Source organism: Paraburkholderia sp. SIMBA_030 (genome assembly GCF_046535245.1).
Classification (GTDB): domain Bacteria; phylum Pseudomonadota; class Gammaproteobacteria; order Burkholderiales; family Burkholderiaceae; genus Paraburkholderia.
The window spans coordinates 1-114480 of the sequence record NZ_JAWRXB010000002.1 but is presented as its reverse complement, the minus strand read 5'-3'; the positions used below and the strand labels follow the sequence as shown (position 1 = coordinate 114480).

109 protein-coding genes, 5 pseudogenes and 1 riboswitch (1 of these 115 only partly in view) are annotated in these 114480 nt (G+C 62.6%); of the genes and pseudogenes, 71 read left to right on the top strand and 43 right to left on the bottom strand.

Annotated features, from left to right (window positions below; all coding sequences use genetic code 11):
- The 4 genes from SB772_RS03650 to SB772_RS03635 all read left to right on the top strand — a co-directional run.
- A protein-coding gene (locus SB772_RS03650; RefSeq protein ID WP_410831921.1) for a CGNR zinc finger domain-containing protein crosses the window boundary here: on the top strand, nucleotides 1-43 show its final stretch. Its footprint begins 590 nt before the window's first position; the window shows 43 of its 633 coding nt (coding positions 591-633); its start codon lies beyond the left edge, outside the window; its stop codon occupies nucleotides 41-43.
- Between the two features lie 53 nt (nucleotides 44-96).
- The gene (locus SB772_RS03645) at nucleotides 97-795 is read left to right on the top strand and encodes a haloacid dehalogenase type II (protein ID WP_410831920.1); all 699 of its coding nucleotides are present in this window, start codon (nucleotides 97-99) and stop codon (nucleotides 793-795) included.
- Between the two features lie 544 nt (nucleotides 796-1339).
- Nucleotides 1340-2710, top strand: a complete 1371-nt coding sequence (locus SB772_RS03640; RefSeq protein ID WP_410831919.1) for an FAD-binding oxidoreductase — start codon at nucleotides 1340-1342, stop codon at nucleotides 2708-2710.
- Between the two features lie 264 nt (nucleotides 2711-2974).
- Nucleotides 2975-3124, top strand: a complete 150-nt coding sequence (locus SB772_RS03635; RefSeq protein ID WP_410831918.1) for a hypothetical protein — start codon at nucleotides 2975-2977, stop codon at nucleotides 3122-3124.
- Between the two features lie 127 nt (nucleotides 3125-3251).
- On the opposite strand, the gene SB772_RS03630 is transcribed toward SB772_RS03635, so the two are convergent.
- From SB772_RS03630 to SB772_RS03620, 3 genes are all read right to left on the bottom strand, one after another.
- On the bottom strand, nucleotides 3252-6605 hold the full coding sequence (locus SB772_RS03630) for an SNF2-related protein (protein WP_410831917.1): 3354 nt from the start codon (nucleotides 6603-6605) through the stop codon (nucleotides 3252-3254).
- Between the two features lie 302 nt (nucleotides 6606-6907).
- Nucleotides 6908-7165: a hypothetical protein gene (locus tag SB772_RS03625; RefSeq protein WP_410831916.1), complete on the bottom strand. Its 258-nt coding sequence runs from the start codon at nucleotides 7163-7165 to the stop codon at nucleotides 6908-6910.
- Nucleotides 7166-7409: 244 nt separating this feature from the next.
- Complete coding sequence (locus SB772_RS03620; RefSeq protein WP_410831915.1) at nucleotides 7410-8183, bottom strand: SH3 domain-containing protein; 774 nt, start codon at nucleotides 8181-8183, stop codon at nucleotides 7410-7412.
- Nucleotides 8184-8560: 377 nt separating this feature from the next.
- Between SB772_RS03620 and phbB (SB772_RS03615) the strand changes: the two genes are divergently transcribed.
- A complete protein-coding gene (gene phbB, locus SB772_RS03615) occupies nucleotides 8561-9304 on the top strand; it encodes an acetoacetyl-CoA reductase (RefSeq protein ID WP_410831914.1) in 744 nt (247 codons plus the stop codon).
- Between the two features lie 39 nt (nucleotides 9305-9343).
- On the opposite strand, the gene SB772_RS03610 is transcribed toward phbB (SB772_RS03615), so the two are convergent.
- The 4 genes and pseudogenes from SB772_RS03610 to SB772_RS03595 all read right to left on the bottom strand — a co-directional run.
- Nucleotides 9344-10507, bottom strand: coding sequence for a histidine kinase (locus tag SB772_RS03610; RefSeq protein WP_410831913.1), 1164 nt, complete (start codon nucleotides 10505-10507; stop codon nucleotides 9344-9346).
- The gene (nosP, locus tag SB772_RS03605; RefSeq protein ID WP_410831912.1) at nucleotides 10500-11660 is read right to left on the bottom strand and encodes a nitric oxide-sensing protein NosP; all 1161 of its coding nucleotides are present in this window, start codon (nucleotides 11658-11660) and stop codon (nucleotides 10500-10502) included. The genes SB772_RS03610 and nosP overlap by 8 nt, the downstream gene beginning before the upstream one ends.
- Before the next feature lie 225 nt (nucleotides 11661-11885).
- Nucleotides 11886-13325 carry an HD domain-containing phosphohydrolase gene (locus SB772_RS03600; protein ID WP_410831911.1) on the bottom strand — a complete coding sequence of 480 codons (1440 nt, stop codon included), beginning with the start codon at nucleotides 13323-13325 and terminating at the stop codon, nucleotides 11886-11888.
- A gap of 1128 nt (nucleotides 13326-14453) precedes the next feature.
- A pseudogene (locus SB772_RS03595) lies at nucleotides 14454-14587 on the bottom strand (motility protein MotB); the annotation flags it as partial.
- A 137-nt stretch (nucleotides 14588-14724) separates the two neighbouring features.
- Between SB772_RS03595 and SB772_RS03590 the strand changes: the two are divergent.
- A pseudogene (locus tag SB772_RS03590) lies at nucleotides 14725-14881 on the top strand (IS6 family transposase); the annotation flags it as partial.
- A gap of 84 nt (nucleotides 14882-14965) precedes the next feature.
- Here the strand turns inward: SB772_RS03590 and SB772_RS03585 are convergent.
- The gene (locus SB772_RS03585) at nucleotides 14966-15955 is read right to left on the bottom strand and encodes a TadG family pilus assembly protein (protein ID WP_410832245.1); all 990 of its coding nucleotides are present in this window, start codon (nucleotides 15953-15955) and stop codon (nucleotides 14966-14968) included.
- 123 nt (nucleotides 15956-16078) lie between these two features.
- Nucleotides 16079-16549: a TadE family protein gene (locus SB772_RS03580; protein WP_410832244.1), complete on the bottom strand. Its 471-nt coding sequence runs from the start codon at nucleotides 16547-16549 to the stop codon at nucleotides 16079-16081.
- 718 nt (nucleotides 16550-17267) lie between these two features.
- Here SB772_RS03580 and SB772_RS03575 point away from each other — a divergent pair.
- The 10 genes from SB772_RS03575 to SB772_RS03530 all read left to right on the top strand — a co-directional run bounded on the left by SB772_RS03575 (nucleotide 17268) and on the right by SB772_RS03530 (nucleotide 26439).
- Entirely contained in the window at nucleotides 17268-17459 is a 192-nt protein-coding gene (locus SB772_RS03575) for a Flp family type IVb pilin (RefSeq protein ID WP_410831910.1), read from the top strand.
- A 74-nt stretch (nucleotides 17460-17533) separates the two neighbouring features.
- Nucleotides 17534-18043, top strand: a complete 510-nt coding sequence (locus SB772_RS03570; RefSeq protein WP_410831909.1) for a prepilin peptidase — start codon at nucleotides 17534-17536, stop codon at nucleotides 18041-18043.
- A gap of 12 nt (nucleotides 18044-18055) precedes the next feature.
- Nucleotides 18056-19030: a Flp pilus assembly protein CpaB gene (gene cpaB / locus SB772_RS03565; RefSeq protein ID WP_410831908.1), complete on the top strand. Its 975-nt coding sequence runs from the start codon at nucleotides 18056-18058 to the stop codon at nucleotides 19028-19030.
- A gap of 106 nt (nucleotides 19031-19136) precedes the next feature.
- Nucleotides 19137-20540, top strand: a complete 1404-nt coding sequence (locus SB772_RS03560) for a type II and III secretion system protein family protein (protein ID WP_410832243.1) — start codon at nucleotides 19137-19139, stop codon at nucleotides 20538-20540.
- Nucleotides 20541-20550: 10 nt separating this feature from the next.
- Complete coding sequence (locus SB772_RS03555) at nucleotides 20551-20931, top strand: CpaD family pilus assembly lipoprotein (protein ID WP_410831907.1); 381 nt, start codon at nucleotides 20551-20553, stop codon at nucleotides 20929-20931.
- A gap of 28 nt (nucleotides 20932-20959) precedes the next feature.
- The gene (locus SB772_RS03550) at nucleotides 20960-22180 is read left to right on the top strand and encodes a CpaE family protein (protein ID WP_410831906.1); all 1221 of its coding nucleotides are present in this window, start codon (nucleotides 20960-20962) and stop codon (nucleotides 22178-22180) included.
- Nucleotides 22180-23598: a CpaF family protein gene (locus tag SB772_RS03545; RefSeq protein WP_410831905.1), complete on the top strand. Its 1419-nt coding sequence runs from the start codon at nucleotides 22180-22182 to the stop codon at nucleotides 23596-23598. Before SB772_RS03550 ends, SB772_RS03545 begins: the two co-directional genes overlap by 1 nt.
- Nucleotides 23595-24569, top strand: a complete 975-nt coding sequence (locus SB772_RS03540; RefSeq protein ID WP_410831904.1) for a type II secretion system F family protein — start codon at nucleotides 23595-23597, stop codon at nucleotides 24567-24569. Before SB772_RS03545 ends, SB772_RS03540 begins: the two co-directional genes overlap by 4 nt.
- Complete coding sequence (locus tag SB772_RS03535; protein ID WP_410831903.1) at nucleotides 24566-25525, top strand: type II secretion system F family protein; 960 nt, start codon at nucleotides 24566-24568, stop codon at nucleotides 25523-25525. The genes SB772_RS03540 and SB772_RS03535 overlap by 4 nt, the downstream gene beginning before the upstream one ends.
- A 71-nt stretch (nucleotides 25526-25596) precedes the next feature.
- Nucleotides 25597-26439 (top strand): tetratricopeptide repeat protein, encoded by an 843-nt coding sequence (locus SB772_RS03530; protein ID WP_410831902.1) that lies wholly within the window; start codon nucleotides 25597-25599, stop codon nucleotides 26437-26439.
- Between the two features lie 27 nt (nucleotides 26440-26466).
- Here the strand turns inward: SB772_RS03530 and SB772_RS03525 are convergent, their stop codons facing one another.
- From SB772_RS03525 to SB772_RS03490, 8 genes are all read right to left on the bottom strand, one after another.
- Nucleotides 26467-27156, bottom strand: a complete 690-nt coding sequence (locus SB772_RS03525; RefSeq protein ID WP_410831901.1) for a CBS domain-containing protein — start codon at nucleotides 27154-27156, stop codon at nucleotides 26467-26469.
- Nucleotides 27157-27379: 223 nt separating this feature from the next.
- Entirely contained in the window at nucleotides 27380-27808 is a 429-nt protein-coding gene (locus SB772_RS03520) for an Hsp20/alpha crystallin family protein (RefSeq protein ID WP_410831900.1), read from the bottom strand.
- 134 nt (nucleotides 27809-27942) lie between these two features.
- Nucleotides 27943-28983 carry a zinc-dependent alcohol dehydrogenase family protein gene (locus tag SB772_RS03515; RefSeq protein WP_410831899.1) on the bottom strand — a complete coding sequence of 347 codons (1041 nt, stop codon included), beginning with the start codon at nucleotides 28981-28983 and terminating at the stop codon, nucleotides 27943-27945.
- A gap of 21 nt (nucleotides 28984-29004) precedes the next feature.
- The gene (locus tag SB772_RS03510; protein ID WP_410831898.1) at nucleotides 29005-29751 is read right to left on the bottom strand and encodes a beta-ketoacyl-ACP reductase; all 747 of its coding nucleotides are present in this window, start codon (nucleotides 29749-29751) and stop codon (nucleotides 29005-29007) included.
- Complete coding sequence (locus tag SB772_RS03505; protein WP_410831897.1) at nucleotides 29741-30247, bottom strand: hypothetical protein; 507 nt, start codon at nucleotides 30245-30247, stop codon at nucleotides 29741-29743. Before SB772_RS03505 ends, SB772_RS03510 begins: the two co-directional genes overlap by 11 nt.
- A gap of 230 nt (nucleotides 30248-30477) precedes the next feature.
- Nucleotides 30478-30936: a universal stress protein gene (locus SB772_RS03500; protein ID WP_410831896.1), complete on the bottom strand. Its 459-nt coding sequence runs from the start codon at nucleotides 30934-30936 to the stop codon at nucleotides 30478-30480.
- 73 nt (nucleotides 30937-31009) lie between these two features.
- Nucleotides 31010-31345, bottom strand: a complete 336-nt coding sequence (locus tag SB772_RS03495) for a hypothetical protein (protein ID WP_410831895.1) — start codon at nucleotides 31343-31345, stop codon at nucleotides 31010-31012.
- Nucleotides 31346-31608: 263 nt separating this feature from the next.
- Nucleotides 31609-32433: a potassium channel family protein gene (locus tag SB772_RS03490; protein WP_410831894.1), complete on the bottom strand. Its 825-nt coding sequence runs from the start codon at nucleotides 32431-32433 to the stop codon at nucleotides 31609-31611.
- A gap of 356 nt (nucleotides 32434-32789) precedes the next feature.
- Here SB772_RS03490 and SB772_RS03485 point away from each other — a divergent pair, with 356 nt between their 5' ends.
- Nucleotides 32790-34439: an oleate hydratase gene (locus SB772_RS03485; protein WP_410831893.1), complete on the top strand. Its 1650-nt coding sequence runs from the start codon at nucleotides 32790-32792 to the stop codon at nucleotides 34437-34439.
- A gap of 56 nt (nucleotides 34440-34495) precedes the next feature.
- Here SB772_RS03485 and SB772_RS03480 read toward each other — a convergent pair whose 3' ends face one another.
- Genes SB772_RS03480 through atpD form a run of 9 tightly spaced genes read right to left on the bottom strand, consistent with a single transcriptional unit; the run spans nucleotide 34496 to nucleotide 41107 of the window.
- Complete coding sequence (locus SB772_RS03480; protein ID WP_410831892.1) at nucleotides 34496-35341, bottom strand: F0F1 ATP synthase subunit gamma; 846 nt, start codon at nucleotides 35339-35341, stop codon at nucleotides 34496-34498.
- Nucleotides 35338-36906, bottom strand: coding sequence for a F0F1 ATP synthase subunit alpha (locus tag SB772_RS03475; RefSeq protein ID WP_410831891.1), 1569 nt, complete (start codon nucleotides 36904-36906; stop codon nucleotides 35338-35340). Before SB772_RS03475 ends, SB772_RS03480 begins: the two co-directional genes overlap by 4 nt.
- Nucleotides 36893-37642: a F0F1 ATP synthase subunit B gene (locus tag SB772_RS03470; protein WP_410831890.1), complete on the bottom strand. Its 750-nt coding sequence runs from the start codon at nucleotides 37640-37642 to the stop codon at nucleotides 36893-36895. The genes SB772_RS03475 and SB772_RS03470 overlap by 14 nt, the downstream gene beginning before the upstream one ends.
- 9 nt (nucleotides 37643-37651) lie before the next feature.
- Nucleotides 37652-37900, bottom strand: coding sequence for a F0F1 ATP synthase subunit C (locus SB772_RS03465; RefSeq protein ID WP_410831889.1), 249 nt, complete (start codon nucleotides 37898-37900; stop codon nucleotides 37652-37654).
- Nucleotides 37897-38595, bottom strand: coding sequence for a F0F1 ATP synthase subunit A (locus SB772_RS03460; RefSeq protein ID WP_410831888.1), 699 nt, complete (start codon nucleotides 38593-38595; stop codon nucleotides 37897-37899). The genes SB772_RS03465 and SB772_RS03460 overlap by 4 nt, the downstream gene beginning before the upstream one ends.
- Nucleotides 38592-38873 carry an ATP synthase subunit I gene (locus tag SB772_RS03455; RefSeq protein ID WP_410831887.1) on the bottom strand — a complete coding sequence of 94 codons (282 nt, stop codon included), beginning with the start codon at nucleotides 38871-38873 and terminating at the stop codon, nucleotides 38592-38594. Before SB772_RS03455 ends, SB772_RS03460 begins: the two co-directional genes overlap by 4 nt.
- Nucleotides 38866-39183: an AtpZ/AtpI family protein gene (locus tag SB772_RS03450; RefSeq protein ID WP_410831886.1), complete on the bottom strand. Its 318-nt coding sequence runs from the start codon at nucleotides 39181-39183 to the stop codon at nucleotides 38866-38868. Before SB772_RS03450 ends, SB772_RS03455 begins: the two co-directional genes overlap by 8 nt.
- Complete coding sequence (locus SB772_RS03445; RefSeq protein WP_410831885.1) at nucleotides 39180-39638, bottom strand: F0F1 ATP synthase subunit epsilon; 459 nt, start codon at nucleotides 39636-39638, stop codon at nucleotides 39180-39182. The genes SB772_RS03450 and SB772_RS03445 overlap by 4 nt, the downstream gene beginning before the upstream one ends.
- The gene (gene atpD / locus SB772_RS03440) at nucleotides 39635-41107 is read right to left on the bottom strand and encodes a F0F1 ATP synthase subunit beta (protein ID WP_410831884.1); all 1473 of its coding nucleotides are present in this window, start codon (nucleotides 41105-41107) and stop codon (nucleotides 39635-39637) included. Before atpD ends, SB772_RS03445 begins: the two co-directional genes overlap by 4 nt.
- Nucleotides 41108-41484: 377 nt before the next feature.
- On the opposite strand from atpD, the gene arcD reads away from it, so the two are divergent.
- The 9 genes and pseudogenes from arcD (at nucleotide 41485) to SB772_RS03395 (ending at nucleotide 51281) form a co-directional block, all read left to right on the top strand.
- Nucleotides 41485-42966 (top strand): arginine-ornithine antiporter, encoded by a 1482-nt coding sequence (arcD, locus tag SB772_RS03435; RefSeq protein ID WP_410831883.1) that lies wholly within the window; start codon nucleotides 41485-41487, stop codon nucleotides 42964-42966.
- A gap of 25 nt (nucleotides 42967-42991) precedes the next feature.
- On the top strand, nucleotides 42992-44209 hold the full coding sequence (locus SB772_RS03430) for an arginine deiminase (RefSeq protein ID WP_410831882.1): 1218 nt from the start codon (nucleotides 42992-42994) through the stop codon (nucleotides 44207-44209).
- Between the two features lie 39 nt (nucleotides 44210-44248).
- Nucleotides 44249-45247 carry an ornithine carbamoyltransferase gene (gene argF / locus SB772_RS03425; protein ID WP_410831881.1) on the top strand — a complete coding sequence of 333 codons (999 nt, stop codon included), beginning with the start codon at nucleotides 44249-44251 and terminating at the stop codon, nucleotides 45245-45247.
- Between the two features lie 9 nt (nucleotides 45248-45256).
- Nucleotides 45257-46168, top strand: coding sequence for a carbamate kinase (arcC, locus tag SB772_RS03420; protein WP_410831880.1), 912 nt, complete (start codon nucleotides 45257-45259; stop codon nucleotides 46166-46168).
- A 288-nt stretch (nucleotides 46169-46456) separates the two neighbouring features.
- On the top strand, nucleotides 46457-48247 hold the full coding sequence (locus SB772_RS03415) for a PHA/PHB synthase family protein (protein WP_410831879.1): 1791 nt from the start codon (nucleotides 46457-46459) through the stop codon (nucleotides 48245-48247).
- 9 nt (nucleotides 48248-48256) lie between these two features.
- Nucleotides 48257-49660, top strand: a complete 1404-nt coding sequence (locus tag SB772_RS03410) for a bifunctional enoyl-CoA hydratase/phosphate acetyltransferase (protein WP_410831878.1) — start codon at nucleotides 48257-48259, stop codon at nucleotides 49658-49660.
- Nucleotides 49657-50124, top strand: a pseudogene (locus SB772_RS03405) (acetate/propionate family kinase); the annotation flags it as partial. The gene SB772_RS03410 and the pseudogene SB772_RS03405, both read left to right, overlap by 4 nt.
- The gene (locus SB772_RS03400; RefSeq protein WP_410832242.1) at nucleotides 50094-50279 is read left to right on the top strand and encodes an SDR family oxidoreductase; all 186 of its coding nucleotides are present in this window, start codon (nucleotides 50094-50096) and stop codon (nucleotides 50277-50279) included. The pseudogene SB772_RS03405 and the gene SB772_RS03400, both read left to right, overlap by 31 nt.
- Nucleotides 50280-50447: 168 nt before the next feature.
- Complete coding sequence (locus SB772_RS03395; RefSeq protein WP_410831877.1) at nucleotides 50448-51281, top strand: universal stress protein; 834 nt, start codon at nucleotides 50448-50450, stop codon at nucleotides 51279-51281.
- A gap of 111 nt (nucleotides 51282-51392) precedes the next feature.
- Here the strand turns inward: SB772_RS03395 and SB772_RS03390 are convergent, their stop codons facing one another.
- Entirely contained in the window at nucleotides 51393-51869 is a 477-nt protein-coding gene (locus tag SB772_RS03390; RefSeq protein WP_410831876.1) for a universal stress protein, read from the bottom strand.
- Nucleotides 51870-52195: 326 nt separating this feature from the next.
- Between SB772_RS03390 and SB772_RS03385 the strand changes: the two genes are divergently transcribed.
- From SB772_RS03385 to SB772_RS03370, 4 genes are all read left to right on the top strand, one after another.
- Complete coding sequence (locus SB772_RS03385; protein ID WP_410831875.1) at nucleotides 52196-54325, top strand: PAS domain S-box protein; 2130 nt, start codon at nucleotides 52196-52198, stop codon at nucleotides 54323-54325.
- Nucleotides 54322-54969: a response regulator gene (locus tag SB772_RS03380; RefSeq protein ID WP_410831874.1), complete on the top strand. Its 648-nt coding sequence runs from the start codon at nucleotides 54322-54324 to the stop codon at nucleotides 54967-54969. The genes SB772_RS03385 and SB772_RS03380 overlap by 4 nt, the downstream gene beginning before the upstream one ends.
- 187 nt (nucleotides 54970-55156) lie before the next feature.
- A complete protein-coding gene (locus SB772_RS03375; protein WP_410831873.1) occupies nucleotides 55157-55579 on the top strand; it encodes a response regulator transcription factor in 423 nt (140 codons plus the stop codon).
- A gap of 9 nt (nucleotides 55580-55588) precedes the next feature.
- The gene (locus SB772_RS03370) at nucleotides 55589-56371 is read left to right on the top strand and encodes a helix-turn-helix domain-containing protein (RefSeq protein WP_410831872.1); all 783 of its coding nucleotides are present in this window, start codon (nucleotides 55589-55591) and stop codon (nucleotides 56369-56371) included.
- A gap of 36 nt (nucleotides 56372-56407) precedes the next feature.
- On the opposite strand, the gene SB772_RS03365 is transcribed toward SB772_RS03370, so the two are convergent.
- Nucleotides 56408-56683: a DUF1488 domain-containing protein gene (locus tag SB772_RS03365; protein WP_410831871.1), complete on the bottom strand. Its 276-nt coding sequence runs from the start codon at nucleotides 56681-56683 to the stop codon at nucleotides 56408-56410.
- 212 nt (nucleotides 56684-56895) lie between these two features.
- Between SB772_RS03365 and SB772_RS03360 the strand changes: the two genes are divergently transcribed.
- From SB772_RS03360 to pqqE, 9 genes are all read left to right on the top strand, one after another.
- The gene (locus tag SB772_RS03360) at nucleotides 56896-57189 is read left to right on the top strand and encodes a c-type cytochrome (protein WP_410832241.1); all 294 of its coding nucleotides are present in this window, start codon (nucleotides 56896-56898) and stop codon (nucleotides 57187-57189) included.
- A 45-nt stretch (nucleotides 57190-57234) separates the two neighbouring features.
- Nucleotides 57235-57609 (top strand): DUF3564 domain-containing protein, encoded by a 375-nt coding sequence (locus tag SB772_RS03355; protein WP_410831870.1) that lies wholly within the window; start codon nucleotides 57235-57237, stop codon nucleotides 57607-57609.
- Between the two features lie 306 nt (nucleotides 57610-57915).
- The gene (gene acs, locus SB772_RS03350) at nucleotides 57916-59892 is read left to right on the top strand and encodes an acetate--CoA ligase (RefSeq protein WP_410831869.1); all 1977 of its coding nucleotides are present in this window, start codon (nucleotides 57916-57918) and stop codon (nucleotides 59890-59892) included.
- A 94-nt stretch (nucleotides 59893-59986) separates the two neighbouring features.
- A complete protein-coding gene (locus tag SB772_RS03345) occupies nucleotides 59987-61963 on the top strand; it encodes a sigma-54-dependent Fis family transcriptional regulator (protein ID WP_410831868.1) in 1977 nt (658 codons plus the stop codon).
- A 273-nt stretch (nucleotides 61964-62236) separates the two neighbouring features.
- Nucleotides 62237-62311: a pyrroloquinoline quinone precursor peptide PqqA gene (pqqA, locus tag SB772_RS03340; RefSeq protein WP_006410019.1), complete on the top strand. Its 75-nt coding sequence runs from the start codon at nucleotides 62237-62239 to the stop codon at nucleotides 62309-62311.
- A 69-nt stretch (nucleotides 62312-62380) separates the two neighbouring features.
- On the top strand, nucleotides 62381-63304 hold the full coding sequence (gene pqqB / locus SB772_RS03335) for a pyrroloquinoline quinone biosynthesis protein PqqB (protein WP_410831867.1): 924 nt from the start codon (nucleotides 62381-62383) through the stop codon (nucleotides 63302-63304).
- Between the two features lie 2 nt (nucleotides 63305-63306).
- Nucleotides 63307-64026: a pyrroloquinoline-quinone synthase PqqC gene (gene pqqC, locus SB772_RS03330; RefSeq protein WP_410831866.1), complete on the top strand. Its 720-nt coding sequence runs from the start codon at nucleotides 63307-63309 to the stop codon at nucleotides 64024-64026.
- Entirely contained in the window at nucleotides 64023-64304 is a 282-nt protein-coding gene (gene pqqD / locus SB772_RS03325; protein WP_410831865.1) for a pyrroloquinoline quinone biosynthesis peptide chaperone PqqD, read from the top strand. The genes pqqC and pqqD overlap by 4 nt, the downstream gene beginning before the upstream one ends.
- A 1-nt stretch (nucleotide 64305) precedes the next feature.
- The gene (pqqE, locus tag SB772_RS03320; RefSeq protein ID WP_410831864.1) at nucleotides 64306-65454 is read left to right on the top strand and encodes a pyrroloquinoline quinone biosynthesis protein PqqE; all 1149 of its coding nucleotides are present in this window, start codon (nucleotides 64306-64308) and stop codon (nucleotides 65452-65454) included.
- 160 nt (nucleotides 65455-65614) lie between these two features.
- Here the strand turns inward: pqqE and SB772_RS03315 are convergent, their stop codons facing one another.
- The 7 genes from SB772_RS03315 to SB772_RS03285 form a co-directional block, all read right to left on the bottom strand.
- Nucleotides 65615-65965 (bottom strand): hypothetical protein, encoded by a 351-nt coding sequence (locus tag SB772_RS03315; RefSeq protein WP_410831863.1) that lies wholly within the window; start codon nucleotides 65963-65965, stop codon nucleotides 65615-65617.
- A 111-nt stretch (nucleotides 65966-66076) separates the two neighbouring features.
- The gene (locus tag SB772_RS03310; RefSeq protein WP_410831862.1) at nucleotides 66077-67654 is read right to left on the bottom strand and encodes a T6SS phospholipase effector Tle1-like catalytic domain-containing protein; all 1578 of its coding nucleotides are present in this window, start codon (nucleotides 67652-67654) and stop codon (nucleotides 66077-66079) included.
- A gap of 2 nt (nucleotides 67655-67656) precedes the next feature.
- Nucleotides 67657-68163: a DUF3304 domain-containing protein gene (locus SB772_RS03305; protein ID WP_410831861.1), complete on the bottom strand. Its 507-nt coding sequence runs from the start codon at nucleotides 68161-68163 to the stop codon at nucleotides 67657-67659.
- 29 nt (nucleotides 68164-68192) lie between these two features.
- Nucleotides 68193-69416, bottom strand: a complete 1224-nt coding sequence (locus SB772_RS03300) for a DUF4123 domain-containing protein (RefSeq protein WP_410831860.1) — start codon at nucleotides 69414-69416, stop codon at nucleotides 68193-68195.
- Between the two features lie 140 nt (nucleotides 69417-69556).
- Nucleotides 69557-71926, bottom strand: a complete 2370-nt coding sequence (locus tag SB772_RS03295) for a type VI secretion system Vgr family protein (RefSeq protein WP_410831859.1) — start codon at nucleotides 71924-71926, stop codon at nucleotides 69557-69559.
- A 432-nt stretch (nucleotides 71927-72358) separates the two neighbouring features.
- Nucleotides 72359-73591: a c-type cytochrome gene (locus SB772_RS03290; RefSeq protein ID WP_410831858.1), complete on the bottom strand. Its 1233-nt coding sequence runs from the start codon at nucleotides 73589-73591 to the stop codon at nucleotides 72359-72361.
- A 91-nt stretch (nucleotides 73592-73682) separates the two neighbouring features.
- Entirely contained in the window at nucleotides 73683-75410 is a 1728-nt protein-coding gene (locus SB772_RS03285; RefSeq protein ID WP_410831857.1) for a methanol/ethanol family PQQ-dependent dehydrogenase, read from the bottom strand.
- Between the two features lie 586 nt (nucleotides 75411-75996).
- Here SB772_RS03285 and adh point away from each other — a divergent pair.
- Entirely contained in the window at nucleotides 75997-77517 is a 1521-nt protein-coding gene (gene adh, locus SB772_RS03280; RefSeq protein WP_410831856.1) for an aldehyde dehydrogenase, read from the top strand.
- Nucleotides 77518-77608: 91 nt separating this feature from the next.
- On the opposite strand, the gene SB772_RS03275 is transcribed toward adh, so the two are convergent.
- Complete coding sequence (locus SB772_RS03275; protein WP_410831855.1) at nucleotides 77609-79909, bottom strand: TonB-dependent receptor; 2301 nt, start codon at nucleotides 79907-79909, stop codon at nucleotides 77609-77611.
- Nucleotides 79910-80212: 303 nt separating this feature from the next.
- Between SB772_RS03275 and SB772_RS03270 the strand changes: the two genes are divergently transcribed.
- From SB772_RS03270 to SB772_RS03260, 3 genes are read left to right on the top strand one after another with little or no spacing between them, the layout of a single operon-like run.
- Nucleotides 80213-81094 carry a TonB family protein gene (locus SB772_RS03270; protein WP_410831854.1) on the top strand — a complete coding sequence of 294 codons (882 nt, stop codon included), beginning with the start codon at nucleotides 80213-80215 and terminating at the stop codon, nucleotides 81092-81094.
- A gap of 4 nt (nucleotides 81095-81098) precedes the next feature.
- The gene (locus SB772_RS03265) at nucleotides 81099-81839 is read left to right on the top strand and encodes a MotA/TolQ/ExbB proton channel family protein (RefSeq protein WP_410831853.1); all 741 of its coding nucleotides are present in this window, start codon (nucleotides 81099-81101) and stop codon (nucleotides 81837-81839) included.
- Nucleotides 81836-82258 carry an ExbD/TolR family protein gene (locus tag SB772_RS03260; protein ID WP_410831852.1) on the top strand — a complete coding sequence of 141 codons (423 nt, stop codon included), beginning with the start codon at nucleotides 81836-81838 and terminating at the stop codon, nucleotides 82256-82258. Before SB772_RS03265 ends, SB772_RS03260 begins: the two co-directional genes overlap by 4 nt.
- 95 nt (nucleotides 82259-82353) lie before the next feature.
- On the opposite strand, the gene SB772_RS03255 is transcribed toward SB772_RS03260, so the two are convergent.
- Nucleotides 82354-83130: an aspartate/glutamate racemase family protein gene (locus tag SB772_RS03255; RefSeq protein ID WP_410831851.1), complete on the bottom strand. Its 777-nt coding sequence runs from the start codon at nucleotides 83128-83130 to the stop codon at nucleotides 82354-82356.
- Nucleotides 83127-84371, bottom strand: coding sequence for a D-amino acid dehydrogenase (locus tag SB772_RS03250; protein WP_410831850.1), 1245 nt, complete (start codon nucleotides 84369-84371; stop codon nucleotides 83127-83129). The genes SB772_RS03255 and SB772_RS03250 overlap by 4 nt, the downstream gene beginning before the upstream one ends.
- Before the next feature lie 285 nt (nucleotides 84372-84656).
- Between SB772_RS03250 and SB772_RS03245 the strand changes: the two genes are divergently transcribed.
- From SB772_RS03245 to SB772_RS03230, 4 genes are read left to right on the top strand one after another with little or no spacing between them, the layout of a single operon-like run.
- Complete coding sequence (locus SB772_RS03245; RefSeq protein WP_410831849.1) at nucleotides 84657-85856, top strand: branched-chain amino acid ABC transporter substrate-binding protein; 1200 nt, start codon at nucleotides 84657-84659, stop codon at nucleotides 85854-85856.
- 25 nt (nucleotides 85857-85881) lie between these two features.
- A complete protein-coding gene (locus tag SB772_RS03240) occupies nucleotides 85882-86781 on the top strand; it encodes a branched-chain amino acid ABC transporter permease (RefSeq protein ID WP_410831848.1) in 900 nt (299 codons plus the stop codon).
- A gap of 3 nt (nucleotides 86782-86784) precedes the next feature.
- The gene (locus SB772_RS03235; RefSeq protein WP_410831847.1) at nucleotides 86785-88593 is read left to right on the top strand and encodes an ABC transporter permease subunit; all 1809 of its coding nucleotides are present in this window, start codon (nucleotides 86785-86787) and stop codon (nucleotides 88591-88593) included.
- A complete protein-coding gene (locus SB772_RS03230) occupies nucleotides 88581-89312 on the top strand; it encodes an ABC transporter ATP-binding protein (RefSeq protein WP_410831846.1) in 732 nt (243 codons plus the stop codon). The genes SB772_RS03235 and SB772_RS03230 overlap by 13 nt, the downstream gene beginning before the upstream one ends.
- Before the next feature lie 277 nt (nucleotides 89313-89589).
- Here the strand turns inward: SB772_RS03230 and phbB (SB772_RS03225) are convergent, their stop codons facing one another.
- Both phbB (SB772_RS03225) and SB772_RS03220 read right to left on the bottom strand, forming a co-directional pair.
- Entirely contained in the window at nucleotides 89590-90333 is a 744-nt protein-coding gene (gene phbB, locus SB772_RS03225) for an acetoacetyl-CoA reductase (RefSeq protein ID WP_410831845.1), read from the bottom strand.
- A gap of 155 nt (nucleotides 90334-90488) precedes the next feature.
- A complete protein-coding gene (locus SB772_RS03220; protein WP_410831844.1) occupies nucleotides 90489-91058 on the bottom strand; it encodes a phasin family protein in 570 nt (189 codons plus the stop codon).
- 2 nt (nucleotides 91059-91060) lie between these two features.
- Between SB772_RS03220 and SB772_RS03215 the strand changes: the two genes are divergently transcribed.
- Nucleotides 91061-91375: a hypothetical protein gene (locus SB772_RS03215; RefSeq protein WP_410831843.1), complete on the top strand. Its 315-nt coding sequence runs from the start codon at nucleotides 91061-91063 to the stop codon at nucleotides 91373-91375.
- Here the strand turns inward: SB772_RS03215 and SB772_RS03210 are convergent.
- Together SB772_RS03210 and SB772_RS03205 are read right to left on the bottom strand one after the other, a co-directional pair.
- A complete protein-coding gene (locus tag SB772_RS03210; RefSeq protein ID WP_410831842.1) occupies nucleotides 91372-91569 on the bottom strand; it encodes a hypothetical protein in 198 nt (65 codons plus the stop codon). The two genes, SB772_RS03215 and SB772_RS03210, sit on opposite strands and share 4 nt — an antisense overlap.
- Nucleotides 91570-92292: 723 nt before the next feature.
- Complete coding sequence (locus SB772_RS03205; RefSeq protein WP_410831841.1) at nucleotides 92293-92640, bottom strand: hypothetical protein; 348 nt, start codon at nucleotides 92638-92640, stop codon at nucleotides 92293-92295.
- A 1128-nt stretch (nucleotides 92641-93768) separates the two neighbouring features.
- Here SB772_RS03205 and SB772_RS03200 point away from each other — a divergent pair.
- From SB772_RS03200 to SB772_RS03105, 20 genes and pseudogenes are all read left to right on the top strand, one after another.
- Nucleotides 93769-93966, top strand: a complete 198-nt coding sequence (locus SB772_RS03200; RefSeq protein ID WP_410831840.1) for a Flp family type IVb pilin — start codon at nucleotides 93769-93771, stop codon at nucleotides 93964-93966.
- Nucleotides 93967-94064: 98 nt separating this feature from the next.
- Nucleotides 94065-94253 (top strand): Flp family type IVb pilin, encoded by a 189-nt coding sequence (locus SB772_RS03195; RefSeq protein ID WP_410831839.1) that lies wholly within the window; start codon nucleotides 94065-94067, stop codon nucleotides 94251-94253.
- 81 nt (nucleotides 94254-94334) lie between these two features.
- Nucleotides 94335-94883 carry a prepilin peptidase gene (locus SB772_RS03190; RefSeq protein WP_410831838.1) on the top strand — a complete coding sequence of 183 codons (549 nt, stop codon included), beginning with the start codon at nucleotides 94335-94337 and terminating at the stop codon, nucleotides 94881-94883.
- 110 nt (nucleotides 94884-94993) lie between these two features.
- Entirely contained in the window at nucleotides 94994-96421 is a 1428-nt protein-coding gene (locus SB772_RS03185; RefSeq protein ID WP_410831837.1) for an ATP-binding protein, read from the top strand.
- Nucleotides 96422-96484: 63 nt separating this feature from the next.
- The gene (gene cpaB, locus SB772_RS03180) at nucleotides 96485-97330 is read left to right on the top strand and encodes a Flp pilus assembly protein CpaB (RefSeq protein WP_410831836.1); all 846 of its coding nucleotides are present in this window, start codon (nucleotides 96485-96487) and stop codon (nucleotides 97328-97330) included.
- Nucleotides 97331-97434: 104 nt separating this feature from the next.
- Nucleotides 97435-99393, top strand: a complete 1959-nt coding sequence (locus SB772_RS03175) for a type II and III secretion system protein family protein (RefSeq protein WP_410831835.1) — start codon at nucleotides 97435-97437, stop codon at nucleotides 99391-99393.
- Between the two features lie 22 nt (nucleotides 99394-99415).
- Nucleotides 99416-99721, top strand: a complete 306-nt coding sequence (locus tag SB772_RS03170; RefSeq protein WP_410831834.1) for a hypothetical protein — start codon at nucleotides 99416-99418, stop codon at nucleotides 99719-99721.
- A gap of 84 nt (nucleotides 99722-99805) precedes the next feature.
- Entirely contained in the window at nucleotides 99806-101032 is a 1227-nt protein-coding gene (locus tag SB772_RS03165; RefSeq protein WP_410831833.1) for a pilus assembly protein TadG-related protein, read from the top strand.
- A 52-nt stretch (nucleotides 101033-101084) separates the two neighbouring features.
- Nucleotides 101085-101528, top strand: a complete 444-nt coding sequence (locus SB772_RS03160; RefSeq protein ID WP_410831832.1) for a TadE/TadG family type IV pilus assembly protein — start codon at nucleotides 101085-101087, stop codon at nucleotides 101526-101528.
- Nucleotides 101525-101989: a TadE/TadG family type IV pilus assembly protein gene (locus SB772_RS03155; RefSeq protein WP_410831831.1), complete on the top strand. Its 465-nt coding sequence runs from the start codon at nucleotides 101525-101527 to the stop codon at nucleotides 101987-101989. Before SB772_RS03160 ends, SB772_RS03155 begins: the two co-directional genes overlap by 4 nt.
- A 29-nt stretch (nucleotides 101990-102018) precedes the next feature.
- Nucleotides 102019-103203 carry a CpaE family protein gene (locus tag SB772_RS03150; protein ID WP_410831830.1) on the top strand — a complete coding sequence of 395 codons (1185 nt, stop codon included), beginning with the start codon at nucleotides 102019-102021 and terminating at the stop codon, nucleotides 103201-103203.
- Nucleotides 103204-103229: 26 nt separating this feature from the next.
- Nucleotides 103230-104585 carry a CpaF family protein gene (locus SB772_RS03145; RefSeq protein WP_410832240.1) on the top strand — a complete coding sequence of 452 codons (1356 nt, stop codon included), beginning with the start codon at nucleotides 103230-103232 and terminating at the stop codon, nucleotides 104583-104585.
- A gap of 76 nt (nucleotides 104586-104661) precedes the next feature.
- Nucleotides 104662-105639 (top strand): type II secretion system F family protein, encoded by a 978-nt coding sequence (locus tag SB772_RS03140; RefSeq protein ID WP_410831829.1) that lies wholly within the window; start codon nucleotides 104662-104664, stop codon nucleotides 105637-105639.
- Between the two features lie 42 nt (nucleotides 105640-105681).
- Entirely contained in the window at nucleotides 105682-106665 is a 984-nt protein-coding gene (locus SB772_RS03135) for a type II secretion system F family protein (protein WP_410831828.1), read from the top strand.
- A gap of 16 nt (nucleotides 106666-106681) precedes the next feature.
- Nucleotides 106682-107197: a MarR family winged helix-turn-helix transcriptional regulator gene (locus tag SB772_RS03130; protein WP_410831827.1), complete on the top strand. Its 516-nt coding sequence runs from the start codon at nucleotides 106682-106684 to the stop codon at nucleotides 107195-107197.
- Nucleotides 107198-107256: 59 nt separating this feature from the next.
- Nucleotides 107257-107892 carry a methyltransferase family protein gene (locus tag SB772_RS03125; protein ID WP_410831826.1) on the top strand — a complete coding sequence of 212 codons (636 nt, stop codon included), beginning with the start codon at nucleotides 107257-107259 and terminating at the stop codon, nucleotides 107890-107892.
- A gap of 24 nt (nucleotides 107893-107916) precedes the next feature.
- Nucleotides 107917-108000: pseudogene (locus SB772_RS03120) on the top strand (methyltransferase); the annotation flags it as partial.
- A gap of 37 nt (nucleotides 108001-108037) precedes the next feature.
- Nucleotides 108038-108886, top strand: a complete 849-nt coding sequence (locus SB772_RS03115; protein WP_410831825.1) for a sterol desaturase family protein — start codon at nucleotides 108038-108040, stop codon at nucleotides 108884-108886.
- A gap of 18 nt (nucleotides 108887-108904) precedes the next feature.
- The gene (locus SB772_RS03110; protein ID WP_410832239.1) at nucleotides 108905-109381 is read left to right on the top strand and encodes a type II secretion system F family protein; all 477 of its coding nucleotides are present in this window, start codon (nucleotides 108905-108907) and stop codon (nucleotides 109379-109381) included.
- A 278-nt stretch (nucleotides 109382-109659) separates the two neighbouring features.
- Complete coding sequence (locus SB772_RS03105; RefSeq protein WP_410831824.1) at nucleotides 109660-111087, top strand: sigma 54-interacting transcriptional regulator; 1428 nt, start codon at nucleotides 109660-109662, stop codon at nucleotides 111085-111087.
- Between the two features lie 133 nt (nucleotides 111088-111220).
- Here SB772_RS03105 and SB772_RS03100 read toward each other — a convergent pair whose 3' ends face one another.
- Nucleotides 111221-111550: a hypothetical protein gene (locus SB772_RS03100; RefSeq protein ID WP_410831823.1), complete on the bottom strand. Its 330-nt coding sequence runs from the start codon at nucleotides 111548-111550 to the stop codon at nucleotides 111221-111223.
- 380 nt (nucleotides 111551-111930) lie between these two features.
- A riboswitch (SAM-I-IV-variant riboswitch) is annotated at nucleotides 111931-112041 on the top strand.
- 42 nt (nucleotides 112042-112083) lie between these two features.
- Between SB772_RS03100 and SB772_RS03095 the strand changes: the two genes are divergently transcribed.
- The 3 genes and pseudogenes from SB772_RS03095 to SB772_RS03085 all read left to right on the top strand — a co-directional run.
- Complete coding sequence (locus SB772_RS03095; RefSeq protein ID WP_410831822.1) at nucleotides 112084-112449, top strand: hypothetical protein; 366 nt, start codon at nucleotides 112084-112086, stop codon at nucleotides 112447-112449.
- Between the two features lie 470 nt (nucleotides 112450-112919).
- Nucleotides 112920-114143 carry a bacteriohopanetetrol glucosamine biosynthesis glycosyltransferase HpnI gene (gene hpnI, locus SB772_RS03090; protein WP_410831821.1) on the top strand — a complete coding sequence of 408 codons (1224 nt, stop codon included), beginning with the start codon at nucleotides 112920-112922 and terminating at the stop codon, nucleotides 114141-114143.
- A 91-nt stretch (nucleotides 114144-114234) separates the two neighbouring features.
- A pseudogene (locus tag SB772_RS03085) lies at nucleotides 114235-114480 on the top strand (hopanoid biosynthesis associated radical SAM protein HpnJ); the annotation flags it as partial.

Genomic DNA, 114480 nt, shown 5'->3' with positions numbered 1-114480 from the left:
TGCCGCTCACCGGAAGCGGCTCAAGGAGCAGCAAGGCGAGTGACGTAACGTGGTTGGGAATTCAGCGTTGTGCTGATGTCTGTACGGAGGCGGGATATGGATCACATCAAGGCGATTGCATTCGATTTGTACGGCACCCTTTACGATGTCCACTCGGTGGTGGCGCGGTGCGATCAACAATTTCCGGGGCGCGGGCGTGAAATCAGTACGCTCTGGCGACAGAAGCAACTCGAATACACGTGGCTGCGGAGCCTGATGAACCGCTACGTCACCTTCGAGCAGGCGACGGAAGACGCATTGCGCTTCACCTGCCGGCACCTTCGGCTCGATCTGAATGACGAAGCCTGCAAGACGCTCTGCGATGCATACCTGCGCTTGCATCCGTTCCCCGAAGTGCCAGATACGCTGCGCGAATTGCGTCGGCGAGGACTGAAGCTCGCGGTGCTGTCGAACGGTTCGCCTCATTCGATCGGCGCGGTGGTGGGGAACTCCGGACTTCGCGCCGAATTCGACCATCTGCTTAGCGTCGATCCAGTCCGCGTGTACAAACCGGACGATCGTGCCTACATGCTTGCAGAGCAGGCCTTCGGGGTCGCACGAACGTCGATTCTGTTCGTGTCGTCGAATGCGTGGGATGCAACGGGGGCACGCTATTTCGGCTTTCCGACATGCTGGATCGATCGTAGCGGTAGCGTCTTCGAGGAAATGGGCCAGACACCGGACTGGCAACTGCGAGGACTTGACGAGTTGCTGTCGCTATTCGATGGGGGCGCTGCGGCGTCGAAGCAGCACTGATCTCAAGAATGGGGCGCCTTCCCAGGTTCCCCCGGGTACAAGCCTCGAGGTTTGTTATCGACCCATCGTCATCGCTGAGTGGCCCTGTTGCACTCTACAGCTGCCGTATCGGTGTCACGCTGCGAGAGGCTATACAGAGTCGACTTCGGTTCTACGCATTCAAATGACCATTTGAGGCTGCGCCGGACGCTTCAAAACTGTCTAGCCGGTCAAGTCTCCGGTTGGACGCGCCCCTTTTTTTCTCCTGGACCAAAGAGCGCCCGCCGATTGGTCGGGTTTCATTCGGCTGGTTGCTCGCTCGTCTTGCTGTCAGTGTCGTCAATCGGAAGTTTCTTCCGGCACTTGCGTCGAAGCACTATGCTTCTCATCAAGTGAGGTGCGAGGCTAAGCTTGCGAACGGCTACCGGATAGGTGCGTAGATTCCGATTGATTGATGCCGCGCGCCCATGTCGTTCTTGTCGACTGTCCGGCGCGAGGCTTCTGGGTACGGCAGCGCGTCGTCGCGCGTGCGCGCGATGGATTTACTCTTCAAGGAGGCAGCGTCATGGACGAGTTTGCGATTCAGGGATTTCGCGGAAGGCTGATCGTTCCGTCGGACAAGGACTACGACGAGGCGCGAGCGCTGTACAACGGCATGATTGATAAGCGGCCCAAGGTGATCGCTCGCTGCACCGACGCCGCCGATGTCATAGCAGCGGTCAACTACGCACGCGATAACAAGCTGCTTCTCGCAATCCGCGGAGGTGGACACAACGGCCCCGGTTTGGGCAGTTGCGACGGTGGACTGGTCATCGACCTGTCGCAGATGCGCAGCGTGCGCGTCGACCCAGCGAGCTGCACCGTGCGCGTCGATCCAGGCTGCACTGCAGCGGATCTCGATCACGCGACCTACGCCTTTGGCCTCGCCGTACCGCTCGGCATCGTCGGCAGCACGGGCGTCGCAGGTCTGACCTTGGGCGGAGGAACCGGCTATCTCACGCGCAAGCACGGCCTCACGGTCGACAATTTGATCGAGGTGGATGTAGTGCTGGCCGACGGCTCTTTCGTCACCGCTAACAAGGACAAGCACGTTGACCTCTTCTGGGCGGTGCGCGGTGGCGGCGGTAACTTCGGCGTGGTCACGAGCTTTCTATTTCAGGCCCACCGAGCCAGGATAGTGTTCGCCGGTCCGATCTTCTGGGACGCCCAGGACGCCAGGCAAATTATGGCGATGTACCGCGACTTCATCCCAAACGCCCCCGAAGAGCTTGGCCTATTTGTCGGCCTCAAAACCGTGCCTCCAATCGATCCCTTCCCTAAGGAGCACTGGAACAAACGCGCCTGTGCTCTGATCGGTGCTTTCAACGGGCCGATCACAGAGGGTCAGAAGCTCATGGCCTCGCTGCTCGAGAAACTGCCCGCCCCACTGTTCAACTGGATGGGCGAGATGCCGTGGACTGCCATCAACAGTCTGTTCGACCCGTTCTTCCCTAAAGGCTTGCAATGGTACTGGAAGGGCGACTTTGTCAAGACGCTGCCTGACGAGGCGATCGACGTACACATCGCCAACGCGCTGAAGGCGCCGACCCCCTTCTGCCTGATGCACCTTTACCCCATAGACGGCGCCGTTCGGCGGGTCCCCAAGGATGCCACGCCGTGGAGCGCGCGGGACGCGTCTTTTTCGATGGTAATTGCCGCGATCAGCCCCGATCCCAAGGACGCCGAGGCGCTTAAGACCTGGGGCCGTACCTACTGGGGTGCCATCCACCCGTTCAATCTGGAAGAAGCCTACGTCAACTTCATGGACGCCGACGAGGCCGAGAACCGCGTCGAACTAAGCTATGGCGACAACTACAAGCGCCTTGCCTCGATCAAGGCGATGTACGATCCCAACAACCTGTTTCGAGTCAACCAGAACATTAAACCGAAAGCGTGAGTCTACGCGCGCGGCCTCGCGCGCCTGCGCCGCGTCGTGGTGTTCAGCGCGATGCTCGCCAGAATACTGACGAACGGGTACTTGAATCAAATCGGGTCTAACCGAACTCCGCGGGGTTCACGTTCCCCGCACACAGGAACAGCGTGAAGCTGAAGTGATCGCAACCTGCCGGTCGCCTGCTAAGGGGACCGCGATCCATCCAGAATGTCTCGATAAACTCTCGGCCCGCTTTTTAGCTCGCGTAAGTCGACGGCGCCGCCGTCCGTGACCGCGCCGTGGGAGATCGCCACTGACGACGCTGCGCTCGCCGCCCGGGTGAAGCAGGCGCTCGTCGCGGACCCGGAAGCTGAAAGCCAGAATCAGGAGGCGCAGAAGTTTTGCATCGATTTGTTGGGCGATGCGTGCGCCCGATAGACTACCAATCAGTCATCCCACCATCATCAATCCCGCCGCGGTCCATGCGACCTGTCCGCCGACCGATCGCGCACGGGGATATTGACCGACCGCGATCGGCCGGCTCACACGCTGGAAAGGCGCCATGCTACGTTCCGGTCCTCGCGCGCTTCCGGGGCTTCGCTACCGGCGAGACGGGCGTCGTGGCCGGAATGGGTTCGAACAGCGCCGCGAGGTCATCGGCCGAGAACTTGACGGCGCCGGCGGCATCCTCAGACAGGATAGCGTCGGCGAGTGCGGCCTTCTGCTCCTGCATCGCGACGATCTTCTCCTCGACGCTGCCGGCCGTAATCAGCTTGTAGACGAACACGGGCTTGTCCTGCCCGAGACGATGTGCGCGATCGGTGGCCTGATTTTCGACGGCAGGGTTCCACCATGGATCGTAGTGAATCACGGTGTCGGCCGCCGTCAGGTTCAGGCCGACACCGCCGGCCTTCAGGCTGATCAGGAAGAGTGGCACCTCGCCTTGCTGGAAGCGCCTGACCGGTGTGCGGCGATCGGTTGTATCGCCGGTCAATACGACGTACGGAATCCCGGCTTCGTTGAGTGCGGCGGCGATCAGATCGAGCATGCCGGTGAACTGCGAGAACAGCAGGATGCGGCGGCCCTCCTCGATCAGTTCGCGCAACATGTCGAGCAGCAGTGCCAGTTTGGCCGACTCCTCGATGCGGGCGGCCTGGCTGAGCTTGACGAGTCGGGGGTCACAACAAACCTGGCGCAGCTTGAGCAGCGCCTCGAGCACGACGATGTGACTGCGCGCGAGTCCCTTCGCGGTGACGGCGGCACGAACCTTTTCGTGCATCGCGGCACGTACCGTTTCATACAGGTCGCGCTGCGCGCCTTCGAGTTCGACGGTGCGCACGATAATCGTCTTCGGCGGCAGTTCGGTGGCCACCTCGTCCTTGCGCCGGCGCAGCATGAAGGGGCGGATGCGCCGGGCGAGCAGTTCGCGCCGCACGGTGTCGCCGCCTTTTTCGATCGGCGTGCGCCAGCGCCGTGTGAAATCCTGGCGCGCGCCAAGGAAGCCGGGCAACAGGAAGTCGAACTGCGCCCACAGTTCGCCGAGATGATTTTCGAGCGGCGTGCCCGTCAGGCACAGGCGGTGCCGGGCCCGCAGTTCGCGGATGGTTGTCGCCGCTTTGGTGGCCGCATTCTTGACGTACTGAGCTTCGTCGAGGATCAGCAGGTGGTAGTCGTGTCGTGCGAGGATGTTCTGGTCGCGCCATAGCAGCGCGTAGGTCGTGAGGATGAGATCGTGCGCGCCGATTCCGTCAAAGCGTTCATGGCGTTGCGGGCCGTGCAGGTCGAGCACGCGCAGCGCCGGTGTGAAGCGCCGCGCTTCTTCCTGCCAGTTGTGCATCAGGGTCGTCGGTACGACGATCAGCGCGGGCCGGTCCAGCCGGCCGGCTTCCTTTTCGGCGAGGATATGGGCGAGCGTCTGAACCGTCTTTCCGAGCCCCATGTCGTCGGCCAGCACGCCCGACAGGTTATGTTCGCGCAGGAACTGCATCCAGCTGAGTCCCTGCCGCTGATAGGTGCGCAGTTCGGCCTGCAATCCCTGCGGCACCGGCGTTTCATCCACGCCGGGCCCTGCCATCAGGCGCTGCGCAAGCTCCCGGATCGACGCGTCGCCATGAAACTGCCAGCGGCCGGTGCGGTCGAGCGCATCGAGCCGGGCGGCATCCCGCTCCGAAATGCGCAGCCCGCCTTCACCGGGGCTATCGAACAGATCGATCAGCACACGCACGACAGGTTTGAGCCGGTCGGCCCGCAGGCGCAGCCGTTCATTGCGGTCGGTCTTCAGATCGACCGGTTCGTCATCGGCGATGGCGTCAAGCCCGCCCGACAGCCAGCGCGAATCGCGCCGGAACAGGTCGGCCAGCAGTGGTTCGAGGCGAACCTTCCGGTCGTTGACCGTGACCCCCATCTCGACATCGAACCAGCCGTCACCGGCCTGATGGAGCACACCGTCGATCGCCTCGATCTCGATGACATTGTGGCGAAACGCTTCAGTCATCACTACCTGCCAGCCGTTTTCGCGTAACCGGGGCAGAGCCTGCTTCACGAAGGCGGCCCAGTCTTCGGCGTTGCTGGGCCCTAGCATGCCTTCCGGAAACGGCCGTGGGCCATGGGCACGACTGGCTGGAATTTTCCGCAGCCCAGCCTTGTGCAGTTCTGCCAGACGGCGCTGCTCGATATCGAGATGCCGTTTGATCTGCATCATTTCGCCGCTGGCGGTTCGCGCAAGTATGGTGTTGCTTTGCGCGTCGATACTCACCCCCGCGTAGTCGAAACTGACGGTTGCAAAATCGAGCATGTTGGGTGCAGCAGACATCCAGCCTGATCCATAGGTCGGCAACGTGTTGAACGACAGTGCGGGTACCGGAGTGGTGTCGATCACGTGCACGGCCGACACGTCGTGCGCGGGCGGCAAGGGCAAATCGGGCGCGACTTCGCGCAGCACGTTGCTAACCAGCGCTGCTTCGTCGAGCGAAATGGATGGCATCGCCAGGTACTCCGCGAGTTCTTCTGCCAGCCACGGCATGTCGACCGTCCCGGCCTCTCCCGAATGAGGGTCCACGTACCAGCAGGGCTGCGTTGTCGTCAACAGCATCGTCGCGGGTGGCTCAGTCTGCAGTACCGGCCGCACACGTGTGTCCGGCTGCGTTTTCCACGTGATCTGTCCGCGACGCGAAGGTCCGGGATGCAGTACGCCGGGCGCGCCAGAGTGCATGGTGCTCGCATTCGGCGAGGCAAACGCGCGGCCCGTGGCGATGAGCTTTTCCAGGATTGCCGCACCGGCTGTGCCTTGCAGTCCAAAGCTGTCGGTATACCCGCGGTAGCGGTCCAGCCACAGCCCTCGCAGGATCGGCAGATCCTCCTCGGCAACAAACTTTGGCGGCTTGACGAGCGCGCTCTCCACGTTCTGCCACGCGTCGTCGAGTGAGCGGATCGTGCCGTCGGCGTTGGCCCGGGCCTTGTAGAGGAAAATTTCCGGAGATCCGCGATACGATCCGGCAAATACATAGGCAAGCGCATGCGTGGCCCTGGCGGTCGCGGGCTTCCTGCTTCCGGGAGGGGCAGCCGTGCGCTTCGCCCGAAAGCCTTCGAGCCAGGTCACCAGTTCAGGACGCACGCCGGTGGCGGATTGCCGTGGAAGGTGCTCAAGACCCGCGATCAGGAGCGCGGCCACGTGCTTGCAGTCGACACCGACCGGGCACGTGCATTCGCCCTCAACCCACATGTCGCGCTGATCGTCGATATCGCGAAAATACGCGCGCACGTCATACGGGCGGGTCCGCGTGCCTTGCACCTGGCCACTCAGGGTGTCGGCGCTTTGCCAGCGCAGTTCGGAGACGGCCTGTGCGTACTGGCGTGCCTTGGCTAACGTGTGGGAACCTAACCAATCCGTGATTTGCTTGCGATTGTAGAAGACGGGCATTGCTGATGGATTCGGGTTGACGACGCGAGAGGCATTCTACGCGAGGCGGTGACTGGCTGGCACGTTAGTTTCCTGCGCGGACGGTGCGTGGGTCGTCTGTGCATGGCGGCGATCATCCTTCGGCATGCAGATAGATCACATGTGCTGCAGCACATGTGTTGGAACGACGAGATATTTTTGAAGGTCTTAGCGTACGAAAAGATGCGAATCTTGAGCGCACCGCTCGCCGCACGGGAAAGCGAAGGGCCAATCGCGCGACAGTTCGTCGAGCGCGCTTCTAACGCTCCGATTCCGCCGTGAGTTTATTGTGCGAGGGGCGGAGCAGCTTGCGTGCTGGCGACGCAACTGTCGCGCTCGTTGATCCATGCAATGGCCGATTGGCCTGCGGACTCGATCGCCTCCTCCTCGTTGTCGAACCACGCATGATTGCGCTCGATATGCACTTCGGTGTCGACATCGTCATCAAGCGAGGCGCGCGTCAGTCGCGCGTGCGCGAAGAATTTTCCAAGCGAAAAGTCTGGAGTCGTGTCAACGATCCAGCCGTGGTAGGTGAACGCCATGATCCGCTCCAATACGTCAAACCGACCGGATCCGAAATGGGCACCGATTCGTACTGAAGCAACCGCCAGAACGAGCGGACCGGATCCAGGGACTTCGGCTCGCGCGAGCATCGTGTGAATGTCGTGCTGCACATATTGTTATAGACCCTGCGGCGTAGCGCGGCAGCATTTCCCATCATTTTCTATCCGGTGTTCGCATCGCATATCTTTGCGTTCGGCACGTTCGTGAAAATGCGAACACCGCCTAATGGTTGTCCGGACGGTTTTCACGTTCATTGCCGCCACGTTCTGCTCCACCGCGTGCTTCGCCACCGCGCTGCGTGGGCGGCGGGCTGCCACCATGCATTTGCGGTGCGTCCATCGCATGAGCAGGGCCTTGCCCTGGCTGAGGACCGGGCTGTGGCTGCGGTCGTGCCTGAGGCTGGACCTGCTGCGGAGGGCCGCCGCGCGGCGGCGGCTGCTCCGTCGAATGAGTCGAGCCGGGATGAGGCGTGCCGCCGCGCTCCGGGGGCGTTTCCGGCGCATGACCATATGCAGGCTCACGGCCGGGCGGCGGTCCCGGAGGTCGGCCAACGTCACCGCGGGCCGGCGGAGGGCCTCCACGTGCGGGCGGCGGGTGATTTGCCCAGCGCGGCGCGTCGTGATACCACGGGCGGCCACGGTAATAGTGGCCCCAGTATGAATCGATCGAAAACACGACGACAGGCAGCCCGATCTGCACGCCATAAGTCATGACCGGAACATTCGCGCCCTGGTACGGATAGCTGAGACTCCCGCCGTAAACCCATCCGCGCAAGTCGGGCGCTGCGACGTCGCACCAGCTGTAACCCTCGACGCAGCCCATCACCGTGAGGGGCACGCCTTCCGGCACCTCGGCGACCACGGGGTAATCCGGTGCTGGTCCGGCGTAGATGTCCACGGGCGCATTCGTATACGCCTGGACCTGCGCGAAAGCTGTGCCGGAGAACGCTATCAGGCAGATACCCGGGATCGATCGGATGACGAAGTGCTTTTGCATGATTCCTCCCAAACGGAACGCTGTTTCCCGGGCCGGCCGATCTTTGCAGAGGCGCGCGGTTGGGCGGCATGCCTGGCGATCTGACTCGCCACAAGGCATCGCGGCAAGAATGCGCGGCTACGCGATGCCGCGCTCGCCCCGTTGCCGCTCGATTACGCAACTTATGTGCCTGACGCCTGACTTCACACGCGGGCAATCGATCTCGCTACCCGCTTGCGTAGTTGGTAAACGGGAAAAACTGACCTAGAGTAATCAGCAGACTTATACGAATACAACAACAAGAAGTTGCTGGGCGACAGATAACGGCGAGCACCCCGGAAAGGCGCCTGGCGGTCCCTACACCGCGGCGCCATTTAGTTCCTTGATCGGGTAAAGACATGACGAAGCAGATCGCACTTGTCACGGGCGGCACGGGTGGAATCGGCGAAGCCGTTAGCGTCATGCTGCACGACGCCGGCTACACGGTCATCGTCACCTACTCGCCGCACAACACCGGCATCGACACGTGGCTTGCCCGCATGGAGACCGACGGACGCAGATTCCACGCCTGTGGCGTCGATGTGGCCGACTATGAATCGTGTGCAACGTGCGTCGCCAGAATCCAGGCCGAAGTCGGTCCCATCGACATTCTGGTCAACAATGCCGGCATTACCCGGGACGCAAGCTTCAAGAAGCTGGACAAGGTCAACTGGGATGCCGTGATCCGCACCAACCTCGATTCGGTGTTCAACATGACGAAGCCCGTCTGCGACGGGATGGTCGAGCGCGGCTGGGGCCGCATTATCAATATCTCGTCGATCATCGGCTCCAAGGGCGGCTTCGGGCAAACCAATTACGCCGCAGCCAAGGCGGGCATGCACGGCTTCACGAAATCGCTGGCGCTCGAGGTGGCCAGGAAAGGGGTGACGGTCAACACGATTTCGCCCGGCTTTATCGCCACCCGGATGGTGACGGCGGTCCCGCAGGATGTCCTCGACACAAAAATCATTCCCCAGATACCTGTCGGACGCCTGGGACAACCCGTGGAGGTCGCTGCGCTCGTCCTGTACCTGTGTTCGCGCGAGGCGGGCTTTCTGACCGGCGCGAATATCGCCATCAACGGCGGCCAGCATCTCCAGTGAGTCGAACCTCCCGCGCACGGAAACGCCGTGTCGCGCCTCTCACAGTTCCCCGCTCGCGTCCGCGCGTCGCTTTGCCGGAAGCCACACCGTGAAGCACGCCCCCTCTCCCGGTCTGCTTTCCACGACGATCCTGCCGCGGTGTTTTTCGACAATGCCGTACGAAACCGATAACCCCAATCCGGTGCCTTGCCCAACGGGTTTCGTCGTGTAGAACGGGTCGAATATCTTCGCCAGCACGTCGGCCGCCATGCCTGTGCCGGTATCCGCAATGGCAATCGACACGCCATCGCCGTCGCGACGCGTGCCGATCGTGATGGTGCCCCGTTCTGGAATCGCCTGAGCGGCGTTGACCAGCAGGTTCATCAGCACCTGATTCACCTGCGACGGGATGCACTCGACCGGCGGCAGGTCGCCGTAATGCTTGACGACTTCTGCCTTGTACTTGATTTCGTTGCGCACGACATTCAGCGTCGCCTCAAGACCTGCATGCAGGTCGACCACGCACCAGTCTTCGCTGCCCGCACGTGAGAAATCGCGCAGGTCCTGCACGATACGCCGGACACGCGAGGCGCCCTCGATCGATTCGTCGATCAGCGTGCCGATGTCCTCGCGAAGATAGTCGAGATCAGCGTCTTTACGCGCCTGATCCAGGCGGGCTCGCATTGCAGGATCCAGCCCGGTGAGCATCGAGTCCTGCAGCGCCATGATATCGAGAAGCCTGCGCACCCACGTCTTCAACGTCCCAAGGTTGGAATCGACGAAGCCGATCGGGTTGTTGATCTCGTGCGCGACGCCGGCAGCGAGCTGCCCGATCGACGCAAGTTTCTCCGATTGCAGCAATTTGACATGCGCTTCCGCCAGCTCGTCGATCAGGCGTCGCTGCGCCTCCTTTTCCCGCTCCAGTTCGGTCTGGGCGCGCCTGCGTTCTTCGATTTCCTGTTTCATCAGGCGCTGGGTACGTTCGAGCGCGTGCGTTATCTTCTTGTTGTCGCGCAGCGCATCTTCGAGTTCGCGAGTCCGATGCCGAACCTGGTCCTCGAGCGTGACCGCCATCTGGAACAGGCTGAAGTCGGAGCCGCAAACGATCGTGCTGCGCTCCGCGCGGTCCATCAGCGACCGGACCACTTTGTTCAAGCGCACGACCTCCGCTTGCAGGACAACGCATTCGTCCGATGCAACGGCGACAGACGATGCTTCAGGCATGCCAAGCCTCCCCTCCACCGCCGAACGCGATGCCGGTCAAGGTCTGGTTGACGTGCACGCCGCCGTATTGCTCGCCGTACGTACTGAAACCCGCTGACCGGTTATCCCGAAATAACCGCCCTGCGATATCGCGCGTGCCCTTTTGCAGCAATTCCAGGTGACGCAAGATGCAGTCCCATGCGAGTACGAGCTGCGGCTCGCCCAATTCACTGCGAAGCTCAAAGAACATCGTGCGCAGATTCTCCGTGAGATCGAGGCCGCGAGCGACGCGCAGCACGAGGCCCTCTTCAATCGCACAGTAAAACGTGAGACTGCCGTCGGCGTTCAGCTTCTGGATCGATCGCACATAGTTGGTGCCATCGATCAGCACGACAACGGGCGCCGCCGCAAAATGGCCCGGGCAAAGATCTTCCACGCGCGCGCCGATCAGGCGCGCGTATTCCGCGGCGGCCGGCAGCCCATTGATTTCGCTGACGGTGCGCCGCTCCGCATCGGCACCCGTTACCACGAGCCGTTCATCGCCGGAACGGAAATGCTGCGTCTTGAAAATCCGGAATGGCAGGGTCGTCGAGGCGACAACCAGTACCGCGCAATCGCGGTGAAAGCGCCCTTCGTGAAACACGTGAGTCCGCTCGAAATTCAGGTCGTCGCCCGCCGATCCACCGACCAGCGGAATGTCGCCCAGCGCGTTTTGCAGCGTGCGGGTGACCGGCTCTTCCCTCACCGACAGGCCATCGATCAACAGCAGCGCAAAGGTGTCTGCACTGCGCGCGCCGGGCGCTTTCCGTTCCAGGTCGTGTAACGCATCCAGCGCGCACGCCTGACCACCAGCAATCGTGAAGTTGTGCAAATCGTCCAGTCGCCCGGTGACGGCCGTGAACGACGCACGCGGCAACGCCACCGCGACGAGGCTGTGGTCGAGATAGCCGGCCGGGCCGATTTCGCCGGCCGTCGTGCAACCGACGACCTCAGTGCCGTCGAAGCATTGGCCCATTTCATCCGCGAGCGATTCGAGGTCGAAATGGCTCGAGCAGAAGAATAGAACCAGGGCGCAATCGGATGCATCGAGTGCGGCGTGCACTTCCCGGACGGCTTCACGCGCATCGGGATGGGTCGACTGCGCGACGATGGCGGGTGATGCTGGAGAGGTCATGACATATCTCCTGTTGCTGCGCGATTACGCCGAACGTCGTGAAGCGTAGGCGTCCGCGCCGCTCAGATTGCGACGAATCGGAAACCGGACCGTGAAAGTCGTTCCACGTCCGGGCTGGCTGGCGACGTCGATACATCCCCGGTGGCGTTCGACGATGCTATGGGAAACCGGTCGTGACGCAATCACATTGCGCGACCCGGCCGCGGCCGGCTTATTTCGATATGCTCACTGTCGAGCGGCGCCGGATTGCGCCGATTGCGTCCCGGCGGGCGCAGCCGAATGAACCAGAATGGCAAAGGGCGCGTTTTCCTGCGCTTCGAAGCGCCGCACCTGCTCGACCTGATGCGCGGACATGACGCTGTCCTTCGTCATCAGCAGTACGCCGCGGCTGGTACGCAGATCGTCGGCGAGACGCATCCCCTCGGCGAGCTGCGATCCGCTAATCTGCGAGACCGGCGTTCCCAGCCCTAACGCAGACGGATCCTTCATCAACGTCAAAAAGCGATCGATGATCCGCAGGTCGTAGCGGATGCCCGCCTGCGACTTGAGCAATGCGACCGCCTGCTCCGTGGTGACAGGCTGTTTCACGAGGCCGCCGCGGCGCAGGCCCTCGAAATCCCGGGCCACCGACAGGATCCGCGAGCCCAACGGAATGTCGTCTCCAGCGAGACCGTCCGGTGTGCCACGCCCGTTGAACCGCTCGTACTGGTGGCGGATGATGTATGTGACCTGATCCAGTTGCCCAACCGGCGTCAGCACCATCTGTGCGCGCAGCGGATGCTGATAGAAAAGCTGACTCTCCTCGGCCGACAGGCGATCGAGCGACTTATGCAATAGTTCGTCGGGCAGCGACAGCTTGCCGATGCCATGCAGCAGGCCGGCAAAAAATACCTCCTGTGCCTGCAATCCGCTCATGCCCAATGCCAGCGCCAGATGCCGGGCGACCTCGCCGATCCGCATGGATTGACCGCCCAGCACGCCGCAGCGCAATTCGATCATGCTCGCGCAGACCTGGACCATCGTCGTGAAATTCTTTTTTAGATCCTGCTGTGCGTCCTCAAGGAACATCACGGTCTGACGGACCTCCTCGGTGCGGGACAGCACCTGGGTTTCGAGTCTTGCATTGAAATCCCGTAGTTCGTCGTTCTGCTTCTGCGTGAGCGCGGTTAGCCGCGCGGTTTCGTTGCGAAGCCGCGCCTGTTCGAGTGCCTGCGCGATGGTCAGCAGCAGATCCTGGTCATCCCATGGCTTGTTGAGGTAACGGTAGACGCCGCCTTCATTGATTGCGCGGACGACCGAGTCGATCTCCGAGTAGCCGGTCAGCAGGATACGCATCGTATCCGGGTAGAGCGCCTGCGCGCGTGCGAGGAATTCCGCCCCGCTCATATGGGGCATGCGCATGTCCGAGATGATCAGGTCGACCTTCGTCGAGGCGAGCACGTCGAGCGCCGAAGCGCCGCTTTCCGCGGTGAGCACCTCGTACCGCGGCGTTCTCAGCAAACGCCTGAGGGCCGACAGGATGCCCGGCTCATCGTCGACGAGTAGCACAACGGGGACAGTCGCGGGATCCCGATCATCAACGGCATCTGCCGGCGCGACCGGCAGCCCGGTTTCGGCCGTCTGATCCGCAAGAAGTGCTCTCTCCACTTCCGCAGGTTCCGCCATAATTTGCCCCCATTTCGATCTTTCCACTTCTTCTGCGTTATCGGCCGGTATCGATGGTCCTGTAGTAGGGAAAACGCCAGATCGATTGCAAGGCGCGGCCTTCGGCCCGGTCCCGAAAAGGCGGCCTGCTTCGGGATTGCCGGCACGCGGTCACGCGCCACACGACCCGCGTCCTCGCCTCTTGTAGGAAACCGCCGACAGACTACTTCCATCTCCTACGCGATGTTCAGCGCCACCTGATTTGAATCAGAAATGTCCTGACCGATACTTTCCTCACAAGAAAGCATGTCTGTGATCTGCGGCCCAGCTTGATTCAGCGGCACGCGACTGGCTTTCATGAGGAGACCACGGACCACAATCCGGTCTCAGGCGTCTCATGCGCGGAGCGAGCTACGACCATGATCGATGTGCTCCCCATGCGCTGGACGGACAAAATGGATGTCGCCGGCAAATCCGGCGACTGGGTATCCGTATAGAGCCGATGTTTGCCGTTTCCTGGCCATGGCAGAACGCGATTAATCGCTCCCTTTTAATTCGGAACGGTCGCGCGGAGCGCTGTCGATTTTGCGGCGAATGCGCGCTAGCTGAACCGGAAAAGGAGTAAGAGAGGAATCCCGCACAAAACAGATCGCACGCCGACGATGTGTCGAACGCGGATTTTCGCGACTTGACCGCCGCATAGCATGAACTTTCAGGACTTTGCCGACCATGCCAAGCTGCATACGCGCAATCTCACCGCCCGCGAAAACCGGTCCCCGGATCGGCGAGGACTTCCGTTTGTCTCAGACGCCGTTAGCTTCGTAGCCTGGTCCGCGTCGAACCGGTCGAGCGCCAGCAGTAAATCGTCGATGGAAGATAACTGAACGTTCGTCAAGTGGCTTGAATCAAGCAGTCTATGAAGACGCCCACGCCAATACCAGGCAGGAAGGATTGGCTGGTCCGAAAACCCGTACAGAGACGGCCATATCACATATGCAATATGCGCGATCTCATCATCGATCAGAATACCCACGTTGCCCCCCGTTACCTCCTCGTTAGCGGCCGCTGGCCTATTTATCTTTCTATATGATGATTACTCTAGACCGATTTTCAGCAAATTGCCAACTATGCAAACGAGCAGGTTGGATTGCGATTGACCGGCTCATCCGCAACGTCCTTGTCAAGCGGCAGTACATCGGCGAGCCCCGCACCTGGAGCAGCTTGTCTTCCCTCAGGCCGCCGGCCACCAGCGCACGCCGGGCCGCGTTCGCGCGATCGCTGGCCGAACGAGAGCGCGAACCAATCGATAGTCGTCAATGGTTCGGAATACTTGATGAGGAGAAACCTTGTTATTTTCGAGCAGGGTTTATTTTGGTGCGCCGGATGGCTCTGTCAGCTCGATGAGGAAGCGGCGGTAGAACGAAGCAGCCTGAGCCTTCGCGACATCGAGGAATTGTTGCTAGAAGGAATTGTTGCTAGAGCGTGGTGTCGTGGTCACGTACGAAACGATCCGTTGCTGGTGCGACAAGTTCGGCGTTCGATTCGCCCATTGTGCCAAAGCGGCGCGGCGCAAGCCAAGTGCCGCAAGTTGACTGTGCCCCAGCAGCAAGGAGCCGACCGTACAAGCTTTGCGCCACAGTGCATGCCGACGCCGACGTTGCTCATTCCGCCAAACGCGGCGGGACATATGCCCCGTAGTATGGACCGCTCTTCCCAGTGCTCGTGGCGATTTTGACACCCGCCGTGAGATGGCCCTGAATGTACTTACCGTTTCCGCCATTCCCAGAGTCGATATGAAAAGCAGCGAAGCCGACAATCGGTGCGGTTGACGACGACCCGCTTGTCGGTACTGTCTGCACGACAGGGATCAGCACGTCCACATTGGAGGGAACAGAAGAGTAAATCGTCGTCTTGACGCCGTTCTGAATCCAGATCGAATCGCCAATGCCCAGCGCCGTCGGATTCTTGTTATCGATCAGGCCTCGTACGGACGGCACATCGTTGGTGTTCAACTGGAAAGACGTCCACTGCCCGGCAGCGCAACCACCGTAAAGCGACCCGTTGCCGAACTGAAATGTATAGGCCTGTCCGGTTGAGGGGTCCAGCTTCGGACTGCCGGTTTGGGCATTCCAGTACTGATCGAAAATGCATTTGCCGATCGCCACGGGGAACAGGCCGCCGGCGGCAACATAGCCGGGCGCCGACACCACCGCGACGGCGGTTGCCGTGACGGCGCCGTTATCGACGCCGAAAAGCGGCGCGAAGAAGAACCTCACAGGGCCGTTGTTGAGCCCTGCCGCGCGCGACACCGTGACTTTCACCGCCGGATTGTCATAGGTCCCCGGCGATATGGTCGACGCCTGCATGCCCGCCGGAGAACCCGTCAGGTTCCAGAAGCCGCTTTGTACAGACGCGCTCGTCAACGTGACACTGTCCGAGCTATTCAGGCTGACCGCTTTTGCAGCGTTGGTTTGAGCAAGACTCCAGTTAGGGCCGGGGCTGCCGGGAAGCAACGCACCCGCGCCCGCGAGCGCGGCGGCGTCAGCTGCGCTCTGCAATTCGGAACGGGCGAGCACTCCGTGTCCGATGTCGATCGAAAATGCCGCGACCAGGAGAGCGGCGAACAGAGTCGACAGCATGGCGACGCTCATCGCCCCACGCTGGCGGCGATAGTGTGAAATCGCGCTCGCGTATCGAAGCGCTTTTACACGTTTTCCCTGGTGCTGGTGAGCGGGCTCGGCACGCTTGCGATGTCGCATTTCGGAAGTCATGTGTTATTCGTAATTCATGACGGCGGTCGCATTCAACACTATCGGGCCGGTCAGGCTACTCATGGCGGAGCCGAGCATCAGACCTTGATAAGCGTATGAAACCTTGACCTGGAGAGGGCTTCCCGAGATCGGTCCACCAGGTTGCGTCACGGTGACGACCGGCAAAGCGGCATTGCCGTTGGTGACGAGATTGCTCTGCGCATTGGTGGTCGTGATCGCTGCGATCTGGGACGTGGTCAGCGGTGGCACTTGCAGCACTGTGCCGGCTCGGGCGCCTGCGCGAGCCGCATTGGTTATGGCGACCTTGTCGTAGAGCATCAGATTGCCGTCGATGATGCCGACCAGCACCATGATCACGAACGGCAGCAAAATGGCGAACTCAAGCGACACGCTACCTGCATCCGCGCGGCGCATCGTGTCGGCTCGCTGCCCGAATAAACCGCCCAGGCATTGGGTGTCAACTTCTTTTTTCATTCTGGCCACTTGCTGTGTGTGCGTGATGTCGCGTCGCCAAAGCATTACCTCGGCAGTTGAGCTTATTGCATTGCCCTCGCTCGCAAACCGTCGATCTGACGACCGAAATGCCGCCTGTTCAAAATGGAACCAACAGCGATGACTTTTCACATTGACGTTAACAACGGCCCCGAACTTTAAAACTTTAGGCGGCGCTACGCCGCAGGCCCTGTACAAACCTCGATCCGATGTGAGACAAGCTCGCCGGGCCGGGCAGTTGACGACGTATTGCCGTGCCGCTTCGCAACGCACGAGCAGCCTGAATTGCGTTGTATGTGCTTACCTACCAAATACGATGCGACTCTAATTTATCAGTCGCGCGCCGCCATGATCCCGGCATCGGCAGTGTCGGTTTCAGCGGTAAACCCTCACTCACCTCCCCGCTTTCAATGGCTTGCCACGCAAGTTTCGGATTCGCCGCTTGCTTGCCACGCAAGTTTTGGATTCGCCGCTTTGCCTGCACGAATAGGCGGTTGGCCCGTCAATGAAAAGTGAATGCATTGACATCCTAAAGTTTTCCCCTGTGTCGCCGTTACAAGGTCTGCCCGCTCCTGATTCAAGGCGCGAAATGAGGTGTGATTTGGCCTCACTCCGCGCCATCGAAAATCGGGACGCCGGGTAGGATCTGTCGTACTCGGTGTGTTCCTTTACCTGCCGAGCCTGCTCCAACCAACTCGTTATGGGAAAGAAAATGCGCAAATTTTTTAAAGCGTTTGTTCGCGACGAACGTGGCGTAAGCGCCATGGAATATGCGGTTCTCGCCGGCATCGTCGCTGTCGCACTTGGTGGCATGGCTACCATGTTTAACGACTCGGTGTCAACGATGTTCACCACCATGTTCGGCACGATCAGTTCGAACCAGGCAAAGTAAGTGGTTTTCCTGGAGGTTCGGATGTCGCCGTCCGGATCTCCATTTCTTCCCCCAGTCTCTGTACCGAGACCATCGTGTACCTCCTGTCCTTCGCAATCCGCCTCGTCGCACTCTGCGCACTGCTGTGGCTGGCAGTCATCGACGTTCGCGTGCGGCGCCTGCCGACCCGGACGGTGCTGATGACCGGGGCACTGTTTTTCCTGGATGCGCTGATCTTGCGCACGTCCATCGGTGATATTGCTGCGCATCTGGTGGTCGCACTTTGCGCGCTTGTCGCTTGCATCGCGATGTTCGCCGCAAAAATAATCGGCGGCGGCGATGCGAAGCTGGCCTCCATCATCTTCCTGTGGGCCGGGCCTGGTCTTTCATGGCCGGCGTTAACCCTGATTTCTGTAATCGGAACATTCGTGTCGCTGGTCAGTCTTGCGACGCGACACATGAATCAAGATCAGCGCTCCCGGCCGATGCGGGCGCTGGCGATGTTCTCGGCAGCGCGCGGTGTGCCTTACGGCGTCGCGCTTGCTCTTGGCGGCGGTTCGGTCATCGTACTGCCCACATTGCTGCCTTTGTTTTCGACGCGATAGGACGGCGTCCTTATGTCCAACATCATCAAATTCGGCTTCCTGATTGTCGGCGCCATTCTCATTGCGCTCGTCGTGCGAGTGGTTGTCGCGGGCGCGTCGCGACATTCCGTGCCGGTCGTCAATACCGAGAAGGTGCGCGTCAGTGCGGCCGATCTTCCCCAGGGGCTGCTGCTGCGCGACGAAGATATCAAGTGGAAAGACGTACCCGTTGAAAAACTGCCGGCCGGCGCCGTCGTCTCCGGCGCGCCGGGCGAGCTCGAACTGAAGGGCGCGTTGCTGCGTCACCCGGTCGCGAACGGCACCGCCATCGTGGCCGACGACGTCATCCTGCCGAGCGCTCCCGGGTTTCTCGCCGCGACACTGAAGCCGGAGATGCGCGCGGTGTCGGTCGCCGTCGACGACGTGTCCGGCAATGCAGGCCTGATCCAACCGGGCGACTATGTGGATCTGCTGCTTACGCAACAGATGGACCGCAAGACCGACTCTCCGGAGCTCGCGGTGTCGAGCGAAACTGTCGTCGAGCACGTTCGCGTGCTGGCGTCCGGCTCGGCGATCAGCCGCCCGAAAAATGGCAACGCTCCCGATACCCACGAGCGGATCCGCACCGTCACGCTGGAAGTCACGCCGCGCATGGGCGAAGTGGTAGCGGTTGCCGCGCGCCTGGGCAGTCTGTCGCTGGCGTTGCGCAGCTTTGCGACGGTGTCGCGCGATCCTTTCGCGCTCGCGTCGACACCCGCTTCCGCCTCCGCACCCGGCGACCTGCAACGCGCACCTGTGTGGGCCGGCGACATCTCGCGCGCACTGCGCGATCTGCCGAGATCGCGCCCGGTAGCGGGCGGCGCCCGCGGCGCGCCATCGCCCGCGCCGCGGTCCGTGACCGTGTACAGGGGATCCCAGGAATCTGTCCTGACATCGAGCGTCGCGCAGGCGGGCGGTGCCGGCAGTAACGGCACGCCGCCACTGCCAGCCGCCGCCACGCCCCAGTGACGCCGTGCAAACGGCTCGACGCCGCAGTCATTCGCCAGGATAGAAAGTCATGAAAATGCAGTTCAGCTTACGCATCTGCAAGGCAGCAGGGCTTACCGCATGCGCCATGTGGAGTGCGGTTCCTGGCCTCGCTGCGCCGGCATATGCGGTGCAACCGCACGTCGCGGACGCAGCGGCGGCGGCCGCGCCGACCGCCGCCCAAGGGACGCTCGCAATCGATGCCGGCAAGGGCACACTCGTGCATCTCAATGAAGACGCCAGTTCGGTGTTCGTCGCGGACCCGGCGATTGCCGACGTGCACGTACCGTCGCCGAGAGCGGTCTTCGTGCTAGGGAAGAAGGCCGGTACCACGACGCTGTACGTGCTCGGCGCCAACAACAAAACACTGGTTCAGCGCACGGTCGTGGTGGCCCGCGACATGGATGCGCTGCGCAGCATGGTTGCCACGCGCTTTCCCAGCATGAACGTGCAGTTGGGTACGGGTAATGGGTCGTTGCTGGTGTCCGGCCAGGCGACCAGTTCCGTCGACGCCGACGCTGTCGTGCAATCGCTCACACCCTATCTGGCGGATAAGGAAGTGCTGGTCAACCGCATGACGATCGACCGGCCGCTGCAGGTGCAGTTGCGCGTACGGATCACGGAAGTCGACCGCAACGTCACGCAGCAGCTCGGGATCAACTGGCAGGCACTCGGCAATGCAGCGGGTAACTTTTTCGGCGGCATCTACAGCGGCCGCCCGATCTACAACCTCACCCAGCCCCTCACCAGTTCGACGGGTCAGATCACTTATCCGGTGAATCTGGCGACCAACAACGCCTACTCACTGTTCGGCCAGTTCAAGACCGGCAAGACGGATATTCAGGCACTCGTCGATGCGTTGAATCAGGAAGGCCTGATCACTGTGCTCGCCGAGCCCAGTCTCGTGGCGCTGTCCGGACAAACGGCGAGCTTTCTGGCGGGCGGCGAATTCCCGATTCCGGTGTCGCAGATCAATGGCGTGATCTCCGTGGAATTCAAGCAGTTCGGCATCAAGCTCGACTTCACGCCGACGGTGCTGAGCGATCGCCGCATCAGTCTCAAGGTACGCCCGGAAGTCAGCCAGATCGACCCGACGGTGAGCGTGACGACCGGTGGCGTCACTGTGCCGGGCCTGAGCGTGCGCCGTGCGGATACGACCGTCGAGCTCGCGAGCGGTCAAAGCTTTGCCATCGGCGGCCTGCTCCAGAGCAATACCACCGACATCATTTCGCAGGTGCCGGGCATCGGCTCCATTCCAATTCTGGGCAAGCTGTTCTCGTCGTCCAATTACCAGAACAACAAGACCGAACTGGTGATCATGGTGACGCCGTATCTGGTCGAACCGACCAATCCGGCCAAGCTGCGCACGCCGCTCGAATCGCTTGTTTCACCGAGCAACGATGTGGAATACAGCTTCAGACATCAGGAAGGCAGTGCGCCTTCGCAGGCTGGAGCCCCGCGTCTCGTCGGCGCGGCCGGATATGTCTATTGAGCCGAACGCCATGAACCCCATACGCATTCTCACGCTCGTTCTCGTCTGCTTGCTGGCGGCGTCCCTGAGCGGATGTTTCAAGCCGCCGCGCGGCATGCCTGACGAGTCGGTGATCGGCTTCGACGGCAAAAACGCCGTGCCGCCGGACTGCACCCAACTCGCCCGCAGCTCGTTGCTGACCGACGCGGGCCTGCGCCGACCGGCCATGCAGTGGGGCTGTGCGACCTACACCAATCTTGCGGCCCAGGTCGCCAATCCGAAAGACCTCGTCGCGCCCAAATCGCTCGCTCCCGCCGACGCCGCGGTTGCGGCGAGCGCGGTGCGCCGCTACGAGACCGGACAAGTGATACCGCTCGACACCGAAACCTCGACCTCGCGCGGTTCCAAGTGATGCATTCAACTTTCACCGAAGAAACGCCATGAGCACGACAGAGTTCAACCACTCAAAAGCGAAGGCCGGCGTGCGAACCGCGGACTTCATGGCGTTCGTCGCTGACCGCAATACCGAACAGACTCTGAAGAGCTTCGTGCTCGAACAGGCGATGCCGCACACGCACATCGCCATCGGCAGCATTGACGACGCCATCGCGTACCTGTCCAGGATAGAACGCTCGCCGCTGTTTCTGCTGGTGGATCTGCACGGGTCGACCATGCCGCTGTCCGATCTTGCCCGCCTGTCGGAAGTGTGCGAGCCGTCGGTTCAGGTGGTGGTGCTCGGCGAGCGCAACGACGTCGGACTGTTTCGCAGCCTGCTGAAGATCGGCGTGCGCGACTACCTCGTCAAGCCGCTGACTGTCGAGTTGCTCAAGCGGACCATCGATGTTTCGGAGCGCAAGATCAGCCCGGTGATGCTCGCGCGGGTGGGCAAGACCATCGCCTTTGCCGGGACGCGCGGAGGCGTCGGCGTCACGACCATCGCCCTGAACCTCGCGCGTCATCTCGCGGAGGAAACGCATCGCCGGGTGGCCTACGTGGACCTCGACCTGTATGGCGGCGTCGCGAACAGCATGCTCGGGCTGCAGAGCAACAACGGCCTGATCGATGTGCTCCAGAATGTGCACCGGCTCGATCCGCAGTATGTGGAGCGCACGCTGCTCACCAATGGAACCCGGCTCTTCGTGCTGTCAGCCGAAATGGAGCGTGGAACCGAAAACCCGTTCAAACCGGGTGCGCTGCGGCGCGTTCTGGAACTGCTGTGCGACAGCTTCCATTACGTGATGCTCGACACCGGAAGTCCGTCCGCCCCGCTCGCGGCCGAAGCCTTCGACCATGCGTCGCGCGTGTATCTGGTGACCGACCGCTCCGTGCATTCGACGCGGCAAAGCATTCGCCTGCTGCGCTACATTGAAGACCGCGACAGCAACCCGCCGACCTCGCTGTTGCTGAACAACCCGAACGCGGCGAGCACCGGCAAGGTACAGACATCCGACTTCGTGTCGGCCGTCGGACGCAACGTGCTGCACGAGGTGCAGTTCGAACCGAAGGCGCTGTCGATTGCGGAAAACCTCGGTGAGGCGCCGAAAGAGAAGACCCCGAACGGATTCAACCAATCGATCATGCGGATTTCGAACGACCTCACAGGCCAGCACGAGATGGCCGCGCCGTCGTTTCTGCGGAAGTTTATATTCAGGAGAGGTTGATGTTCGGGCAAAAGCAGGTCAGGTACGTAGAGACCGTGTCCGACGCCGGCGCCGGGGAAGCGGTGCGCGAACCGCAGGCGCCGGTTCAGCCGGTCACGCCTGCCCCGGCATCCGCGCCGGCCGGCGCACACGCGCCCACGCCGGACGGCGACGAGCCGCTGGTGCGCTCGGATCTGTTCAGAATCATCCGCAACGGCGTGTTCGATTCGATGAACGCGTCGGCCGCGGTCGGCAAGACACGCGAGCAGGTGAAGCCCGGCGTCGAACAATTGGTGCTGGGGATTGCCGAGCGCGAACGGCTGAACATTACGATGGCCGAGCAGGGGCAGATCGTCGGCGAACTGCTCAACGACATGTTCGGCCTCGGGCCGATCGAACCACTGCTCGCGGACGAAACCGTCACGGACGTGCTCGTCAACGGACCCGATCAGGTGTACGTGGAGCGTCACGGCCGGCTCGAACTGACGCCTTACAAGTTCCGCGACAACGCCCACGTGGTCAACGTCGCGCAGCGGATCGCCGCCGGCGTGGGCCGGCGCGTCGACGAAAGCAGCCCGATGGTCGACGCGCGGCTTGCCGACGGCAGCCGCGTCAACGTCGTGCTGCCGCCGCTCGCCATTCACGGCGCGACCATTTCCATCCGCAAGTTTTCAAAACGCGATATCACGCTTCATCGCATGGCGCAGCAGGGCAATATGTCGCCGGCGATGGCGAGCGTGCTCAAGCTCGCGAGCACCTGCCGTCTCAACATTATCGTGTCGGGCGGCACGGGCTCGGGCAAGACCACCTTGCTGAATGCGCTGTCGCACTTCATCGGGCTGGGCGAGCGCACCATCACGATCGAAGATGCGGCGGAACTGCAACTCGTGCAGCCGCACGTCGTCAGCCTCGAAACACGGCCGGAAAACGCGGAGGGACTCGGCGGCGTCGCGCAGCGTGACCTCGTGCGCAATGCACTGCGGATGCGCCCGGACCGGATCATCCTGGGCGAAATCCGCGGCGCCGAGGCGTTCGATGTATTGCAGGCGATGAACACGGGCCACGACGGCTCGATGACGACGATCCATGCGAATACGCCGCGCGACGGGATTACGCGGCTCGAGAGCATGGTGATGATGGCCAACGGCAATCTCCCGCTGATGTCGATTCGCCGGCAGATCGCGAGCGCGGTTCACCTGATCGTGCAGGTCGAGCGGATGCGCGACGGCATGCGCCGCGTGACGCGCATCACCGAACTCGTGGGCATGGAAGGCGATGTCATCATCACGCAGGATCTGTTCACCTTCCGGTACGACGCGAGCGCCTATAACGACGAGGTCAAGGGCGTGTACGAGTGCGCGCTGGTCAGGCCGGCTTTCTCGGAACGCGCCGCGTATTACGGGCTGGAGGAGGCTTTGCTGGAGGCGATGAAATCATGAGTCGCATCGACCTGTTCACGCTTTGCGCGTTCATCGTCGTGCTGCTGGGCGGGCTGATGGTGATGATACTGCTGGACATGCGAAGCCAGCAGCCGCATGCCAGGATCAAGACGCGCATGCGGCAATCGTTCCTCATCAGGGCCGAGCGGACAAAAGATAGTACCCAGTCCCACGCGACGTTGTTTACCGTCAGCCGGCGCGATAATGCCGTCAGCCGCTGGTTCGGGCCCAGGATTTCGCGTCTCAGGACCGTCGCGGGCGCCAACGGACTGCGTGTCGTCGTTGCTGCGGCGATCGTCGGCGCACTCGTCGCGCTGGCCATGACGCACTTCATGCCGCTCCCCGACTTTTCGAAACCGCTGCTGGTCATCGGCCTTCCCGTGTTTGCACTGGCACGGGCCTATGGCTTTCTGGTCGAACGCTTTCGCAAGCGCTTTCTGGACAGCTTCCCCGATCTGATCGACATGATCGTGCGCGCGGTTCGCGCGGGCGTGCCGGTCACGCACGTAATTGGCACGGCAGCCGAGGAGTGCCCCGAGCCGATAAAAAGTGAATTCAAACTGATGAGCGATTCCCTTCGCGTCGGGCGCGATCTGGAAGAAGTGCTTGCGGTGGCGATGCGGCGTATCGAGATCGCCGACTTTTCGTTCTTCTGCGTGTGCCTGCTGTTGCAGCGCGAAACGGGCGGCCAACTCGGCGAGACGCTGGAAAATCTGTCCGGCATCGTGCGTACCCGGCGGGAAGTTCGGCAGAAGGCCAAGGCGCTAACCGCCGAGGCCCGCATCACGACCAAGATTCTTGCGGCTATTCCGCTCGTCGTCATGCTGTGCCTCTACGCGCTGAATCGCAGCTACGTCATGGTGCTGTTCGACCGGCCGGCGGGTCACAAGCTTTTGACCTTCAGTGTGATTTCAATCGTTGTCGGCATCGCCGTGATCAGCAAGATGGCCAAACTGGATACGTCGCGATGAGCCCGTCGAATATCGAAGCCCTGATCAACCTGCTGATGCTGCTGGCGCTGTTCGCCGGGCTGGCGATCTGGTGGGCGACGCAACGTGGCGGCAGGCGCGGCAGGATCGCCGAACGTGCTCGCCAGGCCGCGCTCGATCACCGTGCGCAAGCATCGCTCGAAGTCGAGGTCGAAGACGGCGGCGTTCGCGGCCGCAGCTTACGGCGCCTTGCGAAGCTCGGCGACCGGATTCCGCTGTTCGACGCGAAGTACCGCCTCAAGCTTCAGAGGGACATGATTCGCAGCGGATACCGCAACAGCCTGGCTGTATCGATTCTTCTCGCGGTCAAATTCTGCACGGGTCTCGTATGCGCCGCGGTGACCGTCATGCTGGGTTCGCACATTCCCGTGATCGGCGCATACCCGGTGATTCGCGGCATGGCAATGATGGGCGCATTCGTGATCGGCATGATCATTCCCGAATACGTGGTTGCGTTTCGCGCATCGCGCCGGCGCAATGCGATGGCCGGGTGCCTGCCAGACGCGCTCGATCTGCTCGTGATCTGCACGAACGCAGGCAACAGTTTGCCCGTCAGCATCCGGCGGGTCGCCGAAGAACTGGCGACCATCTGCCCGCCGCTTTCGAAGGAATTTTCACTGACCGCCGACGAACTGAAACTGTCCGGCGACAGCACCCGCGCCTTGCAGGGGCTCGCCGAGCGAATCGATCTGCCGTCGATCCGTGCACTGATTTCAACGCTTACCCAGTCCATGCGCTACGGCACGCCGATCACCCAGGCGTTGCGTATCCTCTCGCGCACCGAACGGGTGGCGCACATCGTGTCCCTCGAAGAAAAAGCAGCCAAGCTCGCACCCAAAATAGTGCTTCCGATGATGCTGTTCATTCTTCCCGCAATCGTGGCGATTGCAGGCGGCCCGGCGGTTATTCAACTCCTTCAATTTATTGCCGCCCGATGAAAACACCTGAACTGCAACACAATGAAACGTCCCCGGCCATCCGCACACGAGCCGTTCGTGTTGGACGAAGCATGTGCCTGACGGTTTTATGCACCGCGCTGCTGGTGACGAGCGCTGCGTGCACGACGACGAGCCGGCACGTCGCCGACATACAGCCCGTTACACGGAATTCGTCGCCCAGCAGCATGAGCGAGCTGCGGATTGCCGAAGCCGCTCTCGACGCGGGCAATGTCGAACTGGCGACCACGCTCTTCGACAAGGTCGTGCAGGCCGATCCGAAGTCCGTCCCAGGCCTGACCGGTCTGGGCAACACGCTCTATGCGGTCGGCGACTTCACGCGGGCGCGGGTCTACTACCAGCGGGCAAGCAGGTTCGAGCCGAGCGCAGCGGCGCCGCTGATCGGCATCGCGCGTGTCGCGATTCATCAGCGCCGCTTCGACGAGGCGATCTCGACGTATCGCAGCGTGCTCGCAAGCACGCCCGACGATCCGATGGCCTCGGCAGGTCTCGGTGCGGCGCTTGCCATGAAGGGCGACCATGCCGCGGCACAGGCGGTGTTGCGGCAGGCGCTCAAGGCCAATCCGGGCGATCCGCTGCTAAGCGTAAACCTCGGTTTGTCGCTGGTGCTCGGCGGTGATGCACGCGAGGGCGCAAACGTGTTGCTTGACGTTACGCGCTTTCCCGGAGCGCCGCCCCAGGCGCGCCAGAATCTGGCGCTCGCTTACGGACTGCTTGGCAACGCCGAGGCGGCAGCGGAGATTCTCGCTAAAGATTTGCCCAAAGCATCGATCCAGGACAACCTCCGCTTCTATGAAATCCAGCGAGCACGGATGGCGCAGCCGGTCGGGAGTTCAGGCACGAAAGGTGTCGCGACCTCATCCATGCCTCCTGTCGAGGCGGCGAGCTTGCGATGAATCCCGCAAGAGCCGCCCATTGACCTGTTAGATGCCCGGCATCACCGGGTAAGGTTCGGTATGGTCTTCCACCCGCTTCACGCCGGGAATGCTTTCCGCCGCGACGCGAACGGCCTGCACCGCCTCCATCGAGTGAAAGATGCCCCACAGGTGGACAACCCCATCGCTCACGACGATGTTGCGTCCGGCAAATGCCCAATTGTGACCCGTCATTTCACCCATCAGCGCCGCACGAATCTCCCGATCCGAGAGGGCCACGTCCGGCGCCGGCTCCTGCGGAGCACTCGCCAATGCCTGCACAAGGTTCGCGCGGCTGACGATGCCCACCAGCTGACCCGCCTTTGTCACAGGAACACGTTTGATACGCCGGGTTTCCATAATGTTGGCGACTTCGCTCAGCGGCGTGTCTTCATCGACCGAGATGACGGGGGCGGTCATCACGTCCTGAACCGTTTGTGCATGGGTCTTGATGTAGTCTTTGGCGTCATTGCCTGACGAAAAAAGATCGAGCCACCAGGAGCGCCGGCGCTGATCGGTGCCGAGTTCTTCCCGGTGCAGCAGGTCGCCTTCGCTGATCATGCCTACGACATGTCCTGTCGCGTCGATCACTGGCGCGCCGCTGATTCCCTTGTCCACCAGCAGCCTGGCAACCTCGCTCACGGTCATGTCAGGTTTGGCGGATACGACGTTACTGGTCATTACATCTGATGCCCGCATGGCAACGCTCCTTGGCTGTTTCGCTTCACTTCTTCATTCACACTACGTCCGCAGATGCCGTCAACTTTTGACATGGATCAGCGTTGAAGCCGATATCGATCGCTTGCCTGCAACACCGGTGTGACATGAGCGCATCTGGCGGGCCGCTTACCTCCTCGATGGCATGCAAAGATGCAGCCGCGCCGGGACGTGCAGCCGCCACCCCGGCGCGGCGCGGCGTCAATCACGCGATCGGCAGACGCTTGCGCTCGGAAGCCGCCTTCTTGGGCAGCGTCAACGACAGGACGCCGTCCTTGTACTCCGCCGCCGCGGTGGCTTCGTCGATCTCGCTCGCGAGCGAAAACGACCGGCTGACCGCACCGGAATACCGCTCGCGCCGTATCACGCGCTCGCCTTCCTTCAGTTCCTGATTGCGTTCGACCGTGGCGCTGATCGATACGGTGTTGCCGTCGATTTTCACGTCGATATCGTTCTTTTCGACACCCGGCAGTTCGGCCTTCACTGCGTAGGCGGTGTCGCTTTCCGTCACGTCGACCTTGATGTCGGCTAATGGGGCGTCGCCGACCGCGCCGCGCAGCGGACGGAACAGGCCCTGAAACAGTTCCGACATGGGTTCAAGCGGAAACGGGTCAAAACGGGTCAAGTTGCTCATCGTCTATCTCCTTGATTCATCCATGAACGTCATGGATATCGGGCTACATCGAGTGGTTCGGCCGCATTGCTCGCCCGGCCTCGCCACGCTCCTGAACAGGTCAGCGGATCGGCTCGCCCAAGCGGCGGCGCCGGCTAGGCGACCTCGATAATCACCTTCAACGCATGCGTCTCGGCCGCGCGCCCAAACGTGTCGTAAGCGCCGACAACATCCTCGAGCCGGAAACGGTGGGTAATCAGTTTTGCGGGATCGATGCGGCCGGCGCGAACCGTCTTGAGCAGCATCGGCGTGCTGACGGTATCGACGAGCCGCGTCGTGATCGCAATGTTGCGATCCCACAGCTTTTCGAGGTGCAGATCGGCCTTGACCCCGTGCACGCCGACATTCGCGATCACGCCGCCGGGCGCGACGATCGCTTCGCACAACTCGAACGTTGCGGGTATGCCGACCGCCTCGATCGCACAATCGACACCCGTCTGTTCGGTCAACTTCATGACTTCGGCGACCGGATCCGCCCGGCCGATGTCGATACACCCGGTCGCACCGAACCGGCGCGCAACGTCAAGGCGGTTCGGATCGCGATCGATCATCAGGATCTGTCCAGGCGAATAAAACTGCGCGGTCAGGAGCGCAGCGAGTCCGATCGGCCCCGCCCCGACGATCGCCACCGTGCTGCCGGGCTGCACCTTGCCGTTCAGCACACCGCATTCGAAGCCGGTCGGCAGGATGTCCGACAGCATCACCAGCGCCTCTTCGTCGGCGCCGGCAGGAATCGGGTACAGGCTGGTGTCGGCGTGCGGAATGCGCACATAGTCGGCCTGGGTGCCGTCGATCTTGTGGCCGAGAATCCAGCCGCCGGTGGTGCAGTGCGAATACATGCCGCGCCGGCAATAATCGCATTTGCCGCACGACGAAATGCATGAAATCAATACCCGGTCGCCCGGCTTGAATGCCGACACCGCCGAACCGGCTTCCTGCACGATGCCAACGCCCTCATGGCCGAGGATGCGCCCCGGCTCACAGCTCGGCACATCGCCTTTCAGAATGTGCAGATCGGTGCCGCAAATCGTCGTGCGCGTCATCTTGACGATCGCATCGGTCGGCGCGGCGAGCGTGGGAACAGGCCTTTCGTCGAGCGATTTCTTGCCGGGACCGTGATACACCAGTGCTTTCATCTACTGCCTCCGTTGCGGCTATCACCGCATATGCATGCCGCCGTTGATCGCGAAGTCCGCGCCCGTGACGAAACCCGCGTCGTCCGAACAGAGAAACGCGACGAGCGCCGCGATCTCGTCAGGTTGGCCGAGCCGTCCGACGGGTATTTGCGGCAGGATTCTGGCGTCCATGACGTCCTTGGGAATCGCGGCGGTCATCGCTGTGGCCAGATAGCCGGGCGATACCGTGTTGACCGTCACGCCATGTTTCGCGACCTCCAGCGCCAGCGACATCGTGAAGCCATGAATGCCGGCCTTGGCCGCCGCATAGTTGGTCTGACCGAACGCGCCGCGAGCGCCGTTCACCGAGCTGATGTTGACGACCCGCCCGAACTTTTTCTCGACCATCCCTTTCAGAAACGGCTTGGTCATATTGAACAGTGAATCGAGATCGGTGCGCAGCACCGCATCCCAATCGTCCCTGCTCATTTTGACGAAGGTCGCATCGCGCGCGATGCCCGCATTGTTGACGAGCACGTCGACCGAGCCAAACTCCTTGAGCACGCGTTCCGCGCAACGCGCGCATGATTCGAAGCTGGTCACGTCCGCCTCGTACGCATGAAAACGGCGGCCGGCATCGCGTTCGTGCATGAGCCAGGTGGCGACGTGATCGTTGCGCTCGGAATGCGACATGGCGACAACCATGCCGGCGTCGTGCAAACGCCGGCTGATGGCGGCGCCGAGCCCGCCCATGCCGCCAGTGATGAAAGCAACTCGCTTAGCCGGCATGTCGGTCTCCTTGTGCTGAACCGTTGAGCGTCGCAAACGGCGGCGCCGCGACCGGCGCGCGCCCTTCCAGTACGCCCCTGAGCGCCTGCTCGAAATTCTTCGTCCATTCCTGCATCGGTATCGCCGCAGGATTCATGCCAGTGCTTTTCTGCCATTGCTCGGTCCACGTCGATTGCCAGCTGGCAAGCGCTTCGCGCATTCCGTCACAGCAGGCGCTCTGTTGCCGCATCGCCGAGACCCAACCCTGTTGCCAGAGATTCGTCGTGGCATCGAGGTAATCGCGCAGCATGGCCTGACAACTCGCGCCGAACTCGGTCCAATCGCGTGCGCCTGCTGCTTCGCGAGCGGCATGCATTGCGGCAAGGTCGCGTTTGATGCGCTGCAACTCGAACTCGCATGCCTGTTGCCGGGCTTCGTGGCCGAAACTCAGCATCCGGAGTGCGAACTCCAGGTTTGCTCGATGCACATCGAACGGTGTGATGAATCCAGTTGCCATGGTGCTCCTCCGTCGTGTCCAGATGAACCGCATACGCGCCGCGCGGTTATCTCGCAGTCGCAGTCGCAGTGCAGTCGCACTCGCAGTGCAGTGCAGTGCAGTCGCGTTCGCGGCAGTAGTGCGTTCAATGTAGGCGACGCCGATAGCGGCGGGTTGACGTGTATCAAGCGTATGGCGTGCCGCCGCGAGTGCCGCCGGTGAACGGGCCACCAAGCCTGCCCGAACGGCCCTCAGGCATCGGCCGACGTTTCCCGAACCAGCAACACGGGACATGTCGAGTGCCGCACGAAACGCTCGGCGACACTGCCGATCACCATGCGTCGCATACCGCGCCGCCCATGCGTGCCCATCACGACGAGCTCCGCGCCGAGCCGTTCGGCGCAGCGAACGAGGCAACTGGCGATGTCCTCGGCGATGCCTTGCGTTTCGACGATCTCCGAACCGCCTGCCACGCCGAGCGCCTGCATCTTCGCGCAAGCCTCGTCGAGGAAGCTGCGCCCGACCTGGCGCGCCGTGTCGGTCAGCAGATGCGGATCGCATGCACCCGCGTAGGTGAAAGCCGCGGACTGGTCCAGTGCATAGACCGCCGTCAGCTTGCCGCCCGACAGTTTGGCCATCCGGATACCCTCGTCCACCGCACGTTTCGACGCTTCACTGCCGTCCACTGCCACCAGAATATTTGCGTACATGACTCCCTCCTCATGGAGCGTTGAAAAAACCGGCGCGGTGCAGCAACGGACGCAGGCTTGCCAGGCACCGCGTTCAAACCGGGCGTCGATCGAGTTTCCGCTCAGCGGCATCGAATGCAGCCCGTACCGCTATGTTCGGATCGGCGTTCAGGCAATGCTCGATCGGGACCAGCTCCCCGTTATGCATGATCAGGTCGAGCCGCGCGTCGAAAACCGGACCGCGGATGCCGGCGACAGGCACGCCGGTTCGGCCGCCCTGGGGCCGTTCGCGAATAGCCTCGATCGCCAGGTGACAACCCGCGATAGACCTGCTGAACCGTTCGAGGCGCACCAGCTGGGTAGCCGCCTCGCCCTCGATCTGCGAGGTCCCGGCAAAGCCGAGATAGACGATTTGCATGCCGACACCCATCTCTGTTCTCCCAGACGTGCCGCGAATTCTCTGGTGAGGCCGGCTTCTTTCGCGACTACAGGAAGTTCGGCGGTACATCGTTGCGGGCGGGGTCCGACGAAGCTGCCGATTGCACCGTTTTTTGCGGGACTTCAGATTCATTCGCCGGTATGCCGGGGCGGTCGAATGTCCCTCCCCTTGCAGTCAGATCGCCGTCCTAGCGACGCATGACTGGCGGCATGATTGAATCATCGGCGCGAACGGCGTGGGGCAATTGACTTGCGTCAAGGCATTGGCCGGTCTTGCCCGCCGGCATTTTGATCGACAGGCACGTTGACGCCCAGGCTGCACACTTCTCTTCGCAACGAGGCGATTTCCGCCTGCAAAAGCTTGATGTCGCGATGCATTTCACGGCGCAGCAGACGTTCTTCCTGTCCGACGAAAATGGCGGCAAAGGTGGCGAACACCAGCGATAGCAGACCGTAGCCGAGCAATACGACGAAAGCGGCAAAGACGCGCGATGCCGGGGTGGTCGGCGCCATGTCTCCATACCCGACTGTCGCGCTGCTTTCGAACGCAAGCCAGACACCTTCAGCGTAGGTGTGCACACGCGGTTCGAGCCAGTAAAACCCGGCGCCCGCCGACGCAAGCAGCGCCACGGCTGCGGCGAGCAACAGCAGCAATCGGTTGGGCGCGAAGAATCCGCGCAGCGATACCGCTATTCGCACCGCCACCAGCCCCATGAACAGCATGCGCAGCACCCACTCGAGTGTCGACCATGTGGAGACGCCCCACGCGACGCTGGCCCCAGCGCCGGCCACGATCAGCATGTCGAAGCGGTTTCGCATGAGAAACCGCCTGGGTTTGCGGCTCAGATGCGTCATCCAGCCCAGCGAAGCAACGAAACCGGCCACCATGAATACGTATAGCGCCCGGCCCACCTGATGAAGCGAAGGCGAGTCGACGGCCAGTTCGAAATAAAACGCGGGAATGGCGAGCAGGCTGAAGCCGAACAGCACCCACTGGAGCCAACGCCACGTGCGCACAGCCCGTGCGTTGTCATGCGGATCGACACCGCCCAGGCCGACTATGCGAACACTCTCGTTCATTTCTCTACCGCATCCGAGGTTGCGACGCTCAATTGCAATGCTGATCCCGGCGAGCGTCCGTTCACCGGGCTGCCGCTTCGGCAAACGGGATAACGCCAGTTGCTGATCTCATCGTATGAGCGCGACCCCGGCCGGCATTGACGCGGATCATGAAGTGGCGAGATAGGCCGGATCCGGGCCGGCAACGGGCACAGGCGGAGCATGAACCCGATCGCGCGATATCGGAGCAATCGGGCGTGCGTGCGCGTGATCGGTGCTTGATCCAACGCAACCGGCGCGCCGGCGCCGCGGGTATGGTGAATCTACATCCGCCGTGCGCCTCCGGGCGACCCGGCTGCTTTCGGATGGCGACGAACATGAAAAGGAATATCGACGTGCAAAACTCCAATCAACTTCCCGAACGATCCCTTACCGCGGAAGGTGACCGCTACGATGCGGAGGACGCCAGGTTCTACCTCGTCGGCGGCGGCATCGCTTCGTTAGCGGCGGCGGCCTTCCTGATCCGCGATGGCCATGTGCGCGGCTGCGACATCACCATTCTGGAAGCGCTCGACAAGCCGGGCGGCAGCCTCGACGGTGCGGGTTCGGCGCAAAGCGGCTACGTCGTGCGCGGCGGCCGCATGCTCGAAAGCAAGTATCTGTGCACCTATGACCTGTTCTCGTCGATACCGGCGCTGAACGGCGGCAAAAGCGTGACACAGGAGATCTTCGACTGGAACGAAACCATCAGGACCTCGTCAAGGTCGCGGCTCGTAAGGAACGGCAAACGCGAGGATTCGCCCGCTTACGGACTGGCTGAACAGCACCTGCTGACGCTGGGCCGTCTGTCGATCGAACCCGAAGTCATGCTCGGCAACAGCCGGATTTCCGATCACTTCGATGCGTCTTTCTTCGAGACCAATTTCTGGTTGATGTGGTGCACGACGTTCGCGTTCCAGCCGTGGCATAGCGCCGTCGAATTCCGGCGCTATCTGCTGCGCTTCGCGCATATGTCCTCCGGATTCAACCAGCTGCACGGCATCATGCGCACCGTCTATAACCAGTACGATTCGATGGTCCGGCCGCTGCGCCGCTGGCTGGACGAGCACGGCGTTGCGTTCCAGACGAACACCCGGGTCATTGATCTGTTGTTCGACGAAACCGGCGTGGAAAACCGGGTTCGCGGCATCGTTTGCGAAACCGCGCAGCGGCGCTTCGAGATACCGGTCGGCGTGGCCGACAAGGTCATCGTCACGCTCGGATCGATGACCGCCGGTTCCAGCCTGGGCGACATGGATCATCCCGCCCCTTTGACTACCGTCGACGGGGCGGGCGCCTGGCCCCTCTGGAAGACGATCGCCGCAGGCCGGCCCGAGTTCGGTCGCCCCGCCGTGTTCGCGGATCATGCCGACGAGTCGAAGTGGCTGTCGTTCACGGTGACGTTGCGCGAGCCGACGCTGTTCCGCCTGATCCGCGACATGACGGGCAATACGCCGGGTGAAGGCGGGCTGATGACCTTTCCGGAGTCGAGCTGGCTTGCCTCCGTCGTGGTGCCGTATCAGCCGCATTTCATCGGCCAGCCTGCGGACGTGCAGGTGCTGTGGGGCTACGGCTTGCGGGTCGATCAGCCGGGCGATTTCGTCAGGAAGCCGATGTCGGCATGCACCGGCCGCGAAATTCTGACCGAAATCCTCGGCCATCTGCGGATCGAAGCAGAAGCATCCCGCATTCTCGAGAGCGCCATCTGCATTCCGTGCATGATGCCGTTCATCACGAGCCAGTTCCTGCGGCGCAGGAAAGGCGACCGGCCGAACGTGGTGCCCGACGGCTGGCAGAATCTGGCATTCACGGGACAGTTCTGCGAATTGCCCAACGACGTCGTCTTCACCGTCGAATACTCGGTGCGTTCGGCGCAGAATGCGGTGTACGCGCTGCTCGGACTCGATCTTGCCGCACCGGATGTCTACAAAGGCCAGCATGATCCGCGGATCGTGTACAAAGCGTTTTCGACGTTCGGTGACCGCTAGCGGTCGCTGTGCCCCTTCCTGCTGGAGCCGCGCGGCACGGACGGCTGTACCACCGTTCAAACGCCAACTGCGGCGCCCGCCGCGAGTTCCACGATATCGGCCGTGATCTCATCCTGGCGAACCTGCCGGTAGCTTTGCGTGAGTTCGGCAAGCGTCTCCTTCACATTGGCGCGCGCGGCCAGCATCGCGCGCATTCGCGCTTCGTTCTCGGCGGCGAACGACAGCATCGACGCCTCGCATAACTCGACATACACGTAGGCTTCGACCAGTCCGGCAAGCAGATGGTCGGCGGGCAACGTGAGGAGCGGCGGCTGGGCGCGCCGCGCAACGGCAAAGCGCGAAAAATCGAACGGAATCAGGCTGCGTTCGACGATCTCGCAATGTGCGGCGATGCCCGGCAGGGCGTGAACGACCGAGACATGGGTCACACTTCGATCGCCGAGACGCGTGTAAAGCGCATCGGTGATCCGGCTGGCGAGCGCAGGCACATCGTCGGCATGGGAGGCCGCGGGCGAACTCCAGGCAAACGGCAGGCGGCGTTCGTTCGCCACAATTTCGCCGCGCGTACCCACGAGCAGAAGTTCGCTCTGCGCCGGCGCAAGACGAGATAGTGCGCGGTCGAGGATCTGCTCGTTGAACGAGCCGACGAAACCCTGCTCCGCGCAAAACGCGATGACGATCCGCGCACCGTGTTCCGGCACGCGCGCAGGTTCACCCGAAACGTGGGCCAGCGCGGCGCCGATCGCCGCGCCGACGGTCGAGGCCGAAGAACGGATGCCGGGCAGCCGCCGTTGCGCTTCGCGCGAACGGGCTGCCGCAATGCCGCGCATCGCGCCGATGACGGCGTCCAGTTGCCGGGCGGTCGCGCTGCGCGATTCGATTTCGGTGAGTTTTCCGCTCATTGCGCCACCTCGCTGCTTGCCGTGCCGCTACCGGCCGTTGGCGCCAACTGCCGCACCAGATCGCGAACCGCATCGACGAGTACCGCCTGAACTTCGGCGCTCAACGGCGCGGGCGACGACAGCGAAAAACCTTGCGCAATTTGCGCTTGCAGGCGCTGGGTGTCCAGATGCGCAGCCAGTTGTGCGCGCACTTGCGCGACGACTCCGCTCGGCGCCGAATCGAACACGCCCTCCGCCAATGCCGAGAGCAGCGCGATCTCGTCGAGCGTGCGCAACGCGCTGAAACGCGGCTGCGCGATCAGCGCGCGGATGCGTTCCCCACGGGCGATCTTGCCGGCAACATGCGCATCCGTCAGGCCCCCGAAGCGGCTGAACATCTCCAGTTCCAGGAACTGCGCGTAATCGAGGCGCAAGCGTCCCGACACCCCTCGCAAGGCCGGATGCTGCGCCTTGCCGCCGACCCGGCTCACACTCAGGCCCACATCGACCGCCGGGCGCTGGTTCGCGGCGAACAGCGCCGCGTCGAGCACGATCTGCCCATCCGTAATCGAAATGAGGTTGGTCGGGATATACGCGGACAGGTTGCCCATATCGGTTTCTGCGATCGGCAACGCGGTCAGCGAGCCGCCGCCGAACCTGGCCGACAGCTTCGCCGCGCGCTCCAGCAGGCGCGCGTGGACATAGAAGATGTCGCCAGGATAGGCCTCGCGTCCCGGCGGCTCGCGCGTCAGCAGCGCCAGCTCGCGATGCGTCGCGGCATGTTTTGTCAGGTCGTCGACCACGACCAGCGCGTGCTGTCCCGAATCGCGAAAATACTCGGCGATCGTGAAGCCCGCGAACGGCGCGATCCATTGCAGCCCCGGCGCCGACGCCGCGGGCGCGACAACGAAGATGCAGCGCTCGGGCGCACCGTACTGGCGCACCGATTCGATGACGCGCTGCACCGCCGTCATGCGCTGGCCGATCGCGACATAGACGCAGATCATGTCCGAATGCTTCTGGTTGACGATCGCGTCGACGGCCAAAGCGGTCTTGCCCGTGGCCCGGTTGCCGATGATGAGTTCGCGCTGTCCGCGGCCGATCGCGAACAGTGCATCGACGAGCAGCACACCCGTTTCGACCGGTTCGCTGACCAGATCGCGTTCGATGATCGCCGGCGCCGGCCGTTCGACCGGCATGCGCATATCGGCAACGATGGGATCGTCGCGGTCGAGCGGCCGCCCGAGCGGGTCGATCACACGCCCCAGCAGCCCTTCTCCGACCGGCACTTCCAGCACGGTGCCGGTGCGGGTCACGCGGGAGCCCGCTTCCACTGCCGTGCCGTCGTCCAGTAGCACGACACTGATGACGTCCGCGTCCAGCGTGTGGGCGAAGCCGGTCGCGCCGCTTTCGAAGCGAAGCAGTTCGTTGAGGGCCGCATCCGGCAGCCCCGAGACAAATGCGATGCCATCGCCAAAACGCTCGACGCGGCCGAGCGTCTGCGCGTGCGGCTTCACGACGGTTCGGGCGAGTGCATCGCGCTGGTCCGCGAGCCAGGGATCGTCGGTCATGTCAGCGGGACCCATGGTCGCCACTCAGTAACGCCGCTTTGATCTGAACGAGATCTGCGTTGAAACTGTTGCGCACTACCGCGTGGGCAGCCGTCAGTTCCAAGCCGGCGATCAGCGCGGGATCGACCTCGATCTGAAGGGTCACCGGCCGGCTCAGACAGGTCGCCAGCGCGGCGCGGCAGATCTCCTGCTCCTGCAAGCTCAGCGCGCGCGGCGCGGCAAGCGAAAGCGCCACGCCGTTTGCGCCGAGTTCCGCGCGCACCTGGGCGGGCAGTTGCGCGACCCCGTCGACGAGACCGTCGACAAAACCGCTCACGCGCGTACTGTCGGGCAGCCGGTCGAGCAGCTTGGCCGCGATATCGACGGCGAGCTGCGTCGCCCGGTCCGCGACACGTTTTTCCTGTTCGAGGCGCGCAGTCCCGGCTTCGGCCGCGGCGCTCGCGCGCAGCCTGTCCGCGTCCGCATGCGCCGCCGCCAGCAGCGCGGCCTTCTCGCCCTCAACCTCCGCAGCGATCGTTTGCATGCCCTCCGCCCGGGCGGCGACAAGGCGCTGCGTCTCGCGAGTTGCCGCCTCGTGTTCGAGGACTGCGGCGCGCTTCGCTGCGTCGGCGTCCGCGATCAGCGCTTGCGCCGCTTTCTGACGCTCGGCGATGATGTCCGCGACCGGACGGAACAGGAAGCGCGCCAGCAGCCAGATGAGCACCAGCGCATTGACCGTCTGCAACGCGAGCGTGGACCAGTCGATTCGCATGGCCGCCGCCTATTTGACGAACGGGTTGGCGAACAGCAGCAACAAGGCGATCACCAGGCAATAGATCGCCATCGTTTCGATCATTGCAAGCCCGACGAAGAGCGTGCGCGACACGGTTCCGGCCAAGTCCGGCTGCCGCGCGACCGCATCCATCGCGGCGGCGACGGCACGGCCTTCGGCAAGTGCCGGCCCGATCGCGCCGAACGACACGGCGAGCGCCGCGGCGGCGACGCTGATCACTTCGATGAGATTATTCATGAGATTTCGCCCTTTTTTGTGCTGACCTGGTGATGGGTATCGCTGATTGCCGCACCGATGAAAACCATCGCCAGTACGGCAAAAATATAGGCCTGGACGGCGCCGGTCAGCAGGTCCAGCGCCATCAGCGGAATCGGGACGAGCAGCCCTGCGAGCGACAGGATGATGCCGATCACGAACACGCCGCTCATCACGTTGCCGAACAGACGCACGACGAGCGAGAACGTCCGGGTGATCTGCTCGACGACGTTCAACGGGATCATGATCCAGCTCGGCTCGGCGAACGCCGCAAGGTAGCCGGCCGTGCCGCGCGTGCGGATGCCGTAGAAGACCGTGGCGCCCAGCACGATCAGCGCCAGCGCGGCATCGGTCTCGATATGCGCGGTAGGCGGGCTCACCCCCGGCACCAGCGCGGACCAGTTGGCGATCAGCACGAAGATGAAGAGCGTGCCGATCAACGCGCGGTAGGTGGCCGGCCCGGTTTGCATGGTGTCGCGAATCTGCTGGTCGATCGTGACCACCAGCAGTTCAAGCGCGGTTTGCCGCCGGGACGGCGCGATCGACAAGCTTCGGCTCAGCCAGGCCGCTCCCACGGCCACGAGAATCATGATCGCCCAGGTGACGAGTACCGGCTCAGTAATGGATAGCGGACCGATATGCAGCAGCGGTGCGGTCGCCAGCGGTGAAGTGGTCATCGGCTACCTCCGAAGCGGCGCACCGCGACGGCACGCGCCAGCAGAAACCCGATCATGCCCGCGAGCAGCGCGAGCGCGCTGGAATGCGCGAGCATCAGCAGCAGCGCGCCGGTGAGCGCGAACCTGGCAAGCTGCAAGGCCAGCGTCGGGATCGCTTTGCCCGCGGCGAACAACGGCCAGTTCCAGCGCAGCGACATGAAGTGCCAGGCGCCGGCCAGGGTTCCGATTGCGAGTCCCAGCGCGAGTTGGGCCGCCATCGACGGTAGTGGACTATTCATGATGGTTCCGTTGCTGGCGATGCATCCATTTCCATGCCGACCACAAGCCCACCGCCGCGCCGATCATCAGCAGCGGCGCCGAGAAGAACACGCGCGTGCCGAACAGCCGGTCCAGCCAATGTCCCAGCGCGAGGCCCATGAGCGTCGGCACGACGATGGCCCAGCCGAGGATGCCGATCTGGCCGAGCCGGCTGCCGAGCGACGGCTCCGGCTCCTCGCGCCCGCGCGAATCGCGCTCGGCGGCCTGCCGGGCGGCTTCGGCGATTCGCTCGTCGCGCGGCTTGCGCTGGTTGGTGTGGCGCCCGTTCATCGCAGGGTGCCGCCGAGGTTCTCCGCGCCCGCGCCGTCGGCGCCTGCGCGAGGGCTCAGATAGCGCAGCATCTGGCGCACGGCGCGGGCATGCAGCCGCAGCTGTTCGACGCGGGCGCGCCGCGCCGCATCGGCTTCGCTGGCGTGGCGGCTGCGAACGCCGGCTTCGAGGCTTTCCAGCGAGTCGCCTGGGATGGCTTCCCGGCAAGCGATGGATACCGTCGTTCCGTGCGATACCAGCAGCACGCCGCGATCGATCGCACAGAAGTGGATCGAGCCATCCGCACACGTCCAGCGGACCACCGAGGGCGTCAGCAGCGTCACGAAGTCGGCATGTCCGGGCCGGATGCCGAATGAGCCGCTTTCATCTTCCGCGCGCAGGGAGACGATCTCGACAGCGTCGAACCACACATGCGACGGCGTCGCCAGGGTAAGCGTCAAGGGTGCGCCGCTCATGTCGACTGCTCCGTGGCGCGGGACACGCCGTCTTGCGCTGCGGGTTGCTCTTTGAGGCGGGCTTCTTCAAGCGTGCCGATCATGTAGAGCGAACTCTCCTGCCACGTATCGCACTCGCCGGCCAAAATCGCCTTGCAGCCGGCGATCGTATCGGCGAGCGCCACCGAACGGCCCACTTCACCCGTAAAGGCTTCGGTCACGGCGAACGGCTGCGTCAGGAAGCGCTGCAAGCGCCTCGCACGTCCCACGAGGGTACGGTCCTCGGCACCCAGTTCCTCGATGCCGAGCAATGAGATGATGTCCTGCAGCTCGCGGTAATGTTCGATGATCCGGCGCACCTCGGTGGCGACCGCCGCGTGCTCCTCGCCGACCACCAGCGGATCGAGCAGGATCGACGACGATGCAATCGGATCGATCGCCGGATACATGCCTTCGGCCGCCATCGAGCGCGACAGCACCACCATGCTGTCGATGTGCGCGGCGATCGCGGTCACCGCGGGGTCGGTGAAATCGTCGGCCGGCACGTACACCGCTTCGATCGCGGTGACCGAGACGTCGCCGACCGACACGATGCGCTCCTGCAGGCTGGCGACTTCGCTCGCGAGTGTGGGCTGATAGCCGACTCTGGACGGCATGCGCCCCAGCAAGCCGGACACCTCCGCACCCGCCTGCACGAAACGGAACACGTTATCCATCAGCAGCAGAACGTTTTGCCGGCGTTCGTCGCGGAAATACTCGGCGATCGTCAGCGCGGTAAAGGGCACGCGCCAGCGGGCGCCGGGCGGCTCGTTCATCTGTCCATACACCAGCACGGTGCGCGCCAGCACGCCGGACGTGCGCATGTCGAGCAGCATTTCGTGCCCTTCGCGTGAGCGTTCGCCGACTCCCGCGAATACGGAAATCCCTTGATAGCGCTCCACCATTGCATGGATCAATTCCATCACCAGGACCGTCTTGCCGACCCCCGCTCCGCCGAACATCGCGGCCTTGCCGCCCTGGGCGAGCGGCGCGAGCAGATCGATCACCTTGATGCCCGTGGCGAACAGTGTCGTGGTGCCTTTCTGCGACGCGAGCGGCGGCGCTGCGCGATGAATCGGGCGCCGCTCGATCTGTGCGGATAAGGCCTCGCCGTCGTCGTGTGCCGCGCCGGTCACATCGAGCAGCCTGCCCAGCACAGCTTCGCCGACAGGCGCTTCGATGGGTCCGCCGCGCACGCTCACGCGGGCGCCGCGGCGCAACCCCGCCGTCGATTGCAGCGCTAGCGCCCGCACGGTTGTTTCGCTCAGGTGAGCCTGCACCTCGGCGAGAACTGGCGCGAGGTCGTCGGAGAGGATGAGGAGCGTGTCATTGACGGATGGAAGCGTGTCATCGGCAAACTTGACCTCGACAACCGCGCCACGCACGGCGAGCACGTATCCGTCGGTAGCGGTTGACGGAACTGTCGAGGGTGTTGCCAGTTGAGCCGACATTGTTGGGCCTCCATACGGCCGCGTTCGAACAGTCGCACGATACCGCCGCAGTCCGGCGAAAAACTGATCTCCATCAAACCTGTAGTAAATGACCCTTAAAGAGGCGCATGAGAAACAGCCTGTTGTTCATGTCCGCTCAATCCCTCGACGGATCAGCACATCTGCGCGATTCGCTGTGCATGCCACGAGCATAGGTGCGCTTCAGCGGGTTCTTATGATCCATGTCAAACGACGGACTTGCCCGTCATCACACCGGCTGAGCCGACTTTCCTGACTGCGGCCGACACCGTCAGCGATATATGACTGATCCAGATCAATCGGCCGACCGTCCCGAAGTGACCTAATCACTGTGTCTAAAAAACCAACGAGGGCATGTCATGAAGAATCTAGCGGATTCATTTTCGGGATCGTCGACTCCCGGATCGGCTGTCCAGACCAATACTTCGGCAGCCAAGCCGCTGCGTCTCGGCCTGCTGACGGCGCTCGTGATCGGCTCGATGATCGGCAGCGGCGTGTTTTCGTTGCCGCAGAACATGGCGTCGGGCGCCGGCGCCGCTGCGGTATTGATCGGCTGGTTGATCACCGGCGCGGGCATGTTAATGCTGGCCTTCGTCTATCAGACCCTGACCACGCGCAAACCCGATCTCGACAACGGCATCTACGCTTACGCGCGCGCCAGCGCCGGCGAGTTCGTCGGCTTCAACTCGGCCTGGGGTTACTGGGTCAGCGCGTGGATCGGCAATGTCGGCTATCTCGTCATCGTCTTCGGCACACTCGGCTATTTCTTTCCGGTGTTCGGCGACGGCAACACGCGCGCCGCAGTGTTGGGCGCGTCGATCGTGCTGTGGATCATGCATGCGGTGATTCTGCGCGGCGTGCGCAGCGCGGCCATTCTCAATGCGGTCACCACCGTCGCCAAGATCGTTCCTCTCCTGCTGTTCATCGTGCTTGCGCTCGCCGCCTTCAGAAGCCACATCTTCACGCAGGACTTCTGGGGCAACCCGAAGCTCGGCGACGTGTTCACGCAGGTCAAAAGCACCATGCTGATCACGGTCTGGGTGTTCATCGGCATCGAGGGCGCCAATGTGTTTTCGGCCCGCGCGCAACGTCGCGAGGATATCGGCCGCGCCACCATGCTCGGGTTCGCCGTGGTGCTGTTGTTGCTGATGGCGGTGTCGCTGCTGTCGCTCGGCATCGTGCCGCAGGGCGAGCTGGCCGCCATGAAGAACCCGTCGATGGCAGGCGTGCTCGAGAAGGCCGTCGGCACCTGGGGCGCGGTGCTGATCAGCCTCGGGCTGCTGGTCTCGGTGGGCGGCGCGCTGCTCGTCTGGACCTTGCTGGCGGCGGAAACACTCTTCACGCCGGCGAGCGGCGGCGTGATGCCGGCCTTCCTCGCGCGCGAAAACAGCCACGGCGTTCCGGCCAATGCACTGTGGGTGACCAACGGGCTCGTGCAACTGTTCCTGATCATCACGCTGGTGTCGAACGCGACCTATCAGGCGCTGATTTCGCTCGCGACCTCGATGATCCTGGTCCCCTATCTCTTCTCGGCTGTGTACGCGACCCGCATCGCCATGCGTGGCGAAGGCTACAAGGTGACCGACACCGTCCGCGGCCGCGACATGCTGATCGGTGCGGCCGCGACCGTCTATTGCTGCTGGCTGCTGTATGCAGCCGGCCCGAAGTATCTGCTGCTTTCCGCGCTGCTCTATGCACCCGGCGTACTGCTGTACGGCTGGGCGAAACGCGAACGCGGCGCACGTCTTTTCAAGCCCTTCGAGGCCGTCATTCTGGCCGCGCTGGTCGTGCTCGCCGCCATCGCCGCGTGGCTGCTGGCGAGCGGCGCGCTAGGCCTGTAAGCCGCTATTCAAAAGGAAAAATTCTATGTCACTCGGCGTCTATTCCGAAGTCGGTACGTTGCGCAAGGTCATGGTCTGTCGGCCCGGGCTCGCCCAGGCACGCCTGACGCCTGCGAATTGCCGCGAACTGCTGTTCGACGATGTATTGTGGGTCTCCCAGGCCAAGACCGATCACTACGCTTTCGTCAGTGCGATGCAGGAGCACGGCATCGAAGTGCTCGACATGCATGACCTGCTGGCGGACATTCTGCAAGGCCGGGACGCACGCGACTGGGTGCTCGAACGCAAGCTGTCGCCGGGCACCGTCGATCTGGAATTGTCGGCGCAGCTGTTGCCGTGGCTCGACGAGATGAAAGCCGACGAGCTCGCCACCCGGCTGATCGGCGGGATCGTGCGGGCCGAACTGCCGTTCGAGCCCGCGGGCCTGCTGTCGCAATGTACGGAACCGGCCGGCTTTATCCTTCCGCCGCTGCCCAATACGCTGTTCACCCGCGACAACAGTTGCTGGATCAACAACGGCGCCGTACTCGGCTCGATGTACTGGCCGGCACGCCGCCAGGAAACGCTGCTAAGCGCGGCGATCTACCGCTTTCATCCGCTGTTCAACGGCGGCACGCGCATCTGGTGGGGCGGTCCGGACGTCGATCACGGCGGCGCCACGCTGGAAGGCGGCGACGTCATGCCGCTATCGCGCGACGTCGTCCTGATCGGCATGGGCGAGCGCACGTCGCCGCAGGGCGTCGCGCAACTCGCGCGCTCCCTGTTCGCAAGCGAATCGGTGAAACATGTGATCGCCGCCCAGTTGCCGCGCTCGCGCGGCGCCATGCATCTCGATACGGTATTCACCTTCTGCGACCGCGATCTGGTCACGATCTTTCCAGAGGTTGTCGACGGCATCCGCTGCACCAGCCTGCGGCCGTCGCACGAGCCGGGCAAGCTCGACGTCCGGCTCGAAACCGCGCCGTTTCTCGATGTGGTTGCGCAGGCGCTGGATATCAAGACGCTGCGCGTCGTCGCCACCGGCGGTGATACCTGGGAGTCCGAACGCGAACAGTGGGACGACGGCAACAACGTGATCGCACTCTCGCCGGGCGTGGTGGTCGCCTACAACCGCAACGTCTATACGAACACGCTGCTGCGCAAGGCGGGCGTCGAAGTCATCACGATTCCGAGCGGGGAACTGGGGCGCGGGCGCGGCGGCGGACATTGCATGACCTGCCCGATCGAACGCGATCCCGTCTGAGACCCATTCCGCCTTCCCTATTTCAAGGACCCTCACGCCATGGCATTCAACCTGCGCAACCGCAGCCTGCTGAACATGCAGGACTTCACCCCACGCGACATCCGTTTTCTTCTCGACCTTGCCGCCGAGCTGAAGCGCGCGAAGTACGCCGGCAACGAAGTCGCCCGGCTCAACGGCAAGAATATCGCGCTGATTTTCGAAAAGACCTCGACCCGCACGCGCTGCGCGTTCGAGGTTGCCGTGCACGACCAGGGCGGCCATGTCACCTACATCGATTCGGCGAGCTCGCAGCTTGGCCGCAAGGAGTCGCTCAAAGACACGGCGCGCGTGCTCGGCCGGCTCTATGACGGGATCGAATATCGCGGCTTTCACCAGAGCGTGGTGGAAGATCTCGCGCTGTATTCGCATGTGCCCGTCTGGAACGGTCTGACCGACGAATTCCATCCGACCCAGGTGCTCGCGGACTTGCTGACGATGCAGGAATTCGGTGAAAAGCCGCTGCACGAACTGTCGTTCTGCTACATCGGCGACGCGCGCTTCAATATGGGCAATTCGCTGCTGATCGGCGGCGTGCAGATGGGCATGGACGTGCGCATTGCCGCGCCGCGCGAACTTTGGCCCGACCAGGCACTCGTCGGGCAGATGCGGCGCCTCGCGCAACGGACCGGCGCTCGCGTGACGATCGTCGAGGATCCGCATGAGGCGGTGAGCGGCGTCGACTTCGTCTATACCGACGTGTGGGTTTCGATGGGCGAGCCGGTGGAGGCCTGGGGGCCGCGCATCGAGCTGCTGCGGCCATACCAGGTCAATGCGGCGTTGATGAACGCAACCGGCAAGCCGCGCACGCACTTCATGCATTGCCTGCCCGCGTATCACAATCTGGAGACCGAAACCGGCCGGCAGATTCACGAGCACTTCGGTCTGACCGAGCTCGAAGTCAGCGACGAAGTCTTCGAATCGGATGCGTCGATTGTGTTTTCGCAGGCTGAAAACCGCATGCACACGATCAAGGCGGTACTCGTGGCGACACTCGCTTAAGGAGCCGTCATGCGCATTCTGATCGCACTCGGCGGCAACGCCCTGCTTCGGCGCGGCGAGCCGATGACGATGTCCCACCAGATCGCCAATATCCGCCGCGCCGCAGCGCAGATCGCGCGGCTGGCGGACGGCAACCAACTGATCGTTCCGCACGGCAACGGGCCCCAGGTCGGTTTGCTGGCATTGCAGGCCGCCGCCGCGGGTGCGGCCGGCGCGGCACCGCTGGATGTGCTCGACGCCGAGTCGGAAGGCATGATCGGTTATCTGCTCGAGCAGGAACTGGCCAACGTCTTGCCGCCGCAACGGGAGGTGGCGACCCTGCTGACGCGGGTCGAAGTCGACGCCGCCGATCCGGCCTTCATGCACCCCACCAAGCCGATCGGCCCCGTTTACGCGGAGGCGGAGGCCGAACGCCTGGTCATCGGCAAAGGCTGGGCCGTCGCGCCGGACGGCGACGGTTTCCGGCGCGTCGTCGCGTCGCCGAAACCGCAACGCATCGTCGCGCTTCAGCCCATTCATTGGCTGCTCGGCCACGATGCCGTGGTGATTGCCGCCGGCGGCGGCGGCATTCCGGTCACGGTCGCAGCCGATGGCCGGACCCGCTGCGGCGTGGAAGCCGTGATCGACAAAGACCTGTGCAGCGCGCTGCTGGCGGCGGACGTCGACGCCGATCTGCTGCTGATCGCCACCGACGTGGACGCGGTCTATGCCGACTGGCACACGCCGAGCGAACGCGTGCTGCACGAGGTGACGGTGGCGGGACTCCGGTCGATGTCTTTCCCGGCCGGCTCAATGGGACCGAAGGTCGAGGCGGCGTGCGAGTTCGTCTCGCGCACTGGCCGGCCGGCCGTCATCGGCTCGCTCGATCACATCGTGGAGATGGCAAACGGTACGGCGGGCACGCGCGTCACACGCGCGTAAGCAGCGTTCAGCGATCATTTATCCGGTTTCCCCGCTCCCACTTCGATTGACCGGGATCAAAGACCGGGGCCTGCGGGCGACTAAAGTCCAAGCATCAAGTAATTGCTGCGTCGCACAACCCGGGCGCGGTGATTGCTGCGTGATTGCTACGTTAACGCAGTGCATCTGGCCTCCAGGTATGCGCCGCGTCCGGAACATCGTTCCCGGCGTGACCGTCGTCTCTCAGTGGCTTCGCGCTTATCCGGCGACGCCGTCGAACCAAGCGCAGTCGAACGCAAAGGAATCTCAATGGACATCCGCACGCGAGCAGTCGGCACCGCCCTCCCCACCGCAGCGGGCGGCGCCGCGCCCAGCCTCGATGGCAAAACGTTTCGCGATCTGGACCACGCCAAGGAGGCACTCATCGCGCGCATGACCGCCGGTCTCTCACCGGCGGCGCTGGGCGCGGCGCTGTCAGATTGGCTGATTCATCTCGCGGTCGCGCCGGGCAAGCAGCTCGAACTGGCATCGCTGTGCGTGTCGAATGTGCGACGGCTAGCCGAATATCTCGCTCAGCTTGCACTCGGGCAGCCCGCGCCTCGTTTGGCAGAGCCGTCGCCTGCTGACCACCGGTTTCGTGCCGAAGCGTGGCAGATCGAACCATACCGTCTGTGGCAGCAAAGTTTCCTGCTCGCCGAGCAGTGGTGGAATACCGCAACGCGCAACGTGCCGGGCGCCACGCGCCATCACGAGGACGTCGCGGCGTTCGTTGCGCGCCAGCTGCTCGACATGATGGCGCCGGCGAATTTTCCGCTCACCAACCCCGAAGTCCTCCAACGCGCGGCGGCAACACGCGGCCTGAGCCTCGCACAGGGCGCCCGCAATGCGCTCGAAGACGCGAACCGCGCGGCCTGCGGCAAGCCCGCCGCCGGGATGGAGCAGTTCAAGGTCGGCGTGAATCTCGCCGTCACGCCCGGCAAGGTCGTGTTCCGCAATCACCTGATCGAACTCATCCAGTACAGCCCCGCGGGTGAGGCGGTTCTCGCCGAACCCGTCCTGATCGTGCCGGCGTGGATCATGAAGTACTACATCCTGGATCTGTCGCCGCATAACTCGCTGATTCGCTACCTGGTCGAACAAGGCCACACGGTGTTCTGCATTTCGTGGCGCAACGTGGAGAGTGACGACCGCAATCTCAGTCTCGACGATTACCGGCAATCAGGCGTGATGGCGGCGCTCGACGCCGTCTCGCGGATCGTGCCGGACCGGCGGATTCATGCAACCGGCTATTGCCTCGGCGGCACGTTGCTGTCGATCGCCGCGGCGGCGATGGCCGAAGCCGGCGACGAACGGCTCGCCTCGATCACGCTGTTTGCCGCGCAGACGGACTTCACCGAGCCCGGCGAACTGCAACTGTTCATCGACGACAGCGAAGTCTATTTCCTCGAAAGCATGATGTGGTCGCAAGGCTATCTTGCTGCCGACCAGATGTCCGGCGCGTTCCAGTTGCTCCAGTCGAACGATCTGATCTGGTCGCGCGTGATTCGCGACTATCTGCTCGGAGAGCGCGAGCCGGTGATCGACCTGATGGCCTGGAATGCCGATGCGACCCGCATGCCGTACCGGATGCATTCGGAGTATCTGCGGCGCCTCTTTCTCGATAACGACCTGGCTTGCGGCAGATATCTGGTCGACGCGCGGCCTGTCTCGATTCGCAACATCCGCGCGCCGATGTTCGTGGTGGGTACGGAGCGCGATCACATCGCGCCGTGGCAATCCGTCTACAAGATCCACAACCTGTCCGATACCGACATCGCGTTCGTGTTGACGAGCGGCGGTCACAACGCGGGCATCGTCAGCGAGCCCGGGCATCCGCACCGGCACTTCCGGATGAAACTCAGCGCGGCCAACGACCTGCGCATCGGCCCCGATGAATGGGTAGCCGACGTCACCGAGCAGGACGGATCGTGGTGGCCCGTATGGAGCGAGTGGCTCCAGGCGCATTCGAGTCCGCAACGCGTGGCGTCGCCGCCGATGCCGGCCGGCGAGCACGGCCAGCCGCTGGCGGACGCGCCCGGCACTTACGTTTTCCAGGCTTAGGAGGCGCACGTGAACGACAACCTGTTGCGCAACCGGACTTTCGATGAACTCGCGATCGGCGAATCTGCGTCGCTCGTGCGCGTGGCCGCGCAGAACGACATCGATCTGTTCGCCGCCATGTCCGGCGATATCAACCCCGCGCATGTGGACGCGGCTTTCGCCTCGGGCGACCTGTTCGGTCACGTGGTGGTCCACGGCATGTGGACCGCCGCGCTGATCTCCGCGCTGCTCGGCACGAGGCTGCCCGGCCCGGGCACCATCTATCTCGACCAGACCTTGCAGTTCCGCCGCCCGGTCGCGCCGGGCGACACCGTCACGGCGACCGTGACCGTGAAGGAAAAATGCCCGGACAAACGCATCGTCCTGCTCGACACCTGTTGCACGAACCAGGCGGGCGACGTGGTGTTGCTAGGCGCCGCAACCGTGATCGCGCCGTCAACACCGGTTGTGTGGCCGTCCGCGCCGCGCCCCGACGTCTCGATCCGGCGGCACGACCGCTACGAGGCGTTCATCCACGAGGCGCGCGCCCGTCCTGCGTTGCGTACCGCGATCGTCCATCCGTGCTCCGTCGAAGCCATCATGGCGGCGCTCGAGGCCCGCGACGAAGGCCTGCTCGAACCCGTGCTGGTCGGCCCCGAGGCAAAAATCCGCGCCGCCGCGGAAGCGGCCGGCGTGAATCTCGACGGCATGCCGATCGAGGCGGTCGAGCACAGCCACGCGGCCGCCGCGCGCGCAGTCGAACTGGGGGCGGCCGGCAAAGTTGCCGCGTTGATGAAAGGCAGCCTGCATACGGACGAGTTGCTCGCCGCGGTCGTCGCGCCGGCCTCCGGCCTGCGCACAGCGCGGCGCATCAGCCATGTCTACGCGATGGACGTGCCGGCCTATTCGAAGCCGCTGGTCGTCACCGATGCCGCCGTCAATATCCAGCCGTCGCTCGAACACAAGCGCGACATCTGCCAGAACGCAATTGATCTGCTGCATGTGATGGGCGCCGAACTGCCGCGGGTCGCGGTGCTCGCCGCCGTGGAAACGGTCAACGCCAAAATGCCGACCACGCTCGACGCGGCCGCGCTCACCGTGATGGCCGCACGCGGCCAGATCACCGGAGCGCTGGTCGACGGCCCGCTCGCCTTCGACAACGCCATCAGCTTCGCGGCGGCGAAAACCAAACAGATCAATTCGCCGGTGGCGGGTCAGGCGGACATCCTGCTGGTCCCGGACCTGGAAGTCGGCAACATGCTCGCCAAGCAACTCATGTACTTCGCCGGCGCCGACGCGGCGGGCCTCGTGCTCGGCGCGCGCCTGCCGATCATCGTCACGAGCCGCGCCGACAGCCTGCGCGTGCGCCTCGCTTCCGTGGCGCTCGCCAAGCTGGCAGCCGAACGCACGCCGGGAGGTCCGATCCGATCATGAGCGCCCCACTCCTGCTGACGTTCAATCCCGGCTCCTCGACCATCAAGATCGGCTTATACAGCGTGCTGGACAGCGCGGCGTCGAGAATCGGTCATGGCCTGATCGATTTGCGGCATCAGCCGTTGCGCCTTCATCTCGTCCATGGCGCGGGGGCGAACGACATTCCGCTCAAGGCAGCCGTCACCGACGACCTCCACGAAGTCCTCGACGAGACGCTCGGCTGGTTCGCCGCGCACTTTCCGCTCGACGATCTGGTCCGCGTCGGCCATCGCGTGGTGCACGGCGGCGACCGCTTCGGCGGGCCCGTGGCGATCGACGACGCCACGCTCGCGGCCATCGCCGCGCTCGTGCCACTCGCCCCGCTGCACCAGCCGCAGAGCGTGCGGCTCATCCGGGCGATCCAGCACCTGCGGCCGCATCTTTTGCAGACGGCATCGTTCGACACGGCATTTCACCGCACCCAGACACGGGCAAGCGCGGACTCGCGCGAACGCCGGCGCAGCACCTCGTCACGATCGAGGAAATCGGCCGGATCGCCGCCGTGCTCGCGAGCGAGGCAGGCATGACGCTGACCGGCTCGACGGTTTACACGGACGCGGGCTTTCACGTGGTGGCCTGACGGCGGATGGCGGATGGCGCCCGGCGCAACGCAGATCGCGTATCGGGCGCTAGTCGGGGCCAATCGGGCGCTCGCGCACCATTGATCTGAATCAACCCCGCCGGCCACCCGGCCCATAGACTCAGATCACCCGTTCATGCGCCACTCATCCAATTCTGGAGCGTTGCAATGACCTACAAGACCATCGTCGTCCATCTGGATATGAGTCAGCACGCGCATCCCCGGTTCGAACTCGCGCTGCGCCTGGCCAGGCAGTTCGGCGCCCATCTGACCGGCGTGTATGCGGTGTTCACGCCCGATCCGCGCGCGCTCTACGTGATGGCCGGAACCGCCGCGTACAGCACGCACGAGCAGCTGCGCATGGAACGCCGCGGCGCGCTCGAGCGGCTCTTTCATGCGGAGTTGAGCCGCGCGGAGGTCGCCGGCGAGTGGATCGCCGTCGAGACCCCAGCCAGGCTCGCGGTGCCGTCTCTCGGCCGGTGCGCCGATCTGATCATCGCCGGCCAGGACGACCCGAACGATCCGGAGTCGTATGTCGGCGACTATTTCCCCGAAAACCTGATCATGTCCTCGGGTCGTCCCGTGTTGCTGATGCCTTACGCCAGCAGCGTCACGTCGCCCGGCACACACGTGATGGTCGGTTGGGACGGCAGCCGCGAAGCCACCCGCGCGGTCCACGATGCGCTGCCGTTCATGCGTGCGGCGCAAACCACCACGATCGTCACCGTCAACGGCGCGGGTGGCGAGCTGCGCCCCCGCATGCCGGGCGCGGACATCGCGACGCTCATCGCCCGGCATGGCGTCAACGTCGAGGTCAAGGATATCGAAGCCGGCGCCGACGCGTCGATCGGCGACGCATTGTTGTCACAGGCGTCCGGGATCGGTGCGGATCTGCTCGTGATGGGCGGCTATGGCCATGCCCGCTGGCAGGAGCTGGTGATGGGCGGCGCGACCCGCACGATCCTCCAATCGATGACCGTGCCGGTACTGATGTCGCATTGACCGAACCATTCAGGAATGGCGCGAAAGTGACCCTCGCGCGACTCAAAGCGCCCGGTTTTCAGGGCGCTTCTTTTTTGCCCCCCGCGCGCCGGTTCACCGCCTCTCCCCCTATCACAGGCTCGAAGGGATCTCGTCCATGTCCCGTTCGCGCCGAACCAGTAGAACGGGCATCCCGGCGCCCCGCAAAACCGCCTCGGCGACACTGCCGAGCAACAGCCGGCCGATGCCATGCCGCCCATGCGTGCCCATCACCACCAGATCGGCTTCGCACTCGTCTGCCACACGGCACAAGACAGTGGCGACGTCTTCGCCGTACGCGTCGATGGTCCGCGTCAATCCGCGCACGTTGCGCTGTTCAAAAAGCGCGCGGGCATCTTCGAGCGTCGCCATCGCGGCTTCGGCCGCTGCTGTGTCGCGCGGCTGCTCGTCGATCAAGCCGGTTCCTATGTCGACCATCTGCACGACATGTTCGGCGACGAAGACGGCCGTCACCGTCGCCTGCGCGGCCTGAGCGATTTTTAGCGCTTCTTCGAGCGCGAGCTGCGCGGCCTGGCTGCCGTCGATTGCTACGAGAATCCGTTTGTACATGACCTTCCCCTTGAATTCGCCGCCGTCCTGAACGGCCACGGCTATCAGGGCACGCCAGCGGGCGACGCACTTTCAGTCTGCGGTTCGCAGCCCGGAATGAGCTTGACACGGATCAAGCGCGGCGGGTCCTCGGTTCGCCGGCATTCGCGCATAGCGCGGCTTCGATGGCGTCCTGGGACGATACTGGCACGATCCGTGCAAACCGCGCACAATAGCGGCGCACGCGTTGTTCCGATTGCAACTAAAGAAAATTGCGGTGACGTTTCCCGCTCCGCGCCTGCTCTGTAAGCTGGTGTTGCGCATCGCCACCATCCAATGAGGCGCACATGCCCTTTCGCGGTAAGCCGCCCTTCGCTAACGAATCGCCTCCGCACACGCGGGTGGTACCACCTGCGCGACGCCCCAAACTTGTCGCGGCGCTCACATTTGCTGTTGTCCTGCTGGTTGCGCTCGCTGCATGGCACTGGGTCGGCGAGCAGTCGTTGCACGCCGCCAACAGCCGCTTCGATCAGCGTACTACGCAAATCACCGCAGATCTGCAGCGCGAGTTCGCCGCCGGCGAATCGCTGCTGCGCGGCGCGCGCGGCGTGCTCGCCGTTGCGCCCGCGGTCGATGCCGATACATGGCGCCGATATGTCGCGCAACTCGATCTGGACGAGACGTCGTCTGCCGTCCGCGCGCTTGGCTATGCCGATGTCGACGCCGGCGGCATCGCCCGCCTGACGGGCGGCACCGGTCATGTGGCCGGACCGGCCGTCGCGCCGGTGACGTTGATGGCGCCGAGCACCGCCGATGCGATGCCAGTCGGCTACGACCTGGCCAGCACGCCCACGAGCCGTACGGCGTTGCTGCGCGCCATCGACACAGGAGCAAGCGCGCTCGACGCCGGCGCGGCGCCATTCGGCGACATCGGCTCGAGCCTCCACCCGCGTCTTTACGTCTATTTCCCGGTGTATTCGCACGCCGGCGTGCCGCCCACGCGACAAGCGCGGCGCGCGGACATCAAGCGACTGCTGGTGGCGGCGCTGGACACCGGCCGTGTGTTCGATAACGCCCTCGCCCGACAACACAGCATCGATCTGCAGGTATCGAGCGGAACCCCCGCTACGCTGCTCTATTCGTCCGCCGCCGGGGACGACGAGCTCGCGCAGACCGCGCCCGTCATGCGTAAAACCGCCACCTTGCGCGTCGGCGGCGAACCTATCACGCTGACCTATACGGCGAGCGGCCGCTATCTGCGAGCCGAGGACGAATTTGCAGAAACCGCGGTGCTGATCGCCGGCGTGGCCGCAGCCTGCCTGTTCGGCGCGCTGGCCTTCCTGATCGCCGGCGAACGCGGCGGCGGATGGGCCGCGACGAGCAAGGCGCGCAGCGAGTTGACGCTGAACGAGGCACGTATGATGGGAATCATCCGGTCGTCGATGGAAGCCATCATCACCGTCGACGAGCGGCAGAACATCGTCATCTTCAATCCAATGGCTGAACAGATTTTTGGATGCAGTGCCATGGAAGCGGTCGGCGCCCCGCTCTCGCGCTTCATTCCCGAGCGCTTTCGCACAGCGCACGAGCGGCACGTCGAACAGTTCGGCGTGACCGGCGTTTCCGACCGGCAAATGGGCAAGCAGCGCGTGCTGTACGGCTTGCGGAGCAACGGCGAAGAGTTTCCTGTTGAAGCGTCGATTTCGCAGATTCGCGACGGCGACGGCAAGCTGTACACGGTCATGCTGCGCGACATCACCGAGCGGATCAAAGCGGAAAATGCCCAGCGGCAATCGCGCGAGGAGTTGCGCGAACTCTCCGCGAATCTGCAAAACGTTCGCGAGGAAGAAAAAACCCGCATCGCCCGCGAACTGCACGACGACCTTGGACAGCAATTGACCGCCCTCAAGATGGACATTTCATCGGTCGAGCAGCAGCTCGACACCACCGCCGAACCGCGCCTGCTGCAACAACTGTGTGGCATGCGCCGGCTGGTCGACGCGACGGTCGCCTCCGTGCGCCGGATCGCTGCCGACCTGCGTCCGGTCATGCTCGACGATCTCGGCCTGATTCCCGCGATCGAATGGCTCGCCAATGACTTTACCAACCGCTACGGCATCGAGGTGGAGCGCCGGATCGAAGTCGGCGACACCAGCTTTACGCCAGCGGGCGCGACGACGCTCTTTCGCATCGTGCAGGAAGCGCTGACCAATGTCGCCCGGCATGCGGAAGCGACGCTCGTCACGTTGACGGTGCATGTCGAAGGCGGCGTGTGTGTGGTGAAAATTGCGGACAACGGCCAGGGCACGAATCACGCCGCCACCTCCACCGAGAAATCGTTTGGTTTGCTCGGTATCCGCGAGCGTGCGCACATGATGGGCGGCACGGTCGACATCCATACTTCCAGTGGCAAGGGCTTCGCGCTGACCGTGACCTTTCCCGTCTCGGCGGTGCAGCAGCAGGAGATGCAAACATGACGCGAGTGCTGATAGCCGACGATCACGCATTGGTGCGCGATGGCCTGCGGCATATCCTGCAAGGCGCGAGCGGCTTCGACGTGGTCGGCGAGGCCAATGACGGCGCCAGCACGATTGCGCTGATCCGCTCGAACGCCGCGGAGGTGCTCGTGCTGGATCTGTCGATGCCGGGGCGAAACGGCGTCGAGCTGATCAAACAGATCAAGGACGAGAAGCCGGCACTGCGGATTCTCGTGCTCACCATGCATGCCGAGCAGCAGTACGCGGTACGCGCTTTCAAAGCGGGGGCATCAGGGTATCTGACCAAGGAAAGCGCCAGCGCCGAGCTGGTGACCGCCGTTACCAAAGTCGCGTCCGGGGGCGTCTACGTGAGTCTCGCGATGGCCGAGCGTTTTGCGCAAAGCCTGAACGAGCCGGCCGACTCGCTGCCCCATCAACGCCTGTCCGACCGTGAGTTCGATGTGTTCCGCCGCATCGCCGCAGGGCAAACCATCACCGAAATCGCCGCGCAATTGTGCGTCAGCAGCAAAACGGTGAGCACCTATAAAACGCGCATCCTCGAAAAAATGCAGATGCCGCACGAAGCCGCGCTGGTGCGTTACGCGCTGCGCCACAAGCTGCTCGGCGAAGACGACGAAATCTAGGCCCAAGGCGGCGTACCGGCCGCTCCGGAGCCAATCCAATCCCCACATCAATGCGCCGGTTGCCCGGCATCATCCACCGCCACATGCGCGGCGTGTAGGCAATTCCCTACACGCCTTCGCGCTCGCCTACCCGAAGTTCGCTCGCCGCCGATGTTTATTTGAGACGGCGCCGACGATACTTCGAGTCATGAACTCAAGCCCGGTCCAGCAAGCACTGCGCGTCTTCCTCGTTGAAGACTCGATCCCGGTCAGACAACGAATGGCCGCGCTCCTTGGCGCAATCGACGGTGTCGAGATTATCGGCGAAGCCGAGGAACCCGGCGCCGCGCTCGCCGGCATCGACGCCACCGGCGCCGACGTCGTGGTGATGGATTTGCGCCTGATCGGCGGCACCAGCATGGAACTGCTGCAGAGCCTCGCGCGTCGCATTTCGCGGGTGACCATTATCGTGCTGACGAATCACTCGGGTACGTGGTTCAGGCAGGCGTGCATCGCGGCCGGCGCACAGTACTTCTTCGACAAGACGAGCGAGTTCGATCTTGCCTGCAGGACGATCACGCGGATTGCCCACGAGCGTTGCGTGCGTGGCCTCAACGATTCAACGAGATAGGAGCACACCATGTCTGACGTCGCCGAATATTCCGAAATCATGCCTCTCCAGCGTGTCCGGCTACCGGCCTCAGGCAATACCCCGCTCGCAACGCCGGTTCCGGCTCGCCGCGCCGCGCGCTGTTCCAGCTGTACGATGCGCTCGATCTGCATGCCGCAAGGCTTGACGCCCCCCGAAATGGAGCGCATGGAGTCGCTGATCTGCGTGTCCCGCACGATCAAACACGGTGTATCGCTATACCACGCCGGCGATTCGTTCCAGAGCATCTATGCGGTCCGCGCCGGCTCGTTCAAGACCATCGTGATGCATCGCGACGGCCGCGAACAGGTCACCGGCTTCCATCTGGCGGGCGATTCGCTCGGCCTCGACGGCGTCTGCTCAGGCCGGCACAACTGCGACGCGATTGCCCTCGAGGACAGCCACGTCTGCATCATCCCGTTCCATCTGCTCGAAGTCATGTGCCGTGAGGTGAAGGTCGTGCAGCAGCACGTCCATCGTCTGATGGGCAGCGAGATCGTTCGCGAGGCGAGCCTCATGATGCTGCTCGGCACGATGTCCGCCGACCAGCGGGTGGCCGCCTTCCTGCTGAACCTGTCCGGAAGGCTCAAGACCCGCGGCTATTCGCCGGCGGAATTCAATTTGCGCATGACGCGCGAGGAGATCGGCAGCTACCTCGGGATGAAACTCGAAACCGTCAGCCGCATGTTTTCAAAATTTCAGAAAGACGGCCTGGTCGACACCCACGGCAAGCAGATCAGGATTCTCGACCTCGAGGGCCTCGCGCGCGTCTAGTAGAGACGACGCGGCCCATGCCCATTGCCGGCCGCTTCAATCGTAAAAGCGGAAGTAGCCGCTGTGCAGCATGAGCGGTTTGGCGCCCACTTCGTTCAACAAACGCCGCGCAGCCTGCTCGATCGGATGCCGGTGAGCATCGAATGCGGCGATCAGGTCGTCCTCACGTAACGACCGTGCGCCAAAGTGATCTTCGAGCGCTTCGGCCGTAATCGCGCACTGAACCCGCACGCCGTCGACCTCTGCCGGAAAGGCGATGACCAGATCGCGAGCGCAATATTCCGGACGTTCCTCTGGAAAATGGATTTTCATAACCGCAGCCTGAAAGATATGCGTGGCTCTAGTGGCGCCGCCATGCGAGCCACTGCCATGGACGGATCGTCGGACGGAAGGAGAAATACTGTCTTGATATGAGTCAATCGCGGGCGCGGCACCGTCTCTACATTGAACTCGCAATCCGTCCTGGAGTGTGTCCCGTGAATGCCCCACCCCTGCATTATCTCCCTCCAAGCGCACTGACGCTGTTGCTGGCCGCAAGCGGCGCAGCGCTCGCCCAGTCCGAGCCGACTGCGCTGGTCGACCAGCAGCATTGCATGTTCTGCCATACCCGCGACGCGCCTTTTCTCGCGCCGTCGTTTCAACAGATTGCGGACCGTTATCGCAGCGTGCCAAACGCCGATGTGATGCTTGAACACAAGCTGCGACTCGGCGGCAAGGCCCACTGGGGCGATATGGCAATGCCACTGCCGGCGGATCGCGGCGGCCCGTTGACGCCCGAGGATGCCCACACGTTGATCCAGTGGGTCTTGAGTCAATAGGCACCCGCTCGTTTGAACATGTTCGTAGCATGGACGGAGAACATCATGCGCCTCACCATCCACCTGGACACGTTCGACCGTGTCAATCCCATGGCATTCGTCATCCTGTGGCTCGACGAGGAAACGCGTCGATGGTCACGCGAGGGGCATATGGGCCTCGAGTTGCCCGAATGGGGCTCGTTGCACGTCGACTGCGGCAACACCCTCGTTTGCGGGCCACATGATTCGATGCCCTGCTGCGTGCTCGAAGGGCTCGATCTGAACGCCGAATCTGGCCCCTTCGAGGGTGAAACCGGCCGTGCGCAATGGTGCTCCGATGCAGGCAAAACGCTGATAACGGGCCATTGGCACGTGCAATGTGTCGACAACGAACGCACGCAGCCCGAAGACGGCATCTTTGCCGCCGACGACAGCGAATAAGCGTTGCCACCCCTGCCACCAAGGTCGAGTACTTCCGCGGGACGGATTACCGGTTTTGATCAGGAGAATACCGGCCGGCGCCCGGCGGAGTTCTTCTCTTGATATGCATCAAGTACATCGTCAGCCGGACGGTCATAGTCACCCTACATCCACGCCGATTCAGCGCAGGCGACGATTCCTTCGCGTCTGAGTTGCAGCCGACGCCGCACTCGCGCCCGCGTTCCGGACGCGCCGGCGCGCACACCATGGCCAGCGCCATGCGCTTGATGCACCGGCGGCCCTATGACCCATCTGAGGAGACTATGCATGCCTGCCACCGAACCTGATCCACTCAACGCGACGGCGCTGCAGATCCCCGCGCTCAAGGACGCGGCCATCGACGGCATGGAGGCTTACCGTGCGCTGGTGGCCGAGGCCGAACGCGATCACGAAGCGTTCTGGGCGCGTCTTGCCAGGGAACATATCGAGTGGAGGCGGCCGTTCACAAAGGTCCTGAACGAAGCGAACGCGCCGTTCTATCAATGGTTCGAAGACGGCGAACTCAACGCTTCCTACAATTGTCTGGATCGCAACCTCATCAACGGAAATGCCGACAAAACGGCCATCGTGTTCGAGGCGGACGACGGCAAGGTCACGCGCATCACTTACCAGGCGCTCTATCACCGCGTGTGCAGACTCGCCAATGCGCTGCGCGCGCGCGGCGTGAAGAAAGGCGACCGGGTGGTGATCTACATGTCGATGTCGGTGGAAGGCGTCGTCGCCATGCTGGCGTGCGCGCGCATCGGTGCGCCGCACTCCGTCGTGTTCGGCGGCTTTTCCGCCAAATCGCTGCATGAACGGATGGTCGATGTCGGCGCGGTGGCCGTGATTACGGCCGACGAACAGGTGCGCGGCGGCAAGACGCTGCCGCTGAAGAGCATCGTCGACGAAGCCCTTGCGATGGGCGGCGCCGAAGCCGTGAAGACGGTCGTCATCTATCGCCGTACCGGCGGCCGGATTCCGTGGATCGCGGGCCGCGATGCGTGGCTGCACGAACTCGAACAGGCCCAGCCCGATACCTGCGAGCCCGAATGGGTCGGCGCGGAGCATCCGCTGTTCGTGCTCTACACATCCGGTTCGACCGGCGCGCCCAAGGGCGTGCAGCACAGCACCGGCGGTTATCTGCTGTGGGCCGCCGTGACCATGAAATGGACCTTCGACATCAAGCCGGCCGATGTTTTCTGGTGTACCGCCGACATCGGCTGGATCACCGGCCACACGTACATCTGCTATGGCCCGACCGCCGTCGGCGCGACCCAGGTGATCTTCGAAGGCGTGCCGACTTACCCGAACGCCGGCCGTTTCTGGGACATGATCCAGCGCCATCAGGTCAGCATCTTCTATACCGCGCCGACCGCGATCCGGTCGCTCATCAAGACCGCCGAAGCGGGCGCGGCCGTGCATCCGCGCAGCTTCGACCTGAGCAGCCTGCGCATCCTCGGCACGGTCGGCGAACCGATCAATCCGAGCGCGTGGACGTGGTACGCCGAACAGGTCGGCGGCGGACGCTGCCCGGTGCTCGACACGTTCTGGCAGACCGAGACCGGCGGCCATATGATCTCGCCGCTGCCCGGCGCCACGCCGCTCGTAGCGGGATCGTGCACGCTGCCGATGCCGGGCATCGACGCGGCGATCGTCGATGAAACGGGTCAGGATGTGCCCAACGGACAAGGCGGCGTGCTTGTCGTGCGCAAGCCGTGGCCGTCGATGATCCGCACCATCTGGGGCAATCCTGAGCGCTTCCGCAACGACTATTACCCGGCCGACCTCGGCGGCAAGCTGTACCTCGCCGGCGACGGTGCGATTCGCGACCCGGACACCGGCTACTTCACGATTACCGGCCGTATCGACGATGTGCTGAACGTGTCCGGGCACCGGATGGGCACAATGGAAATCGAGTCGGCGCTGGCGGCCAATCCGCTGGTCGCGGAGGCTGCGGTGGTCGGGCGTCCGGATGAAACGATCGGCGAAGCCATCGTCGCCTTCATCGTTCTGAAAATGGAGCGGCCTACCGGCGCGGAAGCGAAGCGCGTGGCGGACGAGTTGCGCGCCTGGGTCGGCAAGGAAATCGGCCCGATCGCGAAACCGAAAGACATCCGTTTCGGCGACGCGATGCCCAAGACGCGCTCCGGCAAGGTCGTGCGCCGGTTGTTGCGCTCGGTTGCGAAAGGCGATGCGATTTCACAGGACACGTCGACCGTCGAGAATCCCGCCGTGATTTCCCAGTTCGCCGACGCGGTTTGAGTGGTCCGGCGTGTCGAATCTGGCGCGCGATTTGCTTAAAGTTGCACCGACACGGTTCTGGCGAACGACCAGACCTGACTAGCAGGAGGAGACAATGCGCGATGATGTCCATCACGTCACGACGGCAGTCGCACCGCGTGAAGCGGCCTGGCTCACGCCATCCATTCAGAAATCACACGAGCGCTCGCAAACATTCGGCTTGAGTGCCTCGATGCAGCCGGACTACGACGTCCTGCCGGCCGCGGAACTCGCGTTGAAACTGGAGCAAAGCCGTATCCTGTGCGCGCACGCCACCCCGGTGATGGAAACGCTGCACGAACAGATCGTCAACACGCAGAGCATGATCGTGCTGACCGACGCTGAAGGGCTGATCCTTCATTCGATCGGCGACGACGACTTTCTGCGGCGCGCGGAGAAGGTCGCGCTGCGCCCCGGCGCGAACTGGGCGGAGGACCGGCAAGGCACGAACGCGATCGGCACGGCACTCGCCGAGCGATGCCCGACGGTCGTGCATGGCGCGCAACACTACCTGGCAGCCAATCGCTTCCTCACCTGCTCCAGCGTGCCGATCCTCGATCCGTACGGCGATCTGATCGGCGTGCTCGACGTCACCGGCGACCATCGCAGCTACCACCAGCACACCATGGCGCTGGCCAAGATGTCCGTGCAGATGATCGAGAATCATCTGTTTACCAATACCTTTCGCGAAACCCTGCAAATTGCCTTTCATGGGCGGCCCGAATTTCTCGGCACCTTGATGGAAGGCATTGCCGCGTTCACCTGCGATGGCCGCTTCCTGTCGGCCAATCGCAGTGCGCAATTCCAGCTCGGCCTGCCGCTCGCCGGATTGCGCGCGCATACCCTGTCGTCGCTATTCGGCCTCACCAGCGCGCAACTGATCGACCGTCTGCGCGTCAGCCGGGACCGGCACCTGTCGCTGAATCTGAACAACGGCACGGTGGTGTGCGCGCACGTCGAGTTCCGGCGCGTCACGTGCACCGATGACGGCTGGCCGCCGGAGGTGCACCGCGAACCACGCCCGGTGCACCGGGCCGAGCCGCCGCCACCGCCGGCCGCGCGCGCACTGTCGAGACTCAGCTATCTCGACACCGGCGACCCGCAGATCGCGGCGGTGATCGCCAAGGTCCGCAAGGTGATCGGCAAGGACATTCCGATCCTGATTACCGGTGAGACGGGTACCGGCAAGGAACTGCTCGCCCAGGCGATCCACAACGACTCGCCGCGTCGCGCGGGTGCGTTTGTCGCGGTCAACTGCGCGTCGATACCGGAAACGCTGATCGAATCCGAGTTGTTCGGCTATGAAGAAGGCGCCTTCACCGGTGCACGGCGCAAAGGCGCTGTCGGCAAATTGCTGCAGGCCAACGGCGGCACGCTATTTCTCGACGAAATCGGCGACATGCCCTATCCGCTGCAAGTGCGGCTGCTGCGCGTGCTGCAGGAGCGGCTGGTCAATCCGCTCGGCTCCGCGAAGTCGATTCCGGTCGATATCGCCATCATTTGCGCAACTCACCGCGACCTGCGTGAAATGATCGCGCAGAACCGCTTTCGCGAAGACCTGTATTACCGCCTGAACGGGCTGGTGGTGAAACTGCCGCCGCTGCGCGAGCGCACCGATCTATCCGCCGTGATCCAGAAGATGCTTCAGTGCGCGTCTTCCGAAAGCGCTGACGGGCAGAGTCTGAGCGTCGCCGACGAGGTGATGACGCTGTTCGAGCAATGTGCATGGCCCGGTAATTTTCGCCAGCTCGGCAATCTTCTGCGGACCGCCGCCGCGATGGTCGATGCGGACGGCGAACTCCGGCGCGAGCATTTGCCCGACGACTTCTTCGACGACCTGCGCAGCACTGCCGCCGCGCCTGCGGCCACCACGGAAACCTTACCGCTATCGAGCGGGCGGCTGGAGGACGTCGCAGCCAGCGTCATCGCCAGGACGGTTGCGCAGCATGGCGGCAATGTGTCGGCCGCCGCTCGCGCGCTCGGCGTCTCGCGCAATACCATCTATCGCAAACTACCCATGCAAGGTGCGGACAACGCCGCCGAGGCCGACTGACCGCGTGCGCCACAGATGCTCCAATTTGCAACAGGGGTGTACTCGAATTGAACAGCGCGCTGTTTGCCGCGCCGGTTCAGATGGTCCGTTTTTGCGCGGCAAGTCGTGAGCGCGTGCCTAACTACACATCCGTTCGCTATACCAAACGCTTTTTGTGAGCCGAGTGTGTCCGAAGCATCGCTTGACATGCCCGGCATAGACCTTGCGTTTGATCGATATGACCGCTTCCTCGATGCGGTTCCTCAATCACATGTCGTATCCAAGGAGACAGTCATGCAATGGACCACCCCCGCCTATACCGATCTGCGTTTCGGTTTTGAAATCACGATGTATATCGCCAATCGCTGAAGCATCGAAGCAGCGCCGCCCGCCTCTCGCAGTGAGTGAGCGTGCGCGGCGGCGCCCGGAGCATGGCTCATGAAGATCAAGATTCTCGGCTCGGGTGCAGGCGGCGGACTGCCGCAATGGAACTGCAACTGTGCGAACTGCACCCAGGCCCGCAACCAGAGCGGCGACGTGTTGCCGCGCACCCAATCGTCGATTGCAGTGAGCGGTAACGGCGTGGACTGGATTCTGATCAACGCATCGCCGGATCTGCTCGCCCAGTTGCGCGCGAATCCGGAACTGCAACCCGCCCGCGCGATCCGCGACAGCGGCATCGCCGCCGTCGTGCTAATCGATGCGCAGATCGATCACGTCACCGGTCTGCTGATGCTGCGCGAACGCACCACGCCCCTGCCGCTGTATGCCTGCGCGCCGGTATTCGACGACCTCTCGACCGGCTTGCCGATCGTGCCGCTGCTCGAACATTTCTGCGGCGTCGAGCGTCACGAGATCGCGCTCGATCAACCGTTCACGGTTGCGCCGGTGGCGGGCATCCGCTTCACCGCGTTGCCGATCGAAAGCAAGGCGCCGCCGTATTCGCCGCGTCGCGCCGCAGCCGCGCCCGGCGACAACATCGCACTGCTGATCGAAGACCTTGCTACCGGCGCACGCGTTTTCTATGCACCGGGTCTCGCGAGCGCGCCGGAACCCGTGCTCGAAGCGATGCGCTCCGCGCAACTCGTGCTGGTCGACGGCACCTTCTGGTCCGCGACCGAGATGATCGATCTCGGCCTGTCCACTCATCACGCCGCGGACATGGGCCATCTTGCGCAGTGCGGCTACCAGGGTCTGCCCGGCATGGCCCAACTGCTCGACGCGCTGCCCAATACGACGCGCAAGGTGCTGATTCACATCAACAACACCAATCCGATTCTCGACCCGCATTCCGCCGAACATGCCGTGATACACGCCCGCGGTATCGAAGTGGCACGCGACGGAATGCAATTCCAGGTATAGCCATGAACGCCCCGCTGCCTACCGCTGTTACCCACACCGTCCCCTGGTCGCCGGGCGAATTCGAAGCGCGTCTTCGCGCGCTCGGCGCGCACTATCACATTCATCATCCGTTCAATCATCGGATGAACCGTGGCGAGTGTTCGCCTCAGCAGATTCGCGGCTGGGTCGCCAACCGCTTCTATTACCAGATCAACATCCCGATCAAGGATGCCGCGATCCTGTCCAATTGCGAGGACCGGCAGACGCGCCGCCTGTGGATCGAGCGGCTGCACGATCACGATGGCTACGGCGACAACCCCGGCGGCATCGAAGCATGGGCGCACCTCGCCGACGCGGTCGGCATCGAGCGCAACGCATTGTGGTCGCTCGAACACGTGCTGCCCGGCGTGCGCTTCGCGGTGGACGCCTATGTCAATTTCGCGCGGCGCGCGCCGTGGCAGGAGGCGGTCTGCTCTTCGCTCACGGAAATGTTCGCGCCGCAGATCCATCGCGACCGGCTGGCCGGCTGGCCGGACCTCTATCCGTGGATCGACGCGCAAGGGCTGCAGTACTTTCGCAGCCGTATTCCCCTCGCCCAGCGCGACGTCGAGCACGGACTCGCGGTCACGCTGAGCCACTTCAAGACACCCGACGCGCAACAGCGTGCCCTCGACATCCTGCGCTTCAAGCTCGACATTCTGTGGTCGATGCTCGACGCCATCGAAAAGGCGTACCCCGTATGAACGCCCCGCACCTCGACCACTACGCCAGCCTGCGCCCGCGTCTACGCGCGATGTTCCGCCTGCAATGGGAAGACGCGCAGGATGCCTATGTATTGCTGTACCCAGAAGGCATGGTCAAGCTCAATCCGAGTGCGGGCGAAATTCTCGCGCGCTGCGACGGAACCCGCGAACTGGACGACATCATCGGCGAACTGGAAGACCTGTTCAGTGCGTCGAATCTTGCCGCCGATGTGTATCGCTTCATCGACCATGCGCGGCAACGCGGCTGGCTGGACTGACATGAACATGCCGACCGGTACCGCGCCCGACACCGCGGGCACTCGCCCTTCCCCGCCGTTGTGGCTGCTGGCTGAACTCACGTACCGTTGCCCGTTGCACTGCGCGTTCTGCTACAACCCCGTCGACTTTGCCAGTCACGGCGCGGAACTCGATACCGACAGCTGGCGCGACGTGATCACGCAGGCGCGCGCCATGGGCGCCGCGCAAATCGGCTTCTCCGGCGGCGAGCCGCTGGTGCGCGACGACCTCGAAACGCTGGTCGCGCATGCCCGTGGACTGGGCTTCTATACGAATCTGATCACGTCGGGTGTAGGACTCAACGAGACGCGCATCGCACGTCTGAAAGACGCCGGTCTCGATCACGTCCAGCTCTCGTTTCAGGACTCGACGCGCGAGGTCAACGATTTCGTGTCAAGCACGAAGACCTTCGATCTGAAACACCGCGTGGCGCGTCTGATCAAGGCACACGGCTACCCGATGGTGCTCAATTGCGTGCTGCATCGCTATAACCTGCCGCACGTCGGACAGATCATCGAGATGGCGCTCGAAATGGGCGCCGACTACCTCGAACTGGCGAACACCCAGTACTACGGGTGGGCCATGCTCAATCGCGAGCAGTTGATGCCGACCAGCGAACAGTTGCAGGAAGCCGAGGCGACCGTCAATCGCTACCGGGAACGGTTCGGCGATCGCTGCCGGATCCTGTTCGTGGTGCCTGACTATTTCGAGGCACGTCCGAAGGCCTGCATGAACGGCTGGGGTTCGGTGTTTCTCGGCATGGCGCCCGACGGCACCGCTTTGCCCTGCCATGCGGCGCGCTCGCTGCCCGGTCTCGACCTGCCCAACGTGCGCGACGCTTCACTCGCGGATATCTGGTACGGCAGTCACGCGTTCAATGCGTTTCGCGGCGATGGCTGGATGCGCGAGCCGTGCCGCAGCTGCGACGAGCGCGAGACCGATCACGGAGGCTGCCGCTGCCAGGCGTATCTGCTGACCGGAGACGCCGCGGCTACCGACCCGGTGTGCGCAAAGTCGGCGCATCACGGGCAAATCGAGCAGGTGGTGACCATGGCGCGGCGGCCGGTACGTGACGACGACGCGCAACCGCTGATTTTCCGCAGCAGGGATAACTCGTTGAGGTTGGGTTGAGGCCGCGGATTCGATCGAAGCTGAGCATCAGGCTCGGCATGCTGTCTGTTGAGTGCTCGTGCTGTGAACGAACAAGCAACGTCCTGGAGTTTGTTGTTTCCGGCTCGATCAAAGAAGACGCTGAACCACCGCTACATTTCGCAGGTCGCGCAGCGTAAACTCACTGTGCAATGGGCTTTGGGGTGCCGGACGGCTCGATGACCTGGCGTGGCCTGATGTAGCCGCTGCTGTCGATGCACAGAAACCCAGCGCGCGAGTCGTGCACGTACTGGTCGAAGAAGCGCACCAGATCCGGCGACAACGTGGGTGGATTCAGCCAGGCATCCCAGTAGGCGCCGTCCTCATCCGACAACGGTCTGTTCATCTCACGCTGGCCACCGGCGGTCGCAATCGTACGCTCATATTCGCTGCGGTCGGTCTTCCAGAGTCCTGTCAGGTAGCTGCGCCAGTTCATCGTGTCCGCGTCCACCTTGAGGCGGTCATGGAACTGCTGGATGCGTTGCAGTTGCACATTCACTTCCGGGTCGGTCGAGCACAGATCAGCGGCCGTTCTTCGACATGCCCATCGAACAGCCGGGCAATGTTGGAAAGCTTTTGCTTTGGCTCATCGAGCTTGCGATTGTTAGCCGTGCCGTCGAAGAAGAAGCTGAACCACGGCTGCTGCTCGCAGGTCGTGCACGTCATGAATTCTTCGGCGTGCAGCTGCGTGGCGGTCTTCATCGACTTCAGGAAGTTGAGGCGCGGCCACGGGCTGCGCGATGGTCTTCGGGGTGCCGGACGGCTCGATGATCTGGCGCGGCCTGAAGTAGCCGCTGCTGTCGATGCGCAGGAACCCGGCGCGCGAGTCGTGCACGTACTGGTCGAACAGGCGCACGAGACCCGGCGATAGCGTGGGTGGATTCAGCCATGCCTCCCAGTAGGCCGCTTCCTCGTCCGACAGCGGTTTGTTCATCTCACGCTGGCCACCGGCGGTAGCAATCGTGCGCTCGTATTCGCTCCGGTCGTTCTTCCACAGGTTCGTCAGGTAGCTGCGCCAGTTCATCGTGTCCGCGTCGATCTTCAGGCGCTCATGGTATTGCTGGATGCGTTGCAGTTGCGCATTCACTTCCGGGTCGGTCGAGCACACGTTCTTGTAGAGGTCGCTCGGGTTCTGCCCGTAGCGCACTTTCAGCCACCCATAGTAAAGGCGCATGTGCGCGAAAACCTGCGCTTCCAGCGTGCCGCCGATGCCCACCACCCCCCTGTACCCGTCGGACAGCGTCTTGACATCCTCGTCGTACTCGAACAGGTCATGCACGTCCTTTCTGGCAAGCGACGGCGCGGTGAACGGCACACCGCTCATCGCACCCTCCAGCCGCATGCGGTTCAGTGCGATGCGCGCAAGCTGGTCGGACCGGCCCTGCTCACCGGGACGATAACCGCCGCCGATATCGGAATGCACGCCCGGCCACACGAGCTGTTCACAGGATGCGCTGCCGTTGCGCACCGGCGTCAGCGGAAAGCAGGCGCGCAGTTCGTGGCCGGCCGCGATGTGAAAACACCGTTCGACCTGAACGGGCACATGCATCAGCATGCTGCTGTTCAGGTTGAGAGCGGGCAGCCCGACCGACTCCACCGTGTCGAACAGCCCCAGAAACCGGAAGTGCAGCGGCGCGGACTGGCCATCGAGCGCCGTCGCGCACGGCCAGCAGGGCACGCCGTCCTTCATCTCGCACTTCTTGAGCAGCCGGTTCACGAACGCCCGCGCGAGCGCCGCGCCACGTGAGAAACCGAACACGGCAACGTCAATACGACTGACCTTGTGATTGGCCTTCAAGGATTGACAAAAATCAGCTTCCGCCTTGACCAGGCGCACATCGGAACCAAGTGCCACACCTCCGCCCAGCGCCTCGCTGTCGCGGAGCTTCTCCCACCAACTTGGGTCACTTACATCAAGCGGCGTGCCGACGCCGGCGTAGTAGAGCGGCACAACTAGCGGTGCGTCGTCACCGACATGCCCTTCAAACAGCAGGGCAATGTTGGACATCTTCTGCTTCGGTTTGTCCAGGATACGGTTATTGCCCGTTCCGTCGAAAAAGAAGCTGAACCACGGCTGCTGTTCGCAGGTCGTGCAGGTCATGAACTCCTCGGCGTGCAGCTCCGTGGCAGTCCTGAGCGCCTGGTGGAACGTGTCGTGGTTATCGGTAATCCAGTCCTGCATGGTTATTCTCCTATGTGGCGCATGATTCGCGGCCCAACAAAAAACAGCCGGTCCATCCGTGGATTTTCGGGACCCAAATCGCCGTCACCAGGCAGCAGTTCCGCCTCGACCTCACGATTCGGAAAGAACCGGACAACTAGATAACTCTGAAGCTTGAATCCCGGCTTCGGCATGGTCCCCATCACGACCACATCCCGGCTGTAGGATTTCCGCTGCGCCTCGTCGACGGTATTAGCGACAGTCCAGACAAGCCGGATCGTCTGGCCCACGCCGGGAATCAGCGAGCAGCACTCTCGTTTTCCCTTCCCACCTTTCGAGAACTCACTAACCTGTATGCCTTCCAGTCCCGTGTCCTGACCGGACGCCGTTTGAATGTGGAACTCGTGTATATAGTCTTCCGTGTAGTTGGTGCTCAACGCCGTTGCATCAACATAACCGCGAGGCTGCGCCGTGGCACACGCGCTAACCAGCAACGCGATCGACACCAGCAGTATCGTTATCTTTTTCATTCGAATGACTTACCTTTTATCGTGTGTTGTTACCATTGCCGCGCCGGCTTCGGCTCCTCGGCATACATGCGCACATAGACGCGGAAGTCGCGGGCGAACTGCACGATCACCAGCCCCTCGCCTTCGGCGCGGGGCAGCTCCCCCGTCACCACGAACTCATCCGAGTTTTCCCGCCCGGCCTGGCCGGTCCACTTCACCACGGCCTGGGTTCCGGGTATCGGGATGTTCACGGCCGGCAGGTCGATCTCCTCATCCGAATACACCCCACCCGGCAATTCGTCGGCCAATGCGGACTCGAAACCGATGTTGCCGTGATCCGCGATCAGCCCGACCTTCCATTTCCGGTGCTCCGTGCGGTTGATGATCCGTGTGCGCACCTTGGCATAGCCGTACTTGCGCAACTTGTCCTGATGCGCCTGAGCGGCGGCTTCGGCCGCTCGCTGCCGGGCCGTTTCCTGCACCTCCTTCCACACCCCACTACCCAGCGCGGCATACGCGTCGATCAGCGCCGCGTCACCAGCGCGAAACTGCGTGAGCACCCCTTGCAGGGCGGGATGATCGTCGTACCGCGCTCCGTATTGCAGGCCGTGGGCGGCATACACGCCGAGATCGGTCTTTCCGGTGATGCCATACGCAAAGGCCTGCTCGGCAAGCGGCGTAAGCTGCTGGAGCTGCGCATTGGCGTCGTTGCGGTCAAGCAGGGCGGGCATGACCTTTTGCAGCCACGCGCGCACCTGAGCCGGTGCACCGGCGCGATGCAGGGCGCTCACCACTTCTCCGGGCACGGGGAACGCGTCCCAGGCGGCCGGCAGCGGCAGGTTTTCACCGGCCAGCTCGACCAGCTCGCCGCGCGGATCGAGACACCACCACGCAAGGCACGGCCCGAACATGTAGCGACGTGATGGTTCGGGCAACTCGCGATGCAGGACTGGCAGATAGGCCGGCTGATGGAAGAAGAACCACGCATCACCGTCATCGGGACCTAGCCGCGCGTGCAGCAGCGTTTGCAGATGGCCAATGAGCGGTTCGATATCGTGTGTCGTCCAGATCCACGACACGAACCGGTGATCGCTCCGGGTCAGACCGTTAAGCCCGTTGCACAGGGCACGCGCTTCGACGCCTTCCGGCTCCGGGCAGGAAATCAGGAACGGGCCGGTTTGCGACAGGTCATCCAGTCCGGTATCGCTGTACAGCGCAAAACGCGGCACGGTCTTCAGGGTGTCCGACAGCTGGCGTTGCCAGATGCCGGACATGGTGGCGAAGTCGATCAGGGCATACAGGCGCACCTGGGGATGCGTCACTTTCAGGGTGGCGTACTGGCTACGGAAACGCTCCAGTAGCGGGTTGCTTCTTTCAGATGACATGGGGGTACTGTCCGTGTAGCGGCAAGGTGCTAGAAACGCGCGAACGGCACGCCAGAGCGGCCGGCATTCAACGCGCACTGCGTGTCGGCAGGCCTGGGCAGCACAGGAAGATCGGCCGGCATGCTGGCCGGCCCCTGGCGGTCGTAGGCGGCGGCCTTCCACTTGCGGTCCCCCGGTGTCGCATCCTCGATGCCGGTACTGGTCATGCGGAAATACGAGCCGCCGCACTTGAACAGAAGTTCCGTCTTCGCCTCGATGACGACACGCCCGTTTGAGCTGGTGATGGTGGTGTCCTTGTCGGAAGCGATGTTGATCTCATCGTTCTGCGCCTGGATCTGCACCTTGCCGCGTGCGGCAAACAGCTTGATGCCGCACCGGTGGGCGAACAGTGATAGCACTTCGCCGGCGGCCACGACCACGTTTTTCAGGACGCTGACATTGAAGCCCGCTGAGGTCGCCACGCTCACATCCTTGCCGGCCGACACCAGTACACGATCGGGCGTTGACAGGCCGATACCGTGCGGCGCGGAAAGAGCGATGACGGCATGCTTGAGGCCCGCCAGTTCGTCCCTGAGCCACTGGTTTTCGGCCTTCACGTTGGCCACCTCCGCCTGGGCGGCTCGTGCCACATCGGCCAGTTCCTGCGCGGCGGCCTGTGTCGTGCGCATCTGGTCGAGCGCGGCACTCATGTCCGTCTGCTCGCCGCTCGCGCGGGCCTGCATGTCCGCCGACACCAGCACACCACCGCCGGCGCGCATCGCACCTTTCAGGTCCGTGCGCAGCTCGAAGCCGTTGCCACGCAACTTGAGGTTGCGGTCCACCGTATGGCCGAGATTCAGTTGTGACTTGCCCTGCTCGGTGGCGACCTTGATGTGTTCTTCGCGCGGAAAATCCTCGAACTCGATCGTGTTGTTCGAGCGCGTGTGAATCGTGCTGCGGCTGTTCCATCGTCTGCCGCTGACGATCGGGTCCGGCTCGCTCGCGTTGTGAAGCACCTGGCTGATATACGGAAGATCGGGATTGCCGTGATGGAAGGCCACCGTGACCTCCGTGCCGTCCACCAGCCCGAAATGCAGGCCGCTCTGGTTTGCGCCGGCGAAGGGTTTGGCCAGACGCATCGGACAGCTATCCAGACCCGGCACACGGCTGTCGCGATCCAGATGAAGGTTGACGATATAGTTGCCGCGTTCGTCGAGGTAGGGCTGGGGATACTCACAGGGCGAGGCAATCCGCCCGGTGATCGTGCCGTGAATTCTCGGCCACGTATGTTCAAGCAGCGGCAGGCGGTAAAGCCGGTCCGAAGGGATCGCGGTGAATTCCACCCGGTACGGCTTGCTGCGCGACGCGCTGCACTTCACCGACACGGCCAGCAGCCCGTGTGTGGCCTCGGGCAGTACGCGGTTCGAAAGCTTGAGCACGCTGACGGGCGTGAGATCCAGCATGTCGCAGGTGCCGCGATACTCGATCTGTACGGCCAGCGCCGCCTCGCGTCGCAGGAGGGCTTCGCGCTGCGCCTCGTCTTCCGTGAGATACGGCGTGCCCCAGGTATAGGTTTCGCCATACGTGGTACGGTCATCACGAATCACGTTGGTCGCGTCGATCGGATCGGGCGCACGCTGGGGGTTATACGAGCGCACCATGTAGCGCGCCGGCACGGTTTTCGAGTGCGTCTCGAGCGTATGGACCGACTCCGCGCCACTGGTCTCCAGGCCGCTGCGTTCGCGGTAAGGCACGCTCAGGTTCGGGTGGCGGCGATAGTGCGTGAAGTCGTCGCCAAAGCGCACCGCCTCGCAATGCTCGCCCTCCTCGCAGACGAACCAGATTCCCGAGCGGCGGCACAGGCGCGTGATGAAGGTCAGGTCATCCTCTTCCCACTGCATCACGAAGGCGCGCTTGCCGTATTCGCGGTACAGGTTGAACTCGAAGCTGCCCATGATCCGGTCAAAGCCGTGCTCGCGCAGGATCTGCTCAATGATGTCCGGAAAGCTCTTTTCGAGGAAGAACCGGCACTTGGGTGCATTGCGCAGCAGCGCGAGGCGCGATTCCAGCACGACCTCGTAGGTCGTCTGGTCGCGGTTGCTGGCAAGCTGGGCAAAGCCGGTAATCACGCCCTGGACCCGTCGCGGGGGTTCCGGCTCGCGCATCCTGGCCGGATTGAAAGGCGGCTGGATCTCGAACGTCGCGGGCTTGTTCAGGTACTCGGTGCGGGACAGGTCGGGCCGCGGATGGGTGAAGCGGATCACGTACTTCGTCGCCACGCCGATGGCCCGCTCACCGTCGAAAGCAAACACATCGGCCTGGGCCGAACTACGGGCCTGCGGCACGGCGAGATGGTAGTGCCGGTGTACGGCGGATTTTGCACGCAAGGGCGTGTCGATGTAGGTAGTATTGGGACTCAAGAGCACCCCCGGGCTAGCGTCTGCGGGACATAGCTGAATCGGGTTTGGCGTTCTCTTGCGCATCGATGTGGAACATTGCAACGGCTCCTTGGAATGGATGGAGTGCGAAACTCTCATTCATATCTCAAGACCCGACCACGGTCGATAGGACCCGTCCTAGTTTTTCGATCTATGACATTTTATTTTTTGTGATCTGGCGATACCTCGACATCTTTTGGCTTACTCGCAGGAAAGCGGCTATCCGACAGTGCCCATCTGTCGGTCCGATGTCTTACGCTGATAAATGCCACGCCGATTCGCGATTCTCGGTTACTCGATATCAGGGAGAACATGATGGACGCGTCCTGTTTTGAGGCCTTTGCAAAGAAAAGCCCGGCGATCCGCGTGAATAACCGCGGATCGCCGGGCTGTTTGCTATTGCATCGATCGCAGCTATTGCGGCGTCCGCGCGTTGAGCGGTGTCGTGGACGCTTTCGCGCTATCGTCCGTCAGCCTGGTCGCGCCGGCGCTATAGCCGTTCGAATACAGCAGGAACGCCATGATGTCCGCGTAGTCCTGCGGTTTCATCTTGCCGGGACGGTCCGCCGGCATATTGTTCGCCATATATCCGTACACGCCGCCGATGGTGAGCTTCGCGTTGGCTGCCGGCGCGAAGGCCGGCCCGCGTAACGCCGGCGCATTCAATCCTTGCAGGTCGGGGCCGTGGCATTTCGCGCACGAACTCGAGTACAGGGTCTTGCCGTGCGCGACCTGCGCGCGATCGAAGCCGGGTGGGTCGGCGGGTGCGCTCGTATCGACCTTGATGAAACGGCCCCGCTGCGATGCATCGCTGCCGGCCAGAGTCATTCGCCATGCCGCATCGCTGCGGCCCGGGCCGTCGCGATAGGCAAACGTCGCCGTGGGCGGCCGGGCGGCGTGAGCCGTCTCGGGGAGCGTCCACTTGCGGGTCAACGTCGCCAGCCTGCCGTCGGCGGCCATCTTCTCCAGCGCGGCGTCGATGCGCGGTTGCAACGCCGCGCCGTTTTTCCCGAACGCGAACACCAGATGCCAGACGGCATACGGCGAGGCAGCGCCGGCAATCTGGAAGTGCCGCTCCGGATGCGCAATCGTATAAGCCACGACCGCCGGATACCAGACGATCGCGCGTTGGGCACGTCCACTTGCGACGGCTTCGACCGTGAGTTGCGCCGTGTTCTCCAGGTCGAGCTTGACACCGCCTTGTTGCACGGCGATCAACTGTGCGGGGCTCGCGTAGGTTGCCGCGACGACCTCCGCACCGCTGGCCTGTGCGGGATATCCGCGCGAAGTCACGCTGACGTAGCCGGAGTCCAGATAGCCGCGAGAAAAGGTCAGCTTGCTGCCGGAGCCATCGGCAACTGTCGAGCGCGGAAAGCCGGCGATCACGTCGCATTTGCGAGCAAGCGCCTTGTTGAGTTCTTTTAGCGACACGCCGTCGTCGTCACTACCGTCGAATCCTCCGGGGGCGAGCGAGAGTGCGATACCGGCCGTGCGAAACGCCTCCCGTGTCACCGCCTCGTCGAGCGCGGTCGATGGACTGCCGGGAAATGTGCAGACGCGCGTGCCCGCGCTTGCGAGTGCCGGCGTGAGCGCGCCGGTGGCCAGCAGTACGCTGGCGAGAGCAAACGAATTAAGTCGAGTCTTCATGATCTTGCTTCCGGGAAAGGCAGGCCGCCGCGACTGGGTCGCCCTGCGCCAATGTGCGCAGGGCAAACGGGGCGCGGCAGCCAGGTGAACATCAGCCGTGGTTGAGCGCGAACACGTACAGCGTGCCGCCGCGTGGAACTTTTTCCGCCGCCTTCGCCATCGGACCGCCCCAGATCGGGTTCGCGCCGCCGTAACCGGCGAGGATGGCGACATACTCCTTGCCATCGACCTCGAACACCGACGGTTGAGCGACGATCCCGCTGGCGAGTTTCGGGCTTTGCCACAGCACCTTGCCGGTCGCCTCGTCGAACGCGTACAGATGGCCGTCGAGCGAGCCGCTAAAAGCAATGCCACCCGCAGTGGTCGCTACGCCGCCATTCCACGGCAGCTTGCTCCAGTGACTCCAGACCTTCTTGCCGGTATTGACATCTATCGCTTGCAGTTCACCATAACCCTTACTGCCTGGCTCCGGCTTGATTTCGAACCCTTCGCCGAGGTACGGCAGCCCCTCCATATAGTTCACCGACTTGCCGGACAGCGACATGCATGCATGCAACGCGGGAACGATCGCAAGATGCTTGTCCGGATCGTATGAAACCGACCACCAGTTCTTGCCGCCGAGGAAGCTCGGACAGGTCTCGATCGTCGTGCCGGCCTTCGGATATTTCGACGCATCCTGGATCGGCGAGCCGTCCGCCGTATAGCCGGTGACCGAAGTTGCCGTGACGAAGGGCTTCGCGTAGATCAGCTTGCCGGTGCCGCGATCGATCGCGTGGAAAAAGCCGTTGCGGTCCGCGTGGATGATCGCGTCGTACTCCTTGTCCTGGTACTTGATCGTGGCGAGCACCGGTGTATTGACGCCGTCGTAATCCCACGTGTCATGTTTCGTGTACTGGTAATGCCATTTGAGGTTGCCGGTTTTCGGATCGAGCGCGAGCAGCGAGTCGGAGTAGAGGTTGTCGCCCGGCCGCAGATCGGCGAGCCACGGTCCGGGGTTGCCGACGCCCCAGTAGAGCGTTTTCGAGGCGGCGTCATAGGTGCCGGTCAGCCACGCAGGTGCGCCGCCGTGGTCCTGCATGCCGTTCGGCCACGTGTCGCTGCCCTTCTCGCCGGCCGCGGGCACCGTAAAGCGCTTCCACAGCACGCTGCCATCGTCGGGATTCAACGCCGCGATGAAGCCGCGCGCGCCGTATTCCCCGCCTGCGCTGCCCACCACCAGGGCGCCGTCGAGCGCGAGCGGCGCAAGGGAGAACGCGTAGCCCAGACCCGGCTCGAACATCTGCTTGCGCCAGGCAAGTGCGCCTGTCTGCGCGTCGAGCGCGACGACGTCGCCGCTCAACATCGCGACGTAGACGTTCTTGCCGTACAACGCCACCCCGCGGTTGATCACGTCGCAACAGGCAGTCTTGAACGATTCCGCGCCGAGCTTGGGTTCGAACTTCCAGAGTTGCTTGCCGGTCACGGAGTCGAACGCGTACACGTTGTCTTTCGGCGTGGTCACGAACAGGTAGCGGCCATTGACGATCGGTGTGGCTTCGAAACCCTGCTGCAGATCCGCAGGAAACTTGTAGCTCCACACCTGTTTGAGATTCTTGACGTTGGCCGCGTCGATCTGCTTGAGCGGCGAATGCGCCTGGCCGTTATAGGTACGGTAATAGGTGAGCCAACCTGGATCGCTTTGCGCGGCTGTCAAGCGCTCGTAGGTGACGGCGGGATAGTCGCCGGCTGCGGCAGCCGACCCGAATACCAGACTGACCGCGGCGGCCACGCCGATCGCAAGCGTCGTGGGCCGCATCGCCGAAGTTAAACGTGCTTTCATCCTTGTCTCCTGTGTCGACCGGAGTTGCCGCTTTAGCGGCTTACTCCGGTCCCATGCAACATGGTTGTGTCGACCGGAGTTGCCGCTTTAACGGCTTACTCCGGTCCCATGCAACATGGTTGCTGTTGAGTTATCGACGCGAAGCCGTGCGGCGGCGCCATCGTCTAGTGAACGCAGACTGGCTGCAGACCATTCAAGGCAAGTCGCGTGCCATTGGCAGTCACCTCGCCGCCAGCCGTAGCGGCTCACGAAGGACGGGCACGGCTGCGCTGTCGAACGGCTCCCGCGGCATGACAACCGGTGTTGCACGCTGGCGCAGTCGAGCAGGAATGTGTTGCTAAAAGTGACAGTTGCTGCGCGGGCGGATTAAACGACACGCGCTCGATCCACTCGCCGCGATGGGTCCACCGCACGCGGAGCACGGCATTCCTATGCGACTGCCACCTATCGCGATGTGGCCACGATCGAATGGCACGCTTCTCGCTGAACGCTTCGCACGATGAAGAGCGTCAGCACTGCGGATGCGTGGAAGCAACGCATGCTTTCTCCATCGACACCCGCTACACAATCATTGGAGGAGTCCAGCATGAATCACGCAGATATGCAGTTTCTCGATGTCGAATTTCCGTATGCGCGCCAGTACGCCAATTTCATCGGCGGCGAATGGGTGCCCCCGGTGCACGGCGAATACTTCGACAACGTGTCGCCGATTACCGGCGAACCCTTCACGTCGATTCCCCGCTCGACGGAAGAAGATATCGAACTCGCGCTCGATGCGGCTCACCGCGCCCGCAAGGCGTGGGCCGATACCGCGCCGGGCGTGCGCGCGAATATCCTGAATCGCATCGCGGACCGCATGGAGCAAAACCTGTCGCGGATCGCGGTCGCCGAAACCATCGACAACGGCAAGCCGCTACGCGAAACGCTCGCCGCCGACATTCCGCTGGCGATCGATCACTTCCGCTATTTCGCCGGCTGTATCCGCGCACAGGAAGGTTCGATCTCCGAGATCGATGCGGATACGGTGGCCTATCATTTCCATGAGCCGCTCGGCGTGGTCGGTCAGATCATTCCGTGGAATTTCCCGATCCTGATGGCGGTGTGGAAGGTCGCGCCTGCGCTCGCTGCGGGGAACTGCATCGTGCTCAAGCCTGCCGAGCAGACGCCTGCGTCGATCCTGGTGCTGATCGAGCTGATCCAGGACCTGCTGCCGCCGGGCGTGTTGAACGTGGTCAACGGTTTTGGCCTCGAGGCCGGCAAGCCGCTGGCATCGAGCAAGCGCATCGCGAAGATCGCCTTCACCGGCGAGACGACCACGGGCCGCCTGATCATGCAGTACGCGAGCCAGAACATCATTCCGGTGACGCTCGAACTCGGCGGCAAGAGCCCGAACATTTTCTTTGCCGACGTGATGGACCAGGACGATGGCTACTTCGACAAGGCGCTCGAAGGCTTCGCGATGTTCGCGCTGAATCAGGGTGAAGTGTGCACGTGCCCGTCGCGCGTGCTGGTCGACGAAAAGATTTACGACCGCTTCATGGAACGTGCGTTGAAGCGCGTTGCCGCGATCACGCAGGGGCATCCGCTCGATACGAAAACGATGATCGGCGCGCAAGCCTCGCAGGAACAGCTCGAAAAGATCCTCTCGTATGTCGATCTCGGCAAGCAGGAAGGCGCCGAGTGTCTGATCGGCGGCGAACGCAATACGCTCGACGGCGAACTGAGCAAGGGCTACTACGTGAAGCCGACGGTGTTCCGCGGCCACAACAAGATGCGCATCTTCCAGGAAGAAATCTTCGGGCCGGTGGTGTCGGTCACGACGTTCAAGACGGAAGAGGAAGCCCTGGAGATCGCCAACGATACGCTCTACGGTCTTGGCGCCGGCGTGTGGACGCGCGACGGTACGCGTGCTTATCGCTTCGGCCGGCAGATTCAGGCGGGCCGCGTGTGGACCAACTGCTATCACGCGTATCCGGCGCATGCGGCATTCGGCGGCTACAAGCAATCGGGCATTGGCCGCGAAAATCACAAGATGATGCTCGACCACTATCAGCAGACCAAGAACCTGCTCGTCAGCTATAGCCAGCAGCCGTTGGGTTTCTTCTAACGCAGCCTGGTCTGGAGCGGCGTGAGGGCCGCTCCAGACGTTTCGTTTGCTTGCCGTTTGCCGTCAGCCGCACACCGCAGACCATTCCGCTCTACTTCCACGCATACCGCAAGCCCACCCATACCCCACGCGGCGCTCCCATCCCGAGAAACTGTTCGTTGGTCGCAGCATCGGCCGAGAACGAACGGCCAGCTCCATTGAAGAAATTCTGCCCGAGCACGCCGAAGTCGGCGTAGCGCTTGTCGAACAGATTGTTCACGTGCGCGAACAACTGCAATTGCTTCGTTACCTGATAGGTCGTATCCAGGTCGACGATCATATAGCCCGCGATGCGCCCGTTGCCATCCTGGTTGTTCTCGTCACCGCGAGCGAAGATCGAGCTGCGATACGACACGTTGCCGCCGACATTCCATTTTGCGGTAGCCGCATAGTCCAGACGCAGCTTCAGCGTGTTCTGCGGCATGCCGGGAATCCGGTCACCGGGATTCACCGTGATGTTGCCTTGCGCATTGGCGCTCGAATTGCTCGCGCTCCGCTCGACAAAGCTGCTTTGATACGTCGCGCGCAGATAGGTGTAGCCCGCGCTCACGGCAAGTGGCCCTGTCTGCGCGCGCGCGTTGATTTCGACACCTTGCCGCCGCGTGGTGCCGACGTTCTGGAAATATCCCGTCGATGTCGACGCCCCATTGCTGCTGATAAACGCAATGTCGTCGTGAAGATCGGTGCGGAACAACGCCGCACTCCAATGAACCGACGACGACAGCGTGCCGCGTGCGCCCGCTTCGAAGGTGCGCGACACGACCGGTTTGAGCGCCGGATCGGCGATGAAATCGTTGGGCAGCGAGCAAGGCGCAGCCGGGTCGGCGCAGGCCAGCTCGATGGCGGTCGGCGTGCGCATGCCTTCGCTGTAGTTCGCATAAGCCGTCAGCCAGGAAACCGGGTTATACGTCACGCCCAGTGCCGGATTGATCCGCGAAAAACGGTGCGAGCCATTCAGCAACGGCTGCATGCCGCTGCGATCCTCGATGTCGACGCTAGTGTGGTTGTAGCGCGCGGAGGCCGTCAACGCGATCGTGCGGGTCAACGAAAGCGTGTCGGTGACGAACACCCCGAGATTGCTGTTGCGTGTCGATGCGTCGGTTTGCAACGTGTAGCCGTCGGTGCCGACCGTCTGGCGATCCGCGGTGAACTGCGCATCTTGCGTGTATTGCGTGAAGCGGGCGTTGGCAAAATCGCCGCTGACGCCCGCCATCAACTGATGGTCCATCCCCGCCACTTTGCCGGTGACGCTCAATTGCAATGCGAATCCATAGCTGTCCTGCGAGATCACGGAGTGCGCGTTGTGCGCGGGCACGGTATCGATCGCGCCCGTCGCCGGATCGATGGAACCGTAATCGCCGTTGACGTTGCTGCTGACGTTGTCGTTGTTGTAGTGCCGGTAGTACACGTTGCCGGAGAACTGCAACGCATCGCTGAAGTCATGCTTGCCCGACAGGTTCAGCATGATCGCGCGATTCTGGTTCTCATCGGGATACGTGTAGGCCTGGCGAGGATTGTCGAGAAACGAGCGCGGAATGGTCTGCGTTCCCTGCAACTGGTTGTCGGCTGCGGTGAGGCTCAGTTCGACGGTGCTGCGCGCGTCCGTGTAACCCACCTTGCCGAACAGTTGCTTCACGCGGCTGGAGTTGTGGTCGGCCCAACCCCGATCGGCTTCGTCGTTGGCGGTGACGAAATAGTCGAAGTGTCCGTGCTGGCCGCCTTGCGTGAACACCACGCTCCTGCGCGCGAACGAACCGCCCTCCACTTCGACGCTGCCGCCGGCGTTATCGCGGCCGTTCTTCGTGGTGATCGCGATTGCGCCGCCTAAGGTGTTCAAGCCGAACAGCGGATTGGACCCCGGCATCACTTCGATGCGTTCGATCGCCGATTGCGCGAGCAAGTCCCAGTTGACCACGTCGCCGAACGGTTCGTTGATCCGCACGCCGTCCTGGAACACCGACAAGCCCTGCGGTGTGCCCAGCAGCGGCGAAGCAGTAAAGCCGCGATAGTTGACGTCCGGCTGATACGGGTTGCCCTGACTCGAATTGAGCGTCACGCTCGTGAGGTTCTGTTCAAGGTATGCCGTGATGGTATTCGGATGCTGCGCTTCGATGTCCTTCGCGCCGACGATCTGCACGGCCGCAGGCACTTCGGTGAGCGGCATGCCGAGCCCGGTCAGCGGCGCCGTGCCGACCACGGTCACGACCGGCAGCAGTTGGGAAGGCAATGGTTGTGTCTGCGACGCCGGCTCGCCTTGCGCCACCGCGCAGGTGCCGTGGGCCATCGCGAGCATGCCCGCTATGGCGGCGGCGATACGCGTGCGCCGCCAATCCTCGCGATGCGAGTAGTTCATTGTCTCCTCCGGCGCGTATCGGCATCGTGGCCGTGCGCGGTATGTTCTTGGCCGCAGTTCCTGCGACGCCTGTTCCAAGCAACATCGATGCCGGGCGTCGACATCATTCGATGACGCACGCTCTACCGCGCTTGCATCGGCTCACGTGACACCTGTGTCGAATTGGTACAGCGATGTTCCGAACGAGGACAGCAACCGGACACCCCCGAAGCGCACTTGCGCGAAACAGGACGGCATACGTGTCCTCACGACCGGCACGCATGTTGCGAGCCGAATGGCAATCGGAACCTGGAAATGGCATGCATGAACACTTCGACGCTGAACAGTGCGCACGCAACACGGCGCAGGATGCGCAGCCTGCATCTCGCAGCGGCGGTGAATCCGCCGGTGCACGTTGGTGTGTGCCGACTGCCGCCGCAAACCATCGGCGCATTCGACGATCTTCGGAGAACGCGCGTTCATGCCGTCGCGCTGGTCGTGCTTGCCGTGCATTGTGTGATTGCGCTGAAGGCGTGGCGCGTGTCCGTGGAGAATCAGCAACTCACGGCGCCGCACGCGTTGGATCTGCAGTTCGACGTACGTGCTGCCGTACCGGCACCGGCACCCGCACCGGTGCCGACTTCACCGCAATCCGCAGGTTTCGCCAGTAGCCTGCCGCCACGCGGGGCATCGCCGGCGCCACATCGCGCCATCACGCCACACCGCGCGAGAGATGTGGCCGCCGCGAAAAGTACAGATCAAGCTTCGCAATCGAAGCCGCTCGCGAGGACGGCTCCGGACAACGTGTCGAAGCCGCAACCCGCGAGTGCGATTGCTCAGGCGAGCGCCACGCACGCCGATCCCGAAACGCCGAACACATCGGCCGCAAAATTACCGGACGCCCCGCCGGCACCAGAACCGCTCACCGAACCCAGCTTCGGCGCCGCTTACCTGCACAACCCGCCGCCGGCCTATCCCGGTGTCGCTCAGCAACGCGGCTGGCAAGGCACCGTGTTGCTCCGGGTCCATGTGCTGGCGAACGGCCGGCCGGACCAGGTCGGACTCGCGTCATCTAGCGGGCATGCGTCGCTCGACGATGCCGCGCTCGAAGCCGTGACCGGCTGGCATTTTGCGCCGGCCCGTCGCGGCAATCAGGCGATCGACGAATGGGTCCAGGTACCCATCGACTTCAAACTTGGAACCTGAGGCCATGAATATGTCCGATTTCGCCACACTGCTCGTCGTCGATGCTTCGTTTTTCCTGCTCGCCGCCTGTTCGCTGCTGACGTGGTTACTGATTCTGTACAAAGGCTTCGGGTACTGGCGCCTCGCTTCTGAAAACCGGCGCTTCACCGCCCTGTTCTGGAGCACGGCCGAGCGCGATCCGGCCGGCACCCTCGGCAGCCAGTCACACACGTCGGCGGGTTCAAAGGCGCGCGTGGCGCACGCCGGTTTTGCCGCGTTGTCGGGAGCGGCTACCGCGCAGACATCGGCGACAACTGCGCAACTCGCGGCCTGGGACCGCCACGAACTGCTCGAGCGATTCCTGAACCAGCAGATCCAGAGGGAGCGGCGGGCGCTCGAAAGCGGCTTGACGCTGCTGGCATCGATCGCCAATACCGCGCCGTTCATCGGGCTGTTCGGCACGGTGTTCGGCATCATCCACGCGCTGCACGCGGTCGCCGTGGGCAGCGCGAGCGGGATCGAAGGCATCGCCGGTCCGGTCGGGCAGGCGCTGAGCGCCACCGGCATCGGGATCGCCGTCGCCATTCCCGCGGTGCTCGCCTACAACCTCTTTGTGCGCCGCGTTCGCGTCACGATCGCCGATCTGGAAGATTACGCGACCGAACTCGTCAACCTTGCGCAACGCAACGGTTTTCACGTCGGCTTAAACACTGCTGTGGCCGCCACGACGGCGATGCCGGGCGCTCAGGCGGAGGTGCGCTCATGATGCCCCGTTCGAGCGCAAAAGACACCGACGAGCCGCTCGCCGAAATCAACGTGACGCCGCTTGTCGACGTGATGCTGGTGCTGGTCGTGATTCTTCTGGTGATGGCGCCCATGTTGACCCACGTGCTGCATATCGATCTGCCGAAGGTTGCCGCGAGCGCTGCCGAAGCGCGCGATCATGCGGTGACGGTCAGCCTCGATGCGCATGGCAAGCTCGCGATCGACGGCCGCAACGTCGCTGCGGACCAACTGGAGCCGACGCTGCGCCGTATCGCAGCGAAGAGTGACCGGACGGTGGCGAATCTGCGTTCGGATCAAAGCCAATCCTTCGGCGCCGTTGCAAATCTGCTCGCCCAAATCGGCCACGCGGGCATCGCGCACGTCGCGGTCGTCACGGCTAATACGGAGGCAGGGAAGTGACGTGGTCCGCATTTTCAGTCCTGCCCGCTTCATAGCACTGATCGGCGCAATCCGGTTTGCTCTGACCGCGTCCAGGTCTCGCACCTTATCTACGATCAAAGCGCAAACAACCTCCCCAGATGCGGCTCGCCGTCCGCCACACCAGCGAGGCGCAACGCGTGCCAGGCCATCGCGAAGTTGCTCGATATCACCGGCTTGCCGATCCTTGCCTCGAGTTCCGGAATGAGCCCGGCGATGCGCAAGCTCGTGCACGACACGAAAACAGCGTCCACGTCGGCATTCTGCGCAAGGTGCTCGACGGCGGCTCGCAGGGACGCAGCGTCGATCCGCGCGACTTCGTTGTCGTTCGCGTGCTCGAACGACGCCATACGCGTGACGCCGATACCCCGCGCCTCGATGTAGTCGCGCATGGTGTCGTTGATCGCACGCACATAGGGCGTCAACAGTGCGGCGCGCTGCACGCCGAGCGCGCGCAACGCAGCGAGCGCAGCGGTGATCGGCGTGGTGCATGCGACGCCGGGACGCGCTTCACGGATGCGCGCGAACACGTTTTCCTCGCCGATGACCATCGATGCCGACGTGCAGCCGAACGCCACGACATCGATCCGCTCGGCTGGGCGAATCAGCGCCACTGCGGGCGCGATGAGCGCGTCCATTTCCATCAGCCGTTCGGGCGTGATGTCCGCCGAGTTGTACACGCGGCTTTCGTAGAACGCCACGCCATCCTGCGTCAGCAGCTTGCGCCATTCGTGTTCGATCGTATGATCGGTGGCGAGCACCACGAGGCCAATGGCGGCACGCCGGCAGATGCCATCGTCCAGACTGAATTCGAGTCTTGCGTAGGTGTCGTCCTGCCGTGCATGCGTGCTCATTTCAGTGTCATCCCTGTCATGTCGATCTCGGGTTGGCGACCCGCCATGATGTCGGCCAGCAGTTTCGCGGTGCCGCACGACATCGTCCACCCCATATGTCCGTGCCCGGTGTTCAGATACAGGTTCCTGTGACGCGTGCGGCCGATCAACGGCGTACCCTCCGGCGTCATCGGGCGCAAACCGGCCCAGTAGGACGGGCTGTCATAGTCGGCGCCGCCGGGGAACAGCTCGCGGGCGGTCTGCAGCATGGTCGTGAAGTCGGCGGGTGTATGGCGGGTGTCATAGCCGGCGAACTCGGCGGTTGCCGTAAAGCGCAGCCGCTGGCCAAAACGCGCCCACGCCACGAGGTGGTTCTCATCGACGCCGCCGAGATCCGGCGGACGGTGATCCGGCCCGACCGGAAAAGTGGCCGAGTAGCCCTTTACCGGATACACCGGTAGCCGATAACCCAGGCGACGCGCGAGAATTGGCGACCAGGAACCGAGCGCCAGCACGAACTCATCACCGCGCACGAGTCCTGCCGGCGTATGCACGCCGACTATCCGGTCGCCGGACGCTTCGATTGCGCTGATCGGCGAGTCGAATTCGAAACGCACGCCAAGGCGTTCGCACGCTGTCTTCAGGGCGCGGGTGAACAGGTGCGCGTCGCCGCTTTCGTCGGTCGGGCAATAGATTGCGCCGGCAATCCTGTCACGCGCGGCGCCAAGCGCCGGCTCCCGCGCGGCAACTTGCGCCGCGTCGAGCGTTTCGAGCGGCAGGCCGTTGTCCTTGAGGATCGACATGTTCTGCGTGCCTCGCGCGAAAGACGCTTCGTCGCGATAGAGATACAGCAGGCCACGGCTGAGGCGGTCGTATTGCAGGTTCTCGGCGGCGCTCAGCTGTTGCAGTTGCGTTTGCGCGTAGCGGCAGAGCCTGACCTTGCGCGTCGTGTTCACGCGGGAGCGTGCCGCCGTGCAGTTTCGCAGGAACTGGAGGCACCAGATCCACATCTGCGGGTCCGCGTTGAGCTTGAGCCGCAGCGCTTGGCCTTCGACGAAAAGCGACTTCAGCAGGATTTTCGGCGCACGCGGAGACGCCCAGGTATACGAATGTCCCGGCGCGACCAACCCGGCGTTGGCAAAACTGGTCTCGAGCGCGACACCCGGCTGGCGGTCGATCACCGTGACCTCGCGGCCCTCTTTCGCGAGGTACCAGGCGGCCGTGACGCCCGCGATTCCGCCCCCCAGCACAACACTTTTCATGCGTGACTCCAGCCCCATGCAGAGCAGCCCATTCTTCAAATATAGTGCCGGCGACACTTCGAATGGTGGTTTATACGCGGATACCCTATCCCGTCCAATGTCCGGCGAGACCTATCATGAAAGGAGCACTTTCGTGACGGCGCGGCGATGAGCCCGCCAGACAAGCCGTTGATCCAGCAGGTCATGCGTTGCACACGAACGCACGTTTTCGTCCGTTTTCTGATGTCACCGGTCCATCCGGGTGGCGGATCGCTTCGATCCCTTTCACAATAAGGAGTCTCTAACATGATTGCTCAGAAGAATGGCACGCCGGGTACAGTTCCCGTCTTGCGGCGAACCACAATCGCGGCTCTGGCCGCTCTGGCCGTGCTCGCCGGCACGGTCCCCGGTCTGGCGCTTAGCCAGGGCGCCACCATCAAGATCGGCGTGCCCGCGCCGCTGTCGGGCAGCAGCGCCAATGCCGGCCAGGACATCGTCAACGGCGCCAAGCTGGCCGCCGCCAAAATCAATGCGGCCGGCGGCGTGCTCGGCAAGCAGATCGAACTGGTGCCGGAAGACGACGCTTGCGACGCGCAGACAGCGGTGCAAGCGGCGCAGAAACTCGTCGATGCAGGCGTTGCCGCCGTGGCCGGCGGTTACTGCTCCAGCGCGGCGCTGCCGGAATTGACGACATTTCACCGCGTCGGCATTCCCTACGTGTTGGACGCCTCGACCAATCCCAAACTGACCGAGATGGGCTACCAGAACGTGTTCCGCACGATCGGCCGTGACGACGAGCAGGGCCCGTTCGCGGCCAACTTCATCAAGAACTTCCTGCACGCGAAACGTGCGGCGGTCATCAACGACAACACGACCTATTCCAAGGGCCTCGCCGACAACACGGTGGAAGCCCTGAAGAAGAACGGCGTCGATGTCGTCTACGACGATGCGATCACGCCCGGCCAGATGGACTACTCGCCGACGCTGACCAAAGTCGCCTCACTGAAGCCGGACGTGATCTATTACACCGGCTATTTCGCCGAAGCCGGCCTGATGGTGAAGGAGGCACGGCAACTGGGCCTGAAGATGACGCTGATGGGCGGCGACGCCACCAACGACCCCACGCTGATGAAAACCGCCGGCCCCGCGGCCGACGACATGGTCATCACCACGGCGCCGCTGGCGCAGTTCCTGAGCGCCGCGCACGGCTATGTCGACGACTATACGAAGGCCTACGGGCAAGCGCCCGGCCCGTATTCCGTGTACGAATACGATGCCGTCGGGGTCACCGCAAAGGCAATCGCGAACGCCAAATCGACGGCGCCCGCGGCGGTCAGTGCTGCTCTGCACAAGATCTCGGACTACCAGGGCGTCACCGGGACGATCGGCTTCAACCCGAAAGGCGACCGCAGCAACGCCGTGTATATCGTCATCACCGTGCGCGGCGGCAATTTCACGCCTTACCAGCGGCTCGATGCAAGCGGACACTGGGTGGCGATGAAGTAGGCGCTGTCGCGCGCCGCGCCCGGCCATGAGCACCTTTTTCCAGTTCGTCGTCGAAGGGCTGACGACCGGCTCTTTCTATGCCCTCGTCGCCCTCGGCTACACGATGGTCTATGGGATCATCCGGCTGATCAACTTCGCTCACGGCGACCTGTTCATGGTCGGTGCGTTCGTCGGCTGGACCGGTTTGACGGTGCTTGCCGCGGCGCACCTGCCACTCGCGCTGGCACTGCTGATCGCGCTCGTCGCCTCGATGGCGGTCACCGGCGCACTTGGCCTCGCCATCGAGCGGCTTGCCTACCAGCCGCTGCTGCGCGCGCCGCGCCTGTCGATTCTGATCACCGCGCTCGGCGTTTCTCTCGCGCTGGAGAACGGCGTGCTGCTGCTCTACGGCGCCGGCTTCAACACCTATCCGCACGTGCTCAGCCAAGCAGGATTCGATCTCTACGGTGTGCAGGTCACGTTCACGCAGATCGGCATCATCGTGGTGAGCCTTGCGCTGATGCTCGCGCTTTATTTCTTCGTCCATCACACGTTCCTCGGCACGGCGATGCGCGCGCTGGCGATCGATCAGGACGCGGCGCGTCTGATGGGCGTCAATGTCGAACGGCTGATCCAGCTGACCTTCCTGCTCGGTTCGGTGCTGGCCGCCGTCGCAGGGGTCATGGAGGGGCTCTACTACACGCAGATCAATTTCTTCATGGGCTTCGTGCTGGGCCTTCGCGCGTTCACCGCCGCGGTGCTCGGCGGCATCGGCAATATCCCGGGTGCGATGGCCGGCGGCATCCTGATCGGCCTGCTCGAGGCCTTCGGCGCCGGCTATGTCTCCTCGCAGTGGACCGACGTGCTGGTGTTCGGCGTGCTGATCGGCGTGCTCGTGATCAAGCCGACCGGCTTGTTCGGCGAACGCGTCGTCGAGAGGATGTAGGCCATGCGCGCGACGCAGGCTTCAGCGCGTTGGCGCCGCCCGGCGGCCGGCGCCGGCCTGCTTGCCGCCGCCGTGGCGTTGCCGGCTGTCGCCAGCAGCTATGTCGTCGATGTCGGCCTGACCATCGCCACCTATTCGATCCTCGGCCTCGGGCTGAATATCGTGGTCGGTTATGCCGGGCTGCTGGATCTGGGCTATGCAGCCTTCTTTGCAATCGGCGCCTACACGACGGCACTGCTGGAAACGCTGTTGCACTTCTCATTCTGGGAAACGCTGCCGTTCAGCCTCGCGTTTGCCGGTGCGTCGGGCATCGTCATCGGCTACCCCACCCTGCGCCTGCGCAGCGACTACCTGGCGATCGTCACGCTCGGGTTCGGCGAGATCACACGCATCATTGCCACCAACCTGCGGATCACGGGCGGCCCGAACGGCATCTACGGCATCGACAGCCCCAGCCTGTTCGGTTACGAGATCAGCTCGCCCCATGCGGTCTACGAACTGGGCATCGCGTTCCTCGTGCTGGTGCTCGTGTTCGCGATCCGGCTCGGCCAGTCGCGGCTCGGCCGCGCCTGGACCAGCATCCGCGAGGACGAGGCGGCAGCCGAGGCCGTAGGCGTGCCGACGCTGCGCGTCAAACTGCTCGCCTATGTGATGGGCGCATTGATCGGCGGTTTTGGCGGCAGCCTGTTCGCCGCGCGCTTCGGGACCATCGACCCGACGGGTTTCACCTATCTGCAGTCCGTCACGATCCTGATCATCGTCGTGCTCGGCGGACGGGGGAGCATTCCTGGCGTGATACTCGGCGCCGTGATCGTTGCCGGCCTGCCCGAGATGCTGCGCTTCCTCAACCTGTGGCGCATCTTCGGGTTCGCGATCGGGTTGGTGATCCTGATGCTGCTCCGGCCTCAAGGTCTGTGGCCGGCGCCGCTGCGCCGCGTGGCGCCGCCGCGCGAGGGCGCCGGCACCGCAGCGTCCGTGCCCCGGGAGACGGTCACCGACGAGATCCTGCTCGACGTGCGCAACATGCGGCGCCGCTTTGGCGGTGTGCTGGCGGTCGGCGACGTCAGCTTCACCGTGCGCAGCGGCGAGATCCTCAGCCTGATCGGTCCGAACGGCGCCGGCAAGACCACGGTGTTCAACTGTCTCACCGGCGTGACCCGGCCAACCGGCGGTCAGGTTCTCTGGCGCGGCGACTCGCTGGTTGGCGGCGCACCACATCGCATCGTCCACTGCGGCATGGCGCGCACCTTCCAGGGCATTCGCCTGTTCGCCAACATGACGGCTTTCGAAAACGTGCTGATCGGCATGGACCATCGGCTCCGAACGCCGTTGCTCGCCGAGCTGCTGGCACTCCCCTCCGCTCGTTCCGAGGCGGCCGATCACGCGACAGAAGGCCTCGGCTGGCTCAGCTTCGTCGGCCTCGGCCCGCGAGCGGGCGAACGCGCGGCCGACCTGCCCTATGGCGATCAACGGCGGCTGGAGATTGCGCGTGCGCTCGCCAGCAACCCGCATCTCCTGCTGCTGGACGAGCCGGCGGCAGGGATGAATCCGACCGAGAAGCACGCGCTGATGGAATTGATCCGGCGTATCCGGGATCTTGGCGTGACGGTGCTGCTGATCGAACACGACATGATGCTGGTGATGGGCGTGTCGGACCGGATCATCGTCATGGACCATGGCGTCATCATCGCCGAGGGTCCGCCAATCGAGATCCAGGCCGACCCGCGTGTGATCGACGCCTATCTCGGTACAGCCGGGACAGACGAAGCGGCCGACGATGCCGCCGGGGAGACATCGCTGTGGGACTCCTAGAAATCCGCGATCTGCACGTGAGCTATGGGAACGTAGAGGTTCTGCATGGGATATCGCTGGACGTCGCAGAAGGTGAGATCGTGGCATTGCTCGGCAGCAACGGCGCGGGCAAGACCACTACGCTACGCGCCATTTCCGGCCTGATTCGCCCACGTGCGGGACAGATCGTGATGGCTGGGCACGCGCTCACCGGATTGCGGGCCCACCAGATCGTGGCCTTGGGTCTCGGTCATGTGCCGGAAGGCCGCCGCATGTTCGGGGCGCTGACAGTCGAGGAAAATCTGCGGCTCGGCGGTTATCTGATCCGGGCCGACGGCGCCTTGCTGGAACGGCGCATGACCGAGGTCTATCGGACTTTCCCGCGGCTCGGGGAGCGCCGCAGCCAGTTGGCGGGCACGCTCAGCGGTGGCGAACAACAGATGCTGGCAATCGCACGCGCCCTGATGCTGCGGCCACGCGTCGTCGTGCTGGACGAACCGTCCATGGGACTGGCGCCGAAGCTGGTCCGGGTGATCTTCGGCATGATCGCCGACATCTGCAGCGAAGGCACCTCGATCCTGCTCGTCGAGCAGAACGCAGGCCAGGCGCTACGCATCGCTCATCGGGCCTACGTGCTGGAAAGCGGCCGCATCGCGCTCGCCGGCCCTGCCCGGGAACTGGCGCAGGATAGCCGGGTTCGCGCTGCGTATCTGGGCGGCAGCGCCATGGCGACAGACTGACAAATCAGAGCTGCGCCATGGGGACTGACTCATCGCGCCCGGATGCGATCACGCCCGGTACGGTAACTGCAGCGTAAGGGGCGCGGTAGCTCAATGCCGGGTGTTACGCCAGTGCGGCCAGTAATGATGGTGATCCAGCTGTCTGAGCCGCTTTCGACGCGTTTTCTCCCGGTAATAATGAGCCACGACGAACACGGGTGCTATCGCCAGCACTAACGAACCCACAACGATTGCCACTGTTTCATTCATCGGAACCTCCATGGCAGACTTATCCGCTTCACTGCAGGTGTTGCCCTCCGTTGATCGCAATATTTGCGCCTGTCACGAAGCCCGCTTCGCGCGAGCACAGGTACAGCACGAGCGCGGCGACTTCGTCGGGCTGTCCGAGCCGGCCGACCGGAATCTGCGGAATGATCTTCGTCTCGCGGATGTCCTCGGGCACCGCCATCACCATCTTCGTCGCGATATAACCGGGCGAGATCGTGTTGACGGTGACACCTTTTTTCGCCACCTCAAGCGCCAGCGATTTCGTGAAGCCATGCATGCCGGCCTTCGCCGCGGCATAGTTGGTCTGGCCGAACCCGCCCTTGGAACCGATAATCGACGACACGTTGATGATGCGGCCCCAGCCGCGCTCGACCATGCTGTCGCACACCGGCTTGGTCATGTTGAACACCGAATCGAGGTTGGTCCGGATGACCGCGTCCCAATTGACCTTGTCCAGTTTTTTGAAGCTGGCGTCGCGCGTGATACCGGCGTTGTTGATCAGAACGTCCACCGGTCCGACTTCCGCTTTGATCTGCGCCGTGCATTTTTCGCACGAGTCGTAGTCGGCGACGTCGACCGCATACGCGCGGAACTGTCGTCCCTCGGCTTCCATGCGTGCGAGCCACTCGTTCGCACCGGTGTTGCCGGGCGAATAGGTGACTACGACCGCATAACCGGCGTCATGCAACTTGATGCTGATCGCCTCGCCCAGTCCGCCCATGCCACCCGTTACTACCGCGATTTGCTTTGCCATCGAATCGTCCTCATAAAAACCGGCGTCATGCTCATCTGGAGCAACACTGCCTTCAGTCCAGGAATTGGATGTACTGGAAGCCGGGATCCCTATCCATAAGGAATCCTTCATGTATTACAGAAACCGCACCGCGGGCATCGCTGCCCGCGCCAGTTCTATCGCTTCGCGCCCGCCGCTACGGGAGCTTGCTCGGCGTTGCTTCGCACGGCCTTTGACGCTGTGGCCGTGAGTGCATCAAAATTACTCTCGGCAACCTGTACGGCCTGTTGTCCCGTTTTCTGCAGCGTTTCATACAGGGTCGTGGTGGCGGCAATCGCGGATTTCCACGCAGCAATCGCTGCTTCGGAACCTGCGGGAGCATGCTTCGCCGTTTCTTCGACAAGTGCCTGCACGCGACCGTTGTACCGCTCGCACTGCGCCTGTGCGAGTTGTGTGACCTCGACCTGGGTGGCCGACGCGATGTCGAACACTTGCCGGCCATATGACAGCGATTTTTCCGCGAAGGGTCCGGTAAAACCTGCTTGCAGCGCGAACCACTGCTGCGGGTCTGTCGTGCCGGGCGCCTTCTTCATGTGCTCCTGCGCCTCGGCCAGCGTGGACCTGACGACCTGCAGGTTCAGCGCAACCAGTTTTTCGACGCCTTCAAAGACCTTTCCGGTCAACCCGAAGAATGCGTCGAGGTTGGCCTTCGCGGCAGCGACTTGTTCTGGATTCGATAGAGCCATTGTTGAATTCCTCAAAATTCGATCCGGCGCGCGAAACCCCGATCGGACGGGTGTGTTGCGGCGGATCGCAATGCTGGGATAAATCGAAGTGCAAGGACGCCTGCCAGGCAGCATGCGTCGCGAGGACTTCGGACGGTCGTTACATCGGTCGTTACATCAACAGGCACTACAACTTGAACACCAGCTGGGACGCTCCGTTCATGACTGTTTCTTCGGTGCGCTCGCCGTGTGATGCAGCAGCATTCGTGTCGAACATGGGGGACAGCAAACGCTACGATTTCATTCAGGACAAGGGGATGGACGCAGCAGATGTCTAGCGTATCCGGGTGATGGCCTTGAGAATGGAGTCGCCGTCGCTTGTGACATGCGGACGTGGACGTCCTGACGTGAGACTTTCCAGCGATATGAGTTGACGCTCCAGCAGCGTATCAAGCTCGGCGCGGTCCAGTTCGATCTGGTCCGGTGCGTTCTTGATGAGCATTAACGTCGCGAATTCATGGGGACTCAGCATATTGTCACCTCGATTTAGTCTGTCTGCGCGGGGAGTATTAATTACTCTCTCCAGCGTGAATGCCCGGCAAATATTTCTGCCATCTCCTCCGTAAGCGATCATTCGAGAAATCGAACCACGGAGACGTCATCATAACTGTTAAATTTTCGAATGCAATATCTGGAATGCTTTTTATGAACGCAGTCGTTTCGTCTGAGTATTACTTTTGCATCGCGTGGAAGCGCTGCCGCTCACAACGGCATCGCCGATACCAGCGGATGCCATGTCTGGCATGGCTTATGGGTTGATCCGGACTGCATCGGAATTTGAATAGGCAACTTGAATGATGGTAGTTCATTTTAAGCGTATTGGGTTAGTTTATATTTGAATATTGTGTTTATAGGTTAGCTTTTCGTGAAGCGGCTATTCTCCTATCTCAACATTGCGAAATATTTATTACAGCGCGAGTTTTCGAGCCGGAAGCCCGTTTTCTCGCCGGCGTTACCAAGTGGGTCGTGCGAGGTCAGGACGATAAGAAATTTCATGATTCGATCCCGTTCGATAAAGGATCGCTGCGTCGCCTTGCGTGGGCTGGCGGTATCGATCCGGCCTTCCTGTGAGCGCCATATGAACGGGTACGCGTGGCCGCTGACGCGGCTCAATGCTTGCAAGGATCAAGACGGCATTCTGGCGGACTAAAGGATGACCGGTCGCAGTGCAGATCCCCACCGGACCATCTCCTCCTTAATCGCGAACGTACACCGCGGCAGTGCTGTCTGCATACAGGCGTCGCCATTGGGGAAGCGCGTCGATCATGATCAAAGCGGGACTGTGGGCACTGAGAAGCGCCCACCGGATCCTGTATTTCTCCACGATCTGCTCGAAGGCAGCGCGATTCGGCGAAAAGGCTGTGACGTAGTCAGCGAGAAAATGATCCCCATACATGTCGGCACGGCCGTCGATGAACGGCTTGATGCGCCTGAAAATCAGATAGCCGCCAAATTCATAGCTATTGATCACGGGCTTATGCAGGACGCCGACCGGAACGTGATCGAGCGCGGTGACCGGCGACACGTGATCGTTAGTACGCACGAGGGGGGTGCGCCATGCGTAGTGTCGTCAATAGCGCCAAGCAAGCCAGGCCAGCGACGGCCCCGCGTAGCGAAGGGAGGTGGCCTGGGCTGTCAGGCTCGTTGCGACCGAAAGCCTGGCCAAGGGGCATCGCCAGAAGCAATGCGCAAGCCTGCCCCGCCCCTCCTTCGCTTCAATCCATGCTTTCGCGACAAGCGCAAGGCCGAAAATGAAGCTGCCGTGGAGGTTGGCCCAAGCCAGCATGAGCGGAAGGATGCGTGAGAACCAGAGATATAACTGACGTATCAGCGTTGCAACAAGCTGCGCCGGTTTCCTTTGATAGCCGGATCAGCGCCGGCACTGCGCATTCCCCGTGTTTCTCCTTACCAAAATAATTCGGCTCTGTGTTCAAGCGAACATTCTTCGCATGAGCAAACGATCAGTCGGCGAGACGTCGCCGTTTCGCAGATCCCGGACTCCTTACCTTTTCTGGCGGCGAGTTGGCCAGTTATTCTTTGGAAAAACAAATGGTTAGGGTGGCAAGGCGGACAGGGGCCATTCGCACGGACTTAGCGCTGATCGCAACAACACGTGCCTCCGGACCCAGCCATCTTTCGTAAGGTGGCGGTGAAGCATTTTTCCGGCTATTTGGGCCGATTTCGCCAAAGGCTCGTCAAAACTGAGACATTCTGGACGGCGCAGCGCGTCCAGATCTTTTGATTGTGCGAAACATTCAATGCCATCAAGCCCTTCGACGGGCTGGCATTCTTTTCGCTAAGTGTCTCGCAACGGTGGCGCACTGCTTGAGCAGTACAGGGCGCCGCGGTTTCAGGCGCCGTAGAACTGCTGACGGGGGTATCAATTCCGCGGCGCCGGAAAGCTTCGGCATATAACCAACCTTCAAGGACGGTAGTGCCGACGGCGGGGAACAGCGGTCACCGGCGTCGACGGTTATCGAAGTTTCCGCAGTGATGGCGTTGGGGAGGGGAACGGCTGGAGCACACGATACCGAAACGATGGGCTCCAGTACCGAACCGGTGAGCCAGGCCAATTCCGGCTGCGCAGTCAGCAGCCTTTCATGATTGCTCGGTCCCGCAGCGGGCATGCTTGGGTGTACTAAAAACTTCTTTTTTTTTCAAGGAGCTTCAAATGCAAAATACTCTCAACCTGATCCGTGATTTCGCCCGCGAAGAAGATGGTGTGACGGCAATTGAATATGGCCTGCTGGCTGCGTTGGTGGGGGTAGCCATTATCGCCGGCGCAACACTTCTCGGCACGCAACTCAACGCTCTGTTCAACGCTCTCGGCGTGAGAATGACCGGTGCCGCTGCTGCCGCCGCCGCATAACCGACGGCAAAGGAACTGCCCGTACGTGCTTCAGGGCAGTTCCTTGCGTCGTACCGGCGAAGTGCGCTTGAGAAAGAAACTTTTTTCGGGGGGCTCAGATGAAAAAGGCTCTTGATGTGATTCGCAACGTCTTGCGCGAAGAAGAGGGTGTGACGGCTATCGAGTATGGCCTGCTCGCCGCGCTGGTGGGGGTGGCCATTATTGCCGGCGCAACGGCTCTCGGCGCGGGGCTCAATGCCCTGTTCAACAACCTTGGTGTTTGGTTTAGCGCTATCGTAGTGCCTTAAAAATTGAGAAGAGGGCGGGCCCTTATATTCTTTTGGGTCGGCTCCCTGTTTTGCCTTGGCGAAACGAAAACGGGGGACTCCATGAACGCCTTTGAATTTCCGGTCGGTGTGTGCCTGTTGGGACTGGTGGCGGTGGCCGCGGGCTGGGATTTACAAACCCGTCGCATTCCGAACTGGCTTGTGCTGACAGGGCTGGCGCTGGCGCTGGCGATACAGTGGCGCCTGCATGGGGTGGGTGAAGGTGGCGGTCGGTGGTTGCTCGGGATGCTCACCGGTGGAAGCCTGTTCTTGCCGCTGTACCTGCTGCGCGCAATGGGCGCGGGCGACGTAAAGCTGATGGCGGCGGTCGGCGCGTTTGCCGGACCAGACATTGCCTTGGAGATTGTGCTCGTGACATGCGTGCTGGGCGGCGTGTGGGCGCTGGCGACGATCATTCTCAAGCGTGCAGTGAAGGATACAGGCGCGAACATGTTGGCAATCGTCCTGGCAGGAACCGCCTCGTTAGGTAGCAAGGAGGTGCGAGGCAAAGGCGCTACTTTCACCTCGGTAGGGTCGCTGCCATACGGCGTCGCGATTGCCCTCGGCACGCTTTGCGTGATGTTTCTCCAGACGAGGGGTGGCACGCTCTGACGGCTAAGCGCGCGAGCGCTCGACCATGCGGGAAGCCCCCACACAGAAGGGGAAAAGAGCAAGAAGTACAGCAGGGCTCGTGCGCGGCACGGGATAACCGGGGAAATAGCATGACCGACAAATTGAAAACGGCGCCGGGCGCGCCTGCTGACATTAGTCGCCTGCAGGATGCCAGCCGGGCTCGCCTCGACGGGGGAGGCGCAGAAACGCATCTGCTGGCGCGTGCGCCACGCACGATCGCCGATACCGGCCTAGATCAAAATTTCCTGCTTGAAATGGTGGCCAAGACTGCCTTCCTGTTGGGCAAGGTGTCGCTGTCTCAACTGGTGCAGCGCCTCAAGCTGGGCGTCAACGTGCTCGACAGCGTGGTGGCCTTTGCAGTGCGCGAACGGGTGCTGGAGATCGTGCGGCGCGGCGCCAGCGATATGGACGTCGACCTTCAGTTGACCGATAACGGGCGTCAGCGCGCAGCCGAGTTTATGGCTCATTGCCGCTACGTCGGCCCGGCGCCGGTCGCGCTCGCCACATACGAAGCCGTGCTGCAGCGACAATCGGTGCGGCAGATGCAGGCCACCCGCGCCGGCATGCGGGCTGCCTTTGCCGGCCTGACTGTCAGGGGAACGCTGCTCGACGACATCGGAGGCGCAGTCAACAGCGGCAAACCGGTGATCTTTTTCGGCCCACCGGGCAGCGGTAAGACTTCGTTGGCCGAACGATTGGGGCGGCTGCTGCCGGGCCACGTCGCCGTGCCGTACGCAATCGTGGTCGAAAACGAAGTTATCCAGATTTTCGACCCGCTTATTCATGAACTCTGTGGCTCGACGCAGCCCGAAAGTGCGTTGAGCGCGCCTTCGGATGCTCGTTGGCAAATTTGCAAGCGGCCCACCGTGCTTTCCGGCGGCGAGCTGACGCTCGACATGCTCGAACTGCGTTACGACGCGGCAAGCGGTTTTTATCAGGCACCCCCGCACGTGAAGGCCAACGGTGGTCTCTACGTTGTCGACGACCTGGGCCGCCAGCGCGTGGAGCCGGCTGATCTTCTCAACCGCTGGATCGTGCCATTCGATCGTGGACGCGACATGCTCACGCTGCATACCGGTTTGCGCTTCTCAGTGCCCTTCGACGTCTGGGTTGCATTTTCGAGCAATTTCTCACCCGCCGACCTCGGCGATGAAGCGTTCTTCCGGCGCCTCGGCTGCAAGCTGTATGTCGGCCCACTCGATGTCGCCGAGTATCGCGCCGTGTACGAGCAGCGCCGTGAAGAACTCGCCGTGGCGTCGGACGACGACGCCTTCGAGTATCTCGTGCATCACTTGCATATGTCGTCCGGCCGGCCACTGCTGGCGTGTTATCCGGGTGATCTGCTGCGCATCGTGCTGGCCAACGCGCGATACCTCGAACAGCCCGCCGTAGCAGACGGGCCGAACCTGCTGCGCGCCTGGAACAGTTACTTCGCGGTGGTCGGCGAACACGACAACCCGCCGCCACAGCAGCAGGGCGGCGCGGAGTGGGTAGCAAAAAAATTCGCGGCCGGTTAAGTGACCGGTTAGGCGGCCGGAAATTCTAGTCAGGACACAGGTCAAGCATCAAGGAGATTCATCATGAAGAACGTACGTGCGTTGGTGATGTTGCTGGTCGCAGCAGTGGCGGGGCTCGGTGCGGTCGCGATGGCATCGCGCTGGCTGATGGATCGATCGTCGGGGATGACGACCAAAGTTGCGGTCGCCGCCCTTGACCTCAATCTCGGGCAACGCCTTAACCCTGAATTCATCAAGATGGTCGACTGGCCTGCGGGCAGCATACCGGCCGGTGCGTTCACCGATGTGCAGAAACTCGACGGGCGTGTGATGAAAAACAGCGCGCTGCGCGGCGAACCGATTCTGGAGGGCAAGCTGACGCCGGTCGGCACACAGGGCGGGCTATCCGCCGTGATCTCAGAAGGCCGCCGCGCAATCACGGTGCGCGTCAATGACGTGATCGGCGTGGCGGGCTTCGCCCTGCCGGGCAACTATGTCGACATCATTGTCAGCACCCAGCGAGACAAAGGCAGCGCGAACAAATCGGGTAACGACGAAAGCATCTCCAAGATCGTACTGGAAAAAATTCTGGTGCTGGCTGTCGCGCAGGAAGTGGGCCGCGACGAAACAAAACCGAAAGTCGTCAACGCGGTCACGCTCGAAGTCACACCTGAGCAGGCGGAAAAACTCGACCTCGCGCGCAGTGTCGGCACGCTGTCACTGGTGCTGCGCAATCAGGTGGATACCGCGACACTGCCCACCATCGGTGCAACGAAGGTCACGTTGCTCGGCACGCCAGCCCTGCCGGCCTCGGCGCCCGCTGCTTTACCCGCACGTCCGGCGCGTGTGCACTACGCCGCACGACCTGCGGCGAAGCGGGACTGTGTCGGCGTGCTCTCGGGCGTGTTAGGCAGTGTCGAATGTTTCTAGGTTGGACGTGGTGGCATCTGCGATGACGGACCGTGCAGCGGGCGCCACGAAGGCAAAGAACAGAAATCTCGATTGACCGATATCGGTAACGGGGGCATGAAAAAATGAAGACGAAACTGGGGTTCTCATCCGGCAGCGCGATGCGTTGCCGCTCGCCGGGCAGTATCGTGCTCGCCGCGGCGCTGTGCACCGGAATATTCGCCGCACAAAACGGCGCAGCACAGGAGGCGATCGAGAGCCCGGCTCTCGCGAAAGGCGCAATGAAAGCACCGTTGCCGGTAGGCCGCGGGCCGACGCCGATGATGATTAGCATGGCGCCGATGCCGGCCGGTACAGCCGCGGTCGCCGCGCCGCTGCGTGGCCCGAACTGCACCGGCGCGATCCATGATGAAACCAGCGTCATCGTGCCGATCGGCAAGTCGACGCTCGTGCCTCTCGCCGAACCGGCACGCAACCGCACGCTCGGCAACCCGTCGATCGTGCAGGCCACCTTGGTGTCGCCGCGCACGCTCTACCTCGTCGGCATGGCGGTCGGTACGACCAACATGATCGTTCAGGGACACAGCGGCTCATGCCAGATCATCGACGTGATCGTCAACATCGATCCCAACGGACTGCAGCAATCGCTTGGGCAACTGTTGCCCGAGGAGCGCGGCATCCGGGTATCGACCGCAGCGGGCAACCTGGTACTCGGGGGGCACGCGTCGAGTTCGCCGGCTGCCCAGCAGGCGATGCAGATCGCGCAGGCCTTTGCAGGCGCGCAGCCCACCCAGCAATCGCAGGCGGCGTCCGGCAGCGTCGGCAACGGAGCCACCAGCGTGAGCCAGCAGAGTGCGAGCACCAGCAAGCCAGCCGAGGTGATCAACATGATGACGGTCGATGCGCCGCAGCAGGTAATGCTCGAAGTCAAGGTCGCCGAGGTGTCGAAGACGCTCATCAACCAGCTGGGCTCGGCGCTCAACATTCAGGGCGGCTTCGGTTCATGGAGCGGCGCGCTGGTGAGCAACCTGCTGGCCGGCGTAACGAGCGTCGTGACGGGCAGCAAGGCGAACAACCGCCCGCTTGCCTTCGCCATCGATGCGCAGAAGACCGACGACCTCGTCAAGATTCTCGCCGAACCGAACCTCGTCGCAATCAGTGGGCAGGAGGCCACTTTCCTCGCCGGCGGCAAGATATTCATTCCGGTGCCGCAAAGCAGCAGTACAGGCGCGACTACGATCACGCTGCAGGAAGAGGAATTCGGCGTCGGCCTGAAGTTCACGCCGACCGTGCTATCCAACGGCCGTATCAGCCTGAAGGTCGCACCCGAGGTGTCCGAGCTGTCGCCGACCGGCATCACACTCAGCGCGACCAACGTAAGCGGTGTGTCGATCCTGCCGCTCATCACGACCCGGCGCGCGTCCACTGTCGTCCAGATGAGCGACGGCGAGTCGTTTGCGATCGGCGGACTGATGAAGAGCAACGTCACCGGCGCGCTGAAAGCCATTCCCGGCATTGGCGAAGTGCCGGTGCTCGGTGCGCTGGCGCGCAGCACGTCGTTCCAGCAGGACCTGACGGAACTCGTGTTCATCATCACGCCGCATCTCGTCAAGCCGCTGCAAACCGCGGATCTGCCGCTGCCGACGGACAGCTTCTCGCAGCCCAACGCAGTCGATGTCTACGCGACCGGCAACATGGAAGGCCGCCATCCGAAGGTGACTGCCGCGCCTGCCGGTGCTGCCCCGGCCGCTTCACCCATACCGGCTCCGGCTTCAGTGAGCCCGCCGGCACCGCTGCCCTCGCCTGCACCGGCGCCACAAACGCCCGCTGCGCCCGTTGCGACAGCGTTGCCGCGTCCTGCCCCGCAGGCCGCGGTGCCGAGCCCGACGTCGGCAGCGGCGCCGTCAACAGCAGCGACATCGCCAGCAACAACGGCAGCAGCGCAACCGACCACCAACCGTGAGGCCGAGCGCGCCGCGCGCATCGAAAGCGCTGCCGCCAGGATTGCCGCAGCAAGCACGCAGGGCCACAAGCCGCAGCAGGTCGCAAAGACCGATGCGGCTGGCCAGGCCGCCGAACACTGATGCCATCGTCAAGGAGACTCTCATGAAACTCGCACACATCGTCTTCCCGCATCGGTCCGTGCTCGCCGTGTCGATGCTCGCTGCCCTCAGCGGCTGCATGACCAGCACGCCGATTTGGGACGCCCACTTTGGCGAGGCCAAGCGCGCCGTCATGCAGGCGCAGATCATCGATCCGCACGCCGCCGAGCATGCGCAGTCCGCACCGGGCATCGACGGCAAGTCCGCCGTCTCGGCGATGGACACCTACGAAAAGTCGTTTCAACAGCCCACCCCCGCGCCGAATGCATTCGTCATCGGCGTCGGGAGCGGCGGCGCCGGCGGTCAGTGAAAACAACATGCTGGGGAGGTCGTTATGCGTCACGTAATGCAATCTGGTGCGTGCGGTCCAGTTCGTCGGGGCGAGCGCGGCGTCGTGGCGATCATCGTTGCACTGACGCTCGCGGTGCTGATCGGCTTCGCCGGTCTCGCGCTCGATCTGGGCAAGCTGTACACCGCCAAGAGCGAGCTGTCCAACGCCGCCGATTCCTGTGCGCTGGCGGCTGCACGCGACCTCACGAAGGCGGTGTCGCTGGCGACGCCCGAGGCAGCGGGTATTTCTGTCGGCGAGAAAAATCGGGTGTTGCTGCAGAGTGAAAATGTCGTGCTCACGACCAACAGCAACGTCACATTCAGCAAGCAGTTTACCGGCCCGTATCTGACCAAAGACCAGTTCAGTGCTGCAGATGTGCCCAGCATCGGTTTTGTGCGCTGTACCGTCAACCGCGCCAACATCAGCAACTGGTTCATGCAGGTGATCAGCGCCACGCTTGGCACGTCAGCTGTTGCTGCAACCGCGGTAGCGTCGACCACGCAGTCGCAGACGACGTGTGCACTGCCGGTGTCCGTTTGCCAGCCGCCGGCCGCAACCCCCTATACGGTGGGCCAGTGGCTGGCCAGCAAGGTCGGCTCGGATAACCAGTTGACCGGCAACTTCATGTGGGTCAAGTATTACAACTCCGATGGGAGTCTCATGACGGTTCCCGAGATCAAGGCACTCCTGACGGGTGGAGGCCAGTGCTCGTTACCCACGGTTGGCAGCAAGGTCGGCGCGACAGGCAACATTCAGAGCATGGACGGTCCCTGGAATACCCGTTTCGGGATTTACCAGAATCCCTACAATGCTCCGCCTGATCCCTCCGCTGCGGTGCCCGATTTCACCGGCTATGCCTACTCGCCCGTGACCCCGTTCAACGGCGGGGCACCGCTCACATCGAATGCTTTCCCGGATTTTCGCGACCAGCGGCGGCCGGGCCGCACACCCTACCAGGGCGATACGGCATCGGGGCTGTCCGTTCAGGGATCCAGCTCTGGGCCACAACCGACAAGCTATTACACCAGTGGCGCCGACCGCCGACTGGCGTTGGTCCCGGTGGTCGACTGCGGGGCGTTGACAAGCAGCCAGAAATCGACGATTCAGTCATGGGCCTGCGTGCTGATGCTTCACCCAATGGAGAAAAACAACAACCAGGCGCTCAACGGCTCTATCTATATCGAATATCGCGGCGATGCCTCCGACCCGACTTCGCCCTGTGCGTCGCAGGGTATTCCCGGCAGCACGACTGCCGGCATCGGGCCGATGGTGCCCGTGCTGGTCCAATAGGAGAGCCGTCATGCGCAATCGAAAAAGATCCCCTCGTCGCATGCGGGGCGCCGTGGCCGTCGAATTCGCGCTGCTGTCGATCCCGATGATCATTCTGCTGCTCGGCATCGCCGAGTTCGGTCATGCGTTCTATGAGTACAACACGATCGTCAAGTCGGTTCGCGACGCGACACGCTTGTTGTCAGCATACGATCCGACGACGAGCACCTACCCGATCGCACAAGCCCAGTGTCTCGCTGCTTACGGCACGAATGACTGCTCGGGCTCCCCTCTCGTCGAGGGATTGACGACGAATATGGTCGTGGTGTGCGATCAGGTGAATACCAGCGGCTGTACCGGGCAATTCAAGAACGTGCAAACCGATCCGACCGGCGACACGATCAATCTAGTGCAAGTGAAAGTTACCGGATATCCGTATTCGCAGATCACCGGTTTTTTTAATCTGGCGAATCTGATCTTCGGCGATATCAGCTGCGTGATGAGGCAGACGCTATGAAAACGCTCAACATCCATCGTTCGCGTGGCGCCCGGCGCCAATGCGGTGCCGCGGCGCTCGAATTTGCCTTGATATCGATGGTTTTCTTCACGTTGCTGATCGGCATCATGGAGATGGGGCGCGTGCTCTTTTACTGGAACACCGCAGCGGAAGCGACCCGGCTTGGCGCCCGTGTGGCAGTGGTCTGCGACATCAACAGCAGCCAGTCGGCGAGCAACCCGGTGATCGCACAGATGCAGCAGTTGTTGCCGATCCTGCAGCCGGCCAACGTCACCGTGGCCTACACGCCGTCGGGCTGCGACGCTTCGTCATGCATCGCGGTCACGGTCAGCGTGACCAACGTCACTGTCAGTACTGTCATGCCCTTTATGCCGCTTTCGATATCGATGCCGCCATTCTCGACAACTTTGCCAAGAGAAAGCCTGAATAGTGTGAACGGCACCAATCCCACTTGCAGTTAGTACATCGCCCATCCACACGGAAGAACGAAATGATCGACATCCTCACGATTTCATCAGATCCCGCACATGCCAGCGCGATCGCCCGGATCGTCGCGGCGGGAGAGTCCCATCACCGAGTCAGGACATCAACCACCGGGCTGGCCGATCTGTGCGCGCATCAGCAGGCGCTCGACGGTGTCGATTTGCTGGTTATCGATGGCGCGCAGATGACGCAGCAGGATTTCGGCACACTCACTGCGCTCACTGCACAGCGAGCCGGTCTGGCCTGCATGCTGCTGGCACCGTCGCCGTCCGCCGATCTGCTGATTAGTGCGATGCGTGCCGGCGTGCGCGATGTGCAGCCGTGGCCGGCTAATCCAAAAGACCTGCAGCATGCCATCGAAGGCATCGCTCAAAAAGTTACCGGCACGCGGTGCGACGGCCGGGTGATCTCTTTCGTGTCCTGCAAAGGTGGAAGCGGCACTTCTTTCCTGGCCGCTAATCTGGGGTTCGCCGCGTCGGCGGTCGGCAAGCGTACGCTGCTGATCGATCTGAATCAGCAATTCGGTGAGGCGGCCTTTCTGGTATCGGAAGTCACACCGCCCGCCACGCTGGCCGACGTGAGCATCCAGATCGACCGGCTCGACCCCGCATTTCTCGACGCGTGCCTGACTCACGTCAGCGATCGTTTCGATGTGCTGGCCGGCGCACCTGATCCGGCCAAGGCAAAGGAAATCAAACCGGAACATTTGCAGCGGATTCTGCATCTGGTGCGGAGTCAATACGACCTGATCATTTTCGATATCGGCCAGAGCATCAGCAACGTGTCGATTTCAGCACTCGACCAGAGCGAGTACATTTTTCCGGTGCTGCAGTTGAGTTTGCCGTATTTGCGCGGTGGCCGCCGGCTGCTCGATATTTTCCGCTCGCTCGGCTACCGGGGTGACAAGGTGCGCGTGCTGGTCAATCGCTATCAGAAGAAGGGGCCGGTGGGGTTGCCCGAACTGGAGAAGGCACTGGGTCTGCGGGTGGCCAGCGTGATTCCGGAAGACGGTGCTTTGGTGTCGGCGTCGATCAATCAGGGTGTACCGATTCTGCGGCTCGCCAAATCGAGTGGCGTGGCAAAGAGTCTGAGCGAACTGGTGCGAAGCCTGTCGCCGCCGCCAGCAAAAGCAAACGATCATCGCAGCATTCTGCAGAAATTCTTTGGTAAGCCGGTGTTAAGCAGGGCTTGAGAGAGGAGATGAAAATGGAAAACATTTTGACGCTGCGCGAGCAATTTTGTGAACAGGGTGATGTGTCTGCGCACGAGCAAAGCCTTAGCCGAAACAAAATGGCCAGGAGAGCGTACCAGCAACTCAAGAAGAACGTGCATGAGGCCATTATCGACCGCGTCGAGCTGGAAAAACTCCAGCGCCTGTCGAACGAACAGATCCAGCATGAACTGGCGCAGTTGGTCGAGCGCATCATCGAAGAAGACAACATTCCGATCAACGAGGTCGAGCGGCGCCACCTCATACGCGACGTGCGTGACGAGATGCTTGGCTTTGGACCACTCGAGCCGCTGCTGGCGGATCCGACGATCTCCGACATTCTGGTCAACACGTGCAAGCACGTCTATATCGAGCGGCGCGGCAAACTGGAACTGACCGATGTCACGTTCTATGACGACGCGCATTTGATGAAAGTCATCGAAAAGATTGTGTCGCGCGTCGGCCGCCGCATTGACGAATCGAACCCGATGGTGGATGCACGTCTGCCGGATGGCTCACGCATGAATGCGATCATTCCACCGTCGGCGATCGACGGCCCGCTGCTGTCGATTCGCCGTTTTGCCGTCAATCCGCTGACAGTGAAGGACCTGGTCGACTATCAGAGCCTCACGCCACCGATGGTTCAGATGCTAGAAGCGCTTTCGGCTGCCAAGATCAACACGTTGATTTCGGGCGGCACGGGCAGCGGCAAGACGACATTGCTCAACGTTCTGTCGGGGTTCATTCCGTCCGACGAACGCATCGTGACGATCGAGGACGCTGCGGAGCTTCAGTTGCGCCAGTTGCATGTGCTGCGGCTCGAAACGCGTCCGCCCAACATCGAAGGCAAGGGGGAAATCACGCAGCGCTCGCTGGTGCGCAACGCACTGCGGATGCGGCCCGACCGGATCATTCTTGGTGAAGTACGCGGCCCCGAAGCGCTGGACATGCTGCAGGCGATGAACACAGGGCATGAGGGCTCGCTCGCGACGGTGCATGCCAATACCCCGCGAGACGCGCTGACACGGCTCGAGAACATGATCGGCATGGCCGGATTGAATCTGCCACCCAAGGCCGCGCGCCACCAGATCAGCTCGGCGATCACCGTCATTATTCAGGTGGCGCGTCTTACCGACGGGCGCAGAAAGATCGTCAGCATTCAGGAAATCACGGGCATGGAAGGCGAGGTGATCAATTTGCAGGAAATCTTCACGTTCAAGCGTAGCGGTGTGGATAAGGACGGCAAGGTGTGCGGGTACTTTTGCGCGACGGGCGTGCGGCCGAAATTTTCCGAGCGGCTGCAAGCGTTTGGCGTGGCGGTGCCGGATACATTGTATGACCCGACACAGCACTATCCGGTGTAACGGCGGCTGACAAAGACGACTGGCAGGACGGAGGCGGCGGTGGGAATGCTGCCGCCTCAATAAATGGGACATCGTCATGAACTATCTTTACTACGGCTTCATCATCCTGGTGTTCTTTGCGATCATTTTGTTGATCGAGGCCGGCAATATCTGGTGGCAGAGCCGGCACAGCAGCGCTGCCAAACGCCTCGAAAGCCGCATCCGCATGATGTCCGCAGGGGGGCATGCCAATGACAAGGCGGTGTCGATTCTCAAGCAGCGCGAGTTGAGCAATTCACCGCTGATGACCGGCCTGCTGCTGCGGGTACCGCGCATTCAAGTGCTTGATCGCCGGCTGGTTCAGTCGGGGCTGAGCTGGTCGGTGGGGAAATTTTTTTCCTACACCGTGTTTCCGCCGCTGGTGATATGGGCGGTCGGCAGCTTGATCTACATGCCGTTGCTGGCGCAATTGGCGGCGATGCTGATCGCGGGCCTCTTTGCGCCGCTCAAAGTTAGCCGGGCCAAGGCCAAGCGGCTTAGACTGATCGAGGAGCAATTGCCCGAAGCCGCCGATATGATCAGCCGGTCGTTGCGGGCCGGTCATTCATTTTCGACGGCTCTCGGCATCGTGGGCGACGAAATGCCCGAGCCGATCGGCGCCGAGTTTCGCACGGCGTTCGACGAAATCAATTTTGGCGTGCCGCTCAACGACGCGTTGGGGGGGCTGGCCAACCGCGTACCGATCGGCGATCTGCGCTACTTCGTGATCGCAGTGCTGATTCAGCGCGAAAGTGGCGGTAACCTGGCCGAAATTCTCGCCAACATCAGCCAGCTTATCCGCAGCCGGCTCGCGCTGCTTGGCAAGGTCCGGGTGCTGTCGGCAGAAGGCCGACTGTCGGCCTGGATCCTTGGGGCTCTGCCGTTCGTGATGGCCTTTCTGATTTCGATAGTGAATCCGCGTTTCCTTAGCGTTTTGTGGACCGATCCGGCCGGCATAAAACTGATCGGCGTGGCGCTGGTCATGATGATGCTCGGCGTGGTCTGGATGAGAAAAGTCATTCGCATCCATGTTTGATCGAGACACGTCACTTTCATTCTTTGGAGATGGGTCGATCCCATGCCTGCCATGAAAAATGAACAACTCATACTGCTGGCCATTGTTTTTGTGATTGTCGCCCTTGTCGCATTCGGGGTGATGGCGCTGCTCATGCCGAACTCGATCCATCGCCGCCTTGGTCAGCTCACGAGTTCCGGCCAGCCCTCGTCGGAACCGGACGATGGCGAAGTCGCGCAATGGGTCAGGAAGGTTGTGCAGGCTTCGCAGCCGATCGCCAAACTCTCGATTCCTAAAGAAGGATGGGAGCATTCGGTGTTGCGCACGAAATTCATGCACGCGGGATGGCGCGGTCCGTCTGCCCCTGGCGTTTTTTTTGCCGCCAAGACGGTTCTGGTCATCGGGCTGCCTCTCGTCTGCCTGATGGCGGTTGGACCTTACCTGTCGAACAATAACGGCAGTCTGCTTATGGTCCTGCTGGTGGTGCTGGCGGGTATTGGCTATTACCTGCCCAATGTCGCACTGGCTCGCAAGGTGCGCCTGCGCCAGCTGACTATTTTCGAGGACTTTCCCGACGCGCTGGATCTACTCACGGTGTGCGTGGAGGCAGGTCTCGGACTGGATGCGGCGCTGATGAAAGTGGCTGATGAAATGCACCTGAAAAGTCGGACGTTGAGCGAAGAATTGCAACTGCTGCTGCTCGAGTTGAGAGCTGGGTTAAGCAAGGAAACCGCGCTCAAGAACCTGGCACTGCGCACGGGCGTGGAAGACCTGGACGTGCTGGTCGCCATGCTGATTCAGGCGGAGCGCTTCGGCACCAGCATGGGTGATTCGCTGCGCGTGCATTCGGAAAATCTGCGGCTCAAGCGACGGCTTCGGGCCGAGGAGGCGGCCGGGAAAATCGCCGTCAAATTATTGTTTCCGCTGATGTTCTGCATATTTCCGACGCTGATGCTGGTGTTGCTCGGCCCGGCGGTCATTCAGGTTATACGCGTACTGTTGCCGACGCTGTCCGGTGAGGCAGGTGCGGCCTTATCACAGTTTTGAGGACTGGAGTGCAAACATGACTCATGCTCCCGACGAACGCGTGGAGGTCGTCAAGCTCCGGTTCATGCTGGGTGTCAAGCTCGCGGCCTTCAACCAATTTGTTGCGGGGCAACTGAGACTGAACGTCACCGACCTGAAATGCCTGGAAGTCGCTTATTACGATGAGGTGCAGCCCGTCACGCCTGGCCGGCTGTCGAAACTGACGGGATTATCGCCTGGCACGATCACGACTTCCCTGAAAAACCTTGAAAAAGCCGAGTTGATCAAACGCGAATCCGATCCGACCGACGGTCGGCGCATCCTGTTGCGCTTTATTCCAGGCCGGCGGGCGATGATCGATGCTTACTTTGAACCGGTCAACCGTGATCTGGCCGATTTCGATCGCACGCTCGATAGCGGAGAACTGGAAAGCATCAAAAAGTATCTGTGCGGATTGGTGAGGATCCTCGACGAATATATGTCGGCACCCAGCCCGATCATGCAGACCCACGCGATGCGGCGCCCCAGGAAGAACAGTCGGAGAAAGACATGAGCACGGTCACCACCAAAACAGCGGCACTTGTAATACCTCTAGCCGGGAGCCTTGCGTGCATGATGCACAAGGCGATACCGCGCTTGGGCGAGGCGCTGCTCGAAGTATTGGCACGGATCGGCTCGGCTTTGCTGCTGGGCCTATTCGCATACTTCACAATCCGGCATTGGCTTGCCGACCCTGGACGTATCACGCTGTTGCTGCTGGTAATCGCCGAGTGCTTCACCGTGGGTCTGTCGCTTTTCACTAGGGTTCCGGTCAAGCGTGACTGGACGCCGTTCGCATTCGTGTGCTCGATGGGTGCCACGTACTACTTTCTTGCCGTTCAGCTTGGACCTGGGGCTCGACTCGTACCGGAATCGGTCGGGGCTGCGCTTCAGGTTTCCGGTATCTGCTGGCAGCTCGTTGCAAAGGCTTCGCTGCGGCGCTCGTTCGGCATTCTGCCGGCCAACCGCGGTGTCGTGTCCTGTGGTGCCTACCGGTTCGTACGGCATCCAATGTATCTCGGCTACCTCGTTGCGGATATTGGCTTTCTGCTGACGAACTTCGGTTTGCAGAACGTTCTCGTGTACGGCTTTCAGTTTGCCTTGCAGGGTGGGCGCATCCTGCGTGAGGAGCAGATCCTGTCTTCCGACGAGAACTATCGCCGGTACAAAGGAAATGTGCGCTATCGGGTGATTCCTGGGGTGTTCTGATCCTGTGAATCGTTCGGCATCGACTTCAACACGCTGCTGCTTCCGCTGGCGATTGCCGTGCGTTTTATCGATCGCCTGCTCAAGCGCGACAGATCGAGCGGCGATGCCAAGCAAGAAGCTGGCTTTGTATCTATCGAGGAAATCCATGCTTGCGTCCAATCCGCTTCCTGCACTGTGGCACTTCGCATGCGAATGGTGGTTCGGCTATGAGATCGTGTTGTCGCTGTTCATAGTAGGCGCGTTGATCGAGGCGCGCCGGCCGGTACAGCGTCTGCAGTCCAGGGCGGCCATCCGTCTGAACCTCGCATACTCAGCCATCTATACGGTCTTGGGTCAGGCCGCGCGGCCGTTGACCGCGGCCGCCTCGGTCTGGATCGTCAACCTGCTGGGAGGCGGCCTGATCGTGTTGCCCGCCCACGGCAGGGGCGTGCTCGTATCGGTTCTTGCGCTCGTGCTCACGATCGACCTGCTCGAATATCTGTTTCATCGCCTGCAACATGCGTGGCCGCTGCTGTGGCGCATGCATTCGTTGCATCACAGCGCGGAATCGTTCAACGTCACCGTGACCACGCGCCACTACTGGTTTGAGGTGCTACTCAAGGGCTTCCTGCTGTTTCCGCTGGTCGGCGTGCTGTTCAGGGTCGATCCGTCGATCGCGGGCATCGCCACCCTGGTGTTTTTGCCAGTCAACTTTTTTGCGCATATGAACCTGCGCGTCGACCTCGGTCGCTTCGTTACGTGGGTCAACAACCCGCAATATCACCGGCTGCATCACTCTCGCCGCGCCGAACATTTCAATAAGAACTTTACGCAGATGTTGCCGCTGTGGGATCGCCTGTTCGGCACGATGTGGACACCGGCGCCGCACGAGTGGCCGCCGACCGGGCTCGACGACAACGCCGAGCCCGCATCAGTGCTGGTCGCGCTGTACTGGCCGCTGCGCAAGCGCACCGTCGGCGCCCCCGCCGCCGCGGCGCCGCGCGTGGCCGAGTGACGGTCCGCCACACGCCGCCTGACGACGCCAGACGACGCGGAACGAGGGAATGCTCGTCATGTCAGCGGTCGTGTCAACGCAGGTCTCAGCCTTGATGCGGCGTTGATGAAAGTGGCAGGAGAAATCGAATTGCGCAGCCCGGTGGTAGCCAGCGAACTCCAACTGATGCTGCTCGAAATGCGCTCCGGCTTTACCAAGGAGAAAGCGCTGCGCAATCTGTCTCTACGCACGGGTGTCGAGGATGTCGAATCCTTTTGCGCGATGCTGATTCAGGCCGAACGTTTCGGCACCAGCATCGGTTCCTCTTTGCGTGTGCTGTCGGACACGCTGCGCACCCGCCGCCGGATGCGCGCCGAAGAGCAGGCGTCGAAGATCGCGCTGAAATTGCTATTTCCGCTCATTTTCTGCATCTTTCCCGCCCTTCTCACCGTCCTGCTGGGGCCGGCGTTTATCCACATCTACCGGACTCTTCTGCCCACCCTGGGCGGCGGCTAGCGGGTCAGTTGCTAACGCACAATGCTCCCTGGCCGGACTTCCCCGGGGAAAATACCAATATATCCGCGGCCGAATCGGAACGTTAACCCTGTACAGGCACCTCGCGGACCTCGTTGTAACGGCGGCACCGATATTCTTTTTTTTTTGCGGCGTCCGCAGCGAGTAGCATCAAAGTACCGGACGTTGCTGCACAGCCGATTTTCAGGCGTGCAACAACGCAAAAAGAAGGGGGGAATACCGTGCCAAAATCACCTGACCGTTTTCGAACGAGTTCCTGCGTGACGGCCGGCGCGGCGCAGTCCGCGCCCCCGCTCCAGCCGGACACCCAACGTCGTCTGATGTGCGTTGCTCGCGCACCGAACGAGGTGCTGCTGGCGAATATGCGCGCAATCGGCTGGGATGTGACCGTGGCAAAAACCGCCGTCGGCGCAGAAGCCGCAACGAAAAAAACGGGCGTCGCGGCAGGTCTCATCGATTTCGACGGCTTCGCGCCGCGCGACTTTGCCGCTCTCAAGGCGTGCCTGAGCGAATCGACCATCGGCTGGGTAGCGGTCAGGGCTGAAGGCCAACCGGCAAGCCGCGCGGTGCGCGAACTGATTCGCAATTATTGTTTCGATTACATCACGCTGCCGCTGTCGCCTGACTGGATTTCCCATGTGCTCAGCCATGCTCGCGGCATGGCGGCACTGGATTACCTTGACAACGTCGCCGAAGCCGCCCTTCCGGGCGACAACGAGATGGTTGGCACCTGCGATGCGATGCAGCGGCTTTTCGGCACCATTCGCAAGGTCGCCAACGCAAATGCCAGCGTGTTCATTTCCGGCGAATCGGGCACCGGCAAAGAGCTCACCGCTCTCGCGATCCACCAGCGCTCGCCGCGGCGCAAGGCGCCATTCATTGCGATCAATTGCGGTGCCATTCCGCCGCATCTTCTGCAGTCGGAACTGTTCGGCTACGAACGCGGCGCGTTCACCGGCGCGGAGCAGCGCAAGATCGGCCGCATCGAATCGGCGAACGGCGGCACCCTGTTTCTCGATGAAATCGGCGACATGCCGCTCGCGGCCCAAGCGAGCCTGTTGCGCTTCCTGCAGGAAGGCAGGATCGAGCGGCTCGGCGGCAACGAATCGATTCCCGTCGACATACGGGTCATTTCGGCGACCCACGTCGACCTCGAAGCGGCGACACTCGATGGACGCTTCCGCGCCGATTTGTTCCATCGTCTGTGCGTGCTGCGTATCGACGAGCCACCGCTGCGCACACGTGGCAAAGACATCGAAATACTCGCGCATTACGTCCTGCAGAAGTACAAGACCGAAAGCACCCACAAGATTCGCGGCTTTACGCCGTCGGCGATCGATGCCATGTGCAACCATCCATGGCCCGGCAATGTGCGCGAATTGATCAATCGCGTGCGCCGCGCGCTCGTAATGGCTGAAGGCAGGCTGCTGACGTCCCATGATCTCGGCCTCGAATCGCCGATCGACAAGGCAACGGCGTCGCTCGACCTCGTGCGCGAAATGGCCGAGCGCAAAGCGATCGAATCCGCATTGCGGCACCACAATTACCGGGTCGGCAAGGCGGCGACGGCGCTCGGAATCTCGCGCGTCACGCTGTATCGGCTGATGGTCGCGTACGGCATACACGACGCTGGCGATATGGCTGTGGACGATTCGGATAAGGAGCTGGACGAGGACGCCGCCCTTTAATTCGCGCCCTTTCCGGTCCCATCAAAACGACTTGGTGTTTGAAACGTACCCGGGTCACCGACACGGCCGGGTCAGGACACGCAAAGCGGCGACACCCTTGCCGCTGTCTTTGTCATGCCGGGACGCGCCGCGCTCAATGCGCCGCCCCGTTGGCGACAGCCGATGTCTGGGGGTGGCACTCAAACGACACGGTGGCGCTATGTTGTTCGAGATGGCTCACGCCGCTTGTCACTTCTGATTTGATCGCGGGCTGCATCCCCTTCTGCTTGCAGTAACTGGCAGCCGCGGACACAGCCTTCTCGTGCGCGTGGGCCCAGGCGAGACTGGTGCCGGTCGCTTGCGCCGTCACCATGTAGACGTCGGGTTTGTCGCTCGCAACGACGTCGGTCACCGAAGCGCAGCCTGTCGCGACACTGGCCGCCAGCAGGGCGATAGTCGAACCGGATAGGACGCTTCGCTTCACATTTGCGCGAATCGCGGCAAGAACATTCGCAGCGGCAAGCGGAGATCCACAAAGTTTCGTCTGCATAAAAAGATGCGGAGTTGACATGGGGTAACTTTGCCGATCCTTCCCAATACCGGGTCGCATCGGCAGTGGACAGCGAAGCAGGTCGAGCCTGCCGCTGAAGTATCGGTTATCCCGCATGAATGATCAGCGGCCGTTTGATAAACGCAGTTTCTCGCTTTTCGCTACAATTTCCCGTGGTGCACAGGACGAGGAACCCTCCAGCCTTGCTAGCGGCGGGTGCGGCGCACGATCGCGAGCGCGCGCCGGGGCCTCGGGATCTGGTCAAAGCGGTTCGTTGCGTCGAACGCAGGCTGTTCGATTTTTTGTTATCATCGAAACAGCATTAAGAGTCGGTAATACACCGACGCCAACCTGCCCCTCCCGGGCAAGGTGGAAGCCTTCCTCGAAGGCAATGCGGCCGATAGTCGGCAACGAAGCGGGAGCGGCATAGCTTGCACCGGTTCGGTTCATCTCTTCCCGGAGTCGCTATGCATCACGCAACGCCCTGCCCATCTTCCTCGACCGGCACCAGCGGTACTGAAGACGATTTCGAAAATTGTCTTCCAGGCTTTCGATTGACCCATATTCTGAACGTCGTCTCCGGTCCGGATCTGGACATCGTCGACCAGATTCTGGACTGTATAAAGGATGAGCAAGCCTCTGTTTCCAACTGGACGATCGTGCGCCGAGGTGACCTGCTGGATCAGCGAATCAGCTTGCAGGGGACCAGCGAGCAACGTGTGCGATCCGTGCGGGAACAGCTCTTGCGGCTCGATAAAGGACTTCGGATTCGTCTTGAACACCAGTTCAATCGGCAACGCCATTCGGACGTGAAGCTGTCTGCACACCCATGAACGCCGAAGGCGGCGCGCTAAACCAGTACACGTGTTCCACGCAATGGAATACAGCAAGCCATATTAATGCAACGATGAAATGCACATTCAGACGTTCAAAACGGATACGGGCATTGCTAGAATCCGCGGTACTCGCGCGCGGACTGCTCTCCGGCTCATTGTGGCGGATAAGTAAGAGGTAAGTAAAAGTCTGGTTCAATCGGCGCCCAGTAACCGTGCGGTGATAGCGAAGACGCAGAACTGATAAGCGCAGGCGAATCAAACTATCTTCAGACTTGCAATTCCTTTTGTATTATTTCAAACATTACAATACCCGAATTATGTCGCCTGTTGCAGTGTGCTGAAGCGGAAAGCGTCGAACAAAAAGATATGCAAAGGGAAGTTGAGATCATGCGGATTTGCGTTCCTGACGAAAATTCCTTGAGTCGCCCGCCGTCGGACGTGCGGCGGGCTGCCAGGAGTAGCAGAAGATGACGGCCCATTCGCTGTCGGTTTGCCAATGGCTGCTGATGACTGTGTGTTGCTTCGCCACGATTTATGGCGTGTTTGCCGCTTTGGCAATGCCCTTCTTCGGCACGGAACGAACCGGGAACGCGCCCGTTGACGGAACTCGACCGGCTCCGGCCGTCAGCGTGCTAAAGCCGCTCTGCGGCGCGGAACCTCGGCTGTATGAGAATCTGGCGACGTTTTGCGAGCAGACTCATCCGTGCTTTCAACTTTTGTTCGGCGTGTCGTCGCCGGGCGATCCGGCGATTGCCGTCGTTCGGCGTTTGCAGGCGGCGTATCCGCAGGTCGATATACAGCTTGCGGTCGATGCGAGCGTGCACGGCAGCAATCTCAAGGTCAGCAACCTGATCAACATGGCCGGGATGGCGCGGCACGACATCATTGTGATCGCCGATAGCGACATCGCCGTCGAACCGGACTACCTGGCAACGGTGTCGGCGCCGCTGGCCGATCCGGAAGTGGGCGTCGTGACCTGCCTTTATCGCGCGCAGGGTGTCGGCGGCTTCTGGCCGCGCGTCGGTGCGCTTTTTATCAATGAATGGTTCGCACCTTCGGTGCGAGTTGCCCATGCAGGCGGCTCGCGGCGCTTCGGATTCGGCGCGACCCTGGTGCTGCGTTGCGCGACGCTCGCGCGTATCGGCGGATTCGCGGCGATCAAGGATTCGCTCGCGGACGACTACTGGCTCGCCGAGCATGTCCGCGCCCTGGGTCTGCGCACGGTTCTGTCCGAGGTGATGGTGGCCACGGATGTCATCGAACCCACCTTTGCGACATTGTGGCAGCGCGAAACGCGTTGGTTGCGTACTATCCGCTCAGTCAACCCGTTCGGCTTCGCGAGCCTCTTTATCACGTTCACGACCCCGTGGGTGCTCGCCGGCGCGCTGCTCGCGCTTTATTTCCAGGTAGGCGCGGAGGCCGGCTTGCATCCGCTCGCGGCCAGGGCGATGGTGGTCTGCACGATCGTGAGCGCTGTGTCGCGCGTGATGCTGCATGCGCGCAGCGCGCATCACTCGCGCTCCTTCTGGCGCGATCTCCCGCTTGTGCCGCTGCGCGACATCCTGCTGGCCGCACAGTGGATGGCCGCGGCATTCGGCTCGAACGTGATGTGGCGCGGGGAACGCGTACCGGTGGATAATCGCGTCACGCGGCCACGCCCGAGGATCATGAAGGCTTCCGACGGCAGATAAGCATTCAAGTCCAACCCGGCGCCCAATCGAGCCGGTGCGGCATCATTCACACAAACAATCGTTGCATCCCAATCTGATAGGCGAAGCATTCATGAAAACCCTGTTCTTGCAGGCGCCGTCGTACGACGGTTTCGATGGTGGCGCGGGTTCGCGCTATCAGGCCAAGCGTGAAATCCGCTCGTTCTGGTATCCGACGTGGCTCGCGCAGCCCGCCGCGCTCATCGCCGATAGCCGCGTACTCGACGCCCCGGCCGACGGCCTGTCCGTCGACACCTCGCTCGAGATCGCGCAGCAATACGATCTGGTGATCATCCACACCAGCACGCCGTCGTTCCCC

Coding starts and splice junctions, on each gene's coding strand:
- SB772_RS03125 (WP_410831826.1), top strand. CDS start 107,257: ATGATGCACAAGGCGATACCGCGCTTGGGCGAGGCGCTGCTCGAAGTA.
- SB772_RS03455 (WP_410831887.1), bottom strand. CDS start 38,873: ATGAATAGTCCACTACCGTCGATGGCGGCCCAACTCGCGCTGGGACTC.
- SB772_RS03450 (WP_410831886.1), bottom strand. CDS start 39,183: ATGAACGGGCGCCACACCAACCAGCGCAAGCCGCGCGACGAGCGAATC.
- pqqC (WP_410831866.1), top strand. CDS start 63,307: ATGAACGCCCCGCTGCCTACCGCTGTTACCCACACCGTCCCCTGGTCG.
- SB772_RS03385 (WP_410831875.1), top strand. CDS start 52,196: ATGCCCTTTCGCGGTAAGCCGCCCTTCGCTAACGAATCGCCTCCGCAC.
- phbB (WP_410831914.1), top strand. CDS start 8,561: ATGACGAAGCAGATCGCACTTGTCACGGGCGGCACGGGTGGAATCGGC.
- SB772_RS03115 (WP_410831825.1), top strand. CDS start 108,038: ATGCTTGCGTCCAATCCGCTTCCTGCACTGTGGCACTTCGCATGCGAA.
- SB772_RS03430 (WP_410831882.1), top strand. CDS start 42,992: ATGTCACTCGGCGTCTATTCCGAAGTCGGTACGTTGCGCAAGGTCATG.
- SB772_RS03480 (WP_410831892.1), bottom strand. CDS start 35,341: ATGAGCGGAAAACTCACCGAAATCGAATCGCGCAGCGCGACCGCCCGG.
- SB772_RS03645 (WP_410831920.1), top strand. CDS start 97: ATGGATCACATCAAGGCGATTGCATTCGATTTGTACGGCACCCTTTAC.
- argF (WP_410831881.1), top strand. CDS start 44,249: ATGGCATTCAACCTGCGCAACCGCAGCCTGCTGAACATGCAGGACTTC.
- SB772_RS03630 (WP_410831917.1), bottom strand. CDS start 6,605: ATGCCCGTCTTCTACAATCGCAAGCAAATCACGGATTGGTTAGGTTCC.
- pqqE (WP_410831864.1), top strand. CDS start 64,306: ATGAACATGCCGACCGGTACCGCGCCCGACACCGCGGGCACTCGCCCT.
- SB772_RS03485 (WP_410831893.1), top strand. CDS start 32,790: ATGAAAAGGAATATCGACGTGCAAAACTCCAATCAACTTCCCGAACGA.
- SB772_RS03140 (WP_410831829.1), top strand. CDS start 104,662: ATGAACTATCTTTACTACGGCTTCATCATCCTGGTGTTCTTTGCGATC.
- SB772_RS03150 (WP_410831830.1), top strand. CDS start 102,019: ATGATCGACATCCTCACGATTTCATCAGATCCCGCACATGCCAGCGCG.
- SB772_RS03135 (WP_410831828.1), top strand. CDS start 105,682: ATGCCTGCCATGAAAAATGAACAACTCATACTGCTGGCCATTGTTTTT.
- SB772_RS03560 (WP_410832243.1), top strand. CDS start 19,137: ATGTGGAGTGCGGTTCCTGGCCTCGCTGCGCCGGCATATGCGGTGCAA.
- SB772_RS03345 (WP_410831868.1), top strand. CDS start 59,987: ATGCGCGATGATGTCCATCACGTCACGACGGCAGTCGCACCGCGTGAA.
- SB772_RS03305 (WP_410831861.1), bottom strand. CDS start 68,163: ATGAAAAAGATAACGATACTGCTGGTGTCGATCGCGTTGCTGGTTAGC.
- SB772_RS03445 (WP_410831885.1), bottom strand. CDS start 39,638: ATGAGCGGCGCACCCTTGACGCTTACCCTGGCGACGCCGTCGCATGTG.
- SB772_RS03625 (WP_410831916.1), bottom strand. CDS start 7,165: ATGGCGTTCACCTACCACGGCTGGATCGTTGACACGACTCCAGACTTT.
- SB772_RS03470 (WP_410831890.1), bottom strand. CDS start 37,642: ATGCGAATCGACTGGTCCACGCTCGCGTTGCAGACGGTCAATGCGCTG.
- SB772_RS03525 (WP_410831901.1), bottom strand. CDS start 27,156: ATGCGGGCATCAGATGTAATGACCAGTAACGTCGTATCCGCCAAACCT.
- SB772_RS03175 (WP_410831835.1), top strand. CDS start 97,435: ATGAAGACGAAACTGGGGTTCTCATCCGGCAGCGCGATGCGTTGCCGC.
- arcC (WP_410831880.1), top strand. CDS start 45,257: ATGCGCATTCTGATCGCACTCGGCGGCAACGCCCTGCTTCGGCGCGGC.
- SB772_RS03600 (WP_410831911.1), bottom strand. CDS start 13,325: ATGGCGGAACCTGCGGAAGTGGAGAGAGCACTTCTTGCGGATCAGACG.
- SB772_RS03610 (WP_410831913.1), bottom strand. CDS start 10,507: ATGCCTGAAGCATCGTCTGTCGCCGTTGCATCGGACGAATGCGTTGTC.
- cpaB (WP_410831836.1), top strand. CDS start 96,485: ATGAAGAACGTACGTGCGTTGGTGATGTTGCTGGTCGCAGCAGTGGCG.
- atpD (WP_410831884.1), bottom strand. CDS start 41,107: ATGTCGGCTCAACTGGCAACACCCTCGACAGTTCCGTCAACCGCTACC.
- SB772_RS03620 (WP_410831915.1), bottom strand. CDS start 8,183: ATGCAAAAGCACTTCGTCATCCGATCGATCCCGGGTATCTGCCTGATA.
- SB772_RS03395 (WP_410831877.1), top strand. CDS start 50,448: ATGACCTACAAGACCATCGTCGTCCATCTGGATATGAGTCAGCACGCG.
- SB772_RS03220 (WP_410831844.1), bottom strand. CDS start 91,058: ATGGCTCTATCGAATCCAGAACAAGTCGCTGCCGCGAAGGCCAACCTC.
- cpaB (WP_410831908.1), top strand. CDS start 18,056: ATGTCCAACATCATCAAATTCGGCTTCCTGATTGTCGGCGCCATTCTC.
- SB772_RS03495 (WP_410831895.1), bottom strand. CDS start 31,345: ATGGGTGTCGGCATGCAAATCGTCTATCTCGGCTTTGCCGGGACCTCG.
- nosP (WP_410831912.1), bottom strand. CDS start 11,660: ATGACCTCTCCAGCATCACCCGCCATCGTCGCGCAGTCGACCCATCCC.
- SB772_RS03545 (WP_410831905.1), top strand. CDS start 22,180: ATGTTCGGGCAAAAGCAGGTCAGGTACGTAGAGACCGTGTCCGACGCC.
- arcD (WP_410831883.1), top strand. CDS start 41,485: ATGAAGAATCTAGCGGATTCATTTTCGGGATCGTCGACTCCCGGATCG.
- SB772_RS03515 (WP_410831899.1), bottom strand. CDS start 28,983: ATGAAAGCACTGGTGTATCACGGTCCCGGCAAGAAATCGCTCGACGAA.
- adh (WP_410831856.1), top strand. CDS start 75,997: ATGAATCACGCAGATATGCAGTTTCTCGATGTCGAATTTCCGTATGCG.
- SB772_RS03275 (WP_410831855.1), bottom strand. CDS start 79,909: ATGAACTACTCGCATCGCGAGGATTGGCGGCGCACGCGTATCGCCGCC.
- SB772_RS03380 (WP_410831874.1), top strand. CDS start 54,322: ATGACGCGAGTGCTGATAGCCGACGATCACGCATTGGTGCGCGATGGC.
- SB772_RS03475 (WP_410831891.1), bottom strand. CDS start 36,906: ATGGGTCCCGCTGACATGACCGACGATCCCTGGCTCGCGGACCAGCGC.
- SB772_RS03185 (WP_410831837.1), top strand. CDS start 94,994: ATGACCGACAAATTGAAAACGGCGCCGGGCGCGCCTGCTGACATTAGT.
- SB772_RS03550 (WP_410831906.1), top strand. CDS start 20,960: ATGAGCACGACAGAGTTCAACCACTCAAAAGCGAAGGCCGGCGTGCGA.
- SB772_RS03375 (WP_410831873.1), top strand. CDS start 55,157: ATGAACTCAAGCCCGGTCCAGCAAGCACTGCGCGTCTTCCTCGTTGAA.
- SB772_RS03540 (WP_410831904.1), top strand. CDS start 23,595: ATGAGTCGCATCGACCTGTTCACGCTTTGCGCGTTCATCGTCGTGCTG.
- SB772_RS03210 (WP_410831842.1), bottom strand. CDS start 91,569: ATGCTGAGTCCCCATGAATTCGCGACGTTAATGCTCATCAAGAACGCA.
- SB772_RS03520 (WP_410831900.1), bottom strand. CDS start 27,808: ATGAGCAACTTGACCCGTTTTGACCCGTTTCCGCTTGAACCCATGTCG.
- SB772_RS03585 (WP_410832245.1), bottom strand. CDS start 15,955: ATGAGCGTCGCCATGCTGTCGACTCTGTTCGCCGCTCTCCTGGTCGCG.
- SB772_RS03580 (WP_410832244.1), bottom strand. CDS start 16,549: ATGAAAAAAGAAGTTGACACCCAATGCCTGGGCGGTTTATTCGGGCAG.
- SB772_RS03490 (WP_410831894.1), bottom strand. CDS start 32,433: ATGAACGAGAGTGTTCGCATAGTCGGCCTGGGCGGTGTCGATCCGCAT.
- SB772_RS03285 (WP_410831857.1), bottom strand. CDS start 75,410: ATGAAAGCACGTTTAACTTCGGCGATGCGGCCCACGACGCTTGCGATC.
- SB772_RS03290 (WP_410831858.1), bottom strand. CDS start 73,591: ATGAAGACTCGACTTAATTCGTTTGCTCTCGCCAGCGTACTGCTGGCC.
- SB772_RS03235 (WP_410831847.1), top strand. CDS start 86,785: ATGCGCGCGACGCAGGCTTCAGCGCGTTGGCGCCGCCCGGCGGCCGGC.
- SB772_RS03095 (WP_410831822.1), top strand. CDS start 112,084: ATGCATCACGCAACGCCCTGCCCATCTTCCTCGACCGGCACCAGCGGT.
- SB772_RS03460 (WP_410831888.1), bottom strand. CDS start 38,595: ATGACCACTTCACCGCTGGCGACCGCACCGCTGCTGCATATCGGTCCG.
- SB772_RS03240 (WP_410831848.1), top strand. CDS start 85,882: ATGAGCACCTTTTTCCAGTTCGTCGTCGAAGGGCTGACGACCGGCTCT.
- pqqD (WP_410831865.1), top strand. CDS start 64,023: ATGAACGCCCCGCACCTCGACCACTACGCCAGCCTGCGCCCGCGTCTA.
- phbB (WP_410831845.1), bottom strand. CDS start 90,333: ATGGCAAAGCAAATCGCGGTAGTAACGGGTGGCATGGGCGGACTGGGC.
- pqqB (WP_410831867.1), top strand. CDS start 62,381: ATGAAGATCAAGATTCTCGGCTCGGGTGCAGGCGGCGGACTGCCGCAA.
- SB772_RS03260 (WP_410831852.1), top strand. CDS start 81,836: ATGATGCCCCGTTCGAGCGCAAAAGACACCGACGAGCCGCTCGCCGAA.
- SB772_RS03255 (WP_410831851.1), bottom strand. CDS start 83,130: ATGAGCACGCATGCACGGCAGGACGACACCTACGCAAGACTCGAATTC.
- SB772_RS03250 (WP_410831850.1), bottom strand. CDS start 84,371: ATGAAAAGTGTTGTGCTGGGGGGCGGAATCGCGGGCGTCACGGCCGCC.
- SB772_RS03500 (WP_410831896.1), bottom strand. CDS start 30,936: ATGTACGCAAATATTCTGGTGGCAGTGGACGGCAGTGAAGCGTCGAAA.
- SB772_RS03310 (WP_410831862.1), bottom strand. CDS start 67,654: ATGCAGGACTGGATTACCGATAACCACGACACGTTCCACCAGGCGCTC.
- SB772_RS03640 (WP_410831919.1), top strand. CDS start 1,340: ATGGACGAGTTTGCGATTCAGGGATTTCGCGGAAGGCTGATCGTTCCG.
- SB772_RS03415 (WP_410831879.1), top strand. CDS start 46,457: ATGGACATCCGCACGCGAGCAGTCGGCACCGCCCTCCCCACCGCAGCG.
- SB772_RS03390 (WP_410831876.1), bottom strand. CDS start 51,869: ATGTACAAACGGATTCTCGTAGCAATCGACGGCAGCCAGGCCGCGCAG.
- SB772_RS03195 (WP_410831839.1), top strand. CDS start 94,065: ATGAAAAAGGCTCTTGATGTGATTCGCAACGTCTTGCGCGAAGAAGAG.
- SB772_RS03170 (WP_410831834.1), top strand. CDS start 99,416: ATGAAACTCGCACACATCGTCTTCCCGCATCGGTCCGTGCTCGCCGTG.
- SB772_RS03130 (WP_410831827.1), top strand. CDS start 106,682: ATGACTCATGCTCCCGACGAACGCGTGGAGGTCGTCAAGCTCCGGTTC.
- SB772_RS03505 (WP_410831897.1), bottom strand. CDS start 30,247: ATGGCAACTGGATTCATCACACCGTTCGATGTGCATCGAGCAAACCTG.
- SB772_RS03300 (WP_410831860.1), bottom strand. CDS start 69,416: ATGTCCGGCATCTGGCAACGCCAGCTGTCGGACACCCTGAAGACCGTG.
- SB772_RS03555 (WP_410831907.1), top strand. CDS start 20,551: ATGAACCCCATACGCATTCTCACGCTCGTTCTCGTCTGCTTGCTGGCG.
- SB772_RS03190 (WP_410831838.1), top strand. CDS start 94,335: ATGAACGCCTTTGAATTTCCGGTCGGTGTGTGCCTGTTGGGACTGGTG.
- SB772_RS03200 (WP_410831840.1), top strand. CDS start 93,769: ATGCAAAATACTCTCAACCTGATCCGTGATTTCGCCCGCGAAGAAGAT.
- SB772_RS03510 (WP_410831898.1), bottom strand. CDS start 29,751: ATGCCGGCTAAGCGAGTTGCTTTCATCACTGGCGGCATGGGCGGGCTC.
- SB772_RS03265 (WP_410831853.1), top strand. CDS start 81,099: ATGAATATGTCCGATTTCGCCACACTGCTCGTCGTCGATGCTTCGTTT.
- SB772_RS03575 (WP_410831910.1), top strand. CDS start 17,268: ATGGGAAAGAAAATGCGCAAATTTTTTAAAGCGTTTGTTCGCGACGAA.
- SB772_RS03355 (WP_410831870.1), top strand. CDS start 57,235: ATGCGCCTCACCATCCACCTGGACACGTTCGACCGTGTCAATCCCATG.
- SB772_RS03270 (WP_410831854.1), top strand. CDS start 80,213: ATGAACACTTCGACGCTGAACAGTGCGCACGCAACACGGCGCAGGATG.
- SB772_RS03245 (WP_410831849.1), top strand. CDS start 84,657: ATGATTGCTCAGAAGAATGGCACGCCGGGTACAGTTCCCGTCTTGCGG.
- SB772_RS03535 (WP_410831903.1), top strand. CDS start 24,566: ATGAGCCCGTCGAATATCGAAGCCCTGATCAACCTGCTGATGCTGCTG.
- SB772_RS03365 (WP_410831871.1), bottom strand. CDS start 56,683: ATGAAAATCCATTTTCCAGAGGAACGTCCGGAATATTGCGCTCGCGAT.
- SB772_RS03530 (WP_410831902.1), top strand. CDS start 25,597: ATGTGCCTGACGGTTTTATGCACCGCGCTGCTGGTGACGAGCGCTGCG.
- acs (WP_410831869.1), top strand. CDS start 57,916: ATGCCTGCCACCGAACCTGATCCACTCAACGCGACGGCGCTGCAGATC.
- hpnI (WP_410831821.1), top strand. CDS start 112,920: ATGACGGCCCATTCGCTGTCGGTTTGCCAATGGCTGCTGATGACTGTG.
- SB772_RS03155 (WP_410831831.1), top strand. CDS start 101,525: ATGAAAACGCTCAACATCCATCGTTCGCGTGGCGCCCGGCGCCAATGC.
- SB772_RS03465 (WP_410831889.1), bottom strand. CDS start 37,900: ATGAATAATCTCATCGAAGTGATCAGCGTCGCCGCCGCGGCGCTCGCC.
- SB772_RS03370 (WP_410831872.1), top strand. CDS start 55,589: ATGTCTGACGTCGCCGAATATTCCGAAATCATGCCTCTCCAGCGTGTC.